This is a genomic window from Streptomyces sp. NPDC044719, assembly GCF_056433405.1.
This window is the reverse complement of record NZ_JBWKHE010000004.1, coordinates 1-112063: the sequence shown is the minus strand read 5'-3', so window position 1 is coordinate 112063 and position 112063 is coordinate 1. Positions and strand designations below refer to the sequence as shown.

The following is a 112063-nucleotide window of genomic DNA, read 5'->3' as shown; positions in this document are numbered from 1 at the left end:
GCCTTCACCTCGGTCGGCCAGGTCTACCCGCGCTCCCTGGACTACGAGGTCGTGACGACGCTGGTGCAGCTGGCGGCGGCGCCGTCGTCGCTGGCGAAGACGGTCCGGCTGATGGCCGGGCACGAGCTGGTCACCGAGGGCTTCAAGCCGGGCCAGGTCGGCTCCTCGGCGATGCCGCACAAGATGAACACCCGCTCCTGCGAGCGCGTCAACGGCCTGATGGTGATCCTGCGCGGCTACGCCTCGATGACGGGCGAGCTGGCGGGCGACCAGTGGAACGAGGGCGACGTGTCCTGCTCGGTGGTACGCCGGGTCGCGCTGCCGGACGCGTTCTTCGCGCTGGACGGTCTGCTGGAGACGTTCCTGACGGTGCTCGACGAGTTCGGCGCGTTCCCGGCGGTCGTGGCCCGGGAGCTGGACCGGTACCTGCCGTTCCTCGCCACCACCAAGGTGCTGATGGGTTCCGTGCGCGCGGGCGTGGGCCGGGAGCTCGCGCACGAGGCGATCAAGGAGAACGCCGTCGCCTCCGCGCTGGCGATGCGCGAGCAGGGCGCCGAGCGCAACGAGCTGCTCGACAAGCTGGCCGCCGACGCGCGCATTCCGCTCGACCGCGCCCAGCTGGACGCGCTGATGGCCGACAAGCTGTCCTTCACGGGTGCCGCGGGCGACCAGGTGGCCACCGTGGTCGCCCGGGTCGAGGAGATCGTGAAGCAGCACCCCCAGGCCGCGGGCTACACGCCCGGCGCGATTCTCTGACGCACCGCATGGCGCGCTTCACGCCCGAGGAGCTGGAGGCCGCCCGCGACCGAGTCGTGCCGGACGTGGTCGCGGACGGTCTGCGGGTGCTGTTCTGCGGGATCAACCCCGGGCTGATGACGGCCGCGACGGGCCATCACTTCGCCCGCCCCGGCAACCGCTTCTGGCCGGTACTGCACAGGTCCGGCTTCACACCCCGGCTCCTTAAGCCGTCCGAACAGCGGGAGTTGCTGTCGTACGGGCTCGGCATCACCAATGTCGTGGCGCGGCCGACCGCCCGGGCCGACGAGCTGAGCGCCGAGGAGTACCGGGAGGGCGGGCGGTTGCTCGCGCTGAAGGCGGAGCGGCTGCGGCCGGGCTGGCTGGCGGTGGTGGGTGTGACCGCGTACCGCGCCGCTTTCGACGACCGGAAGGCTCAGGTCGGGCCTCAGTCGCGGACGCTCGGGGACACACGCGTGTGGGTGCTGCCCAACCCGAGCGGGCTGAACGCGCACTGGACGGCCGAGACGATGGCGGAGGAGTTCGGACGGCTGCGGGAAGCCGCCGGGGGCTGATCCGCTACGGCGGATCCGCCTCTGTGATCAGGGCCAGCAGCTGAACCACGTCCGCCCCGTCCCGGTCCGCGACCGCCACGGCGACCCAGCGGCCGGAGCCCTCCACCTCCCACAGGTACGCGACGCTCGCGCGCTCGCTCAACTCGGTCCACGGCCGGGGGAGCTCCTCCTCTCCGGTGCGCAGCAGGACGGTCCGCAGGTTGTAGGGGGGTGCGTCCCCCCAACGTGAGGCGAGGAGTTCACAGACGGCGTCGCGGTCCTTCTCGAACTGGTCGATCGTCACCGCCCGGATCGCGGGGTCGCCGTCGGGCTCGCTCTCTAACACCGCCACGTGGTAGCCGGGGCCCGAGGAGCCGACATCCGACGGGCCGTGCTCCGCCGGAAAGGGGCGGTAGCACAGCTCGTCGATGAGGGCGATGTGCTGCGCGATGTGCATGAGTCCAGTAAACCCGCCACCACTGACACTTGGCGGGGCATCAAGCCCGTTGTCGGTCAGGCGTCCCGGCGCCGCACGCTCCATGCTCCCGCCACCAGTGCGGCGGCCGTCCAGAGCGCGGTCACCGCGAGCCCGGACCACGGCCCGAGGGTGCCGTCGTAGGTCTCCTTGAGGACCAGCTGCCCCGCCTTGTCGGGCAGGAAGTCGGCGACGCTGCCCGTGGCGTCGCCGATCACGAACCCTACGACGAGGATGAACGGGATCAGCAGCGACAGGGTGGCCACACCGCTGCGCAGCAGGGCGGCCAGCCCGGCGGCGAACAGGGCCATCAGCATGAGGTAGACGCCGCAGCCCACGACACCCCGCACCTGCTCGCCGGTGCTGAGCCCGTCCGCGGCCGGGCCGAGCCCCGCCCGCGCGACCATGAGGGCGGCGACGGCGGTCACCAGTCCCACCAGGAGGGCCGGTACGGCGATGACGGCCGCCTTGGCCGCGAACCACCGGCCGCGCCTGGGTACCGCGGCCAGCGAGAGCCGCAGCGCCCCCGGGTGGAACTCCGACGACACGGCCATGGCACCGAAGGCGATGACCGCGATCTGGCCGGGCAGAACACCGGACAGGGCCGTGAACAGCGGGTCGAACCCCGGGTCCGACGTCTCGGAGACACCGGCGATCGCGGAGAACGCCGTGGTCGCTGCGAACAGGGCCAGCAGGGCTCCCGGCAGTGAGCGGAGCGTACGGATCTTCAGCCACTCGGAGCGGAGTACGGGCGTGAGTTCCATGGTTCAGGCCTCCTGGGGCTGTGCGGTGAACTCGGTCTCGGCGGAGGTGAGGTCGAAGTAGGCCTGCTCCAAGGTGCCCTCCTCGGCGGCGAGTTCCAGGACCGGTACACCCCCTGCCGAGGCGATGCGGCCGATGTCGTCCACGCGTGCGTGGTGCACGGTCCAGTGACCGTCCACGTGCTCCTCGGCCTCGTGGCCGTGCCGGGCCAGGACGCTCTTCAGCGCGGTGGGGTCGCTCGTGCGGATGCGTACGCGCGGCCGCACGCGTGCGTGGATGAAGTCGCGCATCGCGGTGTCGGCCAGCAGCCGGCCCCGCCCGAGGACGACGAGGTGGTCCGCGAAGGACGCGGTCTCGTTCATCAGGTGGCTGGAGACCAGGACCGTCCGCCCCTCCCCCGCGAGCCGTCGCAGCAACTCCCTGATCCACACGATGCCTTCGGGATCGAGGCCGTTGGACGGCTCGTCCAGCATGACCACCTCGGGGTCGCCCAGCAGGGCGGCGCCGATGCCGAGTCGCTGGCGCATGCCCAGGGAGTACGTCCGCACGCGGCGCCGGGCAACCGAGGCCAGGCCCGTCTCCTCCAGTACCTCGTCCACCCGGCGGTCCGGGATGCGGTTGCTCACCGCCAGGACCCGGAGGTGGTCGCGAGCGGTACGGGAGCCGTGGGCGGCCTGCGCGTCGAGCAGGGCGCCGACGTGGCGCAGGGGTTCGCGCAGGGCCGCGTAGGCGCGGCCGCCGATGGTGGCGGTACCGGCGGTCGGCCGGTCGAGGCCGAGCACCAGCCGCATGGTGGTGGACTTTCCGGCGCCGTTGGGGCCGAGGAAGCCGGTGACGCGGCCGGGCAGCACGCGGAACGTGAGGTCGTCGACAGCGCGCCTGGTGCCGAACTCCTTGGTGAGGGACTGGACGTCGATGCTGGTCATGGCAGCAGCCTGGCCGGTCGTGCGGGGTGCGGGCCTCCCCCGGCGGTGGAGATCACCTCCCCCGTGCGGGGGAGGTCCGTTGTCAGTGGCGGCTGGCACGATGACGCAATGGCCCGCATGCTGCGCCCGTTCACGCGGGCGGTGACGTACAAGCGGTGGCTGCACATCATGGTGGCCATCGTGTGGCCGTCGTTGTGGCTGTTCGTCGAGGAGGCGTGGTGGACCCAGGTCACGGCCGCCGTGCTGCTGGGACTCGCGGGCCTCGTGCCCGTCACGCGGGTCGTGGAGGGATTCCAGGCCAGGCTGCTGCTGACCGGCCAGCGGCAGGACGGCGGTGACAGCGGCGAGATCGTGACCACGCCGTCGGTCACATGGGCCGATCGCGGGCGGACGGTGGTGTGGCTGGAGGCGCGGCTGGCCTTCGGCTGGGTCGTGGCCCACCTCTCCGTCCAGTTGCCCCTGCTCGCGGTCGACCTGCTGACGACGGGTCTCGGCCTTGGGCCCCTTGCCGACGGCTTCGTGACCGTCGAGGAGAACCGCTGGTGGCACGCCCCGCTGGCACTCGTGCCGTTGGCTCTGGCCGCCGTAGTCGTGGTGTGGTCGGGCCACTTCGTCACCGCGCTGGCCAAGCGACTCCTCGGCCCGTCATCCGCCGAGCGGATGGCGGCGCTGGAGGAACGCACCGAACAGTTGCTGGAACGCACGCGTATCGCCCGCGAGTTGCACGACTCCATCGGGCACGCGCTCACGGTCGCCGTGGTGCAGGCGGGGGCGGCGCGGGCGGCCGGCGACCCGGAGTTCACGGACCGGGCGCTGAGCGCCATCGAGGAGACCGGCCGCGCCGCCCTGGAGGACCTGGAGCGTGTGCTGGGCGTCCTGCGCGAGTCTCAGAAGCCCGTGAGCAGCAGACCGACGCTGGCGGACGCCGACCGGTTGCTGGATTCGGCGCGCGCTTCCGGGGCGAAGGTCGACGCCGAGGTGACCGGGCCCGTGGACGCCGTGCCCGGGCCGGTGTCGCGGGAGGGCTACCGGATCCTCCAGGAGGCGCTGACCAATGTGCTGCGACACGCGGGCGCGGTCCCGGCACACGTACGCGTGCACGTCACCGACGCCACCCTCGTCCTCGCGATACGCAACCCGCTGCCCGAGCCGATACCCGGCCCTGGCCCCGGACGCGGCAGCGGCCTTCGCGGCATAGGCGAGCGAGCGGCGTTGCTCGGCGGACGGGCCAGAACCGGCCCTGACGAAGGCGACTGGCAGGTTCATGTCGAACTGCCGTTGAGTTGATCTACGCTGTCCGGATGCCGGTCACCGTTCTCCTCGTCGACGACGAACCCCTCGTACGCGCGGGCCTGCGGGCCGTGCTGGAGGCACAGCCCGACATCGAGGTCGTCGGGGAGGCGGCGGACGGGGCGTCGGTGATCCCGCTCGTGCGGCGGCTGCGGCCCGACGTGGTCGCCATGGACGTACGGATGCCGCTGCTGGACGGCATCGAGGCCACCCGGGCGCTGCTGCGGACGGTCGACGAACCACCGCGGATCCTGGTGGTGACGACCTTCGAGAACGACGAGTACGTGTACGAGGCACTGCGGGCCGGGGCCGACGGGTTTCTGCTCAAGCGGGCCCGGCCGGCCGAGATCGTGCACGCGGTGCGGTTGATCGCCGAGGGCGAGTCGCTGCTGTTCCCGGCCTCGGTGCGGCAGCTCGCCGCCGAGTACGGCGACGACGGCGGGAACCGCGCGGCGCGAGCCGTGCTGGAGCGGGCCCAGCTGACCGAGCGCGAGGCCGAGGTGCTGCGGCTGATGGCGCGGGGGCTGTCGAACGCGGAGATCGCCGCCCGGCTGGTCGTCGGGACGGAGACCGTGAAGTCGCATGTGAGCGCGGTGCTGGCGAAGTTGGGGGCGCGGGACCGGACCCAGGCGGTGATCGCCGCGTACGAGTCGGGCTTCGTGGCACCGGGCTGATCAGCGGAGGCCGGTGCCGGGCCCTCGCCGGGGCGCTGCGCGCCGAGTACGATCCGGCCAACACGCGCGCGACCTGGGAGGACGGACGGTGGGGCGGCTGACCGGCGGGGATCCCTCGCTGCTGCGAAGGATCAATTCCGCGGTGGTGCTGCACGCGCTGCGTGCCACGGACTGCGCGACGCTGACCGAGATCACCCGGGTGACGGGGCTGTCCCGGCCGACCGTCGAGGGCGTCGTCGAAGGGCTCATCGAGGCCGGGCTCGTGGTCGAGAAGGCAGCCGAGGAGGGTGCCGCACGGCGGCAGGGGCGCCCGGCGCGGCGGTTCCGGTTCCGGGCGGAGGCCGGGCATCTGCTGGGGCTGGAGATCGGGGCACACCGGGTGGCGGCCATGCTGTCCGACCTGGACGGGCGGGTGATCGGCGCCCAGGCCAAGGACGTGTCCGAGACAGCGGGGGCCGACGAGCGGCTGGAGCGGCTGCGCGGGGCGGTCGCCGAGCTGCTGCGGCGAGCCGGTGTCGCACGGGGCTCACTGCGGGCCGTCGGCGTGGCGACTCCCGGGATCGTCGAGGCGGACGGCACCGTGCGGCTGGGCACCGCGCTGCCGGGGTGGACGGGGCTGCGGCTGGGCGAGCGGCTGAGCCGGTCCTTCAAGTGCCCGGTCCTGGTCGAGAACGACGCCAACGCGGCTGCCGTCGCCGAGCACTGGAAGGGCGCGGCCACCGAGTCGGACGACGTGGTGTTCGTGCTGGCGGGGCTCAGCCCGGGTGCCGGTGCGCTGATCGGGGGGCGGCTGCACCGGGGCTACGGCGGGGCGGCCGGCGAGATCGGCGCGCTGCATCTGCTGGGCCGGGAGGTCACGCCGGAGACCCTGCTCTCCACCACCGACGAACCCCTGCACCCCCTCGACGAGCAGGCGGTCGCCGAGGTGTTCGCACAGGCCCGCGAGGGCGACCAGCGGGCCCGCGCGGCAGTGGACCGCTTCCTCCAGCGCCTGGTCCACGACGTGGCGGCCCTCGTCCTGGCCCTGGACCCGGAACTGGTCGTCATCGGCGGCTGGGCAGCGGGCCTGGACGGTGTCCTGGGCCCCCTCCGCCAAGAACTCTCCCGCTACTGCCTGCGCCCCCCTGAGGTCACCCTCTCCCGCCTCGGAGACGCGGCAGTGGCGACAGGCGCCCTACGCCTGGCCCTGGACCACGTGGAGGAACAACTCTTCGCGGTGGAACAACGCCCCTTCAGGTAGCGTCCCTTCAGGCAGCGTCCCTTCAGGGGCGCGGGGAACTGCGCGACAAGCCACAACGCACCCGCAGTCCCCCACTCACGACACCCCCACGGCGCGACGGTCAGGACGCCTGCCGCTCCGGCCCGTCATGAATCTCCACCCCACCCGAGTCACCGAAGGTCAACCGGCACGTGTCAGCGCGATACGTAGCGACCGACAGCGCAGCCGTACGCCCCCCGGCGACGAACCGCGTCGTCACCACCAGAACAGGAGCCCCAGGCAGCCGATCCAGCTCCTTGGCATCATCGGCCCCGGCAGAGCCGAGCTCCACCGCGTTCTCCTGCCGCCCCAGCTCCAGCCGCTGCAACTCGCGCAGCACCGCTCGCGCACGGGCCGCTCCGGACGGCGCGTCTATGCCGGAGAGCTCGGGCACCGAGAACTCGGGGATGTAAAGCAGTTCCGCTGCCACCGGCCGGCCGTTCGACACACGGGAGCGGCGCACGACATGGACGGCCTCGTCACGGCCGGTCTCCAGCGCCTCGGCGACCGCCGCGGGCGGTACCGCCGCCAGGCAGTCGACGGGTTGCCAGGCGTCCTCGGACCCGCCGGGCCAGGTGTGCGGGCCGGTACCGAGGGAGACGCCCATGCGCGGCGGGGCGACGGTCGTGCCGACACCGCGGCGGCGCTGCAGCCTGCCTTCCAGTTCGAGCTGTTCCAGGGCCTGGCGGAGGGTGGCGCGGGCGACGCCGAACCGGGCCGCGAGGTCGCGCTCGTTGGGCAGGATCTCCCCCACCGAGAACTCCGAGTCGAGCGCTTCACTGAGCACGGTCTTGAGCTGCCAGTACTTCGGTTCCGGCACCGATTCCAGCTGCGTGGTCCCCACCCTGTCCTCCGCGATCGCCGTGGTCGGCGGCGTTTTAGCGCCCTTGTTTTTTAAAGGTTGTTTCACTTCTCTGCGACCATAGGGCGGCCCTGATCCTTGGTCAAGACCAATGGCCGGGAACGTTCACGGGGCGTCTCGTGCGAGGTCCCCGGGGCCGCTGGGGCACCGCCTACCCGGCGGTCAGCGACCGGAGCTTGTCGGGGTTCCGGACGATGTAGACCGCTTGGACCTGTCCCTCGGCGACATCGAGCTGGAAGACGGAGTCGGGCTTGTCACCGGACAGGACCAGCACGGCCGGACCGCCGTTGAGCTCCAGGAGACGCACGGAGAAGTCCGGGACGTCTCCCTTCCGCGCGGCGCCGACGAGGAAGCGGCCCACCTTGTCCGCCGTCTCAAGGACCCGCAGCGGCGCCCGCGCCTTGCCGCCGCTGTCGCCGACGAGACGGACGTCCGGGGCGAGCAGCGCCATCAGTCCTTCGAGGTCGCCGTCGGCCGCCGCGGCGAGGAACCGTTCGGTGAGGTCACGGCGCTGGGCGGGGTCGACCTCGTAGCGGGGCCGCCGCTCCTCGACGTGCTTGCGGGCCCGTCCGGCCAGCTGGCGCACCGCCGGTTCCCCGCGGTCGAGCATGGCGGCGATGTCGGCGTACGGAAAGCCGAAGGCCTCGCGCAGCACGAACACGGCGCGCTCCAGCGGTGACAGCGACTCCAGCACGACGAGGACGGCGAGGGAGACGGAGTCGGCGAGCACGGCCCGCTCGGCGGTGTCCGGCACGGTGTCGCCGAAGTCGGTGACATACGGCTCGGGCAGCCATGGGCCCACGTAGGTCTCCCCGCGGGACTTGATCTGGCGCAGCCGGTCGATGGCGAGGCGGGTCGTGATCCGTACGAGGTAGCCGCGCGGTTCGCGCACGTCTCCGCGGTCGCTGCCCGCCCAGCGCAGCCAGGCCTCCTGGACCACGTCCTCCGCGTCGGCCACGCGGCCCAGCATGCGGTAGGCGACGCCCAGCAGGACGGGGCGGTGCGCTTCGAAGACGTCGGTCGCGGTCTCGGTGGTCACGGCTCCATCCCAGCCCACCGGTGCGGCCCTGTCCAGGCGGAATCACCCCTTCCCGGACAGAATGGGCGACAGGACGCCGGTGATCGCCGGCAGGGTTCCCGGAGGTGGCGATGCGGTACGCGGTTCTGGGCACGGGAGACGTCGGGCGCACCCTCGGCGCCCGGCTGGTGGAGCTGGGGCACGAGGTGCGGCTCGGCTCCCGGACGAGGGACAACCCGGCCGCCGTGGAGTGGGCCTCCGCCGCGGGCGCCGGTGCGGACGCGGGAACGTTCGCGGAGGCGGCGGCGTTCGGCGAGGTCGTGGTGAACGCGGTCGGCGGGCGGGTCGCGCTCGCGGCGCTGGACGCGGTGAGGCCGGAGGACCTCGACGGGAAGATCCTCGTGGACGTCTCCAACCCGCTGGGGTTCGAGGAGGGCGAGCTACGGCTGTCCCCCGTCGAGTCGGACAGCGTGGGCGAGCAGATCCAGCGGGCTTTCCCGAACGCGCGCGTGGTGAAGACGCTCAACACCGTCAACTGCCGGGTGATGGTGGACCCCGGGCGGGTGCCGGGCGAGCACAACGTGTTCGTCTGCGGGGACGACGCGCGCGCCAAGGAACAGGTGACGGCCCTGCTCGGGGAGTTCGGCTGGCCGCGGGAGCGGGTGCTCGACCTCGGTGGCATCCGGGCGGCGCGCGCCGTGGAGATGTGGCTGCCGCTGTGGGTCGGCCTGATGCAGAAGTTCGGGCACGCGGACTTCAACCTGGAGCTGCGCCGGGCCCGTTGAGCGGCCCGAGGCCGTGAAGGTGACGACACCTCGGGGCTACCCGTCGGTAGCAATTGCTGACAAGCTGTCTACAGCGTCCGTCAGCGAGTACAGCCGAGGAGCACCCCATGTCCGCCACCGTCTCCTTCAAAGTCGCCTCCGCGCACGGCGAGCAGAACGTCACCCTGTCCTACACGCGCCGGGGCAGCGGCGCCCCGTTGCTCCTGCTGCATGGCATCGGCCACCACCGGCAGGTGTGGGACCCGGTGATCCCGGCGCTGGCGGCCGAGCGCGATGTGATCGCGGTGGACCTGCCCGGGTGCGGCGAGTCGCCGGCGCTGCCGGACGGCATGGCGCACGACCTGCCGACGATGAACACCGTCCTGGTGGCCCTGTGCGAGGCGCTGGAGATCGAAAAGCCGCATGTGGCGGGCAACTCGCTGGGCGGCCTGCTGGCCCTGGACCTGGCCCGGGCGCGGCTCGTCCGCTCCGTCACCGCGCTGTCCCCCGCCGGGTTCTGGAACGAGGCCGAGCGCCGCTACGCCTTCGCCGTGCTGATGACGATGCGGCAGATCGCCCAGCGGATGCCCCGCTCCGTCGTCGAACGGCTGGCGCGCCCGGCGATCGGCCGGACGCTGCTGACGAGCACCATCTACGCCCGCCCGGGCCGTCGTTCGCCCGAAGCCGTGATCGCCGAGACGCTGGCACTGGCCGGCGCCCAGGGCTTCTCCGAGACCCTCCGCTCCGGCCGGACCGTGCAGTTCACCGACGACATCGTGGGCACCCCGGTCACCGTGGCCTGGGGCAGCCGGGACCGGCTACTCGTCCCCCGCCAGGGCGTGCGGGCCAAGGGCGTCATCCCCGGGGCCCGGCTGGTACGGCTGCCGGGCTGCGGCCACGTCCCGATGAACGACGACCCGGCACTGGTCGCGAGGGTCGTCCTCGACGGCAGCCGCTGACCCGTACCGAGGCTCGCGCGGGGCGACAAGCCTCTAAGGTCTCCCTTCATGAAGCCACCCCAGAGCGCCCCGGGCACCGGTGCCGCGTCCGCCGCCTGGGAGCTGCTGCTCCCCGCCGCCGCGGCACCGGCACGCACGCGTGGCCGGTCCCTCCAGGCGGCGCTGCGCGAGGCGGTTCGCTCGGGCCGGCTTGCGCCGGGCACGCGGTTGCCGTCGAGCCGGGATCTCGCGGCGGACCTGGGGGTGTCGCGGGGCCTGGTCACGGAGGCGTACGAGCAGCTGACGGCCGAGGGCTATCTGCGCAGCGGCCGGGGAGCCGGTACCTGGGTGGGCGCGGCCACACGGGCCGCCCGGCCCCGGGCGCGGGACCTCGCCCCGCGCTCCCCCGGCTCCCGCGCGGACTTCGTGCCCGGCACGCCGGACCTGTCGCTGTTCCCGCGCTCGGCGTGGGCCGCCGCGCACCGCGACGTACTGGCGGAACTGCCGCACCAGGACCTGGGCTACCCCGACCCGCGCGGGCTGCCCCGGCTGCGTACCGCGCTGGCCGGACTGCTCGCCCGGCGGCGGGGCGTGGTGGCCGACCCGGAGCGGATCGTGGTGGTCTCCGGGGTCGCCCAGGCGACGGCCCTGCTCGGTTTCGCGCTGCACGCGCGCGGGGTGCGTACCGTCGGTGTGGAGGACCCCGGCAGTCCCCAGCACGACGCGCTGTACGCCTCGGCCGGGGTCACGGTCGTGCCGGTGCCCGTGGACGGCGAGGGGATCGCCCTGGAGTCGCTGCGGGCGTCGGGCGTGCGGGCCGTGGTGACGACTCCGGCCCATCAGTTCCCCACCGGCATCGCCTACTCGGCCGACCGCCGGGCCGGGCTGCTGGACTGGGCACGTGAGGTGGACGGCATCGTCCTGGAGGACGACTACGACGGCGACTTCCGCTACGACCGCGCCCCCGTCGGCGCGCTCCAGGGCCTCGACCCGGACCGTGTCGCCTACACGGGTTCCGTCAGCAAGTCCCTCGCCCCCGGGCTGCGGCTGGGCTGGCTGCTGGTGCCCGAGTCCTGGACGGAGGAGATCGTCGAACGCAAGCGCACCATGGACCTCGGCCACCCGGCCCTCGACCAGGCCCTGTTCGCCCGTTTCCTGGAACGCGGCGACTACGACCGCCAGCTGCGCCGCTGCCAGCGCGCCTACCGCGAGCGGCGTGACGCGCTGGTCGCCGCCCTGGACGAGCACTTCCCCGGTTCGGAGGTGTCCGGGATCGCGGCGGGCCTGCATGTGATCGCCACGCTGCCGGAGCGGTACGGCCCCGAGGATCGGTTCCTCGCGCGCGTGGCGGAGGCCGGGGTGGCGGTACGCCCGCTGTCGTCCTGCTCCCACCCGCGGGCCGAGAGCGCCGAGACGAAGAAGGTGCGGCTCGTCCTGGGGTACGCCCATGTGCCGCCCGCCCGGATCGCCGAGGGCGTACGCCTGATGGCGCGGGCGGCCACCGGGTGACTCCGCCGGGATCGCCCCTGCGTGCCGGTTCCCCCGCCCCTGCGGTCAGTTGTTCACTTGGGGTTCGTGTGTGCGCTGCGGCGTGCCAGTAGTTGTGGCTCTGCACACTGGCCGGATCCCGTCCCTGGAGGCGTATCCATGTCACACCGTCCGTTCCCCGGGCGCCGTAGCGTCCTGCGGGGCTCCCTCGCCGCGTCGGCGGCCCTGTCCCTGCCCACCGCTCTCGGAGCGGCGCCGGCCTTCGCCCGGTCCGGGCGTCCGAAGGCGGGGTGGGGTGTGCAGGCGGGAGACGTGACCTGCGACTCCGGGCTGGTGTGGGTGCGGTCCGACCGGCCCGCCCGGATGATCGTCGAGACGTCGGCGACCGAGTCGTTCCGCAACCCGCGCAGATGGCACGGCCCGCTGCTGGGCCCGGGCACCGACTTCACCGGCACGACCCCGCTGCGCGGGCTGCCGTCCGGCGAGCAGATCCACTACCGGGTGCTGCTCGCCGACCCGGACGACCCGCGCCGCACCGGCGAGCCGGTCACCGGTTCCTTCCGCACCGCGTCCGCCAAGCGCCGCGACGGGGTGCGGTTCGTCTGGTCCGGTGACCTGGCCGGGCAGGGCTGGGGCATCAACCCGGACCTCGGCGGCTACCGGATCTACGAGGCGATGGGCGCCCTGGACCCGGACTTCTTCCTCTGCAGCGGCGACAACATCTACGCCGACGGCCCTCTTACCGAGACCGTGGCCCTGCCCGACGGGCGGACCTGGCGGAACATCACCACCGAGGAGAAGGCGAAGGTCGCCGAGACCCTGGCCGAGTTCCGCGGCAACTTCCGTTACAACCTCCTGGACGAGAACCTGCGCGCCTTCAACGCCCGGGTCCCGTCCATCATCCAGTGGGACGACCACGAGGTCACCAACAACTGGTACCCGGGCGAGATCCTCGGCGACGCGCGCTACACCGAGAAGAACGTGGACGTGCTCGCCTCCCGTGCCCGCCAGGCGTTCTCGGAGTACTTCCCGATCTCGACGCTGCGCCGTCCCGGTGGCCGGGTGTACCGCGTGCAGCACCACGGCCCGCTGCTGGACGTCTTCGTCCTGGACATGCGCACCTACCGCAACGCCAACTCGACGGACGACCAGCCCACCGACGCGCAGGGCATCCTCGGCCGCGAGCAGCTGGAGTGGCTCAAGCGCGAGCTGTCCCGCTCCCGCGCGGTGTGGAAGGTGATCGCCTCGGACATGCCGATCGGCCTGGTCGTCCCGGACACCGGTGACGGCAAGCCGAACATCGAGGCGGTCGCGCAGGGCGACCCCGGCAAGCCGCTCGGCCGCGAACTGCAGATCGCCGAGCTGCTGCGGTTCATCAAGCACCGGCGGATCACGGGCACGGTGTGGCTGACGGCCGATGTGCACTACACCTCGGCGCAGCACTACCAGCCCTCGAAGGCCGCCTTCACCGACTTCGAGCCCTTCTGGGAGTTCGTGTCTGGCCCGCTCAACGCCGGTGCTTTCCCTGCGAACACGCTCGACGGCACCTTCGGTCCGGACCGCGTGTTCATCAAGGCGCCGACGACGGCCAACGTCTCGCCCGCCGGCGGCTACCAGTTCTTCGGCGAGGTCGACATCGACGGCGGAAGCGGCGAGCTGACGGTCCGTCTGCGCGAGCAGGACGGCACCGTGCTGTTCACGCAGGTGCTCCAGCCGGGCCGGGTCGGCCAGTAGATTCCGGTGGGTCCGGCAAGTACGGAGCGCAATGTTTGAAGCGTCGATAAAGGGGGCAAACTGCCCCCTTTACCCGCCAGACACAAAGAGTTCGCGATCACGCAACACCGTTCCGTCACAGTGGGTGCATGACGCGAAAAGTGACTGAAGCGACGCACTCGAACAACAACTGCCGCCCCGCCACCCCGATGCGGCGGTTCACCACGGCGTTCCGGGCCTGGCGGACACGACGTCACGAGAACGCGCCGCCGACGGACCATACCGAGTCCCCGGCACCGGAGCCGGTGCCGGGGGCGAGCACGCTGTGGCGGATGCGGACCACGGTGCGGGACGAGCCGGGGTCGCTGGCGGCGCTGTGCACGGCCCTCGCCGGGCAGCGCGTCGACATCCTGAGCCTGCAGACCCACCCCCTCGCCGACGGCACGGTGGACGAGTTCCTGCTGCGGGCCCCTGGCGAGCTGCCGGGGTCCGGGATCGCCACGGCCGTCCGGACGGCCGGCGGCACCGACACCTGGATCGAACGGGCCGATGCCCACGACCTGGTGGACGCGCCGACCCGGGTCCTGGGGCTCGCCGCCCGCACCGCCCTGGACGCCGCGGAACTGCCGCTGGCCCTGCGCCAGTTGCTGGGCCGCTGCACGATCCGTTCCCAGCCGGCACCGGCCGGCGGCGACCGGGCGCCCGGCGGCGTACCGGTGGAGGGGGCCCTCGACGGCACCGTGCTGCGCCTGCGCGCCCCGGAAGGCGGAGTGATCACCGTGGAGCGGCCGTACCTGCCGTTCACCCCGACCGAGTTCGCCCGGGCCAGGGCCCTGGTGGAACTGGACGCCCGGCTGGGCCCGCGCGTCCCGCACGGCCGGGACACCCTCACCCTCGCCGAGGGCGCCGACATCACCGTGCGCCGGGCCGACACCCGCGATCTGGAGTCGGCCCGGGAGATGCACGAGCGGTGCTCGGACCGCACGCTGAGGCTTCGCTACCACGGCCCGGTCGGGGATGCCGACCGGTATCTGAACCATCTGCTCAGCCCGCGCTTCGGCCGTACGCTCGCCGTGCAGACCGCGTCGGGGCGCGTCGTCGGGCTCGGGCATCTGCTGTGGGACGGGGACGAGACGGAGGTCGCGCTGCTCGTCGAGGATGCCTGGCAGCGGCGGGGTGTGGGTGCCGAGTTGCTGCGCAGGCTGGTGGCGATGGCGGTGGATGCCGGGTGCGGGAGTGTGTATGCCGTGACGCAGGCGTCGAACACCGGCATGGTCGCGGCGATGCGGGGGATGGGGCTTCCTCTCGACTATCAGGTCGAGGAAGGGACGCTGGTCATCACGGCGCGGCTGGGTGAGCCCGTTGCGTCGAGTGCGGGTGAATTGGGGAATGCCTCAGCGCCGTAGGAGCTTTCGGCGGTTGGCGTGTGCGGGTCCGTTGTGGCTTGTCGCGCAGTTCCCCGCGCCCCTAGGAGGGACCTGTCCAGGTCCCTCCAGAGGTCCTCGACGTCCTCCAAGCCCACCGACATCCTCAGCAAGCTGTCGCTCACCCCGGCGTCCTGTCGGTCTTCCGCGTCCACGATGCGATGGCTGATGGACGCCGGGTGCTGGATGAGGGTGTCGACGCTGCCGAGGCTGACGGCGGGGGTGATCAGGCGGACGCCGGCGATGACCTCGTGCGGGTCGCCGTGCACCTCGAAGGAGACCATCGCGCCGCCGATGCGCGGGTAGTGGACACGCGCCACTCGCGGGTCGGCGGCCAGGCGGCGGGCGAGTTCGGCGGCGGTGGCGGAGGCGGCCCGGACCCGTACGGGGAGGGTGGAAAGGCCGCGCAGCAGCAGGTAGCCGGCCAGCGGGTGCAGCACACCGCCCGTGGCGAACCGCACCTGGCGCAGCCTGCCCGCGAACTCCTCGTCGCAGGCGATCACGCCCGCCAGCACGTCCCCGTGACCGCCGAGGTACTTGGTGGCACTGTGCAGCACCAGCCGCGCGCCCTGCTCGGCCGGGCGCTGGAGGACCGGTGTGGCGAAGGTGTTGTCCACGAGCAGCGGCACCGAACCGCAGGCGTGGGCGACGGCCCGCAGGTCGACCTCGGCGAGCGTGGGGTTGGCCGGGGACTCCACCAGGACCAGCCCGGTGTCCGGGCGCAGCGCGTCGGCGATGCCGGCCGGGTCGGTCCAGGTCACCTCCGAGCCCAGCAGCCCGGCGGTCAGCAGATGGTCGCTGCAACCGTAGAGGGGGCGTACGGCCACTACGTGCCGCAGCCCCATCGAGGCGCGGACGAGCAGGACGGCGCTCAGGGCGGCCATGCCGCTGGCGAACGCGACCGCCGCCTCGGTTCCCTCCAGGCGGGCCAGCGCGGTCTCGAAGCGGGCGACGGTCGGATTGCCCAGCCGTCCGTAGACGGGCGGGCCTTCCGGCTCGGTGCCGGTAGCGGCGAACGCGTCGATCCGGGCCGCTTCGCCGCGGCTGTCGTACGACGGGTAGGTGGTGGACAGGTCGATCGGCGGGGCGTGCAGCCCCTGCCGGGCGAGGTCGTCCCGCCCGGCGTGCACGGCCTCGGTGGCGAGAGCTCTCGGTGCGGTACCCGGGTTCATGTCCATGCCCATATTCATGAGGGGAGAGTGAACACTGACCGGTTCTGTGCGGAAGAACGCCGTGTTACGTTCGGCCGATGGCCGAATCTGTCGTACTGGACCCGGTGGATCTCCACCTTCTGCGTTTGTTGCAGAACGACGCCCGGGCGACGTACCGGGATCTCGCCGCGCAGGTCGGCGTGGCGCCGTCGACCTGTCTGGACCGGGTGACCCGGCTGCGCCGCTCGGGAGTGATTCTCGGGCACCGGCTGGAGCTCGATCCGGCCAAGCTGGGGCGTGGCCTGGAGGCCCTGCTGTCGGTGCAGGTCAGGCCGCACCGCAGGGAGCTGGTGGGGCCGTTCGTGGAGCGGATCCGGGCCCTGCCGGAGTCGCGGACCGTGTTCCATCTGACCGGGCCGGACGACTACCTCGTCCACGTCGCGGTCGCCGACATGACCGACCTCCAGCGGCTCGTGCTGGACGAGTTCACCTCGCGGCGTGAGGTGGCGCGTGTGGAGACCCGGCTGATCTTCCAGCAGTGGGAGTGCGGGCCGCTGCTGCCGCCTTCGCCCTCGGCTCAATCCGGATGACGTGCGCCTGCCGTCGTACGAGGATGGCCGCATGTCTGAGATCAAGAGCCCGCTGCCCCGTGAGGTCGCCGACGCCTACGTCGACGAGCTCGTCGCCCTCGACCCGATCACCGGCACGTTCCTCGGCGTGAAGGAGAGTTCGAGCAGGCTGCCCGACACCTCGCCCGCGGGCCAGGAGGCGTCCGCGGAGCTGGCGCGCCGGACGCTGGCCCGGCTGGACGAGGCCGAACGGCTGCCCGGCGCGGAGAGTGAGATCGAACGCCGCTGCGGACGGCTGCTGCGCGAGCGGCTGAGCGCCGAACTCGCCGTGCACGAGGCCGAGGAGAGCCTGCGTTCCGTCAGCAACCTGAGCTCGGTCGCCCATGCGGTGCGGCAGGTGTTCACCGTGACGCCGGCGCAGACGGAGGAGGACTGGACGGCGATCGCGGAGCGGCTGCGCGCGGTCCCGGCCGCGCTGGAGGGGTACCAAGAGTCCCTGGCGCTCGGCCTGGAGCGGAAGCTGCACGGCGGGCCCCGCGCCACGGCCACGTTCGTGGAGCAGCTCGGTGAGTGGGCCGACGCGGACGGCACGGGGCAGGGCTGGTTCGAGCAGTTCGCGGCCGCGGGCCCGGAGTCGCTGCGGTCCGAGCTGGACACCGCCGCCCGCTCGGCCACCGAGGCCGTCCTGCGGCTGCGCGACTGGATGCGGGACGTGTACGCACCGGCGATCGAGGGCGCGCCGGACGTGGTGGGCCGGGAGCGGTACGCGCGCTGGGTGCGCTACTTCAACGGCACGGACCTCGACCTGGACGAGGCGTACGCCTACGGCTGGTCCGAGTACCACCGCCTCCTCGGCGAGATGAAGACCGAGGCCGAGAAGATCCTGCCGGGCGCGGCCACCCCGTGGGTGGCGCTGGCGCACCTGGACGAGCACGGCACGCACATCGAGGGCGTCGACGAGGTGCGTCAGTGGCTCCAGTCCCTGATGGACGAGGCGATCGACGCGCTCGACGGCACCCACTTCGACCTGGCCGAGCGGGTGCGCCGGGTGGAGTCACGCATCGCCCCTCCGGGCAGCGCCGCGGCCCCCTACTACACGGAGCCGTCGGACGACTTCTCGCGACCGGGCTGCACCTGGCTGCCGACCATGGGCAAGACGCGTTTCCCGGTCTACGACCTGGTCTCGACCTGGTACCACGAGGGCGTCCCCGGCCACCACCTCCAGCTGGCCCAGTGGAAGCACGTGGCGCAGGACCTCTCCCGCTACCAGGCCGGTGTCGGCATGGTGAGCGCCAATGCCGAGGGCTGGGCGCTGTACGCGGAGCGGCTGATGGACGAGCTGGGCTTCCTGACGGACCCGGAGCGCCGGCTGGGCTATCTGGACGCGCAGATGATGCGGGCCGTGCGCGTCATCATCGACATCGGCATGCACCTGGAGCTGACCATCCCGGACGACTCCCCCTTCCACCCCGGGGAGCGCTGGACGCCCGCGCTGGCGCAGGAGTTCTTCGGCTCGCACAGCAGCCGCCCCGCGGACTTCGTGGAGAGCGAGCTGACGCGCTATCTGTCCATGCCGGGCCAGGCCATCGGCTACAAGCTCGGCGAGCGGGCCTGGCTGCTGGGCCGTGAGAACGCCCGCGCCCGGCACGGCGACGCCTTCGACCCGAAGGCCTGGCACATGGCGGCCCTCTCGCAGGGTTCCCTGGGCCTGGACGACCTGGTGGACGAGCTGTCCGCCCTCTGATCAGCGCCGGAATCCGCCTTCGGAGCTGATGACCTCACCGGTGATCCAGCCCGCCTCGTCCGTCGCGAGCCAGGCGATGAGGCGGGCCGGATCGTCGGGCATGCCCCACCGTCCGGCGGGGAAGCCGGCCGCCACGGCCTCGTACGCCTCCCCGGTCAGGTAATCGGTGTCGACAGGACCGGGGTTGACGGTGTTCACCGTGATTCCCTGTTCGACGAGGGTGGTCGACAGGGAGCGGGTCATCGAGGCGAGGGCGCCCTTCTGGAGGGCGTAGGCGATCTCGCCGGGCATACCGCCCGCGATGTCCTGGCCGGAGGTCAACATCATGACGCGGCCTCCGGGGCCGGGTGGCCGCAGCCGGGCGTGCGCCTGGACGAGCAGCAGGACCGAGCGGGTGTCGACCGCCCAGTGCCTGTCGAGCATCGCAACGTCGATCTCGCCCAGAGAGCCGTCGAATCCGCTCTGCGCGTGGTTGGCGACGAGGATGTCGAGCCGCCCGCCGAGCGCGTCGGCGGCCGTGCTGATCAGTTCGGCGGGCACAGCCGGGTCGGCCAGGTCACCGGGTCCGGCGACGACCCGTGCCTCGGGGTCCCCGAGTGCGTCACGCACGGACGCCACGACGTCCTCGGGCCGGTCGGCGCCCCAGGGCATGCCGGCATCGTGCGGCACATGGTGATGAAGAAAGACACTCGCCCCATAGGCGGCGAGCCGACGTGCCACGGCATGCCCGATGCCGGCGCGCCGACTGGCACCGGTCACCAGGGCGGTACGGCCACGCAGGGGCAGGGGGTCACGGCGCAGTTCTTCGGGGCTGGGATGCGGAAGTCGCGGCATACGGTCATCGTGGCCGGGCCATTCGAACGACGCACGCGAATATCGGGCTTCTTGGGGGCGCGGGGAACTGCGACCAGCCACGGACAACCCGCACACGCCGACGGCCGACAACCCCTGGCTACCTCGGCGCCAACAACCGAAGCTGGACCAACCCCAGCCACGTCTCAGCCCCCGGCTGCACTCGAGCCGCCCGAACCGCATACCGCCCCGGCTCCAGAACGACCCGCACACGGTCGCTCCCCACCGGCTCGCCTCCAGGCCATGCCGCGTCGAACAGCAGCACCGGCCCGGGCACGTCCCAGCTGACCTCCGGCTCCCACCGCGCCGTCGCGACAGCCCCCGGCACACTCGCCAGCAGCTCGCCCTCGGAATCGCCCGCGCACCACCGCACGAAGACGCCCTGGTCGGGCAGATAGGCGGTCGAGGCCGGCTCGTCGCCCAGCACCAGTGCCGTGCAGTCGCCGACCGGCAGCAGCCCGACGTCTCCGTCCACCTCACAGGCCCGGTCGTAGTCCGACGCCGTCTCCTCGCCGTCGGCACCCGCCCAGAAGGACAGAACCGTCTCGGGCACCGCTATCAGCGGTCCGCCGCCCGACTCCACCCACTCCACCGTGCCCGGCTCCGCGTATCGCACCATGGGGCAAGAACCTACAACGCCAACCCGCATCACCGGGCCCGGGGTTAGGGCCTCCCCCACAAAACCCCCTAAGTCCCGCGCTGCCTCAGCACCGATCCGGACCGGCCCTTGACGACCTCCAGCTGCGCGTGGATCCGCCGTCGCAGATCGGGCACATGGCTGACGATGCCGACGCTGCGGTCGCGTTCGCGCAGGGAGTCGAGGACGTCGAGGACCTCGTCGAGGGTCTGGTCGTCGAGGCTGCCGAAGCCCTCGTCGATGAAGAGGGTGTCAAGCCGCACGCCGCCCGCCTCGTCCGTGACGACGTCCGCGAGGCCGAGGGCGAGGGCGAGGGAGGCGAAGAACGTCTCACCGCCCGACAGCGTCGCCGTGTCCCGCTCGCGGCCGGTCCACGCGTCGACGACATGCAGTCCGAGTCCGCTGCGCCCGCGCCCGGTGCGGTCGTCGGAGTGGACGAGGGTGTAGCGGCCGGACGACATGCGCCGCAGCCGTACGGTCGCCGCGGCGGCGACCTGTTCCAGCCGGGCCGCGAGGACGTACGACTCCAGGCGCATCCGGCGTTCGTTGTCGGCCGAGGTGCCGGCGGTGAGGCCGGCCATGCGGGCGACCCGGTCGTACTCCTCGCGCAGCGGCGCCAGCCGGCGCACCGAGGCGGTCGCCCGGGCGGACAGCCGGTCGAGTTCGGCGCAGCGCCTGGTGGCGGCGTCATGGGCGGAGGCGGCGTCGCGGGTCCGCCGGTCCGCGGCGGAGGCGGCCTGCTCCGCGGCCTCCAGGTCGGCGGGCCGCTGCCGTGCGGCGGCCGCGGTGTCGGCCTCGGCGAGGACGGCCCGTGCGGCGGCCTCCTCCGTCTGCCAGGCGTCCAGCCGCCGTTGCAGCTCGCGGTGGACGGCGTCGTCGAGGAGCGCGTCGGCCGCGGCCTGCGGGGTCTCGAAACCCGCGCGGAAGGCGGCGTCGGCGAGCCGGGCGTCGGCGTCCTTGAGCCGCTGGGCGGTGTCCTCGGCGGCGCGGGCGGTGTCGGCGGCGTCCGTGAGCAGCGCGGTCCGCCGCTCCAGTTGCGCGGCCCGCTCGGCGACGCTGTTCGAGGTGCCCCTCGCCCGGTCCAGTTCCTCCTCCAGGCCGGCCCGTTCCCGGTCCAGCCGCTCCCGGTGCCCGACCCGGGCGGCGGTCCGCACGGCGGCCTCCTGCCGGGCGGCGACGCGCCGTTCCTGCTCGTGCCCGGCCTGCCGCAGCCGTTCCCGCGCGGAGTGCAGCTCGGCGACGGCACGGCGGGCCTGCTCGTACTGCTCCTCCAGCTCCTCGGCCTCATCGGCGAGCTGCCCGGTGGGAGAGTCTCCGGCTTCGGCGGTGGCCGCCGCCAGTGCCTCCCGTACGTCGCCCAGCCGCTGTTCGTCCGCGGTGCGCTGTTCGTCGGCGCGCTGGTAGGCGGCCAGGGCGTGTTCCTCGGCCTCGCGGTCGACGTGCCCGGCGACCTTGCGGGCGGGGGCGGGGTGTTCGGTGGCACCGCAGACGGCGCAGGGCTCGCCGTCGGTGAGGTGCGCGGCCAGTTCGGCGGCGATGCCGGTCAGGCGCTGTTCCTTGAGGTCGAGCCAGTGCTGCTTGGCCCGCAGTGCCCGCTCGCGCACGTCGCGGACCCGGTCGGCGGCCTGGTCGGTGTCCTTGGCGAGCTGGTCGCGCAGCCGGGCCGCCTTCAGGCGCTGCCGCGCGGGCTCGCGCCGTACGGCGAGCTGTTCGGCGAGGGACGCGGCCTGCTGGGCTGCATCCACCCGGGTCTGGAGGCCGGCGCGAGTCTCCTCCCAGCCGTCGAGCCAGTCCTCCGCCTCCCGCAGGATCTCCGCGTCGGCACGCTCCTGGCGGTCCAGGCCGGCGCGTTCGTCGCGGAGTTCGGCCAGCCGGCGCTCGGCGCGGCGGGCCGAGTCCAGCCCGCCCAGTTCCTCGGCGGCCCGGCGTGCGGCCGTCGCGAGTCCGGCCGCGCCCGCGTCGGCGAAGCCCTCGGGCAGCAGGGCTCGCGCGCGTGCCTCGGCGGCGGCGGCCCGTCGGTGATCGGCGTCGGCGGACTCCCGCAGGTCCAGGGCGGGCGCGACCTTCTCGGCCTTGCGGGAGCGCTCCATGCGCGACTGCGCCTCCCGGAAGGCCTCGGCGCCCTCCTCCAGGCGCGCCGCCCGCTCGCGCGCCTCGGCGAACCGCCGCTGGAGCCGGGCGAGTTCGCGCACGTCGTCCAGGGCGCGCCCGGCCGCGGCCCGGGCGGACTCGGCGGCGGTGAGCGTGCGGTCGGCGACCGTGAGCTGTTCCCGGGCGGTGCTGCGGGCGATGGCGGCGGCGGCCAGCACGGCCTCGGCGAGTCCCGGTTCGCCCGGGGCCAGCTCCGGGAGCTCCATGGCGTCGCCTGCGGCCTGCTGCATACGGTGGGCGTCGGCCAGCAGTTCGGCGTCCCCGTCCCGCACCTGGGCCTCGGTGGCCCGGCGCCGCTCGGCGAGACGCTTCTCGACGTCGGCGAAGCGACGGGTGTCGAAGAGCCGGCCGAGCAGCTTGCCCCGGGCCTCGGCGTCGGCGCGCAGGAACCGGGCGAAGTCGCCCTGCGGCAACAGCACGACCTGGCAGAACTGCTCCCGGCTCATGCCGAGCAGCTGGGTGATCTCCTCGCCGATCTCCTGGTGGGAGCGGCTGAGGTCCTTCCAGGCCGCGGCCGTCGCGTCGTACTCGCGGAGCCAGGTCTGGGCCTTGTCGACCGTCGTGCCGGTCCCGCGCTTCTTGGGGCGTTCCCAGGGCGGCTGGCGGGTGACCTCCAGCCTGCGTCCGGCGACGGTGAGTTCGAGGCTGACCTCGGTGCGGGTCGCGGGTGCGGCGTGGTCGCTGCGCAGGGTCGCGCCCTGGCCGCCGCCCTGCCTGGCGCCCGGCACCGAGCCGTACAGGGCGTAGCACACGGCGTCGAGGACGGACGTCTTGCCGGCGCCGGTCGGTCCGTGCAGCAGGAACAGCCCGGCAGCCGACAGCTCGTCGAAGTCGACGGTCTGGGTGCCTCCGAAGGGGCCGAAGGCGGTGACCGTCAGCCGGTGGAGCCTCAACGGGCCACCTCCCGCACGGTCTCGTCGGCGCGGACCGCGTCGAACGCGTCCCGCAGCACGCCCTGTTCGTGCGCGTCGGGTCCGGCGCCGCGCACATGGGCGACGAAGTCCTCCGCGATCTGCTGGTCGCTGCGGCCGGCGAGGCGACGGGCGTACGACACGTCGGGGTCGTCCTCGGTGCGGTCGGGGTCGAAGACGAGGCTGAGCGTGTGCGGGAAGCGCTCGGTGAGCCGGGCCATCGGGTCGGCCGGGCGGACCGGGTCGGTGAGCGTCGCCTCGACCCACGACTCCTCGTGCCGTGCCTGTCCCGGGTCGGCGAGCAGGTCGTCCAGCGTGCCCCGGATCCGGGCCAGGGGGCGCGGCACTGGGCAGTCGACGCGCTCGGCGCCGACCGGCCCGTCGGCGCCCAGGTCGACGAGCCACATGCTCTTGCGGTGGCCGGCTTCGGAGAAGGAGTAGGGCAGCGGGGAGCCGGAGTAGCGGACGCGCTCGGTGAGGGTCTGGCAGCCGTGCAGATGCCCGAGCGCCACGTAGTCGACGCCGTCGAACACGCCGGCTGGCACCGCGGCCACGCCGCCGACGGTGATGTCCCGCTCGCTGTCGCTGGGCTCGCCGCCGGTGACGAAGGCGTGCGCGAGGACGACGGAGCGGGTGCCGGGCGCACGGGTGGCGAGGTCGGCGCGGACGCGGTCCATGGCGGCGGCGAGCACGGCCTCGTGTCCGGCCTTCTCCACGCCGAACTCGTCCTTCACCAGGGCCGGTTCGAGATACGGGAGCCCGTAGAAGGCGACGTCGCCGTGGGCGTCGGCCAGCACCACGGGGATACCGGCCGCCGACGGCTCGGTCCGCAGATGGATGCCGGCCCGCCCGATCAGGCCCGCGCCGACGCCCAGACGGCGGGCCGAGTCGTGGTTCCCGGAGATCATCACGGTCGGCACGCCGAGGTCGGCCAGCCGGTGCAGGGCGTCGTCGAACAGCTCCACCGCGGCGAGCGGCGGAACCGCCCGGTCGTAGACGTCCCCCGACACGACCACCGCGTCCACGGCCCGCTCCCGCACGGTCGCGACGAGGTGGCCGATGAACTCGGCCTGGGCACCGAGCATGTTCACCCGGTGGAACGACCGGCCGAGGTGCCAGTCGGATGTGTGCAGCAGTCTCACGACACCGCTCCGACCCGCATGCCTCTCCCCGCTACCGTTCCACGACCAGCGCGAGCCAGGACGGCTCGCTGTCAGACCCACCACGCTAACGCGTGCGGACCCCTGGTCCACCACGAACCTCGGCATGCCACTGCCTTCCGCGGCGATTCAGCGGATATATCCGTACTCAGACCGCGGTGTCGTCATTCCGGTGCGATGTCGTACTGATGCCGAACCGGGCGGCGAGCCTGCGGCAGCCGGTGGCTGACCGCGTGTCAGGCGTCGCCGTACGCCTCCCCGCCCGGCTCGAACCCGGCGGTCCCGGCGGTCGTGTCGGCGAGCCATGCCCGGAAGGCGTCCACCTCGGCGTCCGGGAGGGCGAGTTCGATCGTGACCGCCTCGCCGTAGCGCACGTCCCGCACCTCGCGGCCGGTGGTGCGCAGGTCGTTCTCCAGTTTGCCCGCCCGCTGGTGGTCGACGGTGACGGTGGCCAGGCGGAATCTGCGGCGGGTGCGCGATCCCAGGGTGTCCAGGGCCTCGCCGACCGCTCCGCCGTACGCCCGGATGAGGCCGCCGGCGCCGAGCTTGACGCCGCCGTAGTAGCGGGTGACGACGGCGACGACGTACCGCATGTCGCGGCGCAGCAGCATCTGGAGCATGGGGACCCCGGCGGTGCCGCCGGGTTCGCCGTCGTCGCTCGCCTTCTGGACCGAGGCGTCCGCGCCGATGACGTAGGCCCAGCAGTTGTGGCTGGCGGCGGCGTGCTCCTTGCGGACCGCGGCGATGAAGTCCTGGGCCTCCTGCTCGGTGGCCGCCGGGGCGAGGGCGCACAGGAAGCGGGAGCGGTTGACCTCGGTCTCGTGCACGCCCGCGCGGGCGACCGTGCGGTATTCGTCCTGCATCAGGCCAGCCTATGCGGGTGCCCGGGAGCGGCCCGGACCGGTCCGCGGCTACTTGTCCTTGCGGCCCCGGGGCACGATCACGGACGTGAGCAGCGCGGTGCCGGGGGCGAGGGACCGCCAGGTCGTGCCGCGCCAGGACAGGACGGCGATCGCCGAGGTGGGGAACTTCGTACGCACCCGCTCCAGGGTGTCGTCGAGGCCGTCGGCGGCGAGCGCCAGGACCAGTTCCTCCAGGCCGGGGTTGTGCCCGATCAGCAGCAGCGTCTCGACCTCGGCGGGCACCTCGTGCGCGACGGCGAGCAGGCCGGAGGGGCCTGCGGCGTACAGCCGCCGGTCGTGGCGGACCGGCGGGGGCGTGCCCCACTGGCCGGCGGCCAGGTCCCAGGTCCGGCGCGCGCGTACGGCGGTGGAGCACAGCGCGAGGTCCGGCAGGCAGTCGGCCGCGGCCAGGGCGCGCCCGGCCGCGGGGGCGTCCCGGCGGCCGCGCGGGGCGAGGGGGCGTTCGTGATCGGCGACGTCCACGGGCCAGGCGGACTTGGCGTGCCGCAGGACGACCAAGCGGCGCAGTGGGCCGGCTCCGGCGCGCTCGATCATGACGGGGATCCCAGGTCGCGGGTGAGGTCGAGGCCGAGGAGCCGGTCGGCGTACGCGTACGTCTCGAAGCGCGCGCCGTCGGGCAGCTCCGGCTCGCTCTCGACATGGTGCAGGACGTCCAGTACCCGGGGCGTGTCCAGGTCATCCTCCCAGGCGTCGCGCAACCGCCCGCGCACCTCGTCGGGGACGGGCCGTGAGGGCCGCCGGGCCCAATGGGCGACCGCACCGCGCCACCGGGCGAGGGTGCCCCGGGCCTCGTCGAGCACGGCCGCGTCCAGCCGGGCGGGGGCGCCGTGGTGCCGGGCGAGGAGGGCGAGACGCAGGACACCGGGGTCGATGCCGGTGCCGAGGTCGTCGGGCGTGCCCAGGTTCCCGGGATGCGCGGGGGCACCGTCGATGTGCGCGGGGGCGACCTCGATCCGCACACCGCCGGTCGCCGCCCCGCCCTCGACGGCCACATGGATGACCTGGGCCTCGCCCAGCCCGGCACTCACGTCATGGCTGTCCTCGAACGGCCGGATGCCGAGGGCGGTGGCCTCCGCCTGCAGCTCGGCCTGTCGTCGTCCCCCGGTCAGCAGCGCCCACACCGGGGTGCCGCCGATTTCCAGGGCCCGGACGAGCAGGTCCGCGACGAGCAGCACCCGCAGGTTCGTCGTGTCGGAGCCGGGCGCGTGCACCTCGACACGGGTCAGGCCCCGGCGGGCGGGGGCGGCGTCGACCGGCCGGCCGGTACGGGCGTCGATGATGCGCAGCACGAGGCGAGCGTAGGCGTGCGGACGGGCACACGCGGGCATGTTCGGCGTTTCCCGGCCACCGTGGCGAGGTCCGCTCCGACGGACGGCGTACCCGGCGCCGGGAGTGGCAGGCCTCGGGCCGGTGCGCCCGGGCCGCCCCGAGGCCCTCAGGCCAGCGTGCCCAGGAAGCGCACATGGGGCCGCTGTTCGGGCCCGTCGCGGCTGACGGCGGCCCGCACTCCGTACACGTCCGCGATGAGCTCCTCCGTGAGGACCTCCCCCGGAGCACCGCCCGCCACGACCCTTCCCTCGCGCAGGACGACGACCCGGTCGCAGTACATCGCCGCGAGGTTGAGGTCGTGCAGCGCGACGACGGTGGTGACCGGCAGGCCGGTGACCAGGGCGAGCAGGTCCAGCTGGTGGTGGATGTCGAGGTGGTTGGTGGGCTCGTCCAGGAGGAGCTCCCGGGGTTCCTGCGCGAGCGCGCGGGCGATCTGCACACGCTGGCGTTCGCCGCCGGACAGGGTGTGCCAGAGCTGGCCGGCCCGGGCGGCGAGGCCGGTGCGTTCCAGGGCCGCGTGTATCGCCCGCTCGTCGTGCGCCGAGGCGGGTGCCCAGGCCCGGCGGTGCGGTACGCGGCCCAGCCGTACCACGTCCAGCACGGTCAGCTCGACCTGTGTGTCCGCCTGTTGCTCGACCATGGCGAGCCGGCGGGCGACGGTACGGCGGGGCAGGTCGCCCAGCGGGGTGTTGTCGAGGGTGACTACTCCGGCGGTCGGCGTGAGCAGCCCGGCGAGCAGCCGCAGCAGTGTGGACTTGCCGGAGCCGTTCGGGCCGAGGACGCCGACGGTGGAGCCGGGTTCGGGCGCGAGGACGACGCCGTCGAGGATGAGGCGCCCGTCGGCACGGCGGCTGACCCGGTCCGCCCGGAGCCCGGCCCGCACCCGCGCTTCCGTATCACCGGCGTGTGTCTCCGTCACCGCACCCTCCGCGTCCGGTAGAGCACCGCCACGAACGCCGGCACCCCGATCAGCGAGGTCACGACCCCCACCGGCACCTCCTGGGGATCCAGGACCGTCCGGGCCAGGGTGTCGACCCACACCAGGAACACCGCCCCGGCGAGGGCGGTGACCGGCAGCAGCCGGACGTGCCCGGGTCCGGCCAGGGCCCGGGCGGCGTGCGGCAGGACCAGCCCGACGAAGCCGATCGCCCCGGCCGAGCTGACCAGCGCGGCCGTGAGCAGGGCCGTGACGCACAGCAGCACCAGACGGGTGCGGGCCACGGACACCCCGAGCGCGGCCGCCGCGTCCTGCCCGAAGGCGAAGGCGTCGAGGGTGCGGGCGTACGACAGGCACACCACCAGTGCCACGGCCAGGACGGCGAAGCACAGCCACACGTCGGTCCAGCCGGCCCCGCCGAGTGAGCCCAGAAGCCAGAACAGCACGCCCCGGGTGGTCTCGGCGTCGGCGGCGGTCAGCACGACGAAGGAGGTCAGCGCGGAGAAGAGCTGCATGGCGGCGACGCCCGCGAGGACGACCCGGTCGGTGGTGTCGCCGAGGGTGTGGCTGAGCAGCAGGACCAGCGCGAAGGAGACCAGGGCGCCGAGGAAGGCGCCCGCGGACACCGAGACGGCACCGCCGCCCACGCCCAGCACGACGATGACGACCGCGCCGGTGGAGGCGCCCGAGGACACCCCGAGCACGAACGGGTCGGCCAGCGGATTGCGCAGCAGCGACTGCATCACGGCCCCGCACACGGCGAGTCCCGCCCCGCACACGGCCGCGAGCAGGGTGCGCGGCAGGCGCAGCTGCCAGACGATCCCGTCCCGGATCGGCGTCAGGCCGGAGCTGCCGACCCCCAGGTGGGACGCGACGACGGACCACACGTCCCCGACCCGGATGTCGGCCGGTCCGATGGTGATCGCCAGGGCGACGGAGACCACCAGCAGCAGGGCGCCCCCGACGGCGAGCGCCGGTCCGCGCACGGTCACTTCACGAGCCCGAACTCACGCAGTCCGGCCGCGACCTTCTCCACGCCCTCGACCGTGCGGATGGTCGGGTTCATGGCCTGCCCGCTGAGCAGCACGTACCGCTTGTGCTTGACCGCGTCCATGTTCTTGGTGACGGGGTTGGACTCCAAGAAGGCGATCTTCCGCTTCGCCGACTCGGCGGTCTCCGAGTCGCGGGTCAGGTCGCCGATCACGAGGACGTCCGGGTTCCGGTCGGCGACCGTCTCCCAGTTGACCTGCGGCCACTCCTCGTGCGTGTCGTCGAAGACGTTCTTCGCGCCGAGGGCGCGGGTCATGATCCCGGGCGCTCCGCAGCAGCCGGCCAGATAGGGCGACTCGGAGTTGGCGAACCAGTACAGAAGGGAGACGTCCGAGGCGTCGACGCCCCGCGTGGCCTTCCTCATCCGCTGCTGGAGGGATGCCACGAGCTTGTCGCCGCGGTCCTTCACTCCGAAGACGGTCGCGAGGTCCCGCACCTCGCCGTAGACGGTGTCGATGCCCAGCGCCTTGTCGCGCTTGCCGTCGCCGCCGCCCGAGTTGTCCTTGCCGGCGCAGTCGGACGGGGAGACGTACGTGGGCACGCCGAGCTTCTCGAACTGCTCGCGGGTGGCGACGCCGCCCTTGCCGAGGGTGGAGACGAAGGACGCCGCGACGAAGTCGGGCTCGGAGTCCAGGACCCGTTCGAAGGAGGGGTTGTTCTCGGCGATGCGCGGCACCTTCGCGTTGGCCTTCTCCAGCCCCTTCATCACGGGGTCGGTCCAGGTCGCGGTACCCGCTAGCCGGTCGGCGAGACCGAGGGAGAGCAGGATCTCGGTGGTGCCCTGGTTGAGGGAGACGGCGTGCCGGGGCGCCTTGTCGACCCGGACCTTCCGGCCGCAGTTGTCGAGTGTGACGGCGGCCTTCGTCGTGGTGGGCTTCGAGTCCCCGCAGCCGGTCAGGAGCAGGGAGCCGGCCGCGAGCAGGACGGCGGCACGGGCGGGTCGGGCGAGGGGCAAGGAAACCAGTCCTCAGGCGTCGAGGGCCCGATCGCGGAGCCCGGTCGTACGGTGCTCCCCCACCGCCGGCCGGCCGCGGGGGCCGCCAGCAGGTCTTCGGACTCGGGTTCACCCGGTGCGGGGCGCCTTCCCGTACGACGTCCAGCCGTACAGTGGCCGCGGCCCCGCCCGTCCCCCTCACCGCTGCGCGTCAGTTCCGGATTCGCACCGGATTCCCTGACCCACGTACATGGGTTCGACTGGCCTCGGCAAGCTATCACGGTGGGCATCGGGGAATCACCGCGCGCCCCGCGTCGTTGCCCGGACAGCAGCTCTTCCGCGACTCCCGAGGAGGCCGCCGGTGTACGGCGACGACGCAACGGTCCGCAGGATCCTCACCGAGCTCGGCGACACCTGGGCCGTGGTCGGCCTGTCGTCGAACCGGCAGCGCGCGGCGTACGGCGTCGCCGCGGTGCTCCAGCGCTACGGCAAGCGCGTCGTGCCCGTGCACCCCAAGGCGGAGACCGTGCACGGCGAGCAGGGGTACGCGAGTCTGGCGGACATCCCCTTCGACGTGGACGTCGTGGACGTGTTCGTGAACAGCGACCTCGCCGGAGCGGTCGCGGACGAGGCGGTCGCCAAGGGCGCCGGGGCGGTGTGGTTCCAGCTCGGCGTCATCGACGCGGCGGCGTACGACCGCACCCGGGCCGCGGGCCTGGAGATGGTGATGGACCGGTGCCCGGCGATCGAGATCCCGCGGCTCGGGTAAGGGTCACGACGGTCGCGCCCCCTCCATAATGAGCGCATGACCCACGCCTCCCCGCCCGCGGACACAGGCTCCGCCGGACGTTTCCCGGTCGTCGTCGTGGGTGCCGGTCCCGCCGGGCTGACCGTCGGCAACATCCTGCGGGCCGCCGCCGTGGACTGCCTGGTGCTGGAGACCGAGACCCGGGAGTTCATCGAACAGCGGCCCCGGGCCGGGGTCATCGAGGAGTGGGCCGTACGCGGTCTGGAGAAGCGGGGCCTCGCCCGGAACCTGCTGGACCGCGCGGAGCTGCACACCGCGTGCGAGTTCCGCTTCGACGGGGAGCGGTACCGGTTCCACTACGGCGAGATGACGGGCAGTCACCACTTCGTCTACCCGCAGCCCTTGCTCGTGACGGACCTGGTGCGCGAGTACGCCGATGTGCGGGGCGGGGAGATCCGCTTCGGGATCCGGGACGTGGAGCTGCACGACCTCGAGACCGACCGGCCGTCCGTGTCGTACACCTGCCCGGAGACGGGTGAACGGCGGGTCGTGCACTGCGACTTCGTGGCCGGCTGCGACGGGGCGCGCGGAGTGACGCGGGCCGCACTGCCGCCCGAGCGGGTCCGGGTCGCGCGGCACGACTACGGCATCGGCTGGCTGGCGCTGCTCGCCGAGGCGCCGCCGTCCGCCGACTGCGTGCTGTTCGGCTGTCACGCGAACGGCTTCGCGGGCCAGATGCCCCGCAGCCCGGAGGTGACCCGCTACTACCTCCAGTGCCCGCCGGGTGACGACCCGGAGAACTGGCCGCACGAGCGCGTCTGGGCGGAGCTGCGGCAGCGGCTCGGGGCGGCCGGAGCGCCACCGCTGACGGAGGGGCGGCTGATCGAGAAGCGCGTGCTGGACATGCACGACTACGTGGTCGAGCCGATGGCGCACGGCCGGCTGTACCTCGCGGGCGACGCGGCGCATCTGGTCGCCCCCATCGCCGCCAAGGGCATGAACCTCGCCCTGCACGACGCCTTCCTGCTCGGCGACGCCCTGGTGGTGCGCCTGACGACGGGTGACGACAGCGGTCTGGCCGGCTATGCGGAGGCCTGCCTGCGGCGTGTGTGGGACTACCAGGAGTTCTCGCAGTGGCTGTCCGAGGTGTACCACGGCACGGCGGCGGGCGACCCGTTCCGCGCGGGCACCACGCTCGCCCGGCTGCGCCGCCTGTTCACCTCGCCCGCGGCGGCCGCGGCCTTCGCCGAGCAGTATCTGGGGACGGCCGCGCGGTACTGACTCAGTCGTGCGGAGGGCGGTCGCTGAGACGGTGGTCGGCCACGTTCAGCGCCTCGTCCACGAGCCGGCGCAGATGGCCGTCGCGGAGTGAGTAGATCACGCGGCGGCCTTCTTTACGGGTGTCCACCAGGCCCGCGAGACGCAACCGCGCCAGATGCTGACTGACGGCGGGCCGGGCCGCCCCGCACGCTTCCGTGAGCGTCGTGACGTCGGCCTCTCCCCCGGTCAGCGCGTGCAGCAGGGCGAGCCGGGTCCGGTCGCCCAGGAGGGCGAGGAGTTCGGCGGCGAGCGCGAACTGTTCCTCGCCGGGGCTGCGCGGATGCGCATCGTGCGCAGGTGACAGGTGCATGCGTGCGCTCATACGCACATAATGGCCCTGTGGGCGTGTGCACGTCCACTCCCGCGCACCGGAAGGGGACCCACGTGAGCGACCGGCACGAGCACTCCCACCCTCACCACCACCGGCACGGCCTGCGCCACCGGCTGTCCCACCTCCTCACCCCCCACTCCCACGAGACGGCCGACAAGGTCGACTCCGCCCTGGAGTCCTCGGCCCGGGGAATGCGGGCGCTGTGGGTCTCGCTCGCGGTGCTCGGCGTGACGGCCCTGGCCCAGGCGCTCGTGGTGGCCGTCTCCGGCTCGGTGGCGCTGCTCGGGGACACCGTGCACAACACCGCGGACGCCCTGACCGCCGTACCGCTCGGGATCGCCTTCGTGCTGGGACGGCGGGCGGCCACGCGCCGCTTCACCTACGGCTACGGGCGGGCCGAGGATCTGGCGGGGCTCGTAATCGTGCTGACGATCGCCGCGTCCGCGGCCTTCGCGGGGTGGACCGCGATCGACCGCCTCCTCGATCCGCGTCCGGTCCAGCACGTCCCGGCGGTCGCCGTGGCGGCCCTCGTAGGGTTCGCGGGCAACGAGTGGGTGGCGCGCTACCGCATCCGGGTCGGCCGCGCGATCGGCTCGGCCGCGCTGGTCGCCGACGGACTGCACGCCCGCACCGACGGCTTCACCTCACTGGCCGTGCTGCTGGGCGCCGGCGGCTCGGCCCTGGGCTGGCAACTGGCGGACCCGATCGTGGGGCTGGCGATCACGGCGGCGATCGCGCTGGTGCTGCGGGACGCGGCACGGGAGGTGTTCCGGCGGGTGATGGACGCGGTCGACCCGGCCCTGGTGGACCGGGCCGAAGCCGCCCTGGCCGAGGTCCCCGGGGTGCGCGCGGTGGGTGAACTGCGGCTGCGCTGGATCGGGCACCGGCTGCGCGCCGAGGTCGCGGTGGTGGTGGACGGCGCCGTGACGGTCCGCGAGGCCCACCGCATCGCCGTCGACGCCGAGCACGCGCTGCTGCACGCCGTGCCCCGCCTCACCGCCGCCCTGGTCCACGCCGACCCGGCACCGGTCCCGGGCGAGACCGACCCGCATCTCGTGCTGGCCCACCACACGCCGGCGTAGCTCAGGAGATCCCGAGCCCCTCCAGCACCACGGCCCCCGGCAGTTCCGCGAACGCCTTGCCCGGGACCAGCAGTTTGCCGCGCCGTCGGCCGCTGCCGACCAGCACGTACGGCAGGTCGACGACGGCCGCGTCCACCAGCACGGGCCAGCCGTCCGGCAGTCCGAGCGGGGTGATGCCGCCGTACTCCATGCCGGTCTCGCCGGTCGCCGTGTCCATGCTGGCGAACGAGGCCTTGCGGGCGCCCAGTTGACGGCGCACGACGCCGTTCACGTCGACCCGGGTGGTGGACAGTACGACGCACGCGGCGAGCGTGGTCTCGCCGGCGCGCTTGCCCGCCACCACCACGCAGTTCGCGGAACGCTCCAGCAGGTCCCGTCCGTAGTGCTCCACGAAGACGGCGGTGTCGGCCCACTCCGGGTCGGTGTCGACGTAGAGGATCTGGTCGGCGGGGACACTCCCCTGCCAGTGACGTACGGCGCCGGCCACCGGGCCGGTGAGTTCGTCCAGGCAGGCCGGGGCCGGACGGGCCTCGTCGAAGTGTCCGATGGGTGCGTGCATGAGCGCACGCTAACAACAGCGGACCGCCTTCGGCCGGGCGTCTCAGGAGACGGGCGGCACCGAGACGGCCATGATCATCTGCATCGGTACGTCGCCGGTGTTGCCGTACGTGTGCGGGACGTTGGCCTCGAAGTGGACGCTCGATCCTGCGGGTACCCGGTACTCGACGCCGTCGGCGGTGAGCGTCAGCTCCCCCGCCGTGACGTGGAGCAGTTCGGTCGTGCCGGCGGGGTGCGGGTCCGAGGGGCTGCTCTCGCCCGGCATGAGCCGCCAGTCCCACATCTCCAGCGGGCCGGGCGCCTCGGTGCCCGCGAGCAGCCGGTTGTAGCTGCCGGCCTCGGTGTGCCACAGCCGTACGGTCTGTTCGGCGGGGACGATGTGGACGTTCGGGCCCTTCTCGTAGTCGAGCAGGGTCGTGATGCTGATGCCGAGCGCGTCGCCGATCTTGACGACGGTTCCGAGGCTGGGATTGGTGCGGGCCTGCTCGATCTGGATGAGCATGCCGCGACTGACGCCCGCCCGGGCGGCGAGCACGTCCAGGGTGAAGCCGCGCACCGCGCGCCAGTGCTTGACGCTGCGCGCCAGGGACTGGGTCAGCAGCTCGAGGTCCGACACATTCCGTCCAATATTTTGTATGACACAGTGCAGCCAGTTGCACTATGGTGTGGTTGACCTGATCGTTCACTGAACTGTACTGCGAGGCTTCCGCACCATGACAGCGCTCTTCGCCCTGGCCACCAGCCTGCTGTGGGGACTGGCCGACTTCGGCGGCGGACTGCTGACCCGGCGCACGCCCGCGCTGACGGTGGTCGTGGTCTCGCAGTCGATCGCGGTGGTCGTGCTCGGCGCGGTCGTGGTGGCGACCGGTGGCTGGAGCGAGGCGGGGCCTCAGCTGTGGTTCGCCGTGGCGGCCGGACTCGTCGGGCCGGTGGCGATGCTCGCCTTCTACAAGGCGCTCGCGCTGGGCCCGATGGGCGTGGTCTCACCGCTGGGTTCGATCGGCGTGGCCGTACCGGTCGGCGTCGGCCTGGTGCTGGGCGAGCGCCCCGGCCTGGTGCAGTTCGTCGGCATCCTGGTCGCCGTCGCCGGTGTCTGTCTGGCCGGTGGTCCCCAGTTCCGCGGCGCCCCCGTGCAGCGTCAGGCCATCGCCCTGACCCTCCTCGCGGCGTTCGGCTTCGGCGCGGTGATGGCCCTGATCGCCGAGGCGTCGACCACGCTCACAGGGCTCTTCCTCGCGCTGTTCGTGCAGCGGGTGACGAATGTGACCGCCGGCGGACTCGCGCTGCTGGTGTCGGTGCGGCGCGGATCGCCGGCCCTCGCGGCGGACGGCTTCCCCTGGCGCTCGCTGCCCGCGCTCGCCTTCGTCGGCCTGGCCGACGTCGCGGCGAACGGCACCTACTCGATCGCCGCACAGCACGGCCCGGTCACCGTCGCGGCCGTACTCGCCTCCCTCTACCCGGTGGTGACGGCCGTTGCCGCGCGGGGGCTGCTCCGGGAAAGGCTGCGGGCGGTGCAGGCCGCGGGCGCTGGGCTCGCCCTGGTGGGGACCGTCCTCCTGGCATCCGGCTGAGGTCAGGACCCCGGTTCCAGCTCCGCGAGGCCGGCCGCCGCCTCCTCGTCCAGCTCGGCCAGCCGGGCCGCCGTCTCCTCGTCCAGGTCCGAGAGCGCGCGCAACTGCTCGGGCGTGACGCCCTCCGGTATCGGCACCGGCGGCGGGGTGCGCAGCGGCGGCTGCCAGCCGTCGGCGGGCGTCCAGCGCCGTACGACGCGGGCCGGCGCGCCCGCCACCACGGCGTGGTCGGGCACCGCGCCCCGCACGACCGCGCCCGCGGCCACCACCACGTTCCGCCCGATCCGGGCACCCGGCAGGATCACCGCCCCGGTGCCGATCCAGCAGCCGGGCCCGATCTCCACCGGCTCCATCCGCGGCCACTGCCTGCCGATGGGCTCGTGCGGGTCGTCGTAGGAGTGGTTCGTGGACGTGACGTACACATACGGACCGAAGTAGCAGTCGCTGCCGATGGTGACCGTCGTGTCCGCGATGACATGGCTGCCGCGGCCGAGGACGACGCCGTCGCCGAGGCGCAGGATCGGGTCGGGGCCGAGGTCCAGGTCGGGCATCAGGCCCGCCGTGAGGGTGACCTGCTCGCCGATGATGCAGTGGGCGCCGAGGTGGATCCAGGGTTCGCCGAAGACGGTGCCGAGCGGGAAGGCCAGCCTGGTACCGGTTCCCATCGCGCCGAAGCGGTAGCGCCCCGGGTGCTCGGCGGTGACGGAGCCCGTGCGCTGCGCCCAGGCCCAGCCCGCGTGGACGGCGCGCTGCGCGAGGCCCCGCCGCCAGGATGAGAACGTGTTCTTGCGCTTCGGCACGAGGTCACGGTACTCAGCGGTAGCTCCACGCGCGGCGTCGGAGGCCTGTGATCTTCGCCCCACCGGGTGTCGTACGGTTTGCGCGTTGTCTACGACGTTTCTGGAGGCGGACATGGCGCAGCGGGCGATGATCACGGGGATAGGCGGCAGGGAGCCGCAGATCGATCCGGAGGCGTTCGTGGCGCCGACGGCCTCGGTGATCGGGGGCGTGACGCTGGGTGCGGGGGCGAGTGTCTGGTACGGGGCCGTGCTGCGCGGTGACGTCGAGTCGATCTCGGTCGGCGCCAGCAGCAACGTGCAGGACAACTGCACGCTCCACGCCGACCCGGGGTTTCCCGTGACGGTGGGTGAGCGGGTGTCCATCGGGCACAACGCCGTGGTGCACGGGGCGACCGTCGAGGACGACTGTCTGGTCGGCATGGGGGCGACCGTGCTGAACGGGGCCGTGATCGGGGCCGGGTCCCTGGTCGCCGCGCAGGCGCTGGTGCCGCAGGGGATGATCGTGCCGCCCGGCTCCCTCGTCGCCGGGGTGCCGGCCAAGGTCAAGCGACCGTTGACGGAAGAGGAGAAGCAGGGGGTGACCCTCAACGGCACGATGTACGCCGAGTTGGCCAAGGCGCATCGGGATGTGCACGCGTAGGTCGACCGGCGGGTGCGGCGCGGTGGGGGCTGATCGCGCAGTTCCCCGCGCCCCTAAAGAACCTGCGGCTGCGCCGCTTCCCGGTTCTGGCCTGCCTTCTTCGCCTTGCGCTTGATCACCAGCATGGACGTGAGGCCGACCAGGACCGCCGCCACCAGGCCCAGCCACGAGAAGCGCTTCAGCCAGGACTCGGCGACGATGCCGACGTAGTAGATGACCGCCGTCGTGCCGCCGGCCCAGACGATGCCGCCGAGGACGTTGGCGATGAGGAACTTCCAGTACGGCATGCGGAGCACGCCGGCGAGGGGCCCCGCGAAGATGCGGAGGAGGGCGACGAAGCGGCCGAAGAAGACGGCCCACATGCCCCACTTCTCGAAGGAGCGCTCGGCGGTGGCGATGTGGCCCTCGCTGAAGTGCCTGGGGAACTTCTTGCCCAGCCAGGCCAGCAGGGGGCGGCCGCCCTTGCGGCCGATGGCGTAACCGATGGAGTCGCCGATGATCGCGCCGGCCGTGGCGCAGGCGCCGAGGACGACGGGGTCGATGTCGCCGTGCTGGGAGGCGAGCAGCGCGGAGGAGACCAGGATGATCTCGCCCGGCAGCGGGATGCCCAGGCTTTCCAGGCCGATGACCACTCCCACCAGCGCGTAGACGGCGACGGCGGGTACGGTTTCGAGCCACTCCTGGACGTGCAACGCGGGTTCCTTTCCCTGAGCTTCCCTGCGGGCACGGGAAGCCTACCGGGTTGCAGGACGTGCTCCGTGGCTCAGGCGTTCCACGTCCACTCGGCGACTTCGGGCAGGTCGGTGCCGTGCTCGCGGATCCAGGCGTGGTGGCGGGTGCGGGCGTCGGCCATCCTCTGGCGTACGGCCGTGGCGCGCACCGCGAGGCCGGGGACGCGGTCGATGACGTCCATCACCAGGCGGTAGCGGTCGAGGTCGTTGCGGACGACCATGTCGAAGGGGGTGGTCGTGGTGCCGGACTCCTTGTAGCCGCGCACGTGCAGGTTCTGGTGCCCCGTGCGGCGGTAGGCCAGTCGGTGGATCAGCCACGGGTAGCCGTGGTAAGCGAAGATCACCGGCTTGCCGGTGGTGAACAGGCCGTCGTACTCGAAGTCACCCATGCCGTGCGGATGCTCCTCGCGGGGCAGCAGCCGGGCCAGGTCGACGACGTTCACCACGCGGACCGCCAGGTCGGGCAGGTGCCGGCGCAGCAGGTGAGCGGCGGCCAGGGTCTCCTGGGTGGGGACGTCACCGGCGCAGGCCAGCACCACGTCGGGTTCCCGGAGGCCGTCCTCGGTGCCCGCCCACTCCCAGATGCCGGCGCCACGGGCGCAGTGCACCCGGGCCTCGTCCATCGACAGCCAGTCGAAGCAGGGCTGCTTGCCGGCCACGACGACGTTGACGTAGTCACGGCTGCGCAGGGCGTGGTCCGCGACGGACAGCAGGGTGTTGGCGTCCGGCGGCAGGTAGACCCGGACGACCTCGGGGCTCTTGTTGAGGATGTGGTCGACGAAGCCGGGGTCCTGGTGGGAGAAGCCGTTGTGGTCCTGCCGCCACACGTGCGAGGTCAGCAGGTAGTTGAGGGAGGCGATGGGGGCGCGCCACGGCAGCCGGCGGGAGGTGCGCAGCCACTTGATGTGCTGGTTGACCATCGAGTCGACGATGTGCACGAACGCCTCGTAGCAGGAGAACAGCCCGTGCCGCCCGGTGAGCAGATAGCCCTCCAGCCAGCCCTGGCAGAGGTGTTCGGAGAGGATCTCCATCACCCGGCCGTGCCGGTCCAGGTGCTCGTCGACGGGCAGCGTCCCGGCCTGCCAGGTCTTGCCGCTGGCCTCGAAGACGGCCTGGAGCCGGTTGGAGGCGGTCTCGTCCGGGCCGACCAGGCGGAAGTCGCGGCGGTCGGCGGTGTCCCGCATGACCTGGGCGAGGAGGTCGCCCAGGACCCGGGTGGGCTCGTGCGTGGTCGTGCCCGGTTTGTCGACCGGGACGGCGAAGTCGTCCAGGGACGGGACCGGCAGATCGCGGAGCAGCAGTCCGCCGTTGGCGTACGGCGTGGCGCCGAGCCGCCTGGTGCCCTCGGGGACGCAGTCGAGGACGTCCGCGACCGGGCGGCCCTCGGCGTCGAACAGTTCCTCGGGCCGGTACGAGCGCAGCCAGGCCTCCAGTTGCCGCAGGTGGTCCGGGTTGTCGCGGACACCGGCCAGCGGCACCTGGTGGGAACGCCAGGTGTTCTCGACCGGCTCGCCGTCGACCTCGGCCGGGCCGGTCCAGCCCTTCGGGGTGCGCAGCACGATCACCGGCCAGCGCGGGCGCTCGGTGACGCCCTCCTCGCGGGCGGCGCGCTGGGCGTCGGCGATCCGGTCGAGCGCGGTGTCCATCGCCTCGGCCATCGCGCGGTGGACGGAGGCCGGTTCATCGCCGGCGACGTGGATCGGCTCGTGGCCGTAGCCGCGCAGGAGCGCGTCGAGTTCCGTCTGCGGGAGGCGGGACAGCACGGTCGGGTTGGCGATCTTGTAGCCGTTGAGGTGGAGGACGGGCAGGACGGCGCCGTCGTGGACAGGGTCCAGGAACTTGTTGGCGTGCCAGGAACCGGCGAGCGGGCCGGTCTCCGCCTCGCCGTCGCCGATCACGCAGGCGACCAGCAGGCCCGGGTTGTCGAGGGCGGCGCCGTAGGCGTGGGCGAGGGAGTAGCCGAGTTCGCCGCCCTCGTGGATCGAGCCGGGGACCTCCGGGGCGACGTGGCTCGGCACGCCGCCGGGGAATGAGAACTGCCTCATCAGCAGCTCCATGCCCGGCGCGTCCCGCGTCACGTCCGGGTACTTCTCGCGGTAGCTGCCCTCCAGCCAGGAGTTGGCCAGCACCGAGGGCCCGCCGTGGCCCGGCCCCCAGACGCACAGGGCGTCCAGCCCGCGGTTCTTGATCACGCGGTTGAGGTGGGTGTGGACGAGGTTGAGCCCGGGTGAGGTGCCCCAGTGCCCCAGCAGCCGGGGCTTGATGTGCTCGGGTCGCAGCGGCTCGGTCAGCAGGGGGTTCGCCAGCAGATAGATCTGACCGGCCGCCAGGTAGTTGGCGGCCCGCCAGTGGGTGTCCAGCCTGCGCAGCTCCTCGTCGGTCGGTGCGGTCCTGCTGTCCTGGCGCGGGGCCTCGGGCATGAGTGACTCCCTGGGTTCTGCGGGCGGCCTCAGGAGGAGTACCAGTCTGTTCCGGTTCGATGCCAGGCGCCTGTCGGCCAGGTGGTGCGGGCCGCTCGGTACCCGCCGGGTTTCAGCCGCCCACCCGTACGCTCGTCCGCAGCCGCAGGTCGCGTGAGGACGCCCCGACCCACAGGGTGCGCAAGCCGTTGCCGAGCACCCAGTCGTGCACCTTCGGGTCCCAGGAGGACAGGGTGCGCGGCTCGACGCGTACGGTGACCCGCCGCTGTTCGCCCGCCCGCAGGAAGAGCCGCCGGTACCCGGCCAGGACGCGTACCGGCTGGTCGAGCCGGAGGTCCGGGGCCGGTCCCGCGTACACCTGCGGCACGGCCACGCCGTCGCGGGGGCCGGTGTTGCGGACGGTGAAGGCGACGTCGAGTCCGCCGGCCGTCCAGCGCGCGTCCGGGTCCCCGTAGGCGAAGGTCGTGTACGACAGTCCGTGGCCGAAGGGGAACAGCGGCGCCACGTCCTCGGCGTCGTACCAGCGGTGGCCGGCGTGGACGCCCTCCGTGTACTGCTCGGTGCCGTCCACCCCGGGGTAGCGGCGGGGATCCCCGGCGACGGGGTGGTGGTCGTCGTCGACGGGGAAGCTCTGGGTGAGGCGGCCGCCGGGATCGCGGTCACCGAACAGGACGGCGGCGGTGGCGGCCGCGCCCTCCTGGCCCGGGTAGTACATCTGGAGGACGGCGCCGGTGCGTTCCAGCCACGGCATCGAGGTGGCGGACGAGGTGTTGAGCACGACGGTGGTGCGCGGGTTGGCCGCCGTCACGGCCTCGATGAGCCGTTCCTGGTTGCCGGGGAGGGCGATGGTCGTACGGTCCTGGCCCTCGATGGCGTCTTCGTAGGCGAACAGGACGACGTCCCGGGCGGAACGGGCGGCCCGTACGGCCTCCGCGACGTCCTGGGCGCGGGTCGCGGAGGTGATGCGGCGCAGCCGGAACACCTGGCCGGTGTCTCCGCCCTGTGCGGTGACCGACAGCCGGTGCGGTCCCCTGGCCGGTTTCAGGGTCTTGCGGCGCACGGACAGGCCGTCGGCCGCGTGGGTGAGCAGGCCGCCCATGAAGTACTCGTCCCAGCCGGGCACCAGCGGGAACAGTTCCTCGCCGTCGAGGAAGACCTTCGGGCGGAGCGGGGGCGTGCCGGAGTAGTGGAGGACGAACGTCCAGTCGTCGCCGGCTTCGGCGTCGGGCACCGTGAGGGTGCCGTCGTACGTCCAGGTCCGGCCGGCGTCGACGCGCTGGGCCTCGGTGTCGAAGGCGGGGTCGAGCGCGCTCGCCGGGAGTGGCTTGCCGAAGGCGTCCTCGCCGAGCGCGTAGGTCACCCGGGCGGCGCGCGACCGGATGACGTCAAGGGGGCTGTCGGCGTGCTCGGGCACGACGTGGGCGCTGCCGCCGCCGCTGACCAGGGGCCGGGCGCCGGTCGGCCCGATCACCGCCACGCTCCCGCCGTCGGCCAGGGGCAGGGTGCCGTGTGCGTTGCGCAGCAGGGTGGCGCCCGCCTCGGCGACCTCGCGCGCGACGGCCGCGCCGGCCTTCGCGTCACGGTCCGGGCGGGGCGGGACGGTTCCGCCGAGCAGCCCGAAGCGGTCCATGACGGTCAGGACGCGCCGCACGGCCCGGTCGACGTACCGTTCGGGCACGCCGCCGTCCCGCACGGCCGAGGCCAGGGGCGTGCCGAAGTGGGTGGCGTCGGGCATCTCCATGTCGAGGCCCGCCATGAGCGCCTTGCGCGTGCTGTGCGCGGCGGACCAGTCGGTCATCACCCAGCCGGTGAAGCCCCAGCGCTCGCGCAGGACGCCGGTGAGCAGTTCCTCGTTCTCGCAGGCGAAGGTGCCGTTGACCTTGTTGTACGCGCCCATCACCGCGCCGGTGCCCGCCGCGACGGCCGCTTCGAAGCCGCGCAGCTCGGTCTCGTGCAGGGTCCGTTCGTCGACGCGCACGTCGACCGAGGTGCGGTCGCGCTCCTGGTTGTTGAGCGCGAAGTGCTTGACGGTCGCGATGAGCCCCTCGGCCTGGATGCCCTCGATCTCGGCGGCGACCAGGTGGGCGGAGAGCAGCGGGTCCTCGCTGAAGGTCTCGAAGTTGCGGCCGGCGTACGGGGTGCGGATGAGGTTGACCATCGGGGACAGCAGCACGTCCTGGCCGAGGGCGCGGCCCTCCCGTCCGATGACCTGGCCGTAGCGCCTGGCCAGGTCGGGGTCGAAGGCGGAGGCCAGCAGGACGGGGGCGGGCAGGGCGGTGGCGTGCCGGGTGACGCGGACACCGGCCGGGCCGTCGGCCAGGCGCAGCGGCGGAATGCCGAGCCGTGCCACTCCGGGGACGTAGCCCGCCTGCCCGAGCGGGCGCGGGTCGGTGGCGCCGTGCAGCAGGGAGATCTTCTCGTCGAGGGTGAGCCGGGCGAGCAGCCCCTCGACCCGGGCGCCCGCGCCCTGGCCGCGTCCGTCCCTCGCGTGAGCACGGGAAACGGGGGCGAAACCGCCGGTGGCCGCCGCGACCACGGCGACGGCTCCACCGAGCAGACGGAGGGCGGACCGCCGGGGGAACCGGGAGACGGTGTCGGTCATGAACGCACTATGCGCCAGGCCCGCGAACCTCTCACCGAGAACCGACGCCGGGGTCACCCGGCCGGGTGAGCGGGCCGGTGCCCCCGGCCCTACGGAAGCGTCGCGGCGTGCGGTGTCAGCGCGGTCCTCGCCACGCCGGCGGTCACTCTCCCCAGTACGTCGGGGCCGGCGGCGGCCGTGTCGTCGAGCGCCGGGCCCGGGTCGGGTTCGCCGCAGCAGCCCACCTGGGCGATACGGGGCTCGTAGCGGTCCGGCGGGGGCAGCTGCTCGGACTCGACCCGTGGGGACTCGGGCGGGTGTGCCGAGGGGGCATCGGCGTAAGGCCCCTTCTTCTCCTGGACGTTCTTCTCGTTCTTCTCCTGGGCCTTCTTTCGTGGCACGACCGGGGAGTCCTGGGACCGCTCCTTCCGGGACTCCCCCGCCTCCTCGCGGGCGACCGCCGGTTCCATCGCCCAGCGTTGCTCCGCGGATCCGTCGCGCCCGGTGACGATCACGTGCCGGCCCTTTCCGGGGGCGACGGCCAGCCCCTTGCCGCCGCGGGGCAGGAGTTCGCCGCGCACGGTCAGGTCGTAGCGCACCACCCCGGAGTGCACGAGACACCCTGCCAGGCCGACCGCCCCCTCGCCGGTGTCGGAACCGAGGCAGAGCGTCGGGTCGGCGGCGCTGCGCAGCAGGCCGTCGTCCTGGTACGACCACTGCGGGGACCCGTCGGAGCAGGCGGTCAGCACGATACGGGCGTCGGCCCGGACCCGGCCGCCCCGGACGTCGAGGCACAGTCCGGCGTCGAGGTTGCGCAGCCGCCCTCGGGCCACTTCGGCGGGGTTGCCGGCCGAGGCGGCCGACGGGGCGCCGGCCGGGGAGGACTCCGTGGACGGGGATCCCGCACCGTCCGGGGCGACGGAGTGGCCGCTGACCGCTCCCCAGGTGGCCTGAGGACTGGCGGTACCGCCCTCCTCCGACCAGCCCCGGGCGGCGAGCAGGGTCGCGAGCAGCACGAGGGAGGTGAGTCCGACAGCGGCGGTCAGCGCCTTCGTGTGTTTCCTCGGGGGCCCGAGCCGGCCGCCCGCAGGCAGGGCGTGGGCCCGCAGGCGGTGGCGGCCACCGGCGGGGTGTGCGGGAAGGGCGCTCGGGCCCGGCCGCGATTGGAGGTAGCGGCGGGCGCCCCAGCCGAGCACGGTCTCGACGAGCAGGTCCTCCAGACCGCCCTCGAAATGGCTGAGTTGCTCGGCGGCGTGGCGGCAGTAGCGGCAGGCCATGAGATGCCGTTGCACATCGGGCAGCAGCGCCCCGCCCCGGCGCATGGGAACGTCCAGCAAGCGGTTGTAGTACCGGCATTCCCGCGTCGGCGCGAGTTCCCGGTGCGCCCGTACGCAACCCGCCCGGAATTGCTCGCGCGCCTGCTCCAGAGCGGCCGACGCGGTGCGTGGGTCCACGCCCAGCAGACCGGCCGGTACGGATATGGGCTCGGCCTCGACCTCCGTGTGCCAGAGCAGGCATTGGGAAGCTCCGGGAAGGGCCCGGAACGCGCGTTCGGCGAGGCGTCGCCTTTCGGGCGTCATGGACCGGGCGGCGCGCAGCCCGCGGGCACCGACGGTTTTGCGGAGTTCCGGCAGCACGACGGAAATACCGTCGTCGGCGGCCCACTCCCCGACCGTGTCCCGCACGGCCGCGAGCAGGCGCGGACGCAGGGCACCGCCGCCCGGCCCGGCGAGTTCCCGGCGGAAAGCGGCCGCGGCCGCCATGGACGCCGAATCCGCCGAGGAAGCCAGACAGATCACGGCGTATTCGTAGACGGCCCGCCAGTGCCGCGAGAGCAACAGCGCGACGGCGCGCGGACCTTCACCGGGTTCGCCGACCCGGGCGAGAAGATTGCGGTCGGACTCCGCGGGCCCCGCTCCGGGTCGTGGCGGGTACGGCGGGCGTGGGGGGTACGGGGATTGCACTGAACCATTTCCTTCCAGCCGCAGGACGGCATGCGAATTGCGCGTCCGTCGGAAAGCAGGTGCGTGATTGGTGCATACCTATGCCGCGTCAGCCGCGGACTTGGGTGTGAGGCGGCTCACTTTCGCACATGCGACTCACAGGTAACAAGGAGTTCGGATGACTCGAGTTCAAAACGCCGGCAATTCAGATATGTTACCGGCGGTATCCGCACCAGCATTCGATAACCGCACCGCGGAGAGCCTCAAGTTGTGTGCGCGCAAAGGCGGTTGGCACACGAAATCTCCAACTGCACAGCGCACTCCCATGTGACTCTCGGCGCGCTCTCAGCTCGGCGGGTCAGCATGGGCCGCATGATCGCCCCCCACCCTTCCACCCCGGTCACACCCGGCCGCACCACTCGCACCGTCCGCAAGGCGGTCGTCCCGGCCGCAGGACTCGGCACCCGCTTCCTGCCCGCCACGAAGGCGACGCCCAAGGAGATGCTGCCGGTCGTCGACAAGCCGGCCATCCAGTACGTCGTCGAGGAGGCGGCAGCGGCCGGACTCGACGACGTCCTGATGGTCACCGGCCGGCACAAGCGGGCCATCGAGGACCACTTCGACCACGCCTTCGAACTGGAGCAGGCCCTCGCCGCCAAGGGCGACACCGTACGGCTCGACGCGGTGCGCGACCCGGGCCGGCTGGCGAGCATCCATCACATCCGGCAGGGCGACCCGCTCGGCCTCGGCCACGCCGTCCTGTGCGCCCGCCGGCACGTCGGCGACCAGCCCTTCGCGGTCCTCCTCGGCGACGACCTGATCGACCCGCGCGAGACGCTGCTCAGCCGGATGCTCGACGTCCGCGACCGACGTCTCGGCAGCGTGGTCGCCCTGCTGGAGGTCCCGCCGGAGCAGATCCACCTCTACGGCTGTGCCGCCGTCGAACCGACCGGCGAGGAGGACGTCGTCCGTGTCACCGGCCTGGTCGAGAAGCCGGCCCGGCAGGACGCTCCGAGCCGTTACGCCGTCATCGGGCGCTACGTCCTCGACCCGGCCGTCTTCGGCGTCCTGGAGCGCACCCCGCCGGGCCGGGGCGGGGAGATCCAGCTGACCGACGCCCTCCAGGAGCTGGCCGCGGGCGGCACGGTGCACGGGGTCGTCTTCAAGGGCCTGCGCTACGACACCGGCGACAGGGCGGACTACCTGCGCACGGTGGTCCGGCTGGCCTGCGACCGGCCCGACCTGGGGCCGGAGTTCGTGGCATGGCTCAAGGGGTTCGTCGCGCAGCTGGACGGTGCGCACCCGACGTCCCCCGCGCGCCGGCACATCGCGGCCTGAGGCAACGCGAGGGCCCCGGCCCGGGGTTCACCCGCCGGCCGGGGCCTCAGTCGCGCGACAGCGTGCTCAGCCGTTGGGACGCAGCGTCCAGACGACCGTCATCTCACCGGTCACGGCACCGTCGGCCCGCTGGATGGCGATGGCCACCGGAAACTCGGGGCGCCCGCCGGCGTCCAGTTCGGCGACGACCTCGGTGGCCGGGCGGCCGAGGGTGGCGGTCGCCGTGACCGCGCCCATCGCCAGCTTCTTGTAGGCGATCTCGGCACTGACGGCGAGCGGCACGGCACGCGAGAGCTGGTCCCCGAACGCGGCCAGCACGATCGCCCCGCTCGCGGACTCGCCGAGCGTGAACATCGCTCCGGCGTGCGGCCCGCCCACGTGGTTGTGGTAGTCGCTCTGGTCCGGCAGGGACACCACCGCCCGCTCCGGCGTGGTCTCGAGGAACTCGAGGTTCAGGGTCCGGGCCATGGGCACCGTGGCGGCGAGCATCTCGCCGATGGACATCTGGTCTGCGCTCATGCCCGCATGTTACTCATGAGTAGAGACGCCTGGCCAGGCCCTGACCAGGCCGTGTGACGACCGCCGCATCAGTCCACTGCACGGCGATTCGCGCCGCATCGTCCCCGCGTTGCTACGTCTCCGTCCACAGGCGGTGACCGAATCGTGTCCGGAGCGCGGCTAGGGTGACTGCCCATGTGGCCAGGACAGCAGCCGCCCGGGGGCGAGCAGAACCCGCAAGCGAACAACCCGTACCAGCAGCCGGGGTACCAGCAGCCGAATCCGTACCAGCAGCCGGGCTATCAGCAACAGCCGGCCTACGGGCAGCAGCCGCAGTGGGGCGCCCCGGCGCCGGCCGGCGCGCCCCAGCCACCGCAGGGCGGTGGCGGCGGCAACCGGACGAAGCTGGTCGCCATCGTCGCGGCCACGGCGGTGGTCGTGGCGGCCGGCGTCACCGGCTTCCTGGTGCTCGGCGGCGACAAGGACGACACCGCTGACGGTAAGGACAAGAAGCCGTCCAAGGCCGCTTCCAAGGAAGCCTCCACGGAGCCGAGCGCCTCCGCCTCCGAGGACAACCCGCGCGGCGGTGCGGAGGAGAAGGCGACCATCCCCGGCTGGAAGGTCGTCGTCAACACGCGCTTCGGCACCCAGTTCGACGTCCCCGCCGACTGGGAGATCGAGACTCCCGGTACGAGCGTGGGCTTCGAGTGGGAGAAGAAGGACGGTGAGATGGATCGCACCAGCGTCACCGCCCCCGCCTATCTGAAGTCCAAGTGGTGCACGAGCGACGACGACAAGGACGGCCGCGAGGACGACACCGCCCTGGCCACCGTCGGCACCCGCGGTGAGGACGGCGCGAAGAACACGGACGAGGCGGCCGAGACGCGCGTGCCGTGGTGGATCTTCGGCGGCTACACCCAGCCGGACAAGAAGAGCGTGAAGTTCACCAAGCCCAAGCCGTACACCACCAAGTCGGGCATCAAGGGCAGCGTCGCCACGGCGCACTCGGAGAACACCCCGCAGAACGGCAAGTGCGACAGCGACGGCAAGGCGATCACCTTCGCCTTCAAGAACGGCGCGGGCGACTTCGTCACCTGGAACCTGTACGGCGCCAAGGGCGTCAAGGGCGAACTGGCCGAGGCGACCATCCAGAAGATCCTCAGCACCGTGCGGCTCACCAAGGACGGGCCCCAGGGGGCGTGACCGGCCGGAGCCGCGACCGGAGCCGCGACAAATCGTTTGGCACGGCGGCCGGGCCCCCGCGATAGTCACGGGGTGCCGACCACCAAGCGTCCCCCCGCCTGGGCGGGGCGCAACTACTCCCTGCTGACCGCCGCCGCGGTCGTCACCAATCTGGGCAGCCACGGCGCCCTGGTCGCGGCGGCGTTCGCCGTTCTCGAAACGGGGGGTGACAGCGGTGACGTCGGCCTGGTCGCGGCGGCGCGGACGCTCCCGCTGGTGCTGTTCCTGCTGATCGGCGGCGCCGTCGCGGACCGGCTGCCGCGGCACCACGTGATGGTCGCGGCCAATGCCCTGAACTGCCTTTCGCAGGCCGCCTTCGCCGCTCTCGTGCTGGCCGGGGAGCCTTTGCTGTGGCAGATGATGCTGCTCGCCGCCCTGGGCGGGACCGGCCAGGCGTTCTTCGGTCCGGCCGCCGAGGGCATGCTGATGTCCTCGGTCGACGGCGAGCAGGCGGGCCGCGCGTTCGCGGTGTTCCGGATGGCGATGCAGGGAGCGGCTCTGGGCGGTGCCGCGCTCGGCGGGGCCATGGTCGCCGCGATCGGGCCCGGCTGGGTGCTCGCGGCGGACGCCGCGGCCTTCGCGCTCGCCGGGGCGCTCCGCGCCTTCCTCGACGTCGGCCATATCGCGCCGCGGGCACCGGGCGGCGGGATGCTCGCCGATCTGCGGGAGGGCTGGCGGGAGTTCGCCGGCCGGCCGTGGCTGTGGGCGATCGTCCTTCAGTTCTCGATCGCCAACGCCGTGGTCGCCGCCGCCGAAGCGGTGTACGGCCCGCTCGTCGCCCGCGACCACCTCGGCGGGGCGGGCCCCTGGGGTCTCGCCCTGGCGGCGTTCGGGGCGGGCACGGTCGCCGGCGCCCTGCTGATGACCCGCTGGAAACCGCGCCGGCTGCTCCTCGCGGGCACCCTGTGCGTGTTTCCCCTGGCCCTGCCCGCGGCCGCACTCGCCGTCCCGGTCCCCATCGGGGTCCTGTTCGGGGTGATGTTCGTCGCGGGCGCGACCGTGGAGGTGTTCGGCGTCTCCTGGATGACGGCCCTGCACCAGGAGATCCCCGAGGACAAGCTCTCCCGTGTCTCGGCGTACGACTGGTTCGGCTCCATCGCGCTGTCACCGCTCGCCACGGCCGGGGCGGGCCCGGCGGAGGAGGCGTTCGGCCGTACGACGGCGCTGTGGGGCTGCGCGGGCCTGGTCGTCCTGGTCACGGCCGGCGCGCTGTGCGTACCGGACGTACGTAACCTGCGACGCCGGACCACTGCGGTGGCCCAGGGCGGCATGGAGCCCGCGTCAGCCGATACCGAACGCCCCGTCGGGGGGCTCGGGTGACGGCACGGCATCCTCGTCCCGCACCGCCGGCGCGCCCCCGATGAACCGCCGCAGAGCAGCGCCGTGTTCGACCCGTGCCGGAAAGGCGTCGGCGGCCGTGCGTCGCGCCAGAGCGGTCAGGTCGATCTCGTGGTGTCCCGCCACGAGCACCGCGTTCCCGAACCGCCGCCCCCGCAGCACCCCCGGCTCGGCGATCAGTACGAGCTCCTCGAACGCCGTCGCCAGGGTCGCGAGCTGGGACCGCAGGAAGGCGAACGGCGCCGCGTCGGGGAGATTGGCGAGATAGACCCCGCCGTTCCGCAGCACCCGCGCGGCCTCGCGGACATAGGGAACGGACGTGAGGTGCGCCGGCACCCGGGAACCGCCGAACACATCGGCGACGATCACATCGGCCGAGTCCGCCTCGGCCTTCTCCAGCCAGTCCCGCGCGTCCGCCGCGTGCGACGCGACCCGGGCGCCCTCCGGCAACGGCAGATGCTCGGCCACCAGCTCCAGCAGCCCCCTGTCCGCCTCGACGACGTCCTGCCGTGATCCGGGCCGGGTCGCGGCCACGTACCGGGGCAGCGTGAGCGCCCCACCCCCGAGATGCACCACGTCCAGCACCCGCCCCGGCTCCGCCACGACATCCAGCACATGCCCGAGCCGCCGCGTGTACTCGAACTCCAGATGCGCCGGATCGTCCAGATCGACATAGGACTGAGGCGCCCCGTCGACGGTAAGCAACCAGGCGCTCTCCCGGTCGATATCGGGCATGAGCTTGGCGAATCCGCGATCGACGGATCGGGCAACGGGAATGGCTTCGTTCACCCCTCCATTGTGCGGTGGGGCCACGCACCTCCAGGGGCGCGGGGAACTGCGCGACCAGCCACAGCCGGCCCGCAGTCCCCCACCAGCCTCAACCCACCACGGTCACGGTCCCCGCCCCGACAGTCCTGCCACCCTCACGAATGGCAAATCCGAGCCCCGCCTCCAACGGCACCTCCCGCCCCAGCTCCACCGTCATGACAACCGTGTCACCGGGCCGCGCGACAGCGACCTCACCGAGGTCGACGTCCCCCACGACATCCGCCGTGCGGATATAGAACTGCGGCCGGTACCCACTGGAAACCGCGGTCGTACGCCCGCCCTCCCGCGCGGACAGCACATACACCTGCGCGGTGAAGCGTCGGCTGGGCACCACACTCCCCGGCGCGGCGACCACATGCCCCCGCCGGACGACATCCCGCGCCACTCCGCGCAGCAGCAACGCCACGCTGTCCCCGGCCTGCGCCTCCTCCATCGGCCTGCCGAAGGTCTCAAGCCCCGTGACCACCGTCTCGACCGAGGCCCCGAGCACCTCGACCCGGTCCCCGACCCGCACCGTGCCCCGCTCCACCGCACCGGTCACCACGGTCCCCCGCCCGGTGATGGTCAGCACGTTCTCCACGGACAGCAGGAACGGCGCGTCCAGATACCGCTCCGGCATCGGCACATAAGTGTCGACCGCGTCGAGCAGCGCCTCGACGGACGCCGTCCAGCGCGGGTCCCCCGCCAGCGCCTTCAGGCCCGAGACGCGTACGACGGGTACGGAGTCACCGCCGTAGCCGTGCGCGGTGAGCAGGTCGCGCACCTCCAGCTCGACCAGGTCGGTCAGCTCCTCGTCCCCCGCGTCGGCCTTGTTGAGGGCGACGACGATGTGGTCGACGCCCACCTGCCGGGCGAGCAGTACGTGTTCGGCGGTCTGCGGCATGATCCCGTCGAGCGCGGAGACGACGAGGATCGCCCCGTCGAGCTGCGCGGCACCGGTGACCATGTTCTTGACGTAGTCGGCATGGCCCGGCATGTCGACGTGCGCGTAGTGCCGTGTGTCGGTCTCGTACTCCACGTGCGCGATGTTGATGGTGATGCCGCGGGCCGCCTCCTCGGGCGCCCGGTCGATCCGGTCGAAGGGCACGAACGCGCCGCTGCCGCGGTCGGCGAGGACCTTGGTGATGGCGGCGGTCAGGGTGGTCTTGCCGTGGTCGACATGACCCATCGTGCCGATGTTGAGATGCGGTTTCGTACGGACGTAGGCCGTCTTGGACATGGCTGTACCTCGAAGCGTCTAGTCATGAAGTGGGACCCCGAGGACCTGCCCGACCCTCCCCTTGCGGGGTCCGACCGGACGAACCGGAGAGGGTCAGCTTCGGGCGCCGTCTGCAACGGCTGTGGGAGCTACGACGGCAGCCTTCGGCGCATCCGTGACCACGGATGTCGCGAGGGTGAAGGTCTGCCGGAACATGACGTCGATCCTTGCCGACGCTTTACCGCACGTCGAATGGTTTTCGGGGGGCCGCACGCAAGAAAGCGTTCAACTGCCTGTGACGCTCGTGAGACGAACCATACGGCGATCACACACATGTGTCGGTTAGTGTCGCCGGATGCCCGATGCCACCACCCGCTCTGGGGGCACCGCCACGGCCTCTCCCCGGGCCAGCACCGCGGAGCTCGCCGTCGCCGCTTCCCCGGCAGCGACCGCCTCGCCCGTCGTACCGACCCATTTCGCCGCTCGCTGCACGAGAGTGCTGCTCTCCCCGTGGTCGCGGCTGTCCCTGCTCGTCGCCCTGCTCGCCGGAGGCGCCTGCGCGGTGCTGCTGTTCGAGCCGCAGCGGCTGCTGACGGAGGGCTGGCCACCACAGCTCGGCGGAGCCGCGGCGGCGGTGGTGTTCGCGGTGGCGTACGGCGTGTGCACGGTGGCGTTCGTGCCGAGGCCGCTGCTGAACCTCGCGGCGGGAGCGCTGTTCGGTTCCCAGCTGGGCACCGGCACCGCTCTGGCGGGCACGGTGCTGGGTGCCGGCATCGCCTTCTGCCTGGGACGGGCGCTGGGCCAGGACGCCCTGCGGCCGTTGCTGCGCGGGCGCTGGCTGAAGGCCGTGGACGGCCAGCTCAGCCGGCACGGCTTCCGCTCGATGCTGGCGGTGCGGCTGTTCCCCGGTGTGCCGTTCTGGGCCGCGAACTACTGCGCCTCCTTCTCCCGTATGGGCCTGCTGCCGTTCCTGCTGGCGACGGGCCTCGGCTCGATCCCGAACACCGCCGCGTACGTCGTCGCCGGAGCCCGCGCCTCCACGCCGACGTCGCCCGCCTTCCTGATCGCCCTGGCGTGCATCGCCGTGCCCGCGCTGGTGGGCGTGGTGGTGGCGTGGCGCAAGCGGCACCAGCTGCGCCAGCTCTGACGAACCGTTGGGCCGGGTGTGACCGGGGCGCGGCCCCGGTCACACCCGTTCGAGCACCATGGCGTTGGCGAGCCCGCCCGCCTCGCACATCGTCTGAAGCCCGTACCGGGCGCCCCGTTCCCGCATCGCGTGCACGAGCGTCGTCGTCAGACGGGTCCCGCTCGCGCCGAGGGGATGACCGAGCGCGATGGCGCCGCCGTGCACATTGACCCGGGCGAGGTCGGCGCCGGTCTCCTGCTGCCAGGCCAGTACGACGGCGGCGAACGCCTCGTTGACCTCGAACAGGTCGATGTCGTCGAGGGTCAGTGACGCCTTGCGCAGCACCTTCTCGGTCGCCGGCACGACGCCGGTCAGCATCAGCAGCGGGTCGGAGCCGGTGACGGCGAAGCTGTGCAGCCGGGCCAGCGGGCGCAGACCGAGCCGGGCGGCCGTCTCGCTCGACGTGATGAGCACCGCCGATGCGCCGTCGTTGACCGGGCTGGCGTTGCCCGCCGTGACGTTCCACTCGATCTGCGGGAAGCGTTCGGCGAAACCGGGGTCGTAGTAGGCGGGCTTGAGCCCGGCGAGGATCTCGGTGGTGCTGCCGGGCCGTACGCACTCGTCGCGCGTGATGCCCTCCAGCGGCGCGGTCTCGGCGTCGAAGAGCCCGTTCTCCCAGGCCGCGGCTGCCTTCCGATGGGAGGAGACCGCGAAGGCGTCCATCCGCTCGCGCCCGAGCGACCACTTGGCGGCGATCAGCTCGGCGCTGACGCCCTGCGGGACGAGCCCTTCGGGGTACCGCTCGGCCACGCCCGGGCCGAAGGGATCCTTGCCGGCGGGCACGTTCGACCACATCGGCACCCGGCTCATCGACTCGACCCCGCAGGCCACGACGAGGTCGTAGGCGCCCGAGAGCACGCCCTGCGCCGCGAAGTGCACGGCCTGCTGCGAGGAGCCGCACTGGCGGTCCACGGTGGTCGCGGGCACCGACTCCGGGAAGCCCGCCGAGAGGACGGCGTAGCGGGTGGTGTTCATGGCCTGCTCGCCGACCTGGTCGACGGTGCCGCCGATGACGTCGTCGATCAGCGCCGGGTCGACGCCGGACCGCCCGACGAGGGTGCGCAGGGTATGGGCGAGCAGTTCCACGGGGTGGACGTGCGCGAGGGCACCGTTCTCCTTGCCCTTGCCGATCGGGGTGCGTACGGCTTCGACGATGACTGCGTCACGCATGGTGCGGGCCTCCATGGCTGCCGGGAACCATCAGGGTCTACCAGTGAGTAGGAAATCCGAACTCACCGTAGCCCGGTGAGTTGGAAAAACCAACCCTCTTCTAGACTGAGCTTCATGGCCGCCAGCAAAGACCCGCGCCCCTGCTCCATCGCCGACACCCTCGCGCTCGTGGGCGAGAAGTACTCCCTGCTCGTACTGCGGGAGGTGTGCCTCGGCAACGGCCGTTTCGACCAGCTGGTGCGCAACATCGGCGCCCCGCGCGACATCCTCGCCACGCGGCTGCGCCGCCTCGTCGACGCCGGGATCCTGACCAAGCAGCCCTACAGCGAGCGCCCGCAGCGCTTCGAGTACCGGCCCACTCAGGCCGGACTGGAGCTGGAGCCCGTACTGGTGACCCTCATGGCGTGGGGCGACCGCCATCTGCGGACGGACGGCGACCGCCCGATGATCCTCGAGCACTCCTGCGGCCGGGCACTCGCCCCGGCCGTCACCTGCCGGGCCTGCGGGGACGAGGTGCGCCATGAGGACCTCACGGCCCGCCCCCAGACGCCCGGCTGGACGGTGACCGGCCCGACGGCGGCCTGATCCGGCCTCCCTGCGGACCGCCTTCCAAACCCCTGTGTCCCAGGGGTCATCCGGGGACGCTACGCTTCCCCCTCGGCACACCTGATCGCACCGTCATCTCATACGGCGGCCCGGTGCGCCCGTCGTCCGTCCCACATCGGCACTTGGACTCCGCTACCTCATGTCTTGGTTCGAATCACTCATCCTCGGACTCGTCCAGGGGCTGACCGAGTTCCTCCCCGTCTCCTCCAGCGCGCATCTGCGGCTGACCGCGGCCTTCTCGGGCTGGGAGGACCCGGGCGCGGCCTTCACCGCGATCACCCAGATCGGCACGGAAGCCGCCGTGCTGATCTACTTCCGCAAGGACATCGGACGGATCCTGTCCGCGTGGACGCGCTCGCTGACCAACAAGGCGCTGCGCAGTGACCCCGACGCCCGGATGGGCTGGCTCGTCATCGTCGGCTCGATCCCGATCGGCGTGCTGGGCGTGACGCTGAAGGACCAGATCGAGGGCCCGTTCCGCGATCTGCGGATCACCGCGACAATGCTGATCGGCATGGGCATCGTCCTGGGCGTCGCCGACCGGCTCGCCGCCCGGGACGAGAAGAGCGGCCGCCACCGCGCGCCCAAGCAGCGCAAGGCCCTGGAGGACCTGGGCGTCCGGGACGGACTGATCTACGGCGCCTGCCAGGCCATGGCCCTGATCCCGGGCGTCTCCCGCTCCGGCGCCACCATCAGCGGCGGCCTCTTCATGGGCTACACGCGCGAGGCCGCGGCCCGCTACTCCTTCCTGCTCGCCATCCCGGCGGTGCTCGCCTCCGGCTTGTTCGAGCTCAAGGACGCGACGGAGGGCGGCCATGTCTCGTGGGGGCCGACGGTCTTCGCGACGATCATCGCCTTCGCGGTCGGCTACGCCGTGATCGCGTGGTTCATGAAGTTCATTACGACCAAGAGCTTCATGCCGTTCGTCTACTACCGCATCGCCCTCGGCATCCTCATCATCGTCCTGGTGTCGATGGGCGCGCTGAGCCCGCACGCGGCCGAGTCCGCCGGCTGAGCCGCCGCCCTGTGAGCCGCGTCTCGTGACCAACCGCATAGGGCTTCCGTAGCCGTCCGGTAGCGGGCTGTCAGTGGGTGCCCCTAGGCTTGCCCGCATGTCCCCCGATTTCTCGACCCCTGGTTCCGTGCGGTCCGCCGCCGAGGTCAACGAGGAGATCCGTGCGCTCTGGCGGCGCACGGGCGGCAAGCTGTCCGCCGAGGAGCGCGCCGAGTACGAGTTCCTGGTCGTCGAGTGGGCGGCCGCGATCCGCGGCGAGGTCGTCGAAGCGGCCTGACCGCCCCCGGCCTCGTCTCGCCTGTCCTCGCCTGCCCTCCTCAACCACCCCTTTGCGTCACACCTCTTGGCTCCACACCCTCGATGCCCAACACTGAGCCGATGACGCAGCGCGTGGAGCTCGCTACCGTGAGGGACCGGCTGGCCGTCGACGGGCTGATCACCGACTACGCGGTGGCGGTCGACGACGGCGACTGGGAGGCGTACCGGGGCCTGTTCGCCCCGGAGGGGCGGGCGGACTACCGCTCGGCCGGCGGCATCGAGGGGGAGGCCACGGCGGTCGCCGCCTGGCTCGCCGAGAGCATGCGGCTGTTCACCATGCGGCAGCACCTGATCGTCAACCGGCGGGTGCGCTTCGGCATCTGGGAACAGGACACCGGCGACACGGCCCAGGTCCAGGCCGACTACGTCAACCCCATGGCCACCGCGGGCCCGGCACCCGACTTCGTGTGCGGTGGCCGGTACGCCTTCGCCCTGCTGCGCACGGACGACGGCTGGCGGCTGAGCGCGGTGGTCGTCCAGGAGAAGTGGCGGCGCCTTCCCGAGCGGCAGAAGACACCTGTGATCAACTGACCCGGCGTCCTCTGTCCTAGATCGTCCGCAGGGCGCACACTGGAGGCACCCGCGGGGTAGGAGGCGCCTATGAAGACGCTCAGCCACTGGCTCGCCTCCCCGTGGCGGCGCTCGGCCGCCGCCGTGATCGCGGGCGCCCTTCCCGTACTCGCCTACCCCGCCCCGTCCCTGTGGTGGTGCGCCTGGGTCGCCCTGGTCCCGTGGCTCCTGCTGCTGCGCAGCGCGCCGACCGGGAAGCGCGCGGCGTTCGACGGCTGGTGCGGCGGCTTCGGCTTCATGCTGGCGATGCACCACTGGCTGCTGCCCTTCCTGCACGTCTTCACGTTCGTCATCGCCGCGCTGCTCGGCGCCCTGTGGGCTCTGTGGGGCCGGCTCGCACACCGGCTGCTGGCGGGCGCGCCCTCGCGGCGGCGGATCGCGGTCGCGCTCCTCGTCCTGCCGTCCGGCTGGCTGGCCATCGAGCTGGTCCGCTCCTGGCAGGGTCTCGGCGGCCCCTGGGGCATGCTCGGCTCCAGCCAGTGGCAGGTGGAACCGGCTCTACGGCTCGCCTCGGTCGGCGGCGTGTGGCTGCTGAGCTTCCTGATCGTCGCCGTCAACGTCGCCGTCGCCGTCCTGGTGGCGATCCGCCGGGCCCGGGTGCCCGCCGTGGCCGGACTCGTCGCCACGGCCGCCGCCACCTCGGCGGCCTGGGCCTTCTCGCCCCGCCCGGACGTCGACGGCGAGGTCAGGATCGCCGTGGTCCAGCCGGGCGTCATCGACGGCGGCAAGAGCGCGGACCGCCGTTTCGACCGGGAGGAACAGCTCACCCGCCGACTCGCCGGGCAGGACGTCGACCTGATCGTCTGGGGCGAGAGCAGCGTCGGCTTCGATCTCGGGGACCGGCCCGACCTCGCCCGGCGGCTCGCGGCGCTGTCCCGCGCGACGGACGCCGGCATCCTGGTCAACGTGGACGCCCAGCGCTCCGACAGGCCCGGCATCTACAAGAGCTCGATCCTGGTCGGCCCGGACGGCCTGACCGGCGAGCGCTACGACAAGATGCGGCTCGTGCCGTTCGGCGAGTACGTCCCAGCCCGCTCCCTGCTCGGCTGGGCCACCTCCGTCGGCAAGGCGGCGGGCGAGGACCGCAGGCGCGGCTCCCAGCCGGTCGTGATGAACGTGGGGAACGGACTGCGGGCCGGCCCGATGGTGTGCTTCGAGACCGCCTTCCCCGACATGACCCGCCACCTCACCCGGGAAGGCACCGATGTGCTGGTCGGCCAGTCGTCGACGTCCACCTTCCAGCGGAGCTGGGCGCCCGAGCAGCACGCCTCACTGGCCGCGCTGCGCGCCGCCGAGACCGGCCGACCGATGGTCCACGCGACGCTGACGGGTGTCTCGGCCGTCTACGGTCCGAGCGGACAGCGGATCGGGCCGTGGCTCGGGACGGACGCCTCCACCGCGCAGGTCTACGAGCTCCCCCTCGCCCACGGCACGACGCCGTACGTCCGCATCGGCGACTGGACGGTGCACGCGGCGCTGCTGATCCTCGCCGCCTGGGCCGCCGGCGAGGGCGTACGCATCCTGCGGCTCAGGGGGTCCGGTCCTGAACCGCGCGTACGACCCGCTCGCACAGTTCATGGGTCTCCAGCGCGTCCCGGGCGCTGAGCACCTTGCCCGCGCGGACCGCCTCCAGGAACGCCAGCACCGCCTGCTCGATCCCGCGCTGCCGGGCCACCGGCACCCAGTCCCCGCGCCGCCTGACGGTCGGCTGCCCCTTGTGGTCGACCACCTCGGCGAGGTTGATCACCTGCCGCTTGGTGTCCTGTCCGGACACCTCGAGGATCTCCTCGGCCGACCCGCTGAGCCGGTTCATCACGCCCAGCGCGGTGAAGCCGTCCCCGGCGAGCTGGAGCACGAGGTGGTGCAGCAGCCCGTCCTGGACGCGGGCGCGCACGGTCACGTCGTCGATCTCGCCGGGCGCCAGGAACCGGAGGGTGTCGACGACGTGGATGAAGTCGTCGAGGACCATCGTGCGCGGTTCCTCCGGCAGCCCGATGCGGTTCTTCTGCATCAGGATCAGCTCGCGCGGATGGTCGGCGCACTGCGCGTAGCCGGGGGCGTAGCGCCGGTTGAACCCGACGGCGAGGCTCACGTCCCGCTCCTCGGCGAGCGCCACCAGCCGCGCGGAGTCGCCGAGTTCGTAGGCCAGCGGCTTGTCGACGTACGTCGGTACGCCCGCTTCCAGCAGCCGCGTCACGATCTCCGGGTGGACGAGCGTGGGCGCGTGCACGAAGGCGGCGTCGAGACCCTGGTCCAGGAGGGAGTCGAGGGTGGTGTGCCGCCGCTCCCGCGGGACGTGGAGGCCGTCGGCGACCCGGTCGAGCGTGGCGGGCGTACGGGTCTGCAGGTGCAGTTCGATCCCGGACCGGAAGGCGAGGACCGGGAGGTAGGCCTTCTGCGCGATGTCGCCGAGTCCGATGCAGCCGACCTTCACGGGATGATCTCCTCTAACGGTTTCCTGCCTGGGTCTGCTCGGAAGCATACGGCGGCCCGGGAGGCCGCCAGTCGGCGATGCCGTCGAAGCCGCGCAGGAACAGGGCTGGTCCGGCCTTCGACAGCGCGGCCACGGCCGTATCGCGTACTGCGATCCCGGCGCGGCTGGTCATGAGGTTGAGGCGGGCCACCTTCACGGCCTTCCGTGCGACGGCGGTCGTACGGGGCAGCCGGGCCGCGGTGTAGGCGGGGAGGTCGTCGCAGTGGTGGGCCAGGACGACCGCGTCCTCGATGGCCTGATTGCCGCCCTGGCCGAGGGTCGGGGGCATGGCGTGCGCGGCGTCGCCGACGAGGGCGACCCGGCCGCGGTGGTGGGCGGGCAGGGACTCGGCGATGTGGTGGACGTCGTGGCGCAGGACGTCGTCGGGACGGGCGGCGGCGAGCACGGCGGGAATCGGGTCGTGCCAGTCGCCGAAGCGGCGGAGCAGCTCGGCCTTCTCGTCGTCGGGCGCGTGTCCGCCGGCGGGTGCCACGGCGGCGGCGTAGGCGTAGACGCGGCCGTCCTTGAGCGGGTGCGTGCCCCAGATGCGGCCCCTCCCCCAGGTCTCGTGCGAGGCGAACTCGGCACCGGGGACGGGGATCACGACCCGCCAGGTGGTGAACCCCGAGTACACCGTCCCCGGGTGTCCGGGAAAGAGCGCCCGGCGTACGGCGGACCGGACGCCGTCGGCGCCCACCACCAGGTCGGCCTCCAGCTCTCCGTCCGCGGTGACGACCCGGGCGGGCCGGCCGGTGTCGCCGCTGTCGGCCAGGGTCGCTGAGGCGGCCGTACGGACGGCGTCGCGCGGGAGCTGTGCGGCCAGGTGCTCGACGAGGGTGGCGCGGTGCAGCAGCACGAGCGGGCCGCCGAAGCGCTCGGCGGCGGCGTCGGCGGAGGAGCGCGAGAGCCAGCGCCCGGACGGTGTGCGCAGCCCGCCGTCCCCCGCCCAGGCGGCGAGGCCGCGGATCTCGTCGCCGAGGCCGATGACGTCCAGCGCGCGCAGGGAGTTGGGAGCGAGGGAGATGGCGGCGCCGGCCGGCTCCAGCGAGCGGGCCCGCTCCAGCACCGTGACACGCCAGCCGCGACGGTGCAGCGCGGCCGCCGCGGTCAGACCTCCGATACCACCGCCGATCACGACGGCCCGCCTCGCCTGTGCCATGGCTCCTCCTCGAAACCGCGTCGACTACACCTGTAGTGCATTGTCGACCTTACTACAGCTGTAGTGAGACGGGTAGCGTGAGCCCATGTCCGTACACACCCCCGGCCCTTCCCGCGCCGACCTCGTCGCCGACACCGCCCTCGCCCTGCTCGCCGAGCGCGGGATGCGGGGCCTCACGCACCGGGCGGTCGACGAGACGGCCGGACTCCCCCAGGGCTCGACGTCGAACCTCGCTCGGACCCGGCAGGCCCTGCTGGAACTGGCGGTGCGGCGCCTGGCCGACCGCGAGGCCCGGGTGCTGGCACTGCACGAGATGCCGGACCCGCGGTCCGGGACCGACTCCCTCGCGAACGCCCTGGCCCTGGCGACCCACCGTGCCCTGACGGGCAACCGCGCCCTCACGCTCGCCCGCTACGAACTGGCCCTGGAGGCGACCCGCCGCCCCGAACTGCGGGCCTACTTCGACGCGACGGGCGCCCGCTTCCGTGACCAGCTCACCGCCCTGGTCACGGGGATGGGCTCGACGGACCCGGCCCGGCACACGCTGTCGCTGATCGCCTGGGCGGACGGGCTGATGTTCAGCTGCGTCGCGGGCTCGTTCGGGCCCGGGTCACCGAGCCTGGAGGAGGTACGGACCGGGCTGCGGGAGCTGCTCGCGGGGATGCTGGACGGCTGAAAACGCCTGGGCAGTCCGGGCGAGTGGGGAAAGGATGCGGACATGACCATCGAGCGCACCGAACCCGCCACCGACGCCGCCGAACGCGCCATGCTGGAAGGCTGGCTCGACTACCACCGGCAGACCCTCGCCTGGAAGTGCGAAGGCCTGAGCGACGAGCAGCTCAGGACGGCCTCCGTAGAGCCCTCCGTACTGTCCCTGATGGGGCTGGTGCGGCACATGGCGGATGTGGAGCGGGGCTGGTTCCGCAAGGTGCTGACGAACGAGGACGCGCCGCCGATCTACTACAGCGACGAGGACCGGGACGGCGAGTTCCACCTGACCGAGGCCGACACCTATCAGGAGGCGTACGCCACCTGGCAGGCCGAGATCGAGACCGCCCGGCGCAACGCCGCCCGCTTCGCCCTGGACGGCATCTCCGAGGGCAAGCACCGCCGCACCGGCGAACGGTTCAACCTGCGGTGGATCTACACCCACATGATCGAGGAGTACGCGCGGCACAACGGCCACGCCGACCTGATCCGCGAGCGCCTCGACGGCTCGACCGGCGACTGACGTCACCCACGACCCGCCGGCGACCTCCGTACGGGGCGGGACATCACCCGTGCGGGGCATCCTCCGTCCGTCCGCTGTCCCACCAGGGGCCGGACGCACCAGAGTTGCGCGGGTGCATCGAACGACGACCACAGCGACGCTCCTGGTGACCGTGGCGGTCTCGGCCCTCTCGGGCTGTGTGACGGTCCAGGATCCCCCCGTTCCCGGCCCCCCGGCGGCACCGTCCCGGCCGCCGGCGCCACGGCCCGAGGAGCAGGTCGTGCAGGCCCCGGCCCGGGAGGCCCTGGAACTCATCGAGGGGTCCCGCCGTCCGGAGCCGACCGCGTCCGTGTCCCGGCCGGCCACGCCCCCGGCGGTCTCACCGGAGCGGGGGCAGCCGCCGTCCGGCACCCGGGAGGCCCGCCCCCGCCCCGCCCGCCCGGAACGCCGGGCACCCGCCCCGCGCAGCCCGCAGCGGCCACCCGCCGGCCTTCCCGACGTCTCGGAGTCGGTACGGCAGGACGTCCACCAGAACGTCCCGAAGAACGCGGACGTGTGCGCGCTCGGCAGGCGCTACGGCGGGTGGCGGGCGGACAGCCCCGAGGCGACCATCTGCCGTGACACGTACCGGCGTTGACGGCTCCCTCAGGGCCGCTGCCTCGGCGGCGTCCACGTCCCGCCGCCTTCTCCCAGCCGGGATTCCAGCCGTTCGATGGCGGCCCGCACGCCCTCGCCGTACCTGTCGTCGGCGAGGGCGACGGCGGCTCTCCTGGCCCGCCGCAGATGCGTGCGGGCCGCGTCGCACTGGCCGAGCTTGAGGTAGTCGTCGGCCAGGTTCAGGTGGAGGGAGGGGTAGAACGCGCGCACCGCCTCGCCCGAGGCGAGCCCGTCCTCGCAGATCTCCTCCGCGGCGGTCAACGCGCGCAGGTCCCAGGCCAGTTCGTCCCCGGGGTCGTCCTGTGTGTCGGCCAGGTAGTGCGCGAGGGTGCAGCGGTGCAGCGGGTCGCCGTGCTCCCCGATCTCCGCCCACAGGTCCAGGAACCGGTGCCGGGCCTCCTCCCGGTCCCCCGCGTGGTGCAGCATGACGACCTGCCCGATCCGCGTAGCCACGGTGTCCGGCGCCGTCTGCTCCTGTCGCTCCATCGCCACACCCTCCGCGCACTCGCCGGCTGATCTTCCGACGCTAACCGGAGAGGGAGGCGATCCGGCTCAGGCCGGTCCGTACGCACGGGGTCTTCCGGGAGGAAGACCCCCGCTGTGCGCCGCCCCGGCCTCAGCCCAGGTTCGGAATCGTCCAGTCGATCGGCTCGTGCCCCTGCGCCGCCACCGCCTCGTCGATCTGCGTGAACGGACGCGAGCCGAAGAACTTCTTCGCCGACAGCGGCGACGGGTGAGCGCCCTTGACCACCACGTGCCGCGACTCGTCGATCAGCGGGAGCTTCTTCTGCGCGTAGTTCCCCCACAGCACGAACACCGCCGGGTCGGGCCGCCCGGCGACCGCGCGGATCACCGCGTCGGTGAACCTCTCCCAGCCCCGGCCCTTGTGCGAGTTGGCCTCGCCGGCCCGGACCGTGAGCACCGCGTTGAGCAGCAGGACGCCCTGCTCGGCCCACGGCATCAGATAGCCGTTGTCCGGGATCGGCGCGCCCAGCTCCTCGTGCATCTCCTTGTAGATGTTCCGCAGGGAGGGCGGGGTGCGCACACCGGGCCGGACCGAGAAGCACAGCCCGTGCCCCTGGCCCTCGCCGTGGTACGGGTCCTGACCGAGGATCAGGACCTTCACCTTCTCGTACGGCGTGGCGTCCAGCGCGGCGAAGACCTCCTCGCGCGGCGGATACACCGGACCCTTCGCCCGCTCCTCCTCGACGAACTCCGTCAGCTCCTTGAAATAGGGCTGCTGCAGTTCGTCGCCCAGAACCCCGCGCCAGGACTCGGGCAGCATGGCGGTGTCGGTCACGTCAACGTCCTCACGATGTGCGGTCACTTCCAGGCCTCAGAACCTACAGGCGACCGCTGACAACGTGCCCGCGAAAGCCCGCCGCCGACCCGTCTACCAGGCGGTCTTGCGGTGCAGCTCCCACAGCATCATGATCGTCGACGGGTCCAGGGCGCGCTCCGCGCCCGAGACGTCCCGGCTCGCGGCCACGTACTGCCTGCCCTGCCACAGCGGCAGCAGCCGCGCGTCGTCCACCAGGATCCGCTGGGCCTCCTCGAACTCCTTCTCCACGTTCGCGCGGTCGCTCTCCCGGCGCGACCGGGGCAGCAGGTCGCCGGTGATCTCGGGGGCCGGGTAGGGCGTACCGAGGGCGTTCTGCTCGCCGACGAACGGCGCGATGAAGTTCTCGGCGTCCGGGAAGTCGGGGAACCAGCCACGCCCGAACACCGGGTACTCGCCCTTCTGGTAGCCCTCGACGTAGGTCTTCCAGGGGCGGCTCTTCAGGCTGATCGTGAAGAGGCCGGAGGCCTCGAGCTGGCGCTTGAGCTCCTTGAACTCCTCGGCGGTCTCGGAGCCGTAGCGGTCGCTCGTGTACCAGAAGGTGAGCGGGACCCGCTGGTTGATGCCGGCGCCGTTGAGGATCCCGCGGGCCTTGTCGACGTCGGGGTCGCCGTAGTCGTCGAAGAAGCCCGTGGTGTGGCCCGTGAGGCCCTTGGGGACCATGGAGTACAGCGGGTCGACGGTGTCCTTGTAGACCTTGTGGGTGATCGCCGCCCGGTCGACGACCTGCGCGATGGCCTGGCGCACGGGCTTGCGCTTGGCCCAGGAGTCCTTCGGGTTGAACACCAGGTAGTTGATGTCCGTGCCCGAGCCCTCGACGAGCTGGATCTCCTCCTCGTTGGAGGTCTTGCTCTGGAGGTCGACGACGTCGCCGGCGGCCAGACCGCGGTAGGTCACGTCGATCTGCTCGTCGCGCAGGGCCTTGACCATGGCGCCCGAGTCCTGGAAGTAGCGGATGGTCACCGCGTCGTTCCGGCGCTCCGCGTAGCCCTTGTAGCCGTCGTTGCGGACGAGGACGGCTTCCTTGCCGTCGCTGTACGAGTCGAGCGTGTAGGGCCCGGATCCGATGGCGTCGCCGCCCTTGCGCAGGGAGTTCTCCGGATAGGCCTGCGGGGAGACGATCGACATGGCGGGGGTGGCGAGCACGAACGGGAAGGTGGCGTCGGGCTTGTTGAGGTGGAAGATCACCTCACGATCGTTCGGCGCCTGGACCCGCTCGAGGCTGCCCAGCAGACCGGCGGGGCCGCCGTTGACGTTGATCTTGCGGATCCGGTCGAAGGAGTACTTGACCGCCTGGGCGTCCAGCGCGTCGCCGTTGGAGAACTTCAGGCCCTCGCGCAGCTCGCAGCGGTACACCTGGTTCGAGGAGTCGCTGAAGCCGCACTGCTCGGCGGCGTCCGGCTGGGGCTCGCTCGCGCCCGTCGGATAGCTCAGCAGCGTCTGGTAGATGTTGCGGAAGAGCTCCCAGGAGCTGTCCCACGACGCTGCGGGATCGAGCGTGCTGGGCGCACTGGTGGTGCCCACGACGATCGGCCCCTCGTCCTCCGGGGTGTCGGACGACAACACGCCACACCCGGCGAGAAGGGACGATATGGACGCGATGGCCGCCACCTGCCGCAGGCATCGGTTCCGGTTGAACACGCGCACGCTCCTCGATCTGCCATACCAAGGGTCGGCAGACCATACCGCAGTGCCCGGCCCGCTGGCCCTCCCCGGTACATGACTCCTTGATCGATAAACCTTTGACGACGTTGTCATCGCCCTTTGCGAGGGTTTTACGTCGGCACGGGCGCCGCTCGTGTCCACGGGCGCCCGTGCCGAGGCTCGTACGTCAGCCCGTGCCGGCGTTGAGGAAGATGCCGCCGTCCACGACGAGCGTCTGGCCAGTGACCCAGTCGGACTGGCCGGAGGTGAGGAACGCGGCAGCGCCGCCGATGTCGGAGGGCACGCCGAGCCGGCCGAGCGGGTAGGCCGCGGCGGCCTCCTCCTCCCGGCCCTCGTACAGGGCCTTCGCGAACTTGGTCTTCACCACGGCCGGGGCGATCGCGTTGACCCGCACCTTGGGCGCGTACTCGTGCGCGAGCTGCACCGTCAGGTTGATCATCGCCGCCTTGCTGATGCCGTAGGCGCCGATGAACGGCGAGGGCGAGAGGCCGGCGACCGAGGCGATGTTGACGATGGCGCCGCCGTTGTCCTTCTGCCAGGCGTGCCAGGTCTTCTGGGCGAAGCCGAGCGCGGAGACCACGTTGGTCTCGAAGACCTTGCGCGCGACGTCCAGGTCGAGATCGGCGATCGGCCCGAACACCGGGTTGGTGCCGGCGTTGTTGACCAGGAAGTCGACGCGGCCGAAGGCCTCCATCGTGCGCTCGACGGCGACGGCCTGGTGGGCCTCGTCGTGCGCCTTGCCCGCGGCGTAGATCGCGCGGTCGGCGCCGAGCTGCTCGACGGCCTCCTTGAGGGAGTCCTCGTTGCGGCCGGTGAGGCACACGCGGTCGCCGCGCGCGACGAGCGCCTCGGCGACGCCGTAGCCGATGCCACGGCTGCCGCCCGTGACCAGGGCGACCTTGCCGGAGAGTTCCACGGAAGTCATGTCTGTCGTCCTCTAGTCGAGCGGTCCGCCGGCCACGTACAGCACCTGGCCGGAGACAAATCCGGCCGCCTCGCCCGTGAAGAAGGCGATGGCGTTCGCGATGTCGTCCGGCTCACCGACCCGCGCGACCGGGATCTGGGTGGCGGCGGCGGCCTTGAAGTCCTCGAAGCCCATGCCGACGCGGTCGGCGGTGGCCTTGGTCATCTCGGTGGCGATGAAGCCGGGGGCGACGGCGTTGGCGGTCACGCCGAACTTGCCGAGCTCCTTGGCGAGGGTCTTGGTGAAGCCCTGCAGACCCGCCTTGGCCGCGGAGTAGTTCACCTGGCCGCGGTTGCCGAGCGCGGAGGACGAGGACAGGTTGACGATCCGGCCGAAGCCGGCGTCCACCATGTGCTTCTGACATGCCTTGGACATCAGGAAGGCGCCGCGCAGGTGCACGTTCATGACGGTGTCCCAGTCGGAGACGCTCATCTTGAACAGCAGGTTGTCGCGCAGCACGCCCGCGTTGTTGACCAGGATCGTCGGCGCGCCGAGCTCCGCGGCGACACGGGCGATCGCGGCCTCGACCTGGGCCTCGTCGGAGACGTCGGCGCCGACCGCGATGGCCTTGCCACCGGCGGCGGTGATCTTCTCGACGGTGTCCTTGCAGGCGGCCTCGTCGAGGTCGATCACGGCGACCGCACGGCCCTCGGCGGCCAGTCGTACGGCGGTGGCGGCGCCGATACCGCGCGCGGCACCGGTGACTACCGCGACCCGCTGCTCAGTGGTGGACATGGCTGCTTCTCCTCAGGTGAGCGACCGCTTAGTACCTTCAGTGGGTGTGACGCTAGAAGCCCTGGCACGCGGTGTCAACGGCCAGGCGGGGCATGTGATCCATTACCCGAGCCCACCCGGCCCGGTGGCACGCCCCCGGACACCCGATCGGCCTACGGCTGCGCGCCGCCGCGGTCCTCGGACCCTAGCGTCGAAGCACAAACCACTCGTGGCCGGAAGGGAGGCGCTTCATGCTCCGTCGCACCGGTGCCATAGGCGCGCTGTTCGCGATCGCCGCGATCGTGCCCTTGGCCGACACCGCACACGCCCGGCAGGACCTGGACTGCCGCGACTTCTCCTTCCAGGAGGACGCGCAGGCCGTCTTCGACACCGATCCGAGCGATCCCAGCAGACTCGACGAGGACCAGGGCCCGGACGACGGCATCGCGTGTGAGGCATTGCCCCGCCGTGGTGTCATCTCCCCGGCCACCTCCGCCGCCCCGTCCGCTCCCGTGACCACTGCGCCCACCACCGCCCCGTCCCAGGGTGTACGCGGCGGACTCGGGGGCGCGGTGGCCTCAGGGCCGAGCGCCTGGGACCTCGGCATCGGTCTCACCTTTACGGCGGGCGCCGCGCTCTCGGCCGGTTACCTGGTGAAACGCCGCTGGTACTGACAGCCGGGCGGGGCGTGTGATCCCTTACCTGACCAGCAAGTCCAGCAAACGCTCCGTCTCCGCAGCCGGATCCGTGGTCAGCCCGGTGTGCACGGGACCGGGCTGGACGATCGTCGAGCGGGGGGCGATGAGCCAGCGGAAACGGCGGCCCGGCTCGTCCGTCGCGGCCTGGCCGGCCGCGGGGCCGCCGGCGCAGATGCCCTCCACGGCGCGCAGCGCGGCCCGGACGCCGGCCACGTCCGCCTGGGGGTCGAGCGCCAGCAGCCGTGCCTCGTCGAGGTGGGTGCGCGCGCCGATGTAGGACTCGGCACGGCAGTAGACGAGAACCCCGGCGTTGATGCACTCGCCGCGCTCGACGCGCGGGAAGACGCGCAGGACGGCGTACTCGTAGATCTGGCGGTCCCGTGTACCGCCCCTGATGATGTGCCGGTCGCTCACTTGGTCCCCTGGATGCGGTCGTGGATGACGGCGGCCCGCGCGAGCAGCGGCCGCGCGTAGGCCTGCCTGAGATCGTCCGGCGTGTCGAAGCCGGGCTCGCCGGCCAGCCAGGCGTCCGGGATCCGCGCGGTGACATCGGCGAGCAGGTCCTCGGTGACCAGGGGAGCCAACTCGGCCGCGGCGGCGGTGACATCGGGCGCGAAGGGCGCCAGCGCGTGGTCGGAGGCGTCGTAGGGGCGGGCCGCCGAGGCCTGCGCGCCGGGCCAGTTGTGGTGCCAGATCATGGTCGCGCCGTGGTCGACGAGCCACACCTCGCCCCGCCACATCAGCAGGTTGGGGTTGCGCCAGGACCGGTCGACGTTGTTGACCAGCGCGTCGAACCAGACGATCCGCCCGGCCTCCTCGGGGCTCACCCGGAACGCGAGCGGGTCGAAGCCGAGCGCGCCGGAGAGGAAGTCCATGCCGAGGTTGGTGCCGCCGCTGGACCTGAGCAGGTTCTGCACCTCCTGGTCGGGCTCGCCCAGCCCCAACTCCGGGTCGAGTTCGACCGTGACCAGGCGCGGCACCCGCAGCCCCAGCCGGCGGGCGAGCTCCCCGCAGACCACCTCGGCGACGAGCGTCTTGCGGCCCTGCCCGGCGCCGCTGAACTTCAGGACGTACATCCCCTGGTCGTCGGCCTCGACGAGTCCCGGCAGCGAACCGCCCTCGCGCAGCGGCGCGATGAAACGGGTCGCGATCACTTCCTTGAGCATCGCCCCAGGTTACTGACGCGGACGGCGGCGCAGGCGACGGCCTGGCGGCGGCGGGCCCGGAACCCGACAGCGAACCGACAGCTCCGCTTTACCCATGCCCTTCCGCGAACGAGTCAGGATCTCGGCATTGTCTGAACAGCCGGTCCTCAAGGGCCGTACCTCTCCGCAGATCACGAATCCCCGGAAGGAACGTCAGCATGACCAGCGAATCAGTTCAGCCGATGTCCGGACCGAGCCGCCGTGCTGTTGTGGCGGCAGCTGGCGCGGCGGGGCTCACCGTCGCGCTGACGGCGTGCGGCTCGGACGACAAGGCGTCCGACTCGTCGACCGAACAGGGTGCCGGCGGGGGCGGCGCGACGAACGAGGGCGGCGGCTCGTCCCCCGAGGCGGGGGCCGGTGGCGCGGCACTCGCGAAGACCGCCGACATCCCGGAGGGAAGCGGCAAGATCTTCAAGGACGAGAAGGTCGTGGTCTCCCAGCCGGCCGCGGGCGACTACAAGGCCTTCTCGACGATCTGCACCCACCAGAACTGTCCGATGGTGGACCTCAAGGACGACATCATCTCCTGCACCTGCCACGGCAGCCAGTTCTCCGTCCTCGACGGCAGTGTGAAGAAGGGACCCGCCGTCAAGCCGCTGGAGGCGAAGCAGGTGACCGTGAACGGCGACTCCATCACGCTCGCCTGACCTCACGCGCACGCTTCAGACACGTCAGCACCTCGTCCGTGGTCGCGACCGTGGCGACCAACGCGAGGGTGTGGCGGATCATCGCGGGGGTGTAGTCGGACGGCACTCCCGCGATGGCGTCCGTCGGGACCACGGCGGTGTAGCCGCGGTTCACGGCGTCGAACACGGCGTTGGGCACGGCCACGTTGGCCGATACGCCGGTGACGATCAGGGTGCGGCAGCCGAGGTTGCGCAGCAGGGGGTCGACATCGGTGCCCTGGAGGGGCGACAGCCCGTGCAGGCGCCGTACGACGAGGTCCTCTCCGGCGACCTCGATCGGGGCGGCTACCCGCACCGCCGGCGTGCCGGTCAGCTGCTGGACGGGCAGGCGTGCGGCGGCCCGGAAGAGGCGGGCGTTGCGGTTGGCGCCGCGTCCATCGGGGCGGCGCTCGGCGACGGCGTGGACGACCTGGACGCCGCCTTCGTGGGCGGCGGCCACCAGGCGGGCGACATTGGCGAGCACACCGCCGGAGCGGGCCTCGGCGGCGAGTTCGGGCAGTGCGCTGTCCGTTCCGACGACGCCCTCCTGGCACTCGACGGTGAGCAGCACGGTGGTCCGCGGATCGAGGAGTTCGCTGAGTTCTTCGTACGAGGGCACGGTTCCCCCTGGGCGCCGGCGGCGGGTCGGGCGAGCGTAGCCACCGTTGCTAACGGACGGAAGAGCACTCATTCTTTTCTGACGTGATGTCAGAGGATCTCCTCTGACACGACGTGAGAAGAAGAAAGAGGGGGAGCATGACCGTCACGCAGCAGCGCAGGGGCCGGAAGATCATGATGACGCCCGGCGAGCTGGACGATTTCCTCACCACGCAGCGCACCTGCCGGGTCGCCACGATCTCGGCCGACGGCGCTCCGCACGTGAGCACACTGTGGTTCGCCTGGGACGGCGCCTCGATGTGGCTTTACTCCGTCGTCCGCAGCAAGCGGTGGACCGACCTGAGGCGCGACCCCCGGGTGGCGATCGTGGTGGACACCGGTGAGGAGTACGACGAGCTGCGCGGCGCCGAGCTGTCGGGCGCCGTCGAGTTCGTGGGCGAGATACCGCGCACCGGGGAGCTGCGCGCCGAACTCGACGTCCCCGAGACGCTGTTCGCCCGGAAGAACTTCGGCCTGGAGGAGATGCCGCACGACGGCCGGCACGCCTGGGTGCGTCTGACACCGCAGAAGATCGTCTCCTGGGACTTCCGCAAGCTCGGGCCCGCCTGAGGGGCGCGGTAGCCCGCACGGACTCAGGCGACGCTCTCCCCCGCCACCCGCAGGGCCTTGACCGCCGCCCGGATCGACGGGCGGCGGTCGGCGTCCGCACGCCAGACGACGTACACATGCCGCCGGACCCGCTGCCTGACCGGGACGGTCACGACCCCGTCGGGCACCGGGTGGCGGCCGAGCAGCGGGGCGATGCACACCCCGAGGCCGGCGGCGACCAGCCCGAGCTGTGTGTGGGTCTCGGCGGCGCGATGGCCGACGATCGGCTCGATGCCCTTCGAGCGGAGCGTGAACATCAGCCACTCGTGGCAGAACTCGCCCTCGCCCCAGGTGATCCACTCGTCTTCGGCGAACTCGGCGAGGTCCACCTCGTCCCGCCCCGCGAGCCGGTGGGCTACCGGCATGGCGACATCCGCGGGGTCGTCCAGGATCGGCGCCTTGACCAGGCCGTCGGGCAGCGCCATCGGCTTGTTGTACCAGTCGAGCACCACGGCGAGGTCGAGGTCGCCGCGCACGACTCCGGCGATGCCGCGCTCCGGTTCAAGCTCACAGGAGCGCAACCGGAGCGCGGGATGCCGCTCGCGCAGCGCGGACAGCGCGCGCGGGAACAGACCGCGGGCGGCCGTCGGGAACGCCGACAGCCTGAGCTCGCCGACGACCTCCCCACGCTGCGCCTCCAGGTCGGACCGGGCGAGTTCGACCTGGGACAGGATGCGCGCGGCGTGCTCGGCGAGCAGCCGGCCCGCGTCGGTGAGACGTACGCCCCGGCCGTTCTTGGCGAGGAGTTGCCGGCCGACCTCCCGCTCCAGCTTGGACATCTGCTGGGAGACGGCCGAGGTCGTGATGTGCAGGCCGGCGGCCGCGCCGCTGACCGAGCCGTGCCGCGCGAGGGCGTCGAGGGTGCGCAGGCGCTCCAGGTTCAACATATAAGCGATGCTACGCAATATCGCGTGCGAAATCTCGATTGTGCTACGAGGTTACGCTCCAGCATCGTGGCTGCCATGACCACCGTCACCACCACACCCGGCCGGTCCGCCACGGCCTCGCCCGGCCGACCGCGGTGCCGTCTGGACTGGCGTCTCCGCTTCGCCGCGCTGTCCTTGATCTGGGGCTTCAGCTTCCTGCTCATCAAGGTGGGCACCCAGGGGTACGCGCCGTTCCAGGTCACACTGGGCCGGCTGGTGTTCGGTACGGCGGTGCTGGCCGCCGCGATGGCGGTGCGCCGCGAGCGGCTGCCGCGCGGGGCGCGCACCTGGGGGCATCTGGCGGTCGCCGCGTTCCTGCTCAACGCCCTGCCGTTCTCGCTGTTCGCGTACGCCGAGCTGACCATCCCGTCCACCCTGGCAGGCATCTGCAACGCGACCTCCCCGCTGTGGGGCATGGCGCTGTCCCTGGTCGCCCTCTCGGAGGACCGCCCGACCCGGGTGCGGGTCGCGGGACTCGGGCTGGGCTTCCTGGGGGTGCTCACGGTGCTGGGTGCCTGGCAGGGCTTCCAGGGCCTGGACACCACCGGCACGGCACTGGCGCTGCTGGCCTCCCTCAGCTACCCGATCGGCTGGATCCACGTCCGCCGCACCCTGGCCGGGACGAGCCACTCGCACCTGTCGATGACCGGCGCACAGCTGCTGCTCGCGACGGTCCAACTGGCCGTCGTCACCCCGCTGTTCACCACCCTGCCCAGCGCTGTGCCCCTCGTGCCGCTGCTGGCGATCGCGGCCCTGGGCGCCCTGGGCACGGGCCTCGCCGTGCTCCTCCAGTACGGCCTGGTCGCGGAGGTCGGCCCGACGACGGCCCAGATGGTCACCTACTTCATCCCGGTCATCGCCACGGCCGCGGGCGTCGCACTCCTCGGCGAGTCGCTCACCTGGTCGACACCGGTCGGCGCGGTGATCGTCCTGACGGGAGCGGCCCTCACGCAGGTCCGGCCGAAGCCCCGGACACGGCCGGGGCCTCAGACGTAACTCCGCGCGGGGGCCGGGCCGAGGGCCGAGGCGATGGCGTCGGCCAGCGTCTCGATCTCGCTGTCCTTCCCGTCCTCGGCGATGGTCGAGACGGTGATCCGGATGCCGGGCGGTGCGCTCATCCGGAAGCGGGCGCCCGGGGCGACCGCCCAGCCGGCGTGCTGCAGCCGGGCGACGGCTCCGGTCTCGTCCGGCACGGGCACCCACACATTCATTCCGCTGCGCCCGTGTGCCGTGACACCACGTCGGCCGAGCGCTGCGATGAGCGCGTCCCGGCGCCGCCCGTACGACGCCGCCACCGCGCGCGTGTCCACCGCCCCGTCGGCCCACAGCCGCACCAGCGCCCGCTGCGTCAGCCGGCTCACCCAGCCCGGCCCGAGGCGCTGCCGGCCACGGACCCGGTCGACGGTGACCGCGTCGCCGGTGAGCAGGGCGAGGCGCAGGTCGGGGCCGTAGGCCTTGGCGGCCGAGCGCACGAAGGCCCAGTGCCGGGTGACGCCGGCCAGGGGGTGGAGGGGGAGGTCGACGATGCCGTGGCCGTGGTCGTCCTCGATCAGCAGGGTCTCCGGGTGCTCCCGGAGCACGGACCGCAGGGCACGCGCGCGCGTGGCGCTCACCGCGGCGCCGGTCGGGTTCTGCGCCCGGTCCGTGACGATCAGGCCTCGCGCCCCGGCCTCCAGCGCCCGGCGCACGTCCTCGGCGTACGGTCCGTCGTCGTCGACGCCGACGGGGACGGTCCTGAGCCCGAGCGCCGGTACGAGGTCGAGGGTGCGGCCCCAGCCGGGGTCCTCGACGGCGACGGTGTCGCCGGGTTTGAGGTGGGCCGCCAGCACGCGTTCGACGCCGTCGAGTGCCCCGGAGACCACCGCGAGCGGCCCGTCCGGCACCCCGTCGGCGTCGAGACCGGCCCGCGCGATCCGGGCCAGCTCCGGCTCCACGGCAAACTCTCCATAGAGCACGGGCGCACGGTCGGCCTCGGCGGCCGCCGCCGCGAACGCGGCCGCGAGCGGCGGGAGCAACGCCGGGTCCGGATTGCCGGCCGCCACATCACGCACACCTTCGGGGACGTCCACCCTGATCTGGTCCCGCCCGGTCGTGGCCGGCGCCGGCCGCACGCGGCTGCCACGCCGGCCCGCGGTCTCGATGACCCCGCGCTCACGCAGGGTCCGGTAAGCGGCCGCGACCGTATTGGGATTCACCCCCAATCGCTCAGCCAACTCCCGCATGGGCGGCAGCAGTTGGCCCGGCCGCAGCTCACCGGTCCCCACCGCCCGCTCGACGCTCGCGGAAATGTCCGCTGCACGGCGCCCGCTGATCGGATACTCTCCTAGCACAAAGCAGATTATGCACTAGTGCAATGGAGAATGCCAATGCAGGGGACCGCCCGGACGCCGTCGCAGCCCGCCACCGCCTACGCCCCGACCGACCGCACCGTCCCCACGCGCTCCCCGGACCGGGCCTCGTACGACAGGGAACTGGTGCACTCGATACTCGACGAGGCCTACGTCTGCCACCTCGGGTTCGTCCGGGACGGCGCGCCGGTCGTGCTGCCCACGTTGTTCGCCCGGGCCGGCGAGCGGCTCTACGTGCACGGCTCGACGGGCTCGCGCCCGCTGCGGGCCGCCGGTCAGGCAGACCCGGGCCTCCCGGTCTGCCTGACCGTCACGCACGTCGACGGACTGGTCCTGGCCCGCTCGGCCTTCCACCACTCGATCAACTACCGCTCCGTGGTGGTGCACGGCGTCGCCCACGACGTGACGGACCCCGAGGAGAAGCGGCAGGCCCTGGACGCGCTGGTCGACCACGTCGTGCCGGGCCGCGCCGCGGACTCCCGCCCGGCCAACAAGAAGGAACTGGCCGCCACCGCCGTGCTCCGCCTGGACCTGGCCGAGGTCTCCGCCAAGCTCCGCACGGGCGGAGTGAACGACGAACCGGAGGACCTCGACCTCCCGCACTGGGCCGGAGTGGTCCCGGTCGCGAAGACCTACGGCACACCGATCCCCGACCCGGGCTTGGCGCCGGGCACAGAGCTTCCTGACTACCTGAAGGGCAACTGACCCTCGGGGGCGCGGGGAACTGCGCGATCAACCACGCACACCCCGCAGCCGCCATCACACAAGCACTGCCCGCTCCTTGGGCGTCCGCGCCTCCCCTACCGCGAGCCCCGACACGGAGCCCAACAACAGCAGGGTTCCAGCCACTGTCGCGACCGTGAGCCGCTCCCCGAGCAACACAACGGCCAGCACCGCCGCACTCACCGGCTCGAGCAACATGATCACCGAGACGGTGGCCGACCGCACCACTGCCGCCCCGGCGAAGTAGAGGCCGTAGGCGAGGGCCGTGGGCACGGCGGCGACGTACACCAGCAGCACCAGAAGCCGCCCGGGCTCCTCCGTGTGCGGCAGCAGCCCTTCCGCCCAGGCGAACGGCAGCAGACACAGGCTCGTGACGGCGAAGGCCCCGACGGTCGTGCGGGACGCGTCGGCCTCGCCGTCGCGTCCCCACCGGCGGGTGAGCAGCGTCATCGCGCTGTACCCGGCCGCGGACAGCAGCGCGAGCAGCACACCCCGCGGACGTACGGCCGTGCCTCCGCCGCCGAGGACGAGGACCGCGAGCCCCGCCAGGGCACCCGCGACGGCGACGGTTCCGCCCCGGCCCAGGCGTTCGGCCAGGGTCAGCCGGGCGCCGAGCGTGATGAGCACGGGACCGGAGCCGAGGGTGACGACGGTGGCGACGGCTAGGCCGGTGGCCGAGACGGCCGCGAAGTAGGCCGTCTGGAAGACCGCGAGCCCGAGCCCGGTGACCCCGGCCCGTAGCGCCCAACGGCCGAACGGCTCGCGTACGGCTTTCCTGGGGCGCGGCCGCAGGAGGCGGACGGCGAGCAGCAGCACCAGACCGGCCGCGCAGCGCCAGAAGGAGAGGGCGACGGGCCCCATGTCACTGGCCCGGTAGACCAGGGAGGCGGCCGCGCCCGCGGTGCCCCAGGCGACACCGGCGACGATCAGATAGAGGAGGCCTCGCCCGATGGGCAGGCCAAAGTCAGTGTTCGACACGTGTTCTCTCCGCAGACGCGCACGGCGCGCCACGCGGAACGAGCGGCGGCGGGTGCGCGGAAGTTCGGGAAGGACCCCGGATCAGCGAGGGTCCTCTGACTTCGTCTGCGGGCAGCACCGTTCGGCCCGGCGGCTGCGCGCCGAGCGCGGTTTCCGGAGGGCCCGCCTCAGGCGGCCGGAGGCGGAAGAACGAGCGTCGAAGGCATGATCGGCACCCTATGCGGCCGTTCCCGGCGTGGACAACTCCCGTTCCGGGCCGCCGCCGGCCACCGGCTGTTCGGAGCCCTTCGTGGGCGTCGAGGACTGCGCGATGAGCGCGCCCACCAGCACGATGACGCCACCGGCGATCTGCGGCGCCGAGAGGTGCTCGCCGAGCAGGACCCAGGCCAGGACGGTCGCGATGACCGCTTCGAGACAGGCCACGACGCCGGCGACCTGCGGGGAGAGCCGGCGCACGGAGACCACGCCGGTGACGTACGCGACGACCGTGGCGACCAGGACGATCCAGGCCAGCAGGACGACGGCGGCGACAGGTGTGCCGTCCATGTGCGCGGTGCCCGTGAGCACGGACCGGTCCATGGTCCAGGGCCGGGCGACGACGGTCAGCACGGCCGCGCCGACGAGCAGGCCGTAGGCGATGACGCCGAGCGGGTCGGGCGCCTCGTCGCCGGCGTCGCTGCCCTGGTCGGAGAGGACGAAGTAGCCGACCTGACAGCAGGCCGCGCCGAGCGCGAGCAGCAGCCCCAGGGCGTCGAAGCCGAGGCCCGACCACACCTCGACGACGCACGCGAGTCCTCCGACCGCGAGGACGACACCGACCGCCGCGGCACGTGTCACCGGCCGCCGCTGCACGAACCGCACCCAGCCGAGCACGAGGGCGGGCGCCAGGTACTCGATGAGCAGCGCCACTCCGACGGGGATCCGGGAGAGCGCGGCGAAGTAGCAGGCCTGGACACCGGCGACGGCCAGCAGCCCGAATCCGGCGAGGAGTGCGGGGCGGCGGCGCAGCAGCGCGCGATGGCGTACGGCGAGCGGCAGCATCACCAGGGCGGCCCCGGTCACGCGCAGCCACACCACGTGCAGCGGGTCGAGGCCCGCCTCGATCAGTGGCTTGGCCGCGACTCCGGATCCGCCGAAGGCGACCGCGGACAGCAGCGCGAGGCCGAGCCCCATGCCCCTGCCGCGCTTGATCGGACTGCTCTCAGAGGTACGCACCGGCACATGATGACAGGCCCTGACAGGAGCGTCATCCCTTATGACACCTGTCTCACAGCCTGGACGGGGTGAACGCTTCGGGCAGGACCGGTCAGTGCGCGGTCCCGCCGCCTCCGGCCCACTCACCTGGCCGGCCGGACCAGCCGTCGAACGTGCCAGGCCAGTCGCCAGGCCTGGCGGACCGGTCGTCGAGCCGGGCGAGCACCTCGTGCGGGTCGATCCCGGCACGTGCGAGCACCTCGACCGCGCGCGCCTGGGAGTCGACGACGATCGCCGCGAGCAGGTCGATGCCGCGGGCCGGTCCGCCGCGGCGTGCGGCGCGTTCACAGGCGTACTCCATCGATGCCGCGGCCAGCGGCGAGAAGCCCGCGCTCTCCGTCACCACGGGGACGGCGCCGGAGTCCTCGACGCCGTTCTGCCAGCGCAGGCCGTAGCCGATGCTGCGCTGGACGAGGTAGCCCAGCAGTCGCGCGATCCGCGGTCCGTCGCCGAAGACGGCACGCGCCTCGGGGTCGGAGTCCAGCAGCGAGTGGAGCAGATGGGCGGTGTCGATCTGCCGGTCCCCGTCCCTGACCGCACGGCGACGGGCACCGCCGATCACCGACGCCAGCTCGTCACTGAGCCTGGCATCGTTCACTGCGCGGTGGATGCCGTGCTCAGGGGCCGACTGCCGGGGGATACGGGGTTGCACATCCCCTACCCCATCAGCCCCGCGGGCCCGGGGCATCCGCGAAGGGGAGCATTTTCGCGTCCCACGGGAAGTGGACTCCACTGGCCGGAATCTCCTCCTTACGGAGGACATCAGGCTGTTTTGCCCGACCCACCATGCCTGACTGTTCGTCAGTATTGAACATTGCGGCCCTCACGGCTACGTTCCGCGACACCCGACACGAAGAGGTGGTCGCATGGCCGAAGTCAGCGCGGAGGCACGCATCGGGGCCCCGGCCGAGAAGGTGTGGGCCAGGCTCACGGACTGGTCCGCGTACGGCGAGTGGAACGCGACCCACACCAGCTTCCCGTCGGGCGGCCCCAAGAGCCTGGAAGTGGGCGCGACCTTCCAGGAGAACATGCGACTGATGAACTTCCCGGCCGAGGTGGAGTGGACCGTCGAGGAACTCGAACCGGCCAGGCTCCTCGCCATCCGCGGCCAGGGCCCGATGGGCGTGACCGTCGCGACGCGCTACACCCTCACACCGGACGGCGACGCGACGACGGTCCGCGTCGACGGCGAGTTCACGGGTGCGGCCGTGTCGTTGATGGCGGGCAAGCTCAGGGACTCGGCGACGGCGGCCCTGAACGAGTCGCTGCGCAAGCTGGACGGACTGGTGACCCGACGCCCCGACACGAGGAAGCGCCCCCCGGATCACTCCGGGGGGCGCCTGTGCCGCGAGTAGCCGTCCCTCAGTCCTCGTCGGCGAGGATCAGGTAGAGCTTCTTGCGGGCCTCGTTGATGACGCCGAGCGCCTTCTCCTTCTGCTCCTTGTTGCCGGTCTTCCAGACCTGGCCGAAGGCCTCCATCAGCCCGAAGCCGGCCTGCCGGATCTCGCCGAGGGCCTCCCAGTCGACCCCGCGGGAGGCTTCCTCCCAGGGAGCCTCGGGCCCCTCCCCGGCCGCCGTGCGGCCCGCCTCGGTGAGCGAGAACAGCTTCTTGCCGCCCTCGGACTCGCTGATGATCAGACCCTCGTCCTCCAGCAGCTGAAGGGTGGGGTACACCGAACCCGGGCTGGGCTTCCACGCCCCGCCGCTGCGCTCGGCGATCTCCTGGATCATCTCGTAGCCGTGCATGGGCCGGTCCTTCAGCAGGGCGAGGATCGAGGCCCGCACGTCACCGCGCCGCGCCCTTCCCCTCGGCCCGCCGCGTCCTCGTCCGCCCCAGGGGCCGGGGCCGAAGCCCGGACCACCGGGCCCTCCCCAGCCGGGACCACCAGGACCGCCGGGCCCGAACGGGCCGAAGGCCGCACGCAGCCCCTCGAAGCCGCCCCGGCCGTGACGCGGTCCGCCGTGGCCATGTCCGTGCTCGTAACCGTGGGTACGCATCGCAACCACTCTCCATTCCATCGTTGATCTGTCGCGATGCCTCAACGATATATCGGTAGCGTTCGTATGGCAAGACCCTGCCGACCGAGCGGATTTGTCCTGCCGTGTTGGGGGCGCTGGATGGCTGTACCCGGCTGGGGTGGCTGTCGCGCTACCGGCACCCACCCGATGAAACCGACGCCGAAACGCGGTGGAGCCCATTGCACCCCTACTACCGCTGCTGACAGCCGGAAACCGACCTGCCCCGCAGCGGGTGCCATGATCTACTCCCGGTCATGCCGTTGTTGCTGCTGGATCTCGACAACACCCTTGTCGACCGGGATGCGGCCTTCCGCGCCGCCGTCGCCGACTTCCTTGCCGAGCACGACCTGCCCGACTCGGACCTCACCTGGGCGATGGCCATCGACGCAAGCGGCTACACCGCGCGCCACGAAGTCGCCGCAGCCCTCACCGATCGATACGGCGAGCTGGTGCCAACCGCCGCCGTCCGTGCCCTTCTCGACAGCGGAGCCGCCGACCGCGTCGCCCTGGCTCAGCCGGCCCGCGAGGCGCTGGGCAAAGCGCAGGCGGACGGCTGGACTTGCGTCATCGTCACCAACGGCCGCACCGTCCAGCAGGAGGCGAAGATCCGGAAGACCGGACTCGACCGACTCGTCCAGGGCTGGGTCATCTCCGAAGCAGTCGGCCACAAGAAACCAGAACCGGAGATCTTCCAAGCGGCCGCCGATGCCGTCGGTGTCCCGCTCCCGGGTGCGTGGGTCATCGGCGATTCACCCCATGCCGACATCGCAGGCGCCTGCGCGCTCGGGCTTCAAAGCGTGTGGGTGACGGACGGACGTGTCTGGACCCACGACTCCTACCGGCCCACCCGGGTCGCTGCCGACGTAGCCTCCGCGATCGACCACGTCATCAGCAGATCGGGATAAGCGCGCCGCCAACCCATCTCACCCCGAGACCTGCCGTTTGTCTCAGCGAACCGAGTCCACGCGTCTCACCCAGTCCAGTCCACGCAGGTCAGCGGAACGCGGCCGACCGACTTCGTTGAGACAGGTCAGCGGATTCAGCGTGCGTCCCGAATCCCGAGAATGTAGGTGGCCGTCAGGGCGACGGCGCGGTCGTCGTCATGTGCCAGATCCGCGAGGGCACGGGACGCCGTGGGGCCCGGGATGTCCGCGAGCGCCTGGGCCAGCCGCCGACGCGCCGACGGTTCGGCGGTGTCGTGGGCGAGGCGGTCGACGAGACCGGTGGCGATCCGGTCCGCCGAGGCGGGATCACTCGCCAGCGCGCTCAGCGCGTCGGCCGCGTCGACGTCGTTCGTCTCCTCGACGACCATGTCGATGAGCGTCGGCACCGCGTCGGCCACCCCACGCGCCCCGAGCTCCAGCGCCGCGTATCCGCGGACCACGATGTCGGGATGCGCGAGGGCGTCCTTCAGCAGTGCGGTCGCCGCGGCGTCCGGCATCTCGACGAGGGACTGGACGGCCCGTTTCCGGACCTCGGCCACGGGTGAGCCGAGGCCCTCGGCGAGCAGGGCCGATCCACCGTCGCCCGATTGCGCCAGAGCCCATCGAAGGGCTCCCGCGACGTTCGGGTCCGTCTCGCCCAACGCCGCCTCGACCAGGGCTTCCACCGGCCACGCGACCTCTTCGGCCGAGGACAGGGCCGCGCGTTGGCGCGTCCCGGCGCTCTTCGATCCCAACGCGTGGAGGAGACCGACGATCTGGAGGACGTCCTCCCAGCCGGCGGGTCCCGCGGCACCGATCCGCCGCAGTCGCGTGAGCAACTCCGTCTCACGCGCGATGCGTTCTCGCGTCCGGCGGACGAGGTCGTCGACGAGTTCCGAGGGGCGGAAGCCGGGATCGTCCAGCGCGCGCCCGACCTCACGCAGCGACAGCCCCAGGGAGCGCAGGCTCTCGATGTGGAAGATCCGCCGGATGTCCTCGCCGGAGTAGGCGCGATAGCCGGCGTCGGTACGCCCCGTCGGCCGCACCAGGCCGAGCGACTCGTAGTGCCTGAGCATGCGGGCGCTGACCCCGGAGCGTCGTGCCACCTCACCGATCAACACGGTCCGTCATCCCTCCCGGCCGGTCGGGCCGAGGGCCACGACGCGCTTCGCCTCCTCGACCGCGAACCCGAAGCCGGTGTCCGGGTCGCGCCACAGCCGTTCCGTGGCGATCGCGTGCTCACGCACGCGGGGGTCGGAATCCGTCGTCGCGGCGCGCAGGGCTGGTGTGATCACCTCTCCGAGCGCGATCAACGCCCGGCTGAGGCTCAGCCTCGTCTCGCGCTCGCCGCGTCCGAGCTGTGCCGCCAGCACTCCGGCCAGCCCGGCTTCTTCGCCTTCGGGCACGAGGACGACCGCCGCTCGCCAGGCAGTCCGCGCCACCTCGTCGTCGGGGTCGGTCAGCAGCGCCCGGGTGATCGCCGGCCATGCTCGCCGGTCCCCGATCTTGGACAGCGTGTGCAACGCCTGGCTGCGTGCCTGCGGACGCTCCGCGCGGAGTTCGTCGACGAGCCTGGGGACCGTGAGGGACGACGCGTGGCGGGTGAGCGCCCACGTGAGCATGTCGCGCACGTGGAACTCGGGCTCGATCGCGCAGCGTTCGACGAGCGGTTCGACGAACCGGGGATCCGGTGTCGTGCCGGCCGTCAGCGCTGCCCGCAGCCGGACCGACGAGTCGCTGTTCTCCAGCCCCTGGAGAGCCCGCACCGGGTGCGTGTCCTGTCTTGCCGTGGTCATCGCAACCACCTCCTCGGCCACAGTGAAGACCTTGTCACCGTGTCAAGGTCAAGCGGAGCCACGCCGAGGGAGCCGCTGCGGGCCGAGCGGGGCGGCCAGGGCACGTGAATGGGGCCAGGACTCGTGAATTGGCCTTGGTCCACGGCCTGGAGGGGCCTCTAGCGTCGGGGCATGCGGATTCGAATCGTCGATGCCTTCACCGACCGTCCCTTCGCCGGCAACCCGGCCGGGGTCATGCTCCTGAACGACGCGGACGCCTTCCCGGACGACAGCCGGCTGCAGAGCATCGCCCTGGAGGTCAACCACGCCGAGACGGCCTTCGCCCATCCTCTTCCCGAGGGCGGCGAGGCCGACTGGGCGCTGCGCTGGTTCACGCCGGCCGCCGAGGTCGCGATGTGCGGCCACGCGACCCTCGCCACCGCCCATGTCCTGCACACCACCGGCGCCCGCGAAGGCCCGGTGCGCTTCGCGACCCGCAGTGGCGTCCTCATCGCCACGCCCACGGACGACGGATCCGTCACGCTGGACTTCCCGACGGCTCCGCTCACCCCGGTCGACCCGCCCCGCGGTCTCGCCGAGGCCCTGGGAGCCGAGCCGCTGACGGTCCTCGACACCGGCCCGAACGTCGGCGATCTTCTCGTCGAGCTCGCCGACGAGAAGACGGTGCACGGCCTCGCCCCCGACCTCAAGGCCCTCGCCGCCCACTCCGCGCGCGGGGTCATCGCCACGGCCCGCGCGGAAGACCCGGCCCGGGGCTACGACTTCGTCTCGCGCTGCTTCTTCCCGAACGTCGGCATCGACGAGGACCCGGTGACCGGCAGCGCCCACACCGCGCTCGCCCCGTTCTGGTCCGAGCGCCTGGGCCGCCCCGGCCTCACCGGCCTCCAGGCCTCACGCCGCTCCGGCCGCGTCCGCACGGAACTGCGCGGCGGGCGCACCCTGCTGACGGGCCGGGCGGTCACGGTCATCGAGGGCGAGCTGCTGGCCTGAGACGACGGAGCTGTCCTTCACGCCGTCGGGAGCCACCCCACCTTGCCCGCCAGCAGCGCGTATCCGACGAACGCCCCGATGTCGAGCAGCGAGTGCGCCACCACGAGCGGACCGACCCGGCCCCAGCGGCGGTACAGGTAGACGAAGACGACGCCCATGGCCAGGTTCCCGATGAAGCCGCCGATGCCCTGGTAGAGGTGGTAAGAGCCGCGCAGCACCGAGCTGCCGACCAGCGCGGCCATCGGGGTCCAGCCCAGCTGCCCCAGGCGGCGCAGCAGATAGCCGACGACGATCACTTCCTCCAGCACCGCGTTCTGGATGGCGGAGAGGATCAGCACCGGGTACTTCCACCACACGCCGGGCAGTGCCTCCGGCACCACGGTGAGGTTGAAGCCGAGGCCGCGGGCCGCCAGGTAGAAGGCGATGCCGGTGCTGCCGATGACCGCCGCGATCGCCGCGCCGCGGCCGAGGTCCGGCCAGGGGCGGGTGCGGTCGAAGCCGATGGTGCGCAGGCTCGCGCCCTCGCGCAGCAGGAAGTGCGCGACGAGGGCGACGGGCACGAGCGCCGTGGTGATCCCGAAGAGCTGCCAGGCGAGGTCGAGCCAGGGACGGCCGGGCGCGGCCGAGGCGTTCATCGTGGCCGCCTGGTCCTTGAGCCCGCCGGGCTTGGTGACCGAGCCGATGAAGCTGATCAGGGCGGAGACTCCGCTCGCGCCCAGCGAGAGCGCCAGCACGAGCAGGGTCTCGTTGCGGAGCATCCGCCGCGAGAGCCCCTGCTGGGGAATGGAATCGTCGGCCACCGGGCTCGCCTCCGCCTGCACACCTGCCTCCACTTCACCGGCCTGCCGAGAACGACTGTCGTAAACGACCTTCGTAAACGATCTGTCGCAATCGATCTGCCGGATCAGTATGAAGGCAGCAGGATGTCACCCCGGCGGCGCGTCAGCCCAGCGGCACCGGCTCCGGCAGCCCCACCGGCCAGGTGTGCACCGGATCGCCCTGGTGCATCAGCTCGCGGTAGCGCCGGGTGGTGGCGGCCAGCGCTGCCTCCCGTGTGTGGCCCGCGTCCAGCGCCTTGTGGAAGGTCGCGGCCTGCCAGCTCGCCCCGTTCACCCGACGCCGGCACCGTTCCTCGATCACGCCCAGGTACAGGTCGCGGTCGGCCGGCTCGACACCCCACGCGTCCAGCCCGGCCTCTGCGAGCGGCAGCAGCTCGTCCCGTACCAGGCTCACCGCGTCGACCTGAGTGGTGCCGCCGTACCGGCCGCGCCGGGGCCAGGTGAAGCGGGCGTCGATGCCGTCCTTGCAGGCGGCGTCGAAGTTGGCGGCGGCCGCCTCGAACGGCAGCCGGGTCCACACCGGCCGGGGCTCCTCGGCGAGGGCGCGGACGACACCGTAGAAGAACGCCGCGTTGGCGACGACGTCGGTGACGGTGGGCCCGGCGGGCAGGACGCGGTTCTCCACGCGCAGGTGCGGGACGCCGTCGGCGATGCCGTAGACCGGGCGGTTCCAGCGGTAGATCGTGCCGTTGTGCAGGACGAGTTCGGCGAGCGAGGGCGTGCCGCCCTGGTCGAGCACCTCGAGCGGGTCCTCGCCGTCGCAGATCGGCAGCAGGGCCGGATAGTAGCGGAGGTTCTCCTCGAAGAGGTCGTACGCCGAGGTGACCCAGCGCTCGCCGAACCAGGTGCGCGGCCGGACGCCCTGGGCCTGGAGCTCCGGCGGGCGGGTGTCGGTGGACTGCTGGAACAGCGGGGGCCGCGACTCGCGCCACAGCTCGCGTCCGAACAGGAAGGGCGAGTTGGCGCCGACGGCGATCTGCGCGGCGGCGACCGCCTGGGCAGCGTTCCACACATCGGCGAACCGGCCCGGGGTGACCTGGAGGTGCAGCTGCACGGAGGTGCAGGCGGCTTCCGGTGCGATGGACTTCGAGGTGCAGGTGAGGTGCTCCACGCCGGCGATGTCGAGGGTGAACTCCTCGCCCCGCGCGGCCACGATCTGGTCGTTGAGGAGGGTGTAGCGGTCGACGTCGGAGAGGTTCGACGACACCAGGTCGTCCCGGTCGAGGGTCGGCAGAATGCCGATCATCACGATTCCCGCGTCGACCTCGCCCGCTTTCCGGTCGGCATATGCCAGTGACGTACGGAGTTCCTCCCCGAGCCGGTCGAATACCCGGCCCTCCAGACGGTGTGGAGGAATGTTCACTTCCAGGTTGAACATGGCGAGTTCTGTTTGGAAGTCCCGACTCGCGATACGTTCCAGGACTTGCGCATTCAACATTTTCGGCATGCCGTCGGCGCCCGTGAGATTCAATTCGATCTCCAGCCCCATGAGATTCTTCGGGCGATCGAACCGCTTCTCCGCCAGGAGCCGCTCCAGGCCCGTCAGACACCGACGGAGCTTGTCGCGGTAGCGCTGGCGATCGGACAGGTCGAACCGTCCTGCCACGACCTTCTCCCCCATCGATGCGTCCCTCCTCGGATGATGCGGGCCGAAGATCCGGCCGCCGGGGTCACGGTCAGGTGGAGGATGCCCAGCGAAAGCGATCGATAACGTCCCGGACGGGCCCGCCGACCGCTACGCTGGACGCGTGTGACCAGTGGCACATTCACTCGGCATGTCGCACAGGCCTGGTTTCGGTGTCCGCTCGGTGTCCACGAACTCGTGAAAAACGCCGACGAGAATGGGCCGACCGGTTCACGGACATTCCCCGAGGTCATCACCTCGCACCCCCGCCTGAAATCGGGATAATTCTCGCGTATCGCCGACCGAATGTACCCTTGTTCTACTCACCGGAAACGGCTAGGCGAAACACAGTCTGATCCCGTGTCGTATAAACTCCGCGACAAGGCAGAAGGTTGGCGCCCACGGTCGATGGGTCCTGCCGTCGAATCGATGATCGGCGGACCCCACCCCCCTCTCGCTCATGAGACCCGGCCCTGCCTCTGCCGACCCCTCGTGAGCAGACAGCGCCGTCCGCCCCCGCCCTCGTGCCACCGTGCCTTTGAATGAGAGGCGACCCACCATGCCGCTGCATGTCCCCCCGGCTCCCGCGCCCGCACTCCGTTCCGTCCTGACCGCGCTCTCCTCGCCCACCGCGGTCCGGGAGGCCCGAACCCCCTCCCTGCTCCGCGCCCAGGGGCCTGTCGCAGCCGAGCTCCCGCTGCCCGTCCACGTCCTCGACCGGGTCACGGCCGAGGGCGTGTCGGCCACCCGGCTGGCCGGGTGGCGCTTCCTGATCCGCTGCGGCGAGCGGGCCGTGGCCGCTGCGGAGACCATGCTGACCCCCGACGGCTGGGCCTTCTCCCACTTCTTCGAAGGCCCGTACATCACCTCGACCGAGCGTGCCCTGCGCCAGGCCGAGACGATGCCGCAGCCGTACCAGCCCCGCCTGCTGTCGGTGCCGAGCCTCTACATGCTGACGCTCTGGCTGCACGAGGACTGCACCGCGGACGGTGCCGCCGGCCACCCCGCCGCCACCGACCTGCTCGTCCCGCTGGCCCCCGCGCCTCCCGGCATCGCGGCACACCGCCCGCACCGCGTCGCCGAACTCCTCCCGGTGCTGACCCACCGGGCGACTCCCACACGACTGCTCGGCTCACCCGCCTGAAACGCACCGCCTGAAACACCCCACGTGAAGCTCCGGCGCCCCGTCACCGAATTCCCGGCGACGGGGTGCGGGCTTTTTATCGCTCGTACGAGCACCCAATAGCTCGTACGAGCCGAGAATGGCCCCCGACCCGACGTGACTAGCCCTTCCCGGCCACTGCGAACCACCCGAAGTGACAGCCCAGTTGGGATGAACCGTCCGCGCGGGTGACGCGTCCTGAATCTATGAGAAGCGGTGCCGCGAAATCCCTGCGGAATGACGCCCGTGGGGCAACACTGGGTTCCGACCACTTATCACGGGGGGCGGCCATGAACGACACTTCTAGCCGCGGAACAGACACGACGACCGACTCAGACAACTCAGTCATCTCATCCATCACGACAGAGCGAAAGATCCCACCCATGTGCCAGCACCAGACACCATGCCCGTCAGCCGAATCCGCCGACCGGGAGTCCGCCCGTCTCATGGCGCACCACCCGGAGCAGGGCTGGAGCCTGCTGTGCAACGGTGTGGTGCTCTTCGAGGACACCGGTGAGCTTCTGCCGGACGGCCGGGTCATCGCCCCGCACCGTCCGCTGGCCAGCAGCCAGGTGATGACGGCTGCCTGAGGGCCGCCGGGCGGGGTGACGACCCGCCCGCAGATATGAGGGGCCGGCCGCAGGAGACCCTGCGAACCGGCCCCGACGCATGTCCGGGGGTCGTCACTCCCCGTCACCCGCCGCGACTTCCCGTTCCTGGCTCGTACGCCTTCCCACGGATGCCCGCTTTCCGGAAGACTCCTGGAAGTTTCGGTCACCCGTCGACGGAGGTGGGGCAAGTGGCAGCAGGTGAGGCCGACGCCGAGGGCAAGGTCACGATCACGGAGATCGCCCGGCAGGCCGGCGTGTCCGTGCCGACCGTGTCCCGGGTCGTCAACGGCCGTTCCGACGTGTCGCCGCAGACCCGGGCCCGGGTCGAGGAACTGCTCCGCCGGCACGGCTACCGCAAGCGCCCCGCGGCCCCGGGCACCCGTGCGGCCCTGCTCGACCTGGTCTTCAACAACCTCGACAGTCCCTGGGCCGTGGAGATCATCCGCGGGGTGGAGGAGGTCGCGCACGCGGCCGGGGTCGGCACGGTGGTGTCGGCCATCCACGGACGTTCGGGCGACGCCCGCGAGTGGATGCGCAACCTCCGGGCCCGCGCCTCCGACGGCGTCATCCTGGTCACATCGGCGCTGGAGCCGATGCTCCACGAGGAGCTGCGGATCCTCGGCGTCCCGCTGGTCGTCGTCGACCCGGCGGGCTCCCCCGCCCTGGACGCGCCCACGATCGGCGCCGCGAACTGGTCGGGCGGCATGGCCGCCACCGAGCATCTGCTGTCCCTCGGCCACCGCCGGATCGGCCTGATCGCCGGCCCGCCGCGCCTGCTGTGCTCCCGGGCCCGGCTGGACGGCTATCGAGCGGCCCTCGAAGGCGCCGGTGTCGCCATGGACGCGTCCCTCGTCGTCCCCGGCGACTTCCGCCCCGAGTCCGGCTTCACCGCCTGCGACACCCTGCTCGGCCTGCCCGAGCCGCCGACCGCCGTGTTCGCGGCCAGCGACCAGATGGCACTCGGCGCGATCGAGGCACTGCGGCGGCGCGGGCTACGGGTGCCGCAGGACATGAGCGTGGTCGGTTTCGACGACCTTCCGGAAGTCCGCTGGTCGGCTCCCCCACTGACCACGATCCGCCAGCCCCTGGCCGACATGGGCAAACTGGCCGCCCGCACGGTCCTTCGCCTGACCCGCGACGAACAACCGGACTCCCCTCGGGTGGAACTGGGAACGGACCTGGTGGTCCGGTCCAGCACGATGCCACCGCCGGAGCGAGCCTGACGGCCCGGGTATCCGGTCCGGCAGGAGAGCCGGCTACTTCCCCCCGAGCGCCTCACGCAGCGCGAAGTACGCCGGCTTCGGCTCGAGCTGCTCGTCCCACGGCAGGGCCGCGCCCTCGCCGGGGAAGAACGGCGGGATCCAGGAGTACTTGTCGGTGTAGTCCCAGAGGGTGATGCCGACGCACCGGCGTACCGCAAGGCACGCCTCGGTCAGGTCCCGGTACCACTCGGCCTGCTGTGCCAGCTTCTCCTCGGTCGCGGGCAGCAGCATCCGTACGTCGACCTCGGTGAGGGCCGTGTCGAGGCCGAGCCGGGAGAAGCGGCGGAGGTTGTCCTCCAGGGTGGTGGGATAGCCGTACTGGAGGGCGAGGTGGGCCTGGAGGCCGATGCCGTGCAGCGGGACGCCCTTGGCCTTCAGCTCCTTGGCCAGCTTGTAGTACGCGTCGCTCTTCGGGCCGATCCCCTCGATGTTGTAGTCGTTGAGGTACAGCTTCACGCGCGGATCGGCCTGGTGCGCCCAGCGCAGCGCGTCGGCGATGTACTCGGGACCGAGCGTCTTGTAGAAGACCGACTCACGGTACGTACCGTCCTCGTTGAACGCCTCGTTGACGACGTCCCAGGCGAACACCTTGCCCCTGTAGTGCCGAACCTCCGCCTGGACGTGCTTCTTCAGCACGGCCCTCAGCTCCGGCGCCGTCCACTCCCGCCCCGTGAGCCACCCGGGCAGCTGGCTGTGCCACACCAGGGTGTGGCCGCGCACCTTCTGCCGGTTGGCACGGGCGAAGTTCACGATCTCGTCGCCCTTGGAGAAGTCGAACACCCCCTGCTGGGGCTCGGTCGCGTACCACTTCATGCCGTTGCCGGGCGTGATCTGGTCGAACTCACTGCCGAGCAGTGCCTTGTACGGCGCGTCGACGAGCTCGGGGTTGTCCGTCGCGCTGCCGAAGTAGCGGCCGTGCCGCTGGGCGAGGTCGGCGAGCGTGGGTTCCTTGCCGTACTCCTCGCCGGCCTGTGCCGCCGGGCCGGTGGCGATGCCTCCGGCCACCAGCACGGCGGCCAGCGCCCCGGCGAGTCTGAGCCGTATGGCGGTCCTGCGCATGGTCGACTCCTCACGATTCGCGATCCATTCGGATCGGATCAGGTGGGTGGATGAGCCGTACGTCCGCGGCGCGCGTCAGCCCTTCGTCGCGCCCGCGGTGAGGCCACCGACGAGCTGCCGCTCGGCGACCGAGTAGACGGCGAGTGCGGGGACCATGGCCAGCACCAGATAGGCGAAGACCTTGGCGTACTCCGCGGAGTACTGCCCCTGGAACTGCTGCACGCCGATCGGCAGCGTCCACCACTGCGCGTCGGTGAACACCAGCAGCGGCAGGAAGAAGTTGTTCCAGCTGGTGACGACGGCCAGCACCGAGACCGTGCCGAGCGCGGGCCGCGCCATGGGCAGCAGCACCCGCCAGAAGAAGCCGAACGAACTGCACCCGTCGAGCGTGGCCGCCTCCTCCAGCTCACCAGGGATCTGCCGGAAGAAGCCACGCAGGATGATGATGGTCATCGGCAGTCCGAAGGCCGCCTGCGGAAGGATCACACCGAGAGGGTTGTCCAGCAGGCCCAGCGAGCGCAGCAGCAGGAACAGAGGCAGGGCAGCCACCGCGAAGGGGAACATCAGCCCCATCGTGAACAGCGTGAACAGCACCTCCCTGCCACGGAAGGCGAATCGCGCGAAGGAGAAGGCCGACAGCGCGGAGACCGCGACGACCAGGACGGTCGTGCCCACCGCGATCAGCGTGCTGTTGCCGATCAGCCGCCAGAAGTCCCCCGAGCCGAGGATCTGGGTGTAGTTGGAGGTCACCCACGACTCGGGCAGACCGACCGGGTTGCGCGACAGCTCGTCGGTGGACTTGAAACCGGACAGCGCGGCGTAGAGCAGGGGGACGGCCATGACCGCGCCGACGACGACCAGGACGAGGTGCAGAGGCACGCTCCCGCCCCTGCGGGACTTCCGGCTGATCGTCACTTTCCATCACCCCGCATGGTCGTGGTGGCCCCTTCCAGATCGCGCCGGAGCACGAACCGCTGGTAGGCGAGGGCGAAGACGAGGCTGATGCCGAACATGACCACGCTGATCGCGCTGGCGTAGCCGACCTGGTAGCGCTTGAAGCCGTACTGGAACATGGTCACGGCCATGGTCTCGGAGTGGTGGTCGGGACCGCCCGCGGTGGTCACCCACACCAGGTCGAAGAGCTGGATGGCCCCGATGACCGACAGGAAGACGCTGATGCGCAGGGTCGGCGCGAGCAGCGGCAGCGTCACGCTGCGGAAGCGCTGCCAGGGACCGGCCCCGTCGATGAGCGCCGCCTCGGTGAGCTCCTTCGGAACGGCCTGGAGTCCGGCGAGGTACAGCATCATGTGGAAGCCGAAGTACTTCCAGGTCATGACCAGGAACAGGGTCGCCATGACCATGGACGGGTCGGCGAACCACTCCCCGCCCAGCCCCTCCAGCCCGACCCTGCCCAGGACTTGGTCGGCGAAGCCGTCGTCCGGGGCGAAGATCATGCCGAACAGGATCCCGGTGATCGCCTCGGACAGGACGTACGGAGCGAAGAACAGCATCCGGTAGACCGCCCGGCCGCGCATCCGCTGGTTGAGCAGGACGGCCATGGCGAGCGCGAACGGCAGCTGGAGGACGAGCGACAGCACCACGAGGACCAGACAGCGCCACAGGTCGCCCAGGAAGACCTCGTCCTGGAAGAGCCGGGTGAAGTTCTCGCCGCCGATGTAGTCGGAGGGCATGCCGAAGCCGCCCCAGCGGAAGAACGCGGCGTACAGGGCGAACAGCATCGGCAGCAGCACGAGCCCCATGAACAGCACCAGGGCGGGCAACTGGAAGCCGGTCGCGGTCAGCCAGTTCAGCGCGCGTCTGCGGGCCCGGCTCCGGGTCCGGCCCGCGGCCGGGGGCGGAAGGCCGACGCCGGGGCCGGTCCGTTTGTCCGGCAGGAACGTGGAGGTCATCGCCGGCTACTGCTCTTCCTTCACGGTCCTGGTGATCGACTGGGCGACCTGCCCGGGGGACTTGGAACCGGCGATGAGCGCGGCGACGCTGTCGTTGACCTCCTGGCCGACGGCGGGCGCGTACGCCTGGTCGAGGTAGAGCTGGAAGCCGGTGGCCTTCTTCAACTGCTCCTGTACGGCCTTGATGTTGGCGTCGGCGATGGCGCTCTCGGCCGCCGGGACCACGGGGAGGACCCCGGTCTTCTTGACCAGTTCCAGGTCGGTGGCCTCGGACGCGAAGAACTTCAGGAAGTCGACGGCCGCCTGCGGGGCGCCCCGGCGCAGCGCGTGCCCGCCGCCTCCGCCGAACACCTCGGTGAGGGCGCCCTTGCCGCCCTCGACCGCGGGGAACGGGAAGAAGCCGAGGTCCTTGCCGAGCCCCTTGCCCGCGTCGGCCTGCACCACTGGGGCCCACTGCCCCATGAGCTCCATGGCGGCCTTGCCGTTGCCGACGGTGGCGGCCTGGCCGGTGGGCGTGGAGTAGGCAGCGCCGAGGAAGCCCTTCTGGAACGGCTGGAGGCCGACGAGTTCGTCGAGGTGCTCTCCCGCCTCGACGAAGGGGGCGCCGGTGAAGTCCTTGGCCTCGTAGGCCTTCTGCAGCGCCTCGGCGCCGGCGGTGCGCATCGCGAGGTAGGCCCAGTAGTACATGCCGGGCCACTTCTCCTTGCCTGCCAGGGCGAGAGGCGTGACCTCGGCGGACTTCAGCTTCCGTACGGCGTCGAGGAAGCCGGTCCACGTGGTCGGGGGCGCGCTGATGCCGGCCTTCTCGAAGAGGGCCTTGTTGTACCAGAAGCCGATCATGCCGATGTCGAACGGGATGCCGTAGACCTGGTCGTCGAGGAGGTACGGCTCCCTGGCGACCGGGAGCAGGGCGTCGCCCCACGGCTTGGTGCTGTCCGTGAGGTTCTCGACGAGTCCTGCGTCGACCTGCTGTTTCAGCACGCCGCCGCCCCAGGTGTGAAAGATGTCGGGCAGCTTCCCGGAGGAGGTCAGGGCCGTCATCTTCGACTTGTAGGCGTCGTTCTCCAGCTGGACGATCTTTATCTTGACCTTCGGGTTCTGTGCTTCGAACTTGCGGGCGAGGGCGGCCCAGACACCCTTCGCCGGCTCGGTGGTGGAGATGTTCCACCATTCGATCGTGGTCGTCCCCGACGACCCTCCGTCCGAGTCCCCGCCGCATGCGGTCAGTGCCGCCATCCCCAGACCGGCCGCGGCGGAGGCCGCCAGGAAGCCGCGGCGGGACAGTGCCGGGTCGCCCATCATGCTCCTCGAAAGTTTCGGATGAACTCCAGAAAGCTGCGTCGTTGCCGCACCCTAGAGACAGCGGCCAAAGGGTGACAACCCCTTGTGCACGCTGAATCGCTCCTCGAGCCATCGGTGGGAGATGGGGGCGAAACATTCGATCTACTCAACGAACCTTACGGAAACGACCGGCCTGCGATCACGGAGGGTGTTCGGATACCGGCGGCCACGGACACCGCGCCGGTACACGGAAGGACGGCTCGACTGCCGTCCCACCCGTCCTCAGCTCGCGTTTCACACCCTCAGCAGCCGGACCGGCGTCGTCCGGCGCCGAGTCTTAACGGAAGCTTGACGCGCTCAGCCCTCTCATCCGAGGGCCACGACATCACGCTCCGCTTACGCTGATCGGGCCGTCCAGTGATGGCCGGAATTACCCTGCGCCGCCTCTCGGGAGCACCTTCGATGGCCACCACTGAGCACCTGCCACCGAGCCGTACGGAGCCCACCCCGCCCAGTCGCCTGCGGGCCTGGATGCTGGAGGGCCTGTCCGACATGGGCAAGGGCGGCGGCCACACCGGACCCCACGCCGAACCGGAGCCCCCGCACAAGGGCCAGCCCTGGTGGCGGGTGATGTGCCTGACCGGTGTCGACTACTTCTCCACGCTCGGCTATCAGCCGGGCATCGCGGCCCTCGCCGCCGGACTGCTCTCCCCGATCGCGACGATCGTGCTGGTGATCGTCACGCTGGCGGGCGCCCTGCCGGTCTACCGCCGGGTGGCCGAGGAGAGCCCCCACGGCGAAGGCTCGATCGCGATGCTGGAGCGGCTGCTGTCCTTCTGGCAGGGCAAGCTGTTCGTGCTGACCCTGCTGGGCTTCGCCGCCACCGATTTCCTGATCACCATCACCCTGTCGGCCGCCGACGCCTCCACCCACCTGGTGGAGAACCCGCACCTGAACAGCGCCCTGCACGACAAGCAGCTGCTGATCACCCTGATCCTGGTCGCACTGCTCGGCGCGGTGTTCCTCAAGGGCTTCCTGGAGGCCATCGGCGTCGCGGTCGCCCTGGTGGGCGCCTACCTCGCGCTGAACGCGGTCGTGGTGGTCGTCGGCCTCTACCACGTGGTCACCGCCGGTCATGTGGTCACCGACTGGTCCAGCGCGCTCACCACCCAGCACAGCAACATATTCGTCATGATCGGCGTCGCCCTGCTCGTCTTCCCGAAGCTGGCCCTCGGCCTGTCCGGCTTCGAGACCGGCGTCGCCGTGATGCCGCACGTCAAGGGCGACGACGGCGACACGGAGGAGAACCCGAAGGGCCGCATCCGGGACACGAAGAAGCTGCTCACCACGGCCGCTCTCATCATGAGCGTCTTCCTGATCACCACCAGCTTCATCACCACCCTCCTCATCCCGGAGAAGGAGTTCGAGACGGGCGGCCAGGCCAACGGACGCGCCCTGGCCTATCTGGCGCACGACTACCTGGGCAACGCCTTCGGCACCGTCTACGACGTCTCGACGATCGCCATCCTGTGGTTCGCCGGCGCCTCCGCGATGGCCGGCCTGCTCAACCTGATGCCCCGCTACCTCCCCCGCTACGGCATGGCCCCGCACTGGGCCCGCGCCGTACGCCCCATGGTCATCGTCTTCACCCTGATCGCCTTCCTGGTCACCTGGATCTTCGACGCCGATGTCGACGCGCAGGGCGGCGCCTACGCCACCGGCGTGCTGGTCCTCATCAGCTCCGCCGCGATCGCGGTGACCATCGCCGCCCGCAAGGCCCGGCAGCGGAACTGGACCATCGGCTTCGCGGTCATCTCCGCGGTGTTCCTCTACACGACCGTGCTCAACGTCATCGAACGCCCGGACGGCGTGAAGATCGGTGCCTGTTTCATCGCCGGGATCATCCTCGTCTCCCTGCTGTCGCGGCTGGCCCGGGCGTTCGAGCTGCGCGTGACCAGCGTGTCGCTGGACGCCATGGCGGAACGCTTCGTCCGGGACATGGCCAGCCGCAGGATGCGGTTCATCGCCAACGAGCCCGACCGGCGCGACATCGCGGAGTACCGGGACAAGATCGAGCAGATCCGGCAGGACAACGATGTGCCCGAGCCGGAGGACTTCGTCTTCGTCGAGGTGACGGTCACCGACCCGTCGGAGTTCGAGGCGAGCCTGACCGTACGCGGCGATGTGCTCCACGGCCGCTACCGTGTCCTGACCCTGGAGTCCTCCTCCGTCCCCAACGCGCTGGCCGCCCTGCTCCTGCATGCCCGCGACCTGACCGGCTGCACCCCGCACATCTACTTCGAGTGGACCGAGGGCGGACCGTTCACCAATCTCCTGCGCTTCTTCCTGTTCGGCCAGGGCGAGGTCGCCCCCGTGACCCGAGAGGTCCTGCGCGAGGCGGAACGCGACCGGAAGCGACGCCCGAGGGTGCACGTCGGCTGACCGGCACCGGCCTCAGCCGCCGGATCTGCTCCTGCCGAAGCCTCTCCGAGGCCGGCGCACCAGCGAGCCGGTGTCCACCACGACACCCGGGCGGGTCACCAGCTTCAGGGCACCGCCGCCCATCTCCAGGTCGATGTGGAGCGTGTCCTCGGTGAACACCGCGTCGGTGAAGTCGAGCGTCACCTCGCCGAACGACGAACGGATCTCCAGGCGCCGCGGCACCACCCAGGCGTCACCGCGCCGGGCCGAGGCCCCCTGCTGCTCGATCCGGACGACATCCTCGGCCTCGACGGGGGTCTCCCCCACCACCTCGGGCAGATCCGTCGTCAGCACAGCCAGCTCGCCGACCGTACGAGCGGACAGCGGGGCCTCCAGCCGCTCGTCGAGTTCCTCCATGGTCAGCCGCCCGGCGGCCGCGGCGACACGCAGCACGTCCACGATCCGGTCCCGATCCGCATGCGAGGCCCGCAGTCACCCCGTCCCGCCCCTATCGTGACCGGCATGCAGTCCTACACGATCGGCCAGGCAGCACGACTGCTCGGCGTGAGCCCCGACACCGCCCGACGCTGGGCGGACGCCGGCCGCATCACCACCCACCGCGACGAGACCGGGCGACGGCTCGTCGACGGACGGGACCTGGCCGCCTTCTCGGTCGAACTCGCCAGGTCCGGCACCTCCGAGGAGGAGGCCCCGTACACCTCGGCCCGCAACGCCTTCCCCGGCATCGTCACCGCGATCAAACTCGGAGACGTCGCCGCCCAGGTGGAGATCCAGGCCGGCCCGCACCGGCTCGTCTCCCTGCTCACTCGCGAGGCCGTGGAGGAGCTGGGCCTTGAGGTGGGCATGGAGGCGACGGCCCGCGTGAAGTCGACGAACGTCCACATCGACCGCGTCTGAGCCCCACCCCGTGCGAACGCACATACACACCCCCAGGGTCATCCAACCTCGCTCATGCGAATCGACAGGAGACTTCTGCCTCGCAGATGCGTCAGTATGATCGACGTAGCGGAAGGGTCCGGCGGGCTCTTCCTCCGGCACACAGAGGGAGTGGCCCCGAGATGACCCGTTCCGCGCACCGGACCCGCCGGATGCTCCAGGTCGCCGGTGTGTCCGCCGCGGCGCTGATGTCCCTGAGCGCCTGCTCGTCCTCCGACTCGGGTTCGGACAAGGGTGCTTCGGCGTCCTCGTCGCCGAAGCTCTCCGGCGAGGTCACCGTCTTCGCCGCCGCTTCCCTCAAGGAGAGCTTCACGACGCTGGGCGAAAAGTTCGAGAAGGACCACCCGGGCACCAAGGTCACCTTCAACTTCGGCGGCAGCGACACCCTCGCGGCGAGCATCACCAGCGGCGCCCCGGCCGATGTCTTCGCCGCCGCCAGTACCAAGACCATGGCGATCGTGACGGACAAGGAGGACGTGGCGGGCACGCCGGCCACCTTCGTCCGCAACCAGCTGGAGATCGCCACACTGCCCGGCAACCCCGACCGGATCTCCTCCCTGAAGGACCTCACCGAGTCCGGTCTGAAGGTCGTCCTGTGCGACAAGACGGTCCCGTGCGGCGCGGCGGCCCAGAAGGCGCTCGATGCCGCCGGCCTGAAGCTCACCCCCGTCTCGTACGAACAGGACGTCAAGAGCGCCCTGACCAAGGTCGAGCTGAAGGAGGCCGACGCAGCCGTCGTCTACAAGACCGACGTACGCGCGGCAGGTGACAAGGTGGAGGGCGTGGAGTTCCCCGAGTCCGCGAAGGCCGTCAACGACTATCCGATCACCCTGCTCAAGAACGCCCCCAACCCTGATACCGCCAAGGCCTTCATGGCACTGGTGAGGTCCGCCGAGGGCCAGAAGGTGCTGTCCAGGGCCGGGTTCCTCAAGCCATGACGCGTACCGACACCGTGGAGAGCAGGCCCCGCCGCTACCGCCCCGGCCGGCGGAGCCGCACGGTGCCGGTGCCCCTGCTGGTGCCCGCCCTGGCCGGGCTGGCCTTCCTGCTGCTGCCCCTGATCGCCCTGCTCGTGCGGGCGCCCTGGCGCAACCTGCCCGAGCAGCTGACCAGCGCCGAGGTGTGGGAGGCGCTGAGGCTCTCCCTCGTCTGCGCCACGGCGGCGACGGGTCTGAGCCTGGTGGTCGGCGTGCCCCTGGCCTGGCTGCTGGCCCGCACGCGGTTCCCGGGGCGCGGTTTCGTCCGGGCCCTGGTGACCCTGCCCCTGGTGCTGCCGCCGGTCGTGGGCGGTGTGGCCCTGCTGCTGGCCTTCGGGCGCAACGGGGTGATCGGGCAGTGGCTCGACTCCTGGTTCGGGATCACCCTGCCCTTCACCACGACGGGTGTGATCCTCGCCGAGACCTTCGTGGCGATGCCGTTCCTCGTGATCAGCGTGGAGGGCACCCTGCGGGCCGCCGACCCGCGCTACGAGGAGGCCGCCACCACCCTGGGCGCCTCCCGCTTCACCGCGTTCCGCCGCGTCACCCTGCCGCTGATCGCGCCGGGCATCGCGGCCGGCGCCGTGCTGGCCTGGGCCCGGGCGCTCGGCGAGTTCGGCGCGACGATCACCTTCGCGGGCAACTTCCCGGGCCGCACCCAGACCATGCCGCTCGCGGTCTACCTCGCCCTCCAGAACGACCCGGCCGCCGCGATCGCCCTCAGCCTGGTGCTGCTGGCCGTGTCCATCGCGGTCCTCGCGGCCCTGCGCGACCGCTGGATGACGGCCTCCTGACCCCCTGGACGTACATCTGATGACCGAGACGACCGACCGCGAGAACCCGCCACCCGGCCCATCCGGCCCACCCGGCCCATCCGGCCCATCCGGCCTCTTGGCCGAAGGCCTCGACGCCCGCCTCGTCGTCGACCGCGGCGCCTTCCGCCTCGATGTCACGCTCGCTGCCGCCCCCGGCGACGTCGTCGCGCTGCTCGGCCCCAACGGCGCGGGCAAGACCACAGCCCTGCGCGCACTCGCGGGCCTCGCAGCTCTCACGTCGGGCCATCTGGCCCTGGACGGCAGGCGGCTGGACGGTACACCGCCCGAGTCCCGCCCGGTCGGCGTCGTCTTCCAGGACTATCTGCTCTTCCCGCATCTGACCGCCCTGGACAATGTCGCCTTCGGGCCGCGCTGCCGGGGCGCCGGCAAGGCCGAGGCCCGTGCCCAGGCCGCCGAGTGGCTGGACCGGATGGGCCTGGCCGACCACGCCGGCGCCAAGCCCCGCCGTCTCTCCGGCGGCCAGGCCCAGCGCGTGGCCCTGGCCCGGGCCCTGGCCACCCGGCCCCGGCTGCTGCTCCTGGACGAACCCCTCGCCGCCCTCGACGCCCGCACCCGCCTGGAGGTACGTGCCCAGCTCCGGCGTCACCTCGCCGAGTTCGAGGCCGTCGCCGTCCTCGTCACACACGACCCGCTGGACGCCATGGTGCTGGCCGACCGCCTGGTCGTCGTCGAGCACGGCCACGTCGTCCAGGAGGGCACGCCCTCCGACATCGCCCGCCACCCCCGCACGGACTACATCGCCCGGCTCGTCGGCCTCAACCTGTACCGGGGACAGTCCGATGGCCACACGGTCCGGCTCGACACGGGTCCGGCCATCACGACCACGGAGGAACTCTCCGGCCCGGCCTTCGTGGCGTTCCCGCCCGGCGCGGTGACGCTGTACCGGGAACGCCCCAGCGGCTCCAGCGCCCGCAACCTGTGGCGCTGCGAGGTCGCCGGCCTGGAGACGCACGGCGACCAGATCCGCGCGGACCTCGCCGGCGAACTGCCGCTGACGGCCGACCTCACCACGGTCGCCGCGGCCGAACTCGATCTGCACCCCGGGGCACCGGTCTGGGCGACGGTCAAGGCGACGCAGACGCACGCGTACCCGGCATAAGGCCCATACCGGGCTACCGTGCACCCATGAGCCTGAGCATCCGCAACCAGCTCCCCGGCACCGTCACCGCCGTCACGCCGGGCGAGGCCATGGCGACGGTCAGGGTCCGCCTCACCGGCGGCCAGGACCTCACCGCCGCGATCACCCGCGAGGCCGCCGACGACCTCGGTCTCACAGCCGGCAGCGCCGTGCGCGCGCTGGTGAAGTCGACGGAGGTCGCGCTGGCCACCGCCCCCGTCGAGGGACTGTCCATCCGCAACCGGCTCCCCGGCACGGTCACGGGTATCGCGGCCGGCGACGCGATGGCCTCCGTCCGGATCACCGTGGAGGGCGGCGAACTGACGGCGGCGATCACCAAGGACGCCGCGGACGATCTCCGCCTGTCGGCCGGAACCCCCGTCATCGTCCTGATCAAGTCGACCGAGGTGTCACTCGCCGTCGCATGACGGAGCGCCGCCGTACGACGGAGGGGCCCCGCACGCGGCGAAGCCCCTCACCCTGACCGGTCGGTCGATCAGTCCTCGTACGCGTCCAGCGGCGGGCAGGAGCACACCAGGTTCCGGTCACCGAAGGCCTGGTCGATGCGCCGCACCGGCGGCCAGTACTTGTCGGAGGCCGCGACTCCGGCCGGGAAGACGGCCTCCTCACGGCTGTAGGCGTGCTCCCACTCCCCGGCGAGCGCGCCGGCGGTGTGCGGGGCACCCCGCAGCGGGTTGTCGTCGGCGGGCCACTCGCCGGATCCGACCTTCTCGATCTCGGCGCGGATGGCGATCATCGCCTCGCAGAACCGGTCCAGCTCGGCCAGGTCCTCCGACTCGGTCGGCTCGATCATCAGCGTCCCGGCCACCGGGAACGACATCGTCGGCGCGTGGAAGCCGTAGTCGATCAGCCGCTTGGCGACGTCGTCGACGCTCACTCCGGTGGCCTTGGTCAGCGGCCGCAGGTCGATGATGCACTCGTGCGCGACGAGCCCACCGGGGCCGGTGTAGAGCACCGGGTAGTGCGGCTCGAGCCGCTTGGCGATGTAGTTGGCGCTGAGCACCGCCACCTGCGTGGCACGCTTCAGTCCCTCGCCGCCCATCAGCCGCACGTACGCCCACGAGATCGGCAGGATGCCGGCCGAGCCCCACGGCGCCGCGGAGATGGGGCCGACCCCGGTCTCCGGCCCCGCCTCGGGCTGCAGCGGATGGTTCGGCAGATACGGCGCGAGGTGCTCACGCACCGCCACCGGACCGACGCCGGGCCCGCCGCCGCCGTGCGGGATGCAGAAGGTCTTGTGCAGGTTGAGGTGCGAGACGTCACCGCCGAAGTGCCCCGGCTTGGCGAGCCCCACGAGCGCGTTGAGGTTGGCCCCGTCGACGTAGACCTGCCCGCCCGCCTCGTGCACCTGGCCGCAGATCTCGGAGACGTGCTCCTCGAACACGCCGTGCGTGGACGGGTAGGTGATCATCAGCACGGCCAGCTCGTCACGGTGCTGCTCGATCTTCGCCCGCAGGTCCTCGACGTCGATCTCGCCGTCCTCGGCGGTCTTCACGACGACGACCTTCATGCCCGCCATCACCGCGCTCGCGGCGTTGGTCCCGTGCGCGGAGGACGGGATCAGGCACACGGTGCGCTGCTCGTCCCCGTTGGCCCGGTGGTACCCGCGGACAGCGAGCAGACCGGCGAGCTCGCCCTGCGACCCGGCGTTCGGCTGGAGGGACACCTTGTCGTACCCGGTGACCTCGGCGAGACGCTCCTCCAGCTCGTGGATGAGCGTGAGGTAGCCCTCAGCCTGCGCCGCGGGCGCGAAGGGGTGCAGCTGCCCGAACTCGGGCCAGGTGACCGGCTCCATCTCCGTGGTCGCGTTGAGCTTCATGGTGCAGGAGCCCAGCGGGATCATGCCGCGGTCGAGCGCGTAGTCGCGGTCGGCCAGCCGCCGCAGGTAGCGGAGCATGGCGGTCTCGGAGCGGTACTGGTGGAAGACCGGGTGGGCCATGTACTCGTCGGACCGCAGCAGGGCACCCGCAAGCCCGTCCTCCGTGGCGGCGTCCAGCGCCTCGACGACACCCTCGACCCCGAACGCGGCCCACACGGCACGCAACTGGGCCCGCGTGGTGGTCTCGTCGCAGGCGATCGAGACGTGGTCGGCGTCGACGAGACGCAGGTTGATCCCGTTCCGCTCCGCGGCGGCCACGACCTCGGCGGCCCGGCCCTCGACGCGCACGGTCACGGTGTCGAAGTAGGCCCCGTGCACGACCTCCACACCGCCGTTCGCGAGCCCGGCGGCGAGGACCGTGGCGTACCGGTGGGTGCGCCGCGCGATGCTCTTCAGGCCCTCGGGCCCGTGGTAGACGGCGTACATGCCGGCCATCACGGCGAGCAGCACCTGGGCGGTGCAGATGTTGCTGGTGGCCTTCTCACGGCGGATGTGCTGCTCACGCGTCTGCAGCGCCAGCCGGTAGGCCTTGTTCCCGTCGGCGTCCACGGACACGCCGACGAGCCGCCCGGGCAGGCTGCGTGCCATCTTCTCACCGACGGCCATGTAACCGGCGTGCGGTCCGCCGAAGCCCATCGGCACACCGAACCGCTGTGTCGTGCCGACCGCGATGTCCGCACCGAGTTCACCGGGCGACTTCAGCAGGGTCAGCGCCAGCAGATCGGCGGCGACGGTGACGAGCGCCCCGAGCTCGTGCGCCTGGTCGATGACCGGCTTGATGTCCCGCACGGCACCGGAGGCGCCCGGGTACTGGATCAGCACGCCGTTGATCTCGCGCTCGGCGATCCCGGCGGGGATGCCGTCGCTCAGGTCCGCGACGACGACCTCGACTCCGGTCGGCTCGGCGCGGGTCTGGATCACGGCGATGGTCTGCGGCAGCGCGTCCGCGTCGACCAGGAACAGGCCCTTCTTGTTCTTGCCCAGCCGCCGCGACAGCGCCATGGCCTCGGCCGCCGCGGTGCCCTCGTCGAGCAGGGACGCGCCGGAGGTCGGCAGTCCGGTCAGGTCGGCGACCATGGTCTGGAAGTTGAGCAGCGCCTCGAGCCGGCCCTGCGAGATCTCCGGCTGGTACGGCGTGTAGGCCGTGTACCAGGAAGGGTTCTCCATGACGTTGCGCATGACGACCGGCGGCGTGAACGTGCCGTAGTAGCCGAGCCCGATCATGGAGCCGAGGACCTGGTTGCGGTCGGCGAGGGAGCGCAGCTCGGCGATCACCTCGGCCTCGCTGCGGGCGCCCGGCAGGTCCAGCGCCTCGGCGCTCTTGATCACAGCCGGAACAGCGGCGGTCGTCAGCTCGTCCAGCGAGCCGTAGCCGACCTGCGCGAGCATCTTGGCGCAGGCCTCGTGGTCGGGGCCGATGTGGCGCTGCTCGAAGGGGACTGCCTCTTCGAGGTCGGAGAGCGGAATGCGATGGGCGGTCATATGCGGAGGCCTCCTGGTCTGACACGACCTTCGAGGGGCACCACGGCACGGGTACCCGGACGGCCTCCCCCTCTGTCATGTCAACCTGAGAGCTTCACCGGATCGCCCGAAGGCCTCCGGCTTTCACCGTCGGTGAGGGCGGAAGCCGTGACATCCGCCCTGCTTTCCAGAGTGACCTCGTCCGTGCGGTACGTGAGCCTGAGAGATTCCGGGGAGGATTTGCTCCTTCGGCGCCTCCGATGGTGTCTGGAGGACTCTCCCGCACGGGGTCAGCAGCCGTTGTCAGCCTACCAGCGCGGTCAGCGCACGAACCTTCGAGTGGCCGCCTCCTCGATTGTGCCGTTTTGTAGTGGTTACGGATGAGTTGCGACCATGTGGAGGGCCCGTGCGAACCGATATCGATCCGCGCAACCTGATCGGCCGCAAGGCGTTCGACCGCAACGGAACCAGGATCGGCACGATCGACGAGGTGTACCTCGACGACGCCACCGGCGTGCCTGAGTGGGCGGCCATACGGACCGGCCTGTTCAGCCGGGACGCCTTCGTCCCCCTCGAGCCCAGCGAACTGATCGACGGCGCCCTCCACGTGCCCTTCGACCGCGCCCTCATCAAGGACGCCCCCGACTTCGGCGTGGGCCGCCACCTCTCCCCGGAGCAGGAACTCCAGCTCTACCACCACTACGGCCTCGACGTCGCCGCCCCTCCCCCGCTCCAGGACCACGACTTCGGCAAACTGGCAGGCACGGACGAGACGGCCTGAAGCCCTCCGCGAGCCGCCTAAGGAGCAACGGAGCGCAGCCCCACACCCCCGGAGTCACCATCCGGCCCATCGACCCCCTCAGACTCTCGTAACACCAGCGGCAGCGGATCCGCCGGCTCCAGCTCCGGATCGTCGACCCGGAAGGTCCGCACACGCCCTGGCTCGGAGTCGGGCGTCTCGAACCGTACGGTGACCCGCCCCAGGCCGCTGCCCTGCACCCACCCGTGCCCGAACCCGGCGTGCCGCACGTCATGCCCGGCGGGCCAACGCCGCTCGGCCGGCACGGGCTGCTCCTCGACCGGCGCCGCGGCGTGCTCCTCGGCCGGGCCCTCCGCGACCGCTCGCTGACCGGCCGCCTGCGCGAACAGGTCCTCCTGCGTGTAGTCGGCGAGCCCGCTGACGCCCACTCCGAGCAGCCGCACGCCGCCCGTCGTGTCGACCGAGTCCAGCAGTCTGGCCGCCGCCTCACGGATCACCCCGGGATCGTCCGTCGGCCCGCGCAGCGTCTCGGACCGGGTGAGCGTCGAGAAGTCGTACCGCCGCACCTTCAGCACGATGGTCCGCCCGGACAGCCCGGCCTCGCGCAGCCTCCGCACACAGCGGTCGGCGAGCCGCTGCACCTCCAGCCCGACCCGCAGCCGGTCGTGGATGTCCACGTCATAGGTGTCCTCGACCGACACCGACTTCGCTTCCCGCTCGGCCACCACGGGCCGGTCGTCCCGCGCCAGGGCCATGGCGTAGAGCCCGTGCCCGTGCGCCTTCCCCAGCAGCCGGACCAGCTCGTCCTCACCGGCCTCGGCGATCTCCTCGACCGTGGTGATCCCGGCCCGCCGAAGATGGTCGCCCGTCGCCGGCCCGACTCCCGGCAGGGTCCGCACCGACATCGGCCCCAGCATGGCCCGCTCCGTCCCCGGCTCGATCATCACCAGCCCGTCGGGCTTGGCCTGCTCCGAGGCGATCTTCGCGAGCATCTTGGACGCGGCCAGCCCCACCGACCCCGTGAGACCCGTGACGGCTCGGATGTCCGCACGCAGTTTCACCCCGGCCAGCCGCGCCGACCGCTCGTCCCAGGCCGCCCCTCCGGCCTCCAGGTCCACGAAGGCCTCGTCCAGGCTCAACGGCTCCACCAGCGGCGACAGCTCCCGCAGCAGCTCCATCACCCGCTCGCTGATCGCCCGGTAGAACCCGAAGCGCGGCACGAGATACGCGGCGTTGGGCGCGAGCCGCCGGGCCTGCGCCATGGGCAGCGCCGAGTGCACCCCGAAGACCCGGGCCTCGTACGACGCGGTCGCGACCACACCCCGCGGCCCGAGTCCGCCCACGATCACAGCCTTCCCGCGCAGGCTCGGCTTGGACGCCTGCTCCACCGAGGCGAAGAAGGCATCCATGTCGAGATGCAGGATCGTGGGCGCGGTTCTCACAACTCCGATGTTGCCCTACGCCACTGACAACGCACCGACACCGCCGTGCCGAACCGTCCCCACCACTGCGGCGGATACCGCTTGCGGCCGGCGCGGAAACGTCCCTCCTACCGCGGCCGCACGCATACCGCACCGTCCAGCGGGTCAGACAGCCCGATTCCGCCGCCGCGCCAGCTCGTCCGCCGGATTGGGCCCGACCAGGGTCTCGCCGGTGTCGATCCGCTCCCCGTGCAGCTGGGACAGCGCGCTCTCGACGTCCCGCCACACCACACCCACGGCGATCCCGAAGATGCCCTGCCCCCCTTGGAGCAGGGCGTGGACCTCGTCCGGCGAGGTGCACTCGTAGACCGTCGCACCGTCACTCATCAGCGTCATCCGCTCCAGATCGCGGAAACCGCGTTCCCTGAGGTGCTGGACCGCTGTGCGGATGTTCTGCAGCGACACCCCGGTGTCGAGGAACCGCTTGACGATCTTCAGGACGACGACGTCCCGGAAGCTGTACAACCGCTGTGTCCCGGACCCGTAGGCGGGGCGCACACTCGGCTCGACGAGACCGGTGCGGGCCCAGTAGTCCAGCTGCCGGTAAGTGATACCGGCGGCGGCGCAGGCCGTGGGGCCGCGATAGCCGATCTGCTCGGACGCCATGGACGTCGTCCCTCCGCTGCTCGGCACCACCGACGGTCGCTGCGGAGCGTGCTCGGTCACATCGTCGGGCTGGGGACACCCGCCACCCGAAAGGAGCCGAGAGCCGGGGGGAGCGTACGGACCACTCGCCCTGAGACTGCGCTCGGGGCCGCCCCCAGCCGTACCGTCGCCGCTGCTTCTCACGCCGACCTCCGTCCTTGACCTGCCTTCTCGACGGTAGGCAGTCACCCGGGGTGCGTCAACGATCGCCACACTCGCCACGCCGAGTGATAATCACCCTAAGAGTGGTTTCCCGTGCCCCACCGCGGGGAAAGGCTAGCCGAATGCCTTCGGCGCGGGTCGTGTGACGCTCTCACTCGCCACCGGCACATGCGGGCAATTCACCCGTCACACATACGGCGGCGGCCCTGCCGCGGACTCATCGTCCACCGGGCCGCCCACGCGTCTCACGACCGCTGCCGCTCCCTGCCCGGCCGGCACTCACCGGCCTCCGAAGCTCACTGGCTGCTGCTGCCGAAGTCCTCCGGGGAGATCTGGTCGAGGAACTCGCGGAACTTCTCCACCTCGTCCTCCTGCTCGTCCGGGATCGCGATACCGGCGTCGTCGAGCACCGTGTCACTCCCGTAGATCGGCGTCCCGGTGCGCAAAGCCAGCGCTATGGCGTCGGACGGGCGGGCGCTCACCTCGACGCCGCTGGCGAAGACCAGCTCCGCGTAGAAGACGCCCTCACGCAGGTCCGTGATACGCACTTCCGTGAGCTCCTGGCCGACGGCTTCCAGCACGTCCTTGAACAGGTCGTGGGTCAGCGGCCGCGCCGGAGCCATGCCCTGCTGGGCGAAGGCGATCGCCGTCGCCTCGCCCGGCCCGATCCAGATGGGGAGGTAACGGTCGCCTCCCACTTCGCGCAGCAGCACGATCGGTTGGTTGGAGGGCATCTCGACCCGGACACCTACGACATCGAGCTCGTTCACACAGCAACCCTAGGCCGTGCTCGGGACGTTTGGGTAGTCGGGCAGAGATCGGGCGCCTGATCCGGCCCCCACGCGTGCGGCCACCTCATGGCAGCCGCACCCCGAGCGCCGTCTGCACCAGAGCGGCGTGCAGCTTCACCGTGAGACCCGCCAGCTCCTTCGTACGGGCCTCCGCATGAGCCCTGGTCTGCGGGTTCCGGTGCCGCCTCAGCGGGGCCACCACCTGGTCCACGAGCCCGGCCTCGCGGTCGGCGGCGGCCTTCATCACCCGCAGGTGCCGCGGCTCGATCCCGAACCGCCCCAGCTCGGCGACGAGCGCCGCCACCGTGACCGCCTCCGCCTCGTAGGCCCCGTCCTCCAGTGGAGTGACCAGCCCGTACGACTCCCACTCCCTGAGCTCCTCCTCGTCCACCCCGGCGGCGGCGAGCAGCTCCTCGCGACCGACCCTGGCGGCCGTGGGCGGCCCCTCGGGAGGCTCAGGGGCGGAATCGCCCTCACGCTGACGGCCCACGGTCGGCAGCGGGACGGCCTCACCGCGCTCCATGGCCTCCAGGTGCTCACGAATCACCTTCAGGGGCAGATAGTGGTCCCGCTGCATCCTCAGGACATGCCCCAGGCGCTCGACGTCACGGGCGCTGAACTTGCGATACCCCGAAGGGGTCCGCTGTGGCTCGATGAGCCCCTCCGACTCCAGGAAGCGGATCTTGGAGATGGTGACTTCGGGGAACTCGTCGCGCAGCGCGTTCAGCACCGTGCCGATGCTCATCAGCCCACTGTCCGTGGCGGCGGCGCCGTGCCCGGCACCGCCGCTCGGTGTATGAAGCATGGACCTTCCCTGACGGACGGACCTTCGCTGGGGTGCCCCGGATACAGTCCGGGTCAGTAGCCCCGCTGGCTGGCGTAGAAGACCAGCCGGTACTTGCCGATCTGCACCTCGTCGCCGTTGCTCACGGCGACCTGGTCGATCCGCTCGCGGTTCACGTACGTGCCGTTCAGGCTGCCCACGTCGGCCACCGTGAACGAGCCGTCCTGACCGCGACGGAACTCCACGTGCCGCCGGGAGACCGTGACGTCGTCCAGGAAGATGTCGCTCTGCGGATGACGGCCGGCCGTGGTCAGATCACCGTCCAGCAGGAAGCGGCTGCCCGAGTTCGGCCCACGGCGCACGACCAGGAGCGCGGAACCCAGCGGCAGCGCGTCCACGGCCGCCTGCGCCTCGGGAGACAACGTCGGCGTGGGCGTCTGGCCGGTGGCCTCGGCGTCGTAGGCCTCGAGTCCGGAGATGGAGATCGTGGAAGTCGTCTCTGACGGACGCTCCGGCGTCGCGCCCGCCCGCAGCGGTGCGCCGCAGTTGGAACAGAAGCGACTGTTCTCCGCGTTGCGGTTGCCGCACCTCGTACACACCAGGGCCGACATGGGATCCTCCTGCCGCGGCTGCCCACCGGGAGCATTGGACGCATACGGGTCGGAAAACCCTCCACCCGCACTTGAGGGTTGTCCGAAACCTATGCCGCCAGGCTGCGCAGGGTCAACCGACGGCGCGCCCTGACCTCCGGGAACGTCTCCGCCCGGACCGCCGACCTGGTCCCGGAACAGCGGCCGCTGACCCTCCGCGTCAGGCTGTGCGCGATGACGGGCGGTCGCATTGTCGCTGCCCTCTCGCGGGCTCTTGCCGAACAACTTCGCAAACAACTTCACGGGCGATTCCCCTTGACCGAAACAGACCCGCCCGTGGGGCAGGACGAACCCTGACTGAACACTCTGGCCGACCCGGACATCCTGACAACGTCCGTCTGCACCAGACAGTTTCCACCACGCACCACCCATTCGGTGCGCCGACCCCCCGCAACCTCATGCCCTCGCCGGACGCCGCCCATGCACCGCCGGTTCACTGGGAGGACGACCGAGCGTAGTCAGGCCGCTTCGCTGCTCGCAAGGCGTCCACGACGATCTTGGTCGACCGCTCCACGGTCACGATCGCCTGTTCCTTCTCGAGAGTCTGCACCACGCCTCCGGGGATGTTGAGCGCCGGCTCGAGGTCCTGCGACTTGCCGATGACCTTGAAACGATAGGGCGCGTTGATCTTGTTCCCGTCGACGCTCACACCCTTGCCGGAGTCCGTGAGATACGTGCCTGCGACGACCCGTACGCCGTTCACCTGGATCGCCTCGGCACCCGCCGCACGCAGCTCCTGGACCGCGTCGAGCAGCATGTCAGACTCGACCGTCCCCTTCGTGTCCTCGATGGTCATGGTGATGCCGGGCCCCTGCGCGGCCACCGTGCCCGCCAGGATGCCGAGTTGCCGCTCCTTCTCGATCGTCTGCTTCCGGGCCTCCTCGGCCTGGTCCGAGCTGTTCTCCAGCTCGTCGCGCTGCTTCTCGAGGCCCTGCTTCTCGTCCTCAAGACGCTGGGTACGGTCATCCAGTTCATCGAGGATGCGGACAAGATCTTCCTGGCGCGCACCGCGCAGGGCGCTGTCACTGTCGCTGTTCGAGGCCACCTGCACGGCCAGCCCGAAGCCCAGGCCGAACAGCAGCAGCGCGACGATGAGTTGGGCCCGGCTGACCCGAGGCGGCCACAATCCCTGCACCAGCCGCTGCCGACCGGTCAGCCGCGGCTCGGGTGCCACCTCCGGCTCCGGGTCCGGAACAGGCGCCGGGTCAGGCGCAGGCTCAGGCTCCGGGGTGTCCTGGGTGGCAGGCTCCGCGGCGGCCACTTCCTGGGGCAGCTCCTTGCGGAACCGGTTCCCGGACTCGCCAGTCCCGTCGCGCTGCTCAGCGCCCGTGTCGCCGTTCTCCTCGGCGCGCTTCTCGTCGTTCTCGCTCATCGGCCTCACGCCCGGAACACGTGCCGGCGGATCGCCGCGGCGTTCGAGAAGATCCGGATACCGAGGACGACCACCACACCGGTGGACAGCTGGGCACCCACGCCCAGCTTGTCGCCCAGGAACACGATCAACGCGGCCACGACCACGTTCGACAGGAACGACACCACGAAGACCTTGTCGTCGAAGATGCCGTCGAGCATGGCGCGCAGACCGCCGAAGACGGCGTCGAGCGCCGCCACGACGGCGATCGGCAGATAAGGCTCGACCACCGCCGGAACCTCAGGCCGGACCAACAGGCCGGCCACGACTCCCACGACGAGGCCCAGTACGGCGATCACGATGTGCCCTTCCCGCTTTTCTCAGTGCTCGGCTGTGCTGTACGTACGATCACACTCGGTGCGGCGGGCAGCCGGAGGTCGTCCTCCGCGGAGATCGCTGTCCTGACGCCGTAGCTCTCCTGGAGCGCGTTCAGATACAACCCGTCCGCGCTGTTCTGGAACCGCGTGCTCAGCCGCTGCCCGTCCCCCACCGCGAGCACCGTGTACGGCGGCACCAGCGGTTTGTTGTCGACCAGTATCGCGTCCCCCGCGGCCCTGATCGCGGACAGCGCCGTCAGCCGCTGCCCGTTGATGGAGACGGCCTCGGCGCCCGACTCCCACAGCCCGTTGACCACGCGCTGCATGTCCCGGTCACGCACCCGGCCGGTGTCCGAGAACCCGGAGGCCTCACGCGGGTCGCCGTCACCGCCCGCACCGGTGTCCTTGGCGTCGTTCACCACGAGCTTCACGCCGGGACCGTGCACCGCCGCGGCGCCCGACATGATGCCCACCAGATCGGAGCCGGCGCTGCCACTGTGCTTCAGCGCCTCGCGCTGCCGGGCGCTCACGTCCGCGCGCAGCTCGTCGACGGAGTCCTCCAGCTTGTCCGCCGCCTCGCTCTCCCGGTCGATGCGGTCGACCAGCTCTTCCCGCTCCTTGGCGACGACCGGTGCGGCGACCCGCGCCTGTGCCGCTCCGACGGTCACGACCAGGGCCGCGAGCACCAGACCCGCCGCGAGCCCCAACTTCGCCCTGAGGGTCTTCGGCATGCCGGCGTCGCCCGCGGCCTTCTTCCGCTCGGCGGCCTCGGCATATCCGTCGTCGAGGCTGTGGTCCATGACGTTGGTGAGCAACGACATGGACGCATCCGGGCGCCGGGGCCGCGTCGGTGTGCTCCGAACGGGGGGTTGCTGCGGCATGCCGCACATCGTCGCACGTCGCGGCCACTACCTCCGAACGGCCCCACCGGCGTGCCGGACAGGCCCCGTTGGGGACACTTGTCCGGCACGCACGCGTGCAGCTCGCTCTACCGGCCGGCGCTGTCCACGACCGCCGACCACTCGTCCAGCAGGGCCTGCGCGGAGGCGTCGTCCGGCCCCTCGGCCCACAGGTGGGTGACCGCCTCCGCCGGATCGGGCAGCACCATCACCCAGCGCCCGTCGGTCTCCACCACACGCACGCCGTCGGTGGTGTCCACGAAGCGATCTCCGGCCTCTTCGACGACCCGGCGCATCACGAGACCCTTGACTGCCCACGGGGTCGCCAGGTCCCGCTTCAGGACGTGCGCCCGCGGGATCCGGGCGTCGATCTGGCTGAGCGTGAGCTGCGTCCGGGCCACCAGCCCGATGAGCCGTACGAAGGCCGCGGTGGCGTCGTACACGCTGCTGAACTCGGGGACGATGAAGCCGCCCTTGCCGTCACCACCGAAGATCGTCCCTTCCTCGCCACCGACGCGCGTGAGGTCGTCAGGAGAGGTCGTCGTCCACTCGACCTGGGTCCCGTGGTAGGCCGCCACCTGCTCGGCGATCCGGGTCGTGGTCACCGGGAGCGCGACCCTGCCGCTACGCCGCTCGGCGGCCACGAGGTCCAGCATCACGAGGAGCGCCCGGTCGTCCTCGATGATGCGCCCCTTCTCGTCGACGAGGGACAGCCGCTCACCGACCGGGTCGAACCGCACCCCGAAGGCGGCACCGGAGGACGCCACGATCTCCCCGAGCCGCACCATCCCCGACCGCCGCATGTCGGCCGTCTCCGTCGGCCTGGATTCGTCCAGACCGGGATTGATCGTCAACGAGTCGACACCGAGCTTCCCGAGCAGAGACGGCAGAACGAGTCCCGCGCTGCCGTTGGACGCGTCCACGACGACCTTCAGCCCGGACTCGGAGATGCCCGTCGTGTCGACGTTCCGCAGCAACGACCCGGTGTACGAGTCGAAGACGCTGGCCGGGAAGTGCAGATCCCCGATCTCACCAGGGAAGGCCCGACGGTACTCCTGCCGCGCGAACACCCGGTCCAGCTTCCGCTGACTGCCCTGCGACAGGTCGGCACCGTTCCCGTCGAAGAACATGATGTCCACGGAGTCCGGTACGCCGGGCGTGGTACGGATCATGATCCCGCCCGCACTGCCCCGCGCGGTCTGCTGCCGGGCCACGGGCAGCGGGACATTCTCCAGATCCCGTACGTCGATGGCGCTGGCCTGCAGCGCGGAGATCACCGCTCGCTTCAGCGCCCGGGCACCACGGGAATGGTCCCGGGCCGTGGTGACGGTCGAGCCCTTCTTCAGAGTGGTCGCATACGCACCGGCAAGCCGCACGGCCAGCTCCGGCGTGATCTCGACGTTCAGGATTCCGGACACCCCGCGGGCGCCGAAGAGGTGCGCCTGTCCCCTGGACTCCCAGATGACCGACGTGTTGACGAATGCACCGGCCTCGATGGTCTTGAAGGGATAGACCCGCACATTGCCCTGGACGATCGATTCTTCACCGATCAGACACTCATCACCGATGACCGCCCCGTCCTCGATCCGCGCCGCGCGCATGATGTCGGTGTTCTTCCCGACCACGCACCCGCGCAGATTGCTGTGCGGCCCCACGTAGACGTTGTCGTGAACGACGGACTTGTGCAGAAAGGCGCCGCTCTTGACCACCACGTTGGAACCCACGACGGAGTGTTCACGGAGCTCCGCGCCGGCCTCGACCTTGGCGTAGTCCCCGATGTAGAGAGGACCGCGGAGCACGGCGTCGGGATGCACCTCCGCGCCCTCGGCAACCCAGACGCCTGCCGAGATCTCGAACCCGTCGATGTCGACGTCGACCTTGCCCTCAAGGACGTCGGCCTGCGCCTTCACATAGCTCTCGTGCGTGCCGACGTCCTCCCAGTAGCCCTCGGCGATGTAGCCGTAGACGGGCTTGCCTTCCTTCATCAACTGCGGGAAGACATCGCCGGACCAGTCGACGGGCACATCGGGCTCGACATAGTCGAAGACCTCGGGCTCCATCACGTAGATGCCGGTGTTCACCGTGTCGGAGAAGACCTGGCCCCAGGTGGGCTTCTCGAGGAAGCGCTCCACCTTGCCTTCCTCGTCGACAATGGTGATGCCGAATTCCAGCGGATTGGGAACACGCGTCAGGCAAACCGTGACCAGTGCACCCTTTTCCTTGTGGAAATTGATGAGCTCGGTGAGGTCGAAATCCGTCAGAGCATCGCCGGAGATGACGAGGAAGGCATCGTCCTTCAACGCCTCTTCTGCGTTCTTGACGCTTCCGGCGGTACCGAGTGGCTTCTCCTCATTGGCATAGGTCAGCTCCATACCGAGCTCTTCGCCGTCACCGAAGTAGTTCTTGACGAGCGAGGCCAGGAACTGGACAGTAACAACAGTTTCATTGAGCCCATGCCTTTTGAGCAGCCGCAGAACGTGCTCCATGATCGGGCGGTTGGCCACGGGCAGGAGCGGCTTGGGCATGCTTGAGGTCATGGGGCGAAGACGCGTGCCTTCGCCTCCGGCCATCACGACGGCCTTCATGTCGGAAGCGTCCTCCTCTAAGAGACGACGGTCTAGCCGACTTCCCCCGCCAGGATTGTCCCCCACTTTTCGACCACCGGCCATCGGACAGCCACGGTGGGACCAATCTGCAAGTTCAATCGGCCATGGCGTCCGCACGGACCAGGCGGCGGACTTGTACCACGTAGAGGACTCCTGCCCACCAGTACAGCGTTGTACCCCATCCGGCGAACGCCCATCCGAAAATAGCAGCGAGTGACGAGATCCAACCGCTTCCGTCACTGAGGAGGAGCAGCGGGAAAGCATACATCAGGTTGAAGGTGGCGGCCTTGCCCAGGAAGTTCACCTGGGGCGGCGGATAGCCGTGACGACGGAGGATGCCCACCATCACCAGCAGAACCAGCTCTCGCAGCAGAAGTGCAGCGGTCAACCAAAGGGGCAGAATCTCACGCCAGGTGAGACCGACCAAAGTCGAGAGAATGTAGAGCCGGTCGGCCGCGGGGTCGAGAAGCCGGCCGAGGCTGCTGATCTGGTTCCAGCGCCGTGCGAGCTTGCCGTCCAGGTAGTCGCTGATGCCGCTCAGGGCGAGTACCAGAAGGGCCCATCCGTCACTCTTGGGCCCACCGAACTCAGGCCTCAGAATCAGCCACAGGAAGAGGGGCACGCCGACGAGCCGAGCCATGCTGAGGATGTTCGGGATGGTGAGCACACGGTCCGTCTGGACGCGAGTCTCCTGAACCTCCACCCGGGGGCCTCCTGTGGGAAACGTGCCAACGATGCTCACTGACCTTACCTCAACGCAAAAAAGCTCTGGCTCTCGGGCTGTGTGCCCAAGAGCCAGAGCTCTAAAAGGAGTTCGGCGGCGTCCTACTCTCCCACAGGGTCCCCCCTGCAGTACCATCGGCGCTGAAAGGCTTAGCTTCCGGGTTCGGAATGTAACCGGGCGTTT

The 112063-nt window shown here is 71.6% G+C and carries 111 protein-coding genes, 1 rRNA gene and 2 riboswitches (1 of these 114 cut by a window edge); of the genes, 47 read left to right on the top strand and 65 right to left on the bottom strand.

From position 1 onward, the window contains the following. Positions 1–756: the 3' portion of an adenylosuccinate lyase gene (gene purB / locus AC07DF_RS16440; RefSeq protein ID WP_478971200.1), read on the top strand. 687 nt of this gene lie to the left of the window's left edge; the window shows 756 of its 1443 coding nt (coding positions 688–1443); its start codon lies off the left edge, out of view; it ends in the stop codon at positions 754–756. Between the two features lie 8 nt (positions 757–764). Continuing rightward, positions 765–1310 carry a G/U mismatch-specific DNA glycosylase gene (gene mug, locus AC07DF_RS16435; protein WP_478971198.1) on the top strand — a complete coding sequence of 182 codons (546 nt, stop codon included), beginning with the start codon at positions 765–767 and terminating at the stop codon, positions 1308–1310. 4 nt (positions 1311–1314) lie between these two features. Here mug and AC07DF_RS16430 read toward each other — a convergent pair whose 3' ends face one another. The 3 genes from AC07DF_RS16430 to AC07DF_RS16420 are packed head-to-tail and all read right to left on the bottom strand — an operon-like array spanning position 1315 to position 3452. Further along, entirely contained in the window at positions 1315–1746 is a 432-nt protein-coding gene (locus AC07DF_RS16430; protein WP_478971196.1) for a hypothetical protein, read from the bottom strand. A 56-nt stretch (positions 1747–1802) separates the two neighbouring features. Further along, positions 1803–2528, bottom strand: coding sequence for an ABC transporter permease (locus tag AC07DF_RS16425; protein WP_478971195.1), 726 nt, complete (start codon positions 2526–2528; stop codon positions 1803–1805). Between the two features lie 3 nt (positions 2529–2531). Further along, positions 2532–3452, bottom strand: coding sequence for an ABC transporter ATP-binding protein (locus AC07DF_RS16420; protein WP_478971193.1), 921 nt, complete (start codon positions 3450–3452; stop codon positions 2532–2534). A 108-nt stretch (positions 3453–3560) separates the two neighbouring features. Between AC07DF_RS16420 and AC07DF_RS16415 the strand changes: the two genes are divergently transcribed. From AC07DF_RS16415 to AC07DF_RS16405, 3 genes are all read left to right on the top strand, one after another. Further along, positions 3561–4739, top strand: a complete 1179-nt coding sequence (locus AC07DF_RS16415; protein ID WP_478971191.1) for a sensor histidine kinase — start codon at positions 3561–3563, stop codon at positions 4737–4739. Between the two features lie 14 nt (positions 4740–4753). Further along, a complete protein-coding gene (locus AC07DF_RS16410; protein ID WP_478971189.1) occupies positions 4754–5416 on the top strand; it encodes a response regulator in 663 nt (220 codons plus the stop codon). 88 nt (positions 5417–5504) lie between these two features. Then, complete coding sequence (locus tag AC07DF_RS16405; RefSeq protein ID WP_478971187.1) at positions 5505–6656, top strand: ROK family transcriptional regulator; 1152 nt, start codon at positions 5505–5507, stop codon at positions 6654–6656. Between the two features lie 100 nt (positions 6657–6756). Here the strand turns inward: AC07DF_RS16405 and AC07DF_RS16400 are convergent, their stop codons facing one another. After that, positions 6757–7518, bottom strand: coding sequence for a GntR family transcriptional regulator (locus AC07DF_RS16400; RefSeq protein WP_478971185.1), 762 nt, complete (start codon positions 7516–7518; stop codon positions 6757–6759). 169 nt (positions 7519–7687) lie between these two features. Beyond that, positions 7688–8575 carry an RNA polymerase sigma-70 factor gene (locus AC07DF_RS16395; RefSeq protein ID WP_478971183.1) on the bottom strand — a complete coding sequence of 296 codons (888 nt, stop codon included), beginning with the start codon at positions 8573–8575 and terminating at the stop codon, positions 7688–7690. A 110-nt stretch (positions 8576–8685) separates the two neighbouring features. Here AC07DF_RS16395 and AC07DF_RS16390 point away from each other — a divergent pair, with 110 nt between their 5' ends. The 5 genes from AC07DF_RS16390 (at position 8686) to AC07DF_RS16370 (ending at position 14863) form a co-directional block, all read left to right on the top strand. Further along, positions 8686–9339: an NADPH-dependent F420 reductase gene (locus AC07DF_RS16390; RefSeq protein WP_478971181.1), complete on the top strand. Its 654-nt coding sequence runs from the start codon at positions 8686–8688 to the stop codon at positions 9337–9339. A 107-nt stretch (positions 9340–9446) separates the two neighbouring features. Next, a complete protein-coding gene (locus AC07DF_RS16385; protein ID WP_478971179.1) occupies positions 9447–10277 on the top strand; it encodes an alpha/beta fold hydrolase in 831 nt (276 codons plus the stop codon). A gap of 48 nt (positions 10278–10325) precedes the next feature. Next, positions 10326–11765 carry a MocR-like pyridoxine biosynthesis transcription factor PdxR gene (gene pdxR, locus AC07DF_RS16380; RefSeq protein WP_478971177.1) on the top strand — a complete coding sequence of 480 codons (1440 nt, stop codon included), beginning with the start codon at positions 10326–10328 and terminating at the stop codon, positions 11763–11765. Between the two features lie 138 nt (positions 11766–11903). Beyond that, a complete protein-coding gene (locus AC07DF_RS16375) occupies positions 11904–13478 on the top strand; it encodes an alkaline phosphatase D family protein (protein ID WP_478971175.1) in 1575 nt (524 codons plus the stop codon). Between the two features lie 188 nt (positions 13479–13666). Further along, positions 13667–14863: an N-acetyltransferase family protein gene (locus tag AC07DF_RS16370; protein ID WP_478972690.1), complete on the top strand. Its 1197-nt coding sequence runs from the start codon at positions 13667–13669 to the stop codon at positions 14861–14863. Here the strand turns inward: AC07DF_RS16370 and AC07DF_RS16365 are convergent. Further along, a complete protein-coding gene (locus AC07DF_RS16365; RefSeq protein WP_478971173.1) occupies positions 14770–16071 on the bottom strand; it encodes a trans-sulfuration enzyme family protein in 1302 nt (433 codons plus the stop codon). The genes AC07DF_RS16370 and AC07DF_RS16365 overlap by 94 nt on opposite strands. Before the next feature lie 59 nt (positions 16072–16130). Here AC07DF_RS16365 and AC07DF_RS16360 point away from each other — a divergent pair, with 59 nt between their 5' ends. Then, positions 16131–16622, top strand: coding sequence for an Lrp/AsnC family transcriptional regulator (locus AC07DF_RS16360; protein WP_356923810.1), 492 nt, complete (start codon positions 16131–16133; stop codon positions 16620–16622). A 31-nt stretch (positions 16623–16653) separates the two neighbouring features. After that, positions 16654–18345, top strand: a complete 1692-nt coding sequence (locus AC07DF_RS16355) for a DUF885 domain-containing protein (RefSeq protein ID WP_478971170.1) — start codon at positions 16654–16656, stop codon at positions 18343–18345. Here AC07DF_RS16355 and AC07DF_RS16350 read toward each other — a convergent pair whose 3' ends face one another. The 10 genes from AC07DF_RS16350 to AC07DF_RS16305 all read right to left on the bottom strand — a co-directional run bounded on the left by AC07DF_RS16350 (position 18346) and on the right by AC07DF_RS16305 (position 29250). Further along, a complete protein-coding gene (locus AC07DF_RS16350) occupies positions 18346–19179 on the bottom strand; it encodes an SDR family oxidoreductase (RefSeq protein WP_478971168.1) in 834 nt (277 codons plus the stop codon). A 118-nt stretch (positions 19180–19297) separates the two neighbouring features. Then, positions 19298–19816 (bottom strand): immunity 21 family protein, encoded by a 519-nt coding sequence (locus AC07DF_RS16345; protein WP_478971167.1) that lies wholly within the window; start codon positions 19814–19816, stop codon positions 19298–19300. A gap of 68 nt (positions 19817–19884) precedes the next feature. After that, positions 19885–22878, bottom strand: a complete 2994-nt coding sequence (locus tag AC07DF_RS16340) for an AAA family ATPase (protein ID WP_478971165.1) — start codon at positions 22876–22878, stop codon at positions 19885–19887. Further along, entirely contained in the window at positions 22875–24038 is a 1164-nt protein-coding gene (locus tag AC07DF_RS16335; RefSeq protein WP_478971164.1) for an exonuclease SbcCD subunit D, read from the bottom strand. Before AC07DF_RS16335 ends, AC07DF_RS16340 begins: the two co-directional genes overlap by 4 nt. Before the next feature lie 254 nt (positions 24039–24292). Next, the gene (locus tag AC07DF_RS16330) at positions 24293–24919 is read right to left on the bottom strand and encodes a YigZ family protein (RefSeq protein ID WP_454358371.1); all 627 of its coding nucleotides are present in this window, start codon (positions 24917–24919) and stop codon (positions 24293–24295) included. A 48-nt stretch (positions 24920–24967) separates the two neighbouring features. Then, positions 24968–25513: a SixA phosphatase family protein gene (locus tag AC07DF_RS16325; protein WP_478971161.1), complete on the bottom strand. Its 546-nt coding sequence runs from the start codon at positions 25511–25513 to the stop codon at positions 24968–24970. Continuing rightward, a complete protein-coding gene (locus AC07DF_RS16320) occupies positions 25510–26307 on the bottom strand; it encodes a hypothetical protein (RefSeq protein WP_478971160.1) in 798 nt (265 codons plus the stop codon). Before AC07DF_RS16320 ends, AC07DF_RS16325 begins: the two co-directional genes overlap by 4 nt. A gap of 107 nt (positions 26308–26414) precedes the next feature. Further along, a complete protein-coding gene (locus AC07DF_RS16315; RefSeq protein ID WP_478971158.1) occupies positions 26415–27227 on the bottom strand; it encodes an ABC transporter ATP-binding protein in 813 nt (270 codons plus the stop codon). Then, positions 27224–28237, bottom strand: coding sequence for a FecCD family ABC transporter permease (locus tag AC07DF_RS16310; RefSeq protein ID WP_478971156.1), 1014 nt, complete (start codon positions 28235–28237; stop codon positions 27224–27226). The genes AC07DF_RS16315 and AC07DF_RS16310 overlap by 4 nt, the downstream gene beginning before the upstream one ends. Next, positions 28234–29250: an ABC transporter substrate-binding protein gene (locus tag AC07DF_RS16305; RefSeq protein WP_478971154.1), complete on the bottom strand. Its 1017-nt coding sequence runs from the start codon at positions 29248–29250 to the stop codon at positions 28234–28236. The genes AC07DF_RS16310 and AC07DF_RS16305 overlap by 4 nt, the downstream gene beginning before the upstream one ends. Before the next feature lie 70 nt (positions 29251–29320). After that, positions 29321–29509, bottom strand: a riboswitch (cobalamin riboswitch). A gap of 81 nt (positions 29510–29590) precedes the next feature. Between AC07DF_RS16305 and AC07DF_RS16300 the strand changes: the two genes are divergently transcribed. Both AC07DF_RS16300 and AC07DF_RS16295 read left to right on the top strand, forming a co-directional pair. Next, positions 29591–29998, top strand: coding sequence for a CoA-binding protein (locus AC07DF_RS16300; RefSeq protein ID WP_478971152.1), 408 nt, complete (start codon positions 29591–29593; stop codon positions 29996–29998). A gap of 36 nt (positions 29999–30034) precedes the next feature. Next, positions 30035–31258 (top strand): 4-hydroxybenzoate 3-monooxygenase, encoded by a 1224-nt coding sequence (locus AC07DF_RS16295; protein ID WP_478971150.1) that lies wholly within the window; start codon positions 30035–30037, stop codon positions 31256–31258. A 1-nt stretch (position 31259) separates the two neighbouring features. On the opposite strand, the gene AC07DF_RS16290 is transcribed toward AC07DF_RS16295, so the two are convergent. Then, positions 31260–31619: an ArsR/SmtB family transcription factor gene (locus tag AC07DF_RS16290; RefSeq protein ID WP_468188433.1), complete on the bottom strand. Its 360-nt coding sequence runs from the start codon at positions 31617–31619 to the stop codon at positions 31260–31262. Between the two features lie 62 nt (positions 31620–31681). On the opposite strand from AC07DF_RS16290, the gene AC07DF_RS16285 reads away from it, so the two are divergent. Beyond that, entirely contained in the window at positions 31682–32710 is a 1029-nt protein-coding gene (locus AC07DF_RS16285; protein ID WP_478971148.1) for a cation diffusion facilitator family transporter, read from the top strand. 1 nt (position 32711) lies between these two features. Here AC07DF_RS16285 and AC07DF_RS16280 read toward each other — a convergent pair whose 3' ends face one another. After that, complete coding sequence (locus AC07DF_RS16280) at positions 32712–33269, bottom strand: YbaK/EbsC family protein (RefSeq protein ID WP_478971146.1); 558 nt, start codon at positions 33267–33269, stop codon at positions 32712–32714. 42 nt (positions 33270–33311) lie between these two features. After that, complete coding sequence (locus AC07DF_RS16275) at positions 33312–33884, bottom strand: helix-turn-helix domain-containing protein (RefSeq protein ID WP_478971144.1); 573 nt, start codon at positions 33882–33884, stop codon at positions 33312–33314. Between the two features lie 97 nt (positions 33885–33981). Between AC07DF_RS16275 and AC07DF_RS16270 the strand changes: the two genes are divergently transcribed. Continuing rightward, positions 33982–34839 carry an EamA family transporter gene (locus AC07DF_RS16270; RefSeq protein ID WP_478971142.1) on the top strand — a complete coding sequence of 286 codons (858 nt, stop codon included), beginning with the start codon at positions 33982–33984 and terminating at the stop codon, positions 34837–34839. 2 nt (positions 34840–34841) lie between these two features. On the opposite strand, the gene AC07DF_RS16265 is transcribed toward AC07DF_RS16270, so the two are convergent. Then, positions 34842–35639, bottom strand: coding sequence for an acyltransferase (locus AC07DF_RS16265; protein ID WP_478971140.1), 798 nt, complete (start codon positions 35637–35639; stop codon positions 34842–34844). Positions 35640–35751: 112 nt separating this feature from the next. On the opposite strand from AC07DF_RS16265, the gene AC07DF_RS16260 reads away from it, so the two are divergent. Continuing rightward, on the top strand, positions 35752–36279 hold the full coding sequence (locus tag AC07DF_RS16260) for a gamma carbonic anhydrase family protein (RefSeq protein WP_478972687.1): 528 nt from the start codon (positions 35752–35754) through the stop codon (positions 36277–36279). Between the two features lie 53 nt (positions 36280–36332). Here the strand turns inward: AC07DF_RS16260 and AC07DF_RS16255 are convergent, their stop codons facing one another. From AC07DF_RS16255 to AC07DF_RS16240, 4 genes are all read right to left on the bottom strand, one after another. Then, a complete protein-coding gene (locus tag AC07DF_RS16255) occupies positions 36333–36971 on the bottom strand; it encodes a DedA family protein (protein WP_478971138.1) in 639 nt (212 codons plus the stop codon). A 71-nt stretch (positions 36972–37042) separates the two neighbouring features. Beyond that, positions 37043–39430: a phosphoketolase family protein gene (locus AC07DF_RS16250; protein WP_478971136.1), complete on the bottom strand. Its 2388-nt coding sequence runs from the start codon at positions 39428–39430 to the stop codon at positions 37043–37045. A gap of 112 nt (positions 39431–39542) precedes the next feature. After that, entirely contained in the window at positions 39543–42032 is a 2490-nt protein-coding gene (locus tag AC07DF_RS16245; protein ID WP_478971134.1) for a beta-glucosidase, read from the bottom strand. A gap of 89 nt (positions 42033–42121) precedes the next feature. Next, positions 42122–43975 carry an RICIN domain-containing protein gene (locus tag AC07DF_RS16240; protein ID WP_478971132.1) on the bottom strand — a complete coding sequence of 618 codons (1854 nt, stop codon included), beginning with the start codon at positions 43973–43975 and terminating at the stop codon, positions 42122–42124. A 351-nt stretch (positions 43976–44326) separates the two neighbouring features. Here AC07DF_RS16240 and galU point away from each other — a divergent pair, with 351 nt between their 5' ends. After that, a complete protein-coding gene (galU, locus tag AC07DF_RS16235) occupies positions 44327–45292 on the top strand; it encodes a UTP--glucose-1-phosphate uridylyltransferase GalU (protein WP_478971130.1) in 966 nt (321 codons plus the stop codon). 66 nt (positions 45293–45358) lie between these two features. Here galU and AC07DF_RS16230 read toward each other — a convergent pair whose 3' ends face one another. Then, entirely contained in the window at positions 45359–45811 is a 453-nt protein-coding gene (locus AC07DF_RS16230; RefSeq protein WP_399027261.1) for a DUF4442 domain-containing protein, read from the bottom strand. Positions 45812–45985: 174 nt separating this feature from the next. On the opposite strand from AC07DF_RS16230, the gene AC07DF_RS16225 reads away from it, so the two are divergent. Both AC07DF_RS16225 and AC07DF_RS16220 read left to right on the top strand, forming a co-directional pair. Further along, on the top strand, positions 45986–46993 hold the full coding sequence (locus AC07DF_RS16225) for a DUF8017 domain-containing protein (RefSeq protein WP_478971128.1): 1008 nt from the start codon (positions 45986–45988) through the stop codon (positions 46991–46993). A gap of 36 nt (positions 46994–47029) precedes the next feature. Further along, entirely contained in the window at positions 47030–48352 is a 1323-nt protein-coding gene (locus AC07DF_RS16220) for an MFS transporter (protein ID WP_478971126.1), read from the top strand. On the opposite strand, the gene AC07DF_RS16215 is transcribed toward AC07DF_RS16220, so the two are convergent. Beyond that, on the bottom strand, positions 48314–49159 hold the full coding sequence (locus tag AC07DF_RS16215; protein ID WP_478971124.1) for a spermidine synthase: 846 nt from the start codon (positions 49157–49159) through the stop codon (positions 48314–48316). The genes AC07DF_RS16220 and AC07DF_RS16215 overlap by 39 nt on opposite strands. Positions 49160–49247: 88 nt before the next feature. Continuing rightward, positions 49248–50417, bottom strand: a complete 1170-nt coding sequence (gene tuf, locus AC07DF_RS16210; protein WP_478971122.1) for an elongation factor Tu — start codon at positions 50415–50417, stop codon at positions 49248–49250. 334 nt (positions 50418–50751) lie between these two features. Between tuf and AC07DF_RS16205 the strand changes: the two genes are divergently transcribed. Then, on the top strand, positions 50752–51543 hold the full coding sequence (locus AC07DF_RS16205; RefSeq protein WP_478971120.1) for a TVP38/TMEM64 family protein: 792 nt from the start codon (positions 50752–50754) through the stop codon (positions 51541–51543). A 39-nt stretch (positions 51544–51582) separates the two neighbouring features. Here AC07DF_RS16205 and AC07DF_RS16200 read toward each other — a convergent pair whose 3' ends face one another. Then, positions 51583–52752, bottom strand: coding sequence for a thiolase family protein (locus tag AC07DF_RS16200; RefSeq protein ID WP_478971118.1), 1170 nt, complete (start codon positions 52750–52752; stop codon positions 51583–51585). Positions 52753–52866: 114 nt separating this feature from the next. On the opposite strand from AC07DF_RS16200, the gene AC07DF_RS16195 reads away from it, so the two are divergent. The 5 genes from AC07DF_RS16195 (at position 52867) to lnt (ending at position 56866) form a co-directional block, all read left to right on the top strand. After that, the gene (locus AC07DF_RS16195) at positions 52867–53337 is read left to right on the top strand and encodes a winged helix-turn-helix transcriptional regulator (protein WP_478971116.1); all 471 of its coding nucleotides are present in this window, start codon (positions 52867–52869) and stop codon (positions 53335–53337) included. A 160-nt stretch (positions 53338–53497) separates the two neighbouring features. Then, positions 53498–54373, top strand: coding sequence for an undecaprenyl-diphosphate phosphatase (locus tag AC07DF_RS16190; RefSeq protein WP_478971114.1), 876 nt, complete (start codon positions 53498–53500; stop codon positions 54371–54373). A 97-nt stretch (positions 54374–54470) separates the two neighbouring features. Continuing rightward, the gene (locus tag AC07DF_RS16185; RefSeq protein ID WP_184599516.1) at positions 54471–54650 is read left to right on the top strand and encodes a hypothetical protein; all 180 of its coding nucleotides are present in this window, start codon (positions 54471–54473) and stop codon (positions 54648–54650) included. A 101-nt stretch (positions 54651–54751) separates the two neighbouring features. After that, positions 54752–55222: a nuclear transport factor 2 family protein gene (locus tag AC07DF_RS16180; RefSeq protein ID WP_478971112.1), complete on the top strand. Its 471-nt coding sequence runs from the start codon at positions 54752–54754 to the stop codon at positions 55220–55222. A 69-nt stretch (positions 55223–55291) separates the two neighbouring features. Then, the gene (gene lnt / locus AC07DF_RS16175; RefSeq protein ID WP_478971110.1) at positions 55292–56866 is read left to right on the top strand and encodes an apolipoprotein N-acyltransferase; all 1575 of its coding nucleotides are present in this window, start codon (positions 55292–55294) and stop codon (positions 56864–56866) included. Here the strand turns inward: lnt and AC07DF_RS16170 are convergent. Both AC07DF_RS16170 and AC07DF_RS16165 read right to left on the bottom strand, forming a co-directional pair. Next, the gene (locus AC07DF_RS16170; protein WP_478971108.1) at positions 56790–57695 is read right to left on the bottom strand and encodes a Gfo/Idh/MocA family protein; all 906 of its coding nucleotides are present in this window, start codon (positions 57693–57695) and stop codon (positions 56790–56792) included. The genes lnt and AC07DF_RS16170 overlap by 77 nt on opposite strands. A 13-nt stretch (positions 57696–57708) precedes the next feature. Continuing rightward, positions 57709–58893 carry an FAD-dependent oxidoreductase gene (locus tag AC07DF_RS16165; protein ID WP_478971107.1) on the bottom strand — a complete coding sequence of 395 codons (1185 nt, stop codon included), beginning with the start codon at positions 58891–58893 and terminating at the stop codon, positions 57709–57711. 85 nt (positions 58894–58978) lie between these two features. Here AC07DF_RS16165 and AC07DF_RS16160 point away from each other — a divergent pair, with 85 nt between their 5' ends. The 3 genes from AC07DF_RS16160 (at position 58979) to AC07DF_RS16150 (ending at position 60740) form a co-directional block, all read left to right on the top strand. Continuing rightward, positions 58979–59569, top strand: a complete 591-nt coding sequence (locus AC07DF_RS16160; RefSeq protein WP_478971105.1) for a TetR/AcrR family transcriptional regulator — start codon at positions 58979–58981, stop codon at positions 59567–59569. A 42-nt stretch (positions 59570–59611) separates the two neighbouring features. Then, entirely contained in the window at positions 59612–60124 is a 513-nt protein-coding gene (locus AC07DF_RS16155) for a DinB family protein (protein WP_478971103.1), read from the top strand. Positions 60125–60236: 112 nt separating this feature from the next. Then, the gene (locus AC07DF_RS16150) at positions 60237–60740 is read left to right on the top strand and encodes a hypothetical protein (RefSeq protein ID WP_478971102.1); all 504 of its coding nucleotides are present in this window, start codon (positions 60237–60239) and stop codon (positions 60738–60740) included. Positions 60741–60748: 8 nt separating this feature from the next. Here AC07DF_RS16150 and AC07DF_RS16145 read toward each other — a convergent pair whose 3' ends face one another. The 5 genes from AC07DF_RS16145 to fabG form a co-directional block, all read right to left on the bottom strand. Then, the gene (locus AC07DF_RS16145) at positions 60749–61246 is read right to left on the bottom strand and encodes a hypothetical protein (RefSeq protein WP_478971100.1); all 498 of its coding nucleotides are present in this window, start codon (positions 61244–61246) and stop codon (positions 60749–60751) included. Between the two features lie 130 nt (positions 61247–61376). Next, positions 61377–62060: a uracil-DNA glycosylase gene (gene ung, locus AC07DF_RS16140; protein ID WP_478971098.1), complete on the bottom strand. Its 684-nt coding sequence runs from the start codon at positions 62058–62060 to the stop codon at positions 61377–61379. Positions 62061–62153: 93 nt separating this feature from the next. After that, positions 62154–63740: an ABC transporter substrate-binding protein gene (locus AC07DF_RS16135; RefSeq protein ID WP_478971096.1), complete on the bottom strand. Its 1587-nt coding sequence runs from the start codon at positions 63738–63740 to the stop codon at positions 62154–62156. A gap of 190 nt (positions 63741–63930) precedes the next feature. Next, positions 63931–64689, bottom strand: a complete 759-nt coding sequence (locus tag AC07DF_RS16130; protein WP_478971094.1) for an SDR family oxidoreductase — start codon at positions 64687–64689, stop codon at positions 63931–63933. Between the two features lie 12 nt (positions 64690–64701). Then, complete coding sequence (gene fabG / locus AC07DF_RS16125; protein ID WP_382500130.1) at positions 64702–65463, bottom strand: 3-oxoacyl-ACP reductase FabG; 762 nt, start codon at positions 65461–65463, stop codon at positions 64702–64704. 230 nt (positions 65464–65693) lie between these two features. On the opposite strand from fabG, the gene AC07DF_RS16120 reads away from it, so the two are divergent. After that, positions 65694–66116 carry an excalibur calcium-binding protein gene (locus AC07DF_RS16120; RefSeq protein ID WP_478971092.1) on the top strand — a complete coding sequence of 141 codons (423 nt, stop codon included), beginning with the start codon at positions 65694–65696 and terminating at the stop codon, positions 66114–66116. Between the two features lie 24 nt (positions 66117–66140). Here the strand turns inward: AC07DF_RS16120 and AC07DF_RS16115 are convergent, their stop codons facing one another. Both AC07DF_RS16115 and AC07DF_RS16110 read right to left on the bottom strand, forming a co-directional pair. Then, the gene (locus tag AC07DF_RS16115; RefSeq protein ID WP_478971090.1) at positions 66141–66554 is read right to left on the bottom strand and encodes a DUF3037 domain-containing protein; all 414 of its coding nucleotides are present in this window, start codon (positions 66552–66554) and stop codon (positions 66141–66143) included. After that, complete coding sequence (locus AC07DF_RS16110) at positions 66551–67306, bottom strand: HipA family kinase (protein ID WP_478971088.1); 756 nt, start codon at positions 67304–67306, stop codon at positions 66551–66553. Before AC07DF_RS16110 ends, AC07DF_RS16115 begins: the two co-directional genes overlap by 4 nt. A gap of 197 nt (positions 67307–67503) precedes the next feature. Between AC07DF_RS16110 and AC07DF_RS16105 the strand changes: the two genes are divergently transcribed. After that, positions 67504–67992, top strand: coding sequence for a Rieske (2Fe-2S) protein (locus AC07DF_RS16105; RefSeq protein WP_478971086.1), 489 nt, complete (start codon positions 67504–67506; stop codon positions 67990–67992). On the opposite strand, the gene AC07DF_RS16100 is transcribed toward AC07DF_RS16105, so the two are convergent. Continuing rightward, positions 67979–68629: a cysteine hydrolase family protein gene (locus tag AC07DF_RS16100; protein ID WP_478971084.1), complete on the bottom strand. Its 651-nt coding sequence runs from the start codon at positions 68627–68629 to the stop codon at positions 67979–67981. The genes AC07DF_RS16105 and AC07DF_RS16100 overlap by 14 nt on opposite strands. A 137-nt stretch (positions 68630–68766) precedes the next feature. Between AC07DF_RS16100 and AC07DF_RS16095 the strand changes: the two genes are divergently transcribed. Beyond that, a complete protein-coding gene (locus tag AC07DF_RS16095) occupies positions 68767–69237 on the top strand; it encodes a pyridoxamine 5'-phosphate oxidase family protein (RefSeq protein WP_215122756.1) in 471 nt (156 codons plus the stop codon). A gap of 23 nt (positions 69238–69260) precedes the next feature. Here AC07DF_RS16095 and AC07DF_RS16090 read toward each other — a convergent pair whose 3' ends face one another. Then, positions 69261–70163: a LysR family transcriptional regulator gene (locus tag AC07DF_RS16090; RefSeq protein WP_478971081.1), complete on the bottom strand. Its 903-nt coding sequence runs from the start codon at positions 70161–70163 to the stop codon at positions 69261–69263. Between the two features lie 75 nt (positions 70164–70238). On the opposite strand from AC07DF_RS16090, the gene AC07DF_RS16085 reads away from it, so the two are divergent. Beyond that, entirely contained in the window at positions 70239–71198 is a 960-nt protein-coding gene (locus tag AC07DF_RS16085) for a DMT family transporter (protein WP_478972684.1), read from the top strand. Here the strand turns inward: AC07DF_RS16085 and AC07DF_RS16080 are convergent. Then, entirely contained in the window at positions 71189–72532 is a 1344-nt protein-coding gene (locus AC07DF_RS16080) for an aminotransferase class I/II-fold pyridoxal phosphate-dependent enzyme (protein ID WP_478971079.1), read from the bottom strand. The genes AC07DF_RS16085 and AC07DF_RS16080 overlap by 10 nt on opposite strands. A 36-nt stretch (positions 72533–72568) precedes the next feature. On the opposite strand from AC07DF_RS16080, the gene AC07DF_RS16075 reads away from it, so the two are divergent. Further along, positions 72569–73255 (top strand): pyridoxamine 5'-phosphate oxidase family protein, encoded by a 687-nt coding sequence (locus tag AC07DF_RS16075; protein ID WP_478971077.1) that lies wholly within the window; start codon positions 72569–72571, stop codon positions 73253–73255. 54 nt (positions 73256–73309) lie between these two features. Here the strand turns inward: AC07DF_RS16075 and AC07DF_RS16070 are convergent, their stop codons facing one another. From AC07DF_RS16070 to AC07DF_RS16060, 3 genes are all read right to left on the bottom strand, one after another. Continuing rightward, positions 73310–74251, bottom strand: a complete 942-nt coding sequence (locus AC07DF_RS16070) for a DMT family transporter (protein ID WP_478971075.1) — start codon at positions 74249–74251, stop codon at positions 73310–73312. Between the two features lie 216 nt (positions 74252–74467). After that, the gene (locus AC07DF_RS16065; protein WP_478971073.1) at positions 74468–75472 is read right to left on the bottom strand and encodes an EamA family transporter; all 1005 of its coding nucleotides are present in this window, start codon (positions 75470–75472) and stop codon (positions 74468–74470) included. Positions 75473–75557: 85 nt separating this feature from the next. After that, positions 75558–76157, bottom strand: coding sequence for a Clp protease N-terminal domain-containing protein (locus AC07DF_RS16060; RefSeq protein ID WP_478971071.1), 600 nt, complete (start codon positions 76155–76157; stop codon positions 75558–75560). 214 nt (positions 76158–76371) lie between these two features. Here AC07DF_RS16060 and AC07DF_RS16055 point away from each other — a divergent pair, with 214 nt between their 5' ends. Then, entirely contained in the window at positions 76372–76860 is a 489-nt protein-coding gene (locus AC07DF_RS16055) for a type II toxin-antitoxin system Rv0910 family toxin (protein WP_478971069.1), read from the top strand. Positions 76861–76867: 7 nt separating this feature from the next. On the opposite strand, the gene AC07DF_RS16050 is transcribed toward AC07DF_RS16055, so the two are convergent. Further along, positions 76868–77503, bottom strand: coding sequence for a PadR family transcriptional regulator (locus tag AC07DF_RS16050; RefSeq protein WP_478971067.1), 636 nt, complete (start codon positions 77501–77503; stop codon positions 76868–76870). A 275-nt stretch (positions 77504–77778) separates the two neighbouring features. Here AC07DF_RS16050 and AC07DF_RS16045 point away from each other — a divergent pair, with 275 nt between their 5' ends. Further along, complete coding sequence (locus AC07DF_RS16045) at positions 77779–78429, top strand: HAD family hydrolase (protein ID WP_478971065.1); 651 nt, start codon at positions 77779–77781, stop codon at positions 78427–78429. Positions 78430–78563: 134 nt separating this feature from the next. Here the strand turns inward: AC07DF_RS16045 and AC07DF_RS16040 are convergent, their stop codons facing one another. Both AC07DF_RS16040 and AC07DF_RS16035 read right to left on the bottom strand, forming a co-directional pair. Then, complete coding sequence (locus AC07DF_RS16040; protein WP_478971063.1) at positions 78564–79568, bottom strand: HEAT repeat domain-containing protein; 1005 nt, start codon at positions 79566–79568, stop codon at positions 78564–78566. A gap of 6 nt (positions 79569–79574) precedes the next feature. Further along, entirely contained in the window at positions 79575–80243 is a 669-nt protein-coding gene (locus AC07DF_RS16035) for a HEAT repeat domain-containing protein (RefSeq protein ID WP_478971061.1), read from the bottom strand. Between the two features lie 171 nt (positions 80244–80414). Here AC07DF_RS16035 and AC07DF_RS16030 point away from each other — a divergent pair, with 171 nt between their 5' ends. Further along, the gene (locus tag AC07DF_RS16030) at positions 80415–81233 is read left to right on the top strand and encodes a PhzF family phenazine biosynthesis protein (RefSeq protein ID WP_478971059.1); all 819 of its coding nucleotides are present in this window, start codon (positions 80415–80417) and stop codon (positions 81231–81233) included. A gap of 17 nt (positions 81234–81250) precedes the next feature. Here AC07DF_RS16030 and AC07DF_RS16025 read toward each other — a convergent pair whose 3' ends face one another. Next, complete coding sequence (locus tag AC07DF_RS16025; protein WP_189724541.1) at positions 81251–82054, bottom strand: CPBP family intramembrane glutamic endopeptidase; 804 nt, start codon at positions 82052–82054, stop codon at positions 81251–81253. A gap of 121 nt (positions 82055–82175) precedes the next feature. Beyond that, positions 82176–83693, bottom strand: a complete 1518-nt coding sequence (locus tag AC07DF_RS16020) for a glutamate-cysteine ligase family protein (RefSeq protein ID WP_478971056.1) — start codon at positions 83691–83693, stop codon at positions 82176–82178. A gap of 562 nt (positions 83694–84255) precedes the next feature. On the opposite strand from AC07DF_RS16020, the gene AC07DF_RS16015 reads away from it, so the two are divergent. The 3 genes from AC07DF_RS16015 to AC07DF_RS16005 all read left to right on the top strand — a co-directional run bounded on the left by AC07DF_RS16015 (position 84256) and on the right by AC07DF_RS16005 (position 86692). Beyond that, entirely contained in the window at positions 84256–84840 is a 585-nt protein-coding gene (locus tag AC07DF_RS16015; protein ID WP_382500175.1) for a hypothetical protein, read from the top strand. A 401-nt stretch (positions 84841–85241) separates the two neighbouring features. Beyond that, positions 85242–85448, top strand: a complete 207-nt coding sequence (locus tag AC07DF_RS16010; protein WP_399028841.1) for a DUF5999 family protein — start codon at positions 85242–85244, stop codon at positions 85446–85448. Between the two features lie 209 nt (positions 85449–85657). Beyond that, a complete protein-coding gene (locus tag AC07DF_RS16005; protein ID WP_478971053.1) occupies positions 85658–86692 on the top strand; it encodes a LacI family DNA-binding transcriptional regulator in 1035 nt (344 codons plus the stop codon). 33 nt (positions 86693–86725) lie between these two features. On the opposite strand, the gene AC07DF_RS16000 is transcribed toward AC07DF_RS16005, so the two are convergent. The 4 genes from AC07DF_RS16000 to AC07DF_RS15985 form a co-directional block, all read right to left on the bottom strand. After that, entirely contained in the window at positions 86726–87790 is a 1065-nt protein-coding gene (locus AC07DF_RS16000; protein WP_478971051.1) for an endo-1,4-beta-xylanase, read from the bottom strand. 75 nt (positions 87791–87865) lie between these two features. Next, positions 87866–88630 (bottom strand): carbohydrate ABC transporter permease, encoded by a 765-nt coding sequence (locus tag AC07DF_RS15995; protein WP_478972681.1) that lies wholly within the window; start codon positions 88628–88630, stop codon positions 87866–87868. 71 nt (positions 88631–88701) lie between these two features. Continuing rightward, on the bottom strand, positions 88702–89700 hold the full coding sequence (locus AC07DF_RS15990; protein ID WP_478971049.1) for a carbohydrate ABC transporter permease: 999 nt from the start codon (positions 89698–89700) through the stop codon (positions 88702–88704). A gap of 6 nt (positions 89701–89706) precedes the next feature. Next, positions 89707–90999 (bottom strand): extracellular solute-binding protein, encoded by a 1293-nt coding sequence (locus AC07DF_RS15985; protein WP_478972678.1) that lies wholly within the window; start codon positions 90997–90999, stop codon positions 89707–89709. A gap of 444 nt (positions 91000–91443) precedes the next feature. Between AC07DF_RS15985 and AC07DF_RS15980 the strand changes: the two genes are divergently transcribed. Next, a complete protein-coding gene (locus AC07DF_RS15980) occupies positions 91444–93423 on the top strand; it encodes an APC family permease (protein ID WP_478971048.1) in 1980 nt (659 codons plus the stop codon). Between the two features lie 12 nt (positions 93424–93435). Here the strand turns inward: AC07DF_RS15980 and AC07DF_RS15975 are convergent, their stop codons facing one another. Beyond that, positions 93436–93894, bottom strand: coding sequence for a DUF1707 SHOCT-like domain-containing protein (locus tag AC07DF_RS15975; RefSeq protein WP_478972675.1), 459 nt, complete (start codon positions 93892–93894; stop codon positions 93436–93438). A 30-nt stretch (positions 93895–93924) separates the two neighbouring features. On the opposite strand from AC07DF_RS15975, the gene AC07DF_RS15970 reads away from it, so the two are divergent. The 5 genes from AC07DF_RS15970 (at position 93925) to AC07DF_RS15950 (ending at position 97717) form a co-directional block, all read left to right on the top strand. Then, positions 93925–94320 carry a TOBE domain-containing protein gene (locus tag AC07DF_RS15970; RefSeq protein ID WP_478971046.1) on the top strand — a complete coding sequence of 132 codons (396 nt, stop codon included), beginning with the start codon at positions 93925–93927 and terminating at the stop codon, positions 94318–94320. 161 nt (positions 94321–94481) lie between these two features. After that, positions 94482–95297 carry a molybdate ABC transporter substrate-binding protein gene (modA, locus tag AC07DF_RS15965; RefSeq protein WP_478971044.1) on the top strand — a complete coding sequence of 272 codons (816 nt, stop codon included), beginning with the start codon at positions 94482–94484 and terminating at the stop codon, positions 95295–95297. Further along, a complete protein-coding gene (locus tag AC07DF_RS15960; protein WP_478971042.1) occupies positions 95294–96130 on the top strand; it encodes an ABC transporter permease in 837 nt (278 codons plus the stop codon). Before modA ends, AC07DF_RS15960 begins: the two co-directional genes overlap by 4 nt. Before the next feature lie 19 nt (positions 96131–96149). Then, a complete protein-coding gene (locus tag AC07DF_RS15955; RefSeq protein WP_478971040.1) occupies positions 96150–97271 on the top strand; it encodes an ABC transporter ATP-binding protein in 1122 nt (373 codons plus the stop codon). A gap of 26 nt (positions 97272–97297) precedes the next feature. Beyond that, positions 97298–97717, top strand: coding sequence for a TOBE domain-containing protein (locus AC07DF_RS15950; RefSeq protein ID WP_478971038.1), 420 nt, complete (start codon positions 97298–97300; stop codon positions 97715–97717). Positions 97718–97785: 68 nt separating this feature from the next. Here the strand turns inward: AC07DF_RS15950 and gcvP are convergent, their stop codons facing one another. Further along, positions 97786–100671 (bottom strand): aminomethyl-transferring glycine dehydrogenase, encoded by a 2886-nt coding sequence (gene gcvP, locus AC07DF_RS15945; protein ID WP_478971036.1) that lies wholly within the window; start codon positions 100669–100671, stop codon positions 97786–97788. 176 nt (positions 100672–100847) lie between these two features. Next, positions 100848–100943, bottom strand: a riboswitch (glycine riboswitch). Between the two features lie 113 nt (positions 100944–101056). Between gcvP and AC07DF_RS15940 the strand changes: the two genes are divergently transcribed. Beyond that, entirely contained in the window at positions 101057–101431 is a 375-nt protein-coding gene (locus AC07DF_RS15940; RefSeq protein WP_382500199.1) for a PRC-barrel domain-containing protein, read from the top strand. Between the two features lie 17 nt (positions 101432–101448). Here AC07DF_RS15940 and AC07DF_RS15935 read toward each other — a convergent pair whose 3' ends face one another. From AC07DF_RS15935 to rrf, 11 genes are all read right to left on the bottom strand, one after another. Further along, the gene (locus tag AC07DF_RS15935; RefSeq protein ID WP_478971034.1) at positions 101449–102852 is read right to left on the bottom strand and encodes a DNA polymerase IV; all 1404 of its coding nucleotides are present in this window, start codon (positions 102850–102852) and stop codon (positions 101449–101451) included. Positions 102853–102996: 144 nt separating this feature from the next. After that, entirely contained in the window at positions 102997–103497 is a 501-nt protein-coding gene (locus tag AC07DF_RS15930; RefSeq protein WP_478971032.1) for a MerR family transcriptional regulator, read from the bottom strand. 497 nt (positions 103498–103994) lie between these two features. Continuing rightward, positions 103995–104468 (bottom strand): bifunctional nuclease family protein, encoded by a 474-nt coding sequence (locus AC07DF_RS15925; RefSeq protein WP_003988851.1) that lies wholly within the window; start codon positions 104466–104468, stop codon positions 103995–103997. 85 nt (positions 104469–104553) lie between these two features. Continuing rightward, the gene (ftsR, locus tag AC07DF_RS15920) at positions 104554–105294 is read right to left on the bottom strand and encodes a transcriptional regulator FtsR (RefSeq protein ID WP_478971029.1); all 741 of its coding nucleotides are present in this window, start codon (positions 105292–105294) and stop codon (positions 104554–104556) included. Positions 105295–105347: 53 nt separating this feature from the next. Beyond that, a complete protein-coding gene (locus tag AC07DF_RS15915) occupies positions 105348–106295 on the bottom strand; it encodes an FHA domain-containing protein (RefSeq protein ID WP_399028814.1) in 948 nt (315 codons plus the stop codon). Positions 106296–106356: 61 nt separating this feature from the next. Beyond that, entirely contained in the window at positions 106357–107295 is a 939-nt protein-coding gene (locus AC07DF_RS15910; protein WP_478971027.1) for a DUF881 domain-containing protein, read from the bottom strand. Positions 107296–107300: 5 nt separating this feature from the next. Further along, the gene (locus AC07DF_RS15905) at positions 107301–107633 is read right to left on the bottom strand and encodes a small basic family protein (protein ID WP_003988855.1); all 333 of its coding nucleotides are present in this window, start codon (positions 107631–107633) and stop codon (positions 107301–107303) included. After that, positions 107630–108541, bottom strand: a complete 912-nt coding sequence (locus AC07DF_RS15900) for a DUF881 domain-containing protein (protein ID WP_478971025.1) — start codon at positions 108539–108541, stop codon at positions 107630–107632. Before AC07DF_RS15900 ends, AC07DF_RS15905 begins: the two co-directional genes overlap by 4 nt. A 98-nt stretch (positions 108542–108639) precedes the next feature. Beyond that, positions 108640–111135 (bottom strand): mannose-1-phosphate guanyltransferase, encoded by a 2496-nt coding sequence (locus AC07DF_RS15895; protein ID WP_328415863.1) that lies wholly within the window; start codon positions 111133–111135, stop codon positions 108640–108642. A 115-nt stretch (positions 111136–111250) separates the two neighbouring features. Further along, positions 111251–111859 carry a cardiolipin synthase ClsA gene (gene clsA / locus AC07DF_RS15890; protein ID WP_382500215.1) on the bottom strand — a complete coding sequence of 203 codons (609 nt, stop codon included), beginning with the start codon at positions 111857–111859 and terminating at the stop codon, positions 111251–111253. A 109-nt stretch (positions 111860–111968) separates the two neighbouring features. Continuing rightward, positions 111969–112063 (bottom strand): 5S ribosomal RNA (gene rrf, locus AC07DF_RS15885); the annotation flags it as partial.

Bases quoted from the DNA above. Each gene is read 5' to 3' on its own strand.
- mug (WP_478971198.1), top strand. From the start codon at position 765: ATGGCGCGCTTCACGCCCGAGGAGCTGGAGGCCGCCCGCGACCGAGTC.
- AC07DF_RS16430 (WP_478971196.1), bottom strand. From the start codon at position 1,746: ATGCACATCGCGCAGCACATCGCCCTCATCGACGAGCTGTGCTACCGC.
- AC07DF_RS16425 (WP_478971195.1), bottom strand. From the start codon at position 2,528: ATGGAACTCACGCCCGTACTCCGCTCCGAGTGGCTGAAGATCCGTACG.
- AC07DF_RS16420 (WP_478971193.1), bottom strand. From the start codon at position 3,452: ATGACCAGCATCGACGTCCAGTCCCTCACCAAGGAGTTCGGCACCAGG.
- AC07DF_RS16415 (WP_478971191.1), top strand. From the start codon at position 3,561: ATGGCCCGCATGCTGCGCCCGTTCACGCGGGCGGTGACGTACAAGCGG.
- AC07DF_RS16410 (WP_478971189.1), top strand. From the start codon at position 4,754: ATGCCGGTCACCGTTCTCCTCGTCGACGACGAACCCCTCGTACGCGCG.
- AC07DF_RS16390 (WP_478971181.1), top strand. From the start codon at position 8,686: ATGCGGTACGCGGTTCTGGGCACGGGAGACGTCGGGCGCACCCTCGGC.
- AC07DF_RS16385 (WP_478971179.1), top strand. From the start codon at position 9,447: ATGTCCGCCACCGTCTCCTTCAAAGTCGCCTCCGCGCACGGCGAGCAG.
- pdxR (WP_478971177.1), top strand. From the start codon at position 10,326: ATGAAGCCACCCCAGAGCGCCCCGGGCACCGGTGCCGCGTCCGCCGCC.
- AC07DF_RS16375 (WP_478971175.1), top strand. From the start codon at position 11,904: ATGTCACACCGTCCGTTCCCCGGGCGCCGTAGCGTCCTGCGGGGCTCC.
- AC07DF_RS16370 (WP_478972690.1), top strand. From the start codon at position 13,667: ATGCGGCGGTTCACCACGGCGTTCCGGGCCTGGCGGACACGACGTCAC.
- AC07DF_RS16365 (WP_478971173.1), bottom strand. From the start codon at position 16,071: ATGAATATGGGCATGGACATGAACCCGGGTACCGCACCGAGAGCTCTC.
- AC07DF_RS16360 (WP_356923810.1), top strand. From the start codon at position 16,131: ATGGCCGAATCTGTCGTACTGGACCCGGTGGATCTCCACCTTCTGCGT.
- AC07DF_RS16355 (WP_478971170.1), top strand. From the start codon at position 16,654: ATGTCTGAGATCAAGAGCCCGCTGCCCCGTGAGGTCGCCGACGCCTAC.
- AC07DF_RS16350 (WP_478971168.1), bottom strand. From the start codon at position 19,179: ATGCCGCGACTTCCGCATCCCAGCCCCGAAGAACTGCGCCGTGACCCC.
- AC07DF_RS16345 (WP_478971167.1), bottom strand. From the start codon at position 19,816: ATGGTGCGATACGCGGAGCCGGGCACGGTGGAGTGGGTGGAGTCGGGC.
- AC07DF_RS16330 (WP_454358371.1), bottom strand. From the start codon at position 24,919: ATGCAGGACGAATACCGCACGGTCGCCCGCGCGGGCGTGCACGAGACC.
- AC07DF_RS16325 (WP_478971161.1), bottom strand. From the start codon at position 25,513: ATGATCGAGCGCGCCGGAGCCGGCCCACTGCGCCGCTTGGTCGTCCTG.
- AC07DF_RS16320 (WP_478971160.1), bottom strand. From the start codon at position 26,307: ATGCCCGCGTGTGCCCGTCCGCACGCCTACGCTCGCCTCGTGCTGCGC.
- AC07DF_RS16295 (WP_478971150.1), top strand. From the start codon at position 30,035: ATGACCCACGCCTCCCCGCCCGCGGACACAGGCTCCGCCGGACGTTTC.
- AC07DF_RS16290 (WP_468188433.1), bottom strand. From the start codon at position 31,619: ATGAGCGCACGCATGCACCTGTCACCTGCGCACGATGCGCATCCGCGC.
- AC07DF_RS16280 (WP_478971146.1), bottom strand. From the start codon at position 33,269: ATGCACGCACCCATCGGACACTTCGACGAGGCCCGTCCGGCCCCGGCC.
- AC07DF_RS16270 (WP_478971142.1), top strand. From the start codon at position 33,982: ATGACAGCGCTCTTCGCCCTGGCCACCAGCCTGCTGTGGGGACTGGCC.
- AC07DF_RS16260 (WP_478972687.1), top strand. From the start codon at position 35,752: ATGGCGCAGCGGGCGATGATCACGGGGATAGGCGGCAGGGAGCCGCAG.
- AC07DF_RS16250 (WP_478971136.1), bottom strand. From the start codon at position 39,430: ATGCCCGAGGCCCCGCGCCAGGACAGCAGGACCGCACCGACCGACGAG.
- AC07DF_RS16245 (WP_478971134.1), bottom strand. From the start codon at position 42,032: ATGACCGACACCGTCTCCCGGTTCCCCCGGCGGTCCGCCCTCCGTCTG.
- galU (WP_478971130.1), top strand. From the start codon at position 44,327: ATGATCGCCCCCCACCCTTCCACCCCGGTCACACCCGGCCGCACCACT.
- AC07DF_RS16230 (WP_399027261.1), bottom strand. From the start codon at position 45,811: ATGAGCGCAGACCAGATGTCCATCGGCGAGATGCTCGCCGCCACGGTG.
- AC07DF_RS16225 (WP_478971128.1), top strand. From the start codon at position 45,986: ATGTGGCCAGGACAGCAGCCGCCCGGGGGCGAGCAGAACCCGCAAGCG.
- tuf (WP_478971122.1), bottom strand. From the start codon at position 50,417: ATGTCCAAGACGGCCTACGTCCGTACGAAACCGCATCTCAACATCGGC.
- AC07DF_RS16205 (WP_478971120.1), top strand. From the start codon at position 50,752: ATGCCCGATGCCACCACCCGCTCTGGGGGCACCGCCACGGCCTCTCCC.
- AC07DF_RS16200 (WP_478971118.1), bottom strand. From the start codon at position 52,752: ATGCGTGACGCAGTCATCGTCGAAGCCGTACGCACCCCGATCGGCAAG.
- AC07DF_RS16195 (WP_478971116.1), top strand. From the start codon at position 52,867: ATGGCCGCCAGCAAAGACCCGCGCCCCTGCTCCATCGCCGACACCCTC.
- AC07DF_RS16190 (WP_478971114.1), top strand. From the start codon at position 53,498: ATGTCTTGGTTCGAATCACTCATCCTCGGACTCGTCCAGGGGCTGACC.
- AC07DF_RS16185 (WP_184599516.1), top strand. From the start codon at position 54,471: ATGTCCCCCGATTTCTCGACCCCTGGTTCCGTGCGGTCCGCCGCCGAG.
- AC07DF_RS16180 (WP_478971112.1), top strand. From the start codon at position 54,752: ATGACGCAGCGCGTGGAGCTCGCTACCGTGAGGGACCGGCTGGCCGTC.
- lnt (WP_478971110.1), top strand. From the start codon at position 55,292: ATGAAGACGCTCAGCCACTGGCTCGCCTCCCCGTGGCGGCGCTCGGCC.
- AC07DF_RS16165 (WP_478971107.1), bottom strand. From the start codon at position 58,893: ATGGCACAGGCGAGGCGGGCCGTCGTGATCGGCGGTGGTATCGGAGGT.
- AC07DF_RS16160 (WP_478971105.1), top strand. From the start codon at position 58,979: ATGTCCGTACACACCCCCGGCCCTTCCCGCGCCGACCTCGTCGCCGAC.
- AC07DF_RS16155 (WP_478971103.1), top strand. From the start codon at position 59,612: ATGACCATCGAGCGCACCGAACCCGCCACCGACGCCGCCGAACGCGCC.
- AC07DF_RS16145 (WP_478971100.1), bottom strand. From the start codon at position 61,246: ATGGAGCGACAGGAGCAGACGGCGCCGGACACCGTGGCTACGCGGATC.
- AC07DF_RS16130 (WP_478971094.1), bottom strand. From the start codon at position 64,689: ATGACTTCCGTGGAACTCTCCGGCAAGGTCGCCCTGGTCACGGGCGGC.
- fabG (WP_382500130.1), bottom strand. From the start codon at position 65,463: ATGTCCACCACTGAGCAGCGGGTCGCGGTAGTCACCGGTGCCGCGCGC.
- AC07DF_RS16120 (WP_478971092.1), top strand. From the start codon at position 65,694: ATGCTCCGTCGCACCGGTGCCATAGGCGCGCTGTTCGCGATCGCCGCG.
- AC07DF_RS16110 (WP_478971088.1), bottom strand. From the start codon at position 67,306: ATGCTCAAGGAAGTGATCGCGACCCGTTTCATCGCGCCGCTGCGCGAG.
- AC07DF_RS16105 (WP_478971086.1), top strand. From the start codon at position 67,504: ATGACCAGCGAATCAGTTCAGCCGATGTCCGGACCGAGCCGCCGTGCT.
- AC07DF_RS16095 (WP_215122756.1), top strand. From the start codon at position 68,767: ATGACCGTCACGCAGCAGCGCAGGGGCCGGAAGATCATGATGACGCCC.
- AC07DF_RS16090 (WP_478971081.1), bottom strand. From the start codon at position 70,163: ATGTTGAACCTGGAGCGCCTGCGCACCCTCGACGCCCTCGCGCGGCAC.
- AC07DF_RS16085 (WP_478972684.1), top strand. From the start codon at position 70,239: ATGACCACCGTCACCACCACACCCGGCCGGTCCGCCACGGCCTCGCCC.
- AC07DF_RS16075 (WP_478971077.1), top strand. From the start codon at position 72,569: ATGCAGGGGACCGCCCGGACGCCGTCGCAGCCCGCCACCGCCTACGCC.
- AC07DF_RS16055 (WP_478971069.1), top strand. From the start codon at position 76,372: ATGGCCGAAGTCAGCGCGGAGGCACGCATCGGGGCCCCGGCCGAGAAG.
- AC07DF_RS16050 (WP_478971067.1), bottom strand. From the start codon at position 77,503: ATGCGTACCCACGGTTACGAGCACGGACATGGCCACGGCGGACCGCGT.
- AC07DF_RS16045 (WP_478971065.1), top strand. From the start codon at position 77,779: ATGCCGTTGTTGCTGCTGGATCTCGACAACACCCTTGTCGACCGGGAT.
- AC07DF_RS16035 (WP_478971061.1), bottom strand. From the start codon at position 80,243: ATGACCACGGCAAGACAGGACACGCACCCGGTGCGGGCTCTCCAGGGG.
- AC07DF_RS16030 (WP_478971059.1), top strand. From the start codon at position 80,415: ATGCGGATTCGAATCGTCGATGCCTTCACCGACCGTCCCTTCGCCGGC.
- AC07DF_RS16020 (WP_478971056.1), bottom strand. From the start codon at position 83,693: ATGGGGGAGAAGGTCGTGGCAGGACGGTTCGACCTGTCCGATCGCCAG.
- AC07DF_RS16015 (WP_382500175.1), top strand. From the start codon at position 84,256: ATGCCGCTGCATGTCCCCCCGGCTCCCGCGCCCGCACTCCGTTCCGTC.
- AC07DF_RS16010 (WP_399028841.1), top strand. From the start codon at position 85,242: ATGTGCCAGCACCAGACACCATGCCCGTCAGCCGAATCCGCCGACCGG.
- AC07DF_RS16000 (WP_478971051.1), bottom strand. From the start codon at position 87,790: ATGCGCAGGACCGCCATACGGCTCAGACTCGCCGGGGCGCTGGCCGCC.
- AC07DF_RS15995 (WP_478972681.1), bottom strand. From the start codon at position 88,630: ATGGCCGTCCCCCTGCTCTACGCCGCGCTGTCCGGTTTCAAGTCCACC.
- AC07DF_RS15990 (WP_478971049.1), bottom strand. From the start codon at position 89,700: ATGACCTCCACGTTCCTGCCGGACAAACGGACCGGCCCCGGCGTCGGC.
- AC07DF_RS15985 (WP_478972678.1), bottom strand. From the start codon at position 90,999: ATGGGCGACCCGGCACTGTCCCGCCGCGGCTTCCTGGCGGCCTCCGCC.
- AC07DF_RS15980 (WP_478971048.1), top strand. From the start codon at position 91,444: ATGGCCACCACTGAGCACCTGCCACCGAGCCGTACGGAGCCCACCCCG.
- AC07DF_RS15970 (WP_478971046.1), top strand. From the start codon at position 93,925: ATGCAGTCCTACACGATCGGCCAGGCAGCACGACTGCTCGGCGTGAGC.
- modA (WP_478971044.1), top strand. From the start codon at position 94,482: ATGACCCGTTCCGCGCACCGGACCCGCCGGATGCTCCAGGTCGCCGGT.
- AC07DF_RS15960 (WP_478971042.1), top strand. From the start codon at position 95,294: ATGACGCGTACCGACACCGTGGAGAGCAGGCCCCGCCGCTACCGCCCC.
- AC07DF_RS15955 (WP_478971040.1), top strand. From the start codon at position 96,150: ATGACCGAGACGACCGACCGCGAGAACCCGCCACCCGGCCCATCCGGC.
- AC07DF_RS15950 (WP_478971038.1), top strand. From the start codon at position 97,298: ATGAGCCTGAGCATCCGCAACCAGCTCCCCGGCACCGTCACCGCCGTC.
- gcvP (WP_478971036.1), bottom strand. From the start codon at position 100,671: ATGACCGCCCATCGCATTCCGCTCTCCGACCTCGAAGAGGCAGTCCCC.
- AC07DF_RS15930 (WP_478971032.1), bottom strand. From the start codon at position 103,497: ATGGCGTCCGAGCAGATCGGCTATCGCGGCCCCACGGCCTGCGCCGCC.
- ftsR (WP_478971029.1), bottom strand. From the start codon at position 105,294: ATGCTTCATACACCGAGCGGCGGTGCCGGGCACGGCGCCGCCGCCACG.
- AC07DF_RS15915 (WP_399028814.1), bottom strand. From the start codon at position 106,295: ATGGGTGGTGCGTGGTGGAAACTGTCTGGTGCAGACGGACGTTGTCAG.
- AC07DF_RS15910 (WP_478971027.1), bottom strand. From the start codon at position 107,295: ATGAGCGAGAACGACGAGAAGCGCGCCGAGGAGAACGGCGACACGGGC.
- AC07DF_RS15900 (WP_478971025.1), bottom strand. From the start codon at position 108,541: ATGTGCGGCATGCCGCAGCAACCCCCCGTTCGGAGCACACCGACGCGG.
- AC07DF_RS15895 (WP_328415863.1), bottom strand. From the start codon at position 111,135: ATGAAGGCCGTCGTGATGGCCGGAGGCGAAGGCACGCGTCTTCGCCCC.